111 protein-coding genes and 1 pseudogene are annotated in these 112,786 nt (G+C 72.7%); 27 read left to right on the top strand and 85 right to left on the bottom strand.

Annotated features, from left to right (window positions below; translation table 11 throughout):
• Window positions 1-220: 220 nt before the first annotated feature.
• Window positions 221-1,024, top strand: a complete 804-nt coding sequence (locus tag L3X23_RS31055; protein WP_237196752.1) for a M23 family metallopeptidase — start codon at window positions 221-223, stop codon at window positions 1,022-1,024.
• A gap of 31 nt (window positions 1,025-1,055) precedes the next feature.
• On the opposite strand, the gene pcrA is transcribed toward L3X23_RS31055, so the two are convergent.
• Complete coding sequence (gene pcrA, locus L3X23_RS31050) at window positions 1,056-3,395, bottom strand: DNA helicase PcrA (protein ID WP_237196750.1); 2,340 nt, start codon at window positions 3,393-3,395, stop codon at window positions 1,056-1,058.
• Window positions 3,396-3,600: 205 nt separating this feature from the next.
• Here pcrA and L3X23_RS31045 point away from each other — a divergent pair, with 205 nt between their 5' ends.
• From L3X23_RS31045 to L3X23_RS31035, 3 genes are all read left to right on the top strand, one after another.
• Window positions 3,601-3,879 carry a chorismate mutase gene (locus L3X23_RS31045; RefSeq protein WP_093077192.1) on the top strand — a complete coding sequence of 93 codons (279 nt, stop codon included), beginning with the start codon at window positions 3,601-3,603 and terminating at the stop codon, window positions 3,877-3,879.
• A 69-nt stretch (window positions 3,880-3,948) separates the two neighbouring features.
• Window positions 3,949-4,254, top strand: coding sequence for a hypothetical protein (locus L3X23_RS31040; protein ID WP_237196748.1), 306 nt, complete (start codon window positions 3,949-3,951; stop codon window positions 4,252-4,254).
• Window positions 4,255-4,527: 273 nt separating this feature from the next.
• Entirely contained in the window at window positions 4,528-6,231 is a 1,704-nt protein-coding gene (locus L3X23_RS31035; protein ID WP_237196746.1) for a hypothetical protein, read from the top strand.
• A 54-nt stretch (window positions 6,232-6,285) separates the two neighbouring features.
• Here L3X23_RS31035 and L3X23_RS31030 read toward each other — a convergent pair whose 3' ends face one another.
• Window positions 6,286-6,945, bottom strand: a complete 660-nt coding sequence (locus L3X23_RS31030) for a response regulator transcription factor (RefSeq protein WP_237196745.1) — start codon at window positions 6,943-6,945, stop codon at window positions 6,286-6,288.
• Complete coding sequence (locus L3X23_RS31025) at window positions 6,942-8,174, bottom strand: ATP-binding protein (RefSeq protein ID WP_237196743.1); 1,233 nt, start codon at window positions 8,172-8,174, stop codon at window positions 6,942-6,944. The genes L3X23_RS31030 and L3X23_RS31025 overlap by 4 nt, the downstream gene beginning before the upstream one ends.
• Before the next feature lie 109 nt (window positions 8,175-8,283).
• Between L3X23_RS31025 and L3X23_RS31020 the strand changes: the two genes are divergently transcribed.
• On the top strand, window positions 8,284-9,744 hold the full coding sequence (locus L3X23_RS31020; protein WP_237196741.1) for a PspC domain-containing protein: 1,461 nt from the start codon (window positions 8,284-8,286) through the stop codon (window positions 9,742-9,744).
• Entirely contained in the window at window positions 9,737-9,940 is a 204-nt protein-coding gene (locus L3X23_RS31015; protein ID WP_093077179.1) for a hypothetical protein, read from the top strand. Before L3X23_RS31020 ends, L3X23_RS31015 begins: the two co-directional genes overlap by 8 nt.
• A gap of 9 nt (window positions 9,941-9,949) precedes the next feature.
• On the opposite strand, the gene guaA is transcribed toward L3X23_RS31015, so the two are convergent.
• The gene (guaA, locus tag L3X23_RS31010; protein ID WP_237196739.1) at window positions 9,950-11,521 is read right to left on the bottom strand and encodes a glutamine-hydrolyzing GMP synthase; all 1,572 of its coding nucleotides are present in this window, start codon (window positions 11,519-11,521) and stop codon (window positions 9,950-9,952) included.
• A 110-nt stretch (window positions 11,522-11,631) separates the two neighbouring features.
• On the opposite strand from guaA, the gene L3X23_RS31005 reads away from it, so the two are divergent.
• The 5 genes from L3X23_RS31005 (at window position 11,632) to L3X23_RS30985 (ending at window position 21,102) form a co-directional block, all read left to right on the top strand.
• Window positions 11,632-14,910 carry a DUF2126 domain-containing protein gene (locus L3X23_RS31005; protein ID WP_237196736.1) on the top strand — a complete coding sequence of 1,093 codons (3,279 nt, stop codon included), beginning with the start codon at window positions 11,632-11,634 and terminating at the stop codon, window positions 14,908-14,910.
• A gap of 2 nt (window positions 14,911-14,912) precedes the next feature.
• Window positions 14,913-17,366 (top strand): circularly permuted type 2 ATP-grasp protein, encoded by a 2,454-nt coding sequence (locus L3X23_RS31000; RefSeq protein WP_237196734.1) that lies wholly within the window; start codon window positions 14,913-14,915, stop codon window positions 17,364-17,366.
• Window positions 17,363-18,220, top strand: coding sequence for a transglutaminase family protein (locus tag L3X23_RS36400; RefSeq protein ID WP_237196732.1), 858 nt, complete (start codon window positions 17,363-17,365; stop codon window positions 18,218-18,220). The genes L3X23_RS31000 and L3X23_RS36400 overlap by 4 nt, the downstream gene beginning before the upstream one ends.
• Before the next feature lie 8 nt (window positions 18,221-18,228).
• Window positions 18,229-19,209: a putative zinc-binding metallopeptidase gene (locus L3X23_RS30990; protein ID WP_237196730.1), complete on the top strand. Its 981-nt coding sequence runs from the start codon at window positions 18,229-18,231 to the stop codon at window positions 19,207-19,209.
• 75 nt (window positions 19,210-19,284) lie between these two features.
• The gene (locus tag L3X23_RS30985) at window positions 19,285-21,102 is read left to right on the top strand and encodes a primary-amine oxidase (RefSeq protein ID WP_237196727.1); all 1,818 of its coding nucleotides are present in this window, start codon (window positions 19,285-19,287) and stop codon (window positions 21,100-21,102) included.
• 47 nt (window positions 21,103-21,149) lie between these two features.
• Here L3X23_RS30985 and L3X23_RS30980 read toward each other — a convergent pair whose 3' ends face one another.
• Window positions 21,150-22,355 carry a saccharopine dehydrogenase family protein gene (locus L3X23_RS30980; RefSeq protein WP_237196725.1) on the bottom strand — a complete coding sequence of 402 codons (1,206 nt, stop codon included), beginning with the start codon at window positions 22,353-22,355 and terminating at the stop codon, window positions 21,150-21,152.
• Between the two features lie 104 nt (window positions 22,356-22,459).
• Between L3X23_RS30980 and L3X23_RS30975 the strand changes: the two genes are divergently transcribed.
• Genes L3X23_RS30975 through L3X23_RS30965 form a run of 3 tightly spaced genes read left to right on the top strand, consistent with a single transcriptional unit; the run spans window position 22,460 to window position 25,771 of the window.
• On the top strand, window positions 22,460-23,932 hold the full coding sequence (locus L3X23_RS30975; protein ID WP_237196723.1) for an APC family permease: 1,473 nt from the start codon (window positions 22,460-22,462) through the stop codon (window positions 23,930-23,932).
• Complete coding sequence (locus L3X23_RS30970) at window positions 23,929-24,348, top strand: universal stress protein (protein ID WP_237196721.1); 420 nt, start codon at window positions 23,929-23,931, stop codon at window positions 24,346-24,348. The genes L3X23_RS30975 and L3X23_RS30970 overlap by 4 nt, the downstream gene beginning before the upstream one ends.
• A gap of 49 nt (window positions 24,349-24,397) precedes the next feature.
• Window positions 24,398-25,771 carry an alpha/beta fold hydrolase gene (locus tag L3X23_RS30965; protein WP_237196718.1) on the top strand — a complete coding sequence of 458 codons (1,374 nt, stop codon included), beginning with the start codon at window positions 24,398-24,400 and terminating at the stop codon, window positions 25,769-25,771.
• Here the strand turns inward: L3X23_RS30965 and L3X23_RS30960 are convergent.
• Genes L3X23_RS30960 through guaB form a run of 3 tightly spaced genes read right to left on the bottom strand, consistent with a single transcriptional unit; the run spans window position 25,768 to window position 28,952 of the window.
• Window positions 25,768-26,256: a pyridoxamine 5'-phosphate oxidase family protein gene (locus L3X23_RS30960; protein WP_237196716.1), complete on the bottom strand. Its 489-nt coding sequence runs from the start codon at window positions 26,254-26,256 to the stop codon at window positions 25,768-25,770. The genes L3X23_RS30965 and L3X23_RS30960 overlap by 4 nt on opposite strands.
• A gap of 54 nt (window positions 26,257-26,310) precedes the next feature.
• Window positions 26,311-27,435, bottom strand: coding sequence for a GuaB3 family IMP dehydrogenase-related protein (locus tag L3X23_RS30955; protein ID WP_237196715.1), 1,125 nt, complete (start codon window positions 27,433-27,435; stop codon window positions 26,311-26,313).
• Between the two features lie 11 nt (window positions 27,436-27,446).
• Window positions 27,447-28,952 carry an IMP dehydrogenase gene (guaB, locus tag L3X23_RS30950; protein ID WP_237196713.1) on the bottom strand — a complete coding sequence of 502 codons (1,506 nt, stop codon included), beginning with the start codon at window positions 28,950-28,952 and terminating at the stop codon, window positions 27,447-27,449.
• A gap of 186 nt (window positions 28,953-29,138) precedes the next feature.
• On the opposite strand from guaB, the gene L3X23_RS30945 reads away from it, so the two are divergent.
• The gene (locus L3X23_RS30945; RefSeq protein ID WP_237196711.1) at window positions 29,139-29,519 is read left to right on the top strand and encodes a DUF5319 domain-containing protein; all 381 of its coding nucleotides are present in this window, start codon (window positions 29,139-29,141) and stop codon (window positions 29,517-29,519) included.
• A 588-nt stretch (window positions 29,520-30,107) separates the two neighbouring features.
• Here the strand turns inward: L3X23_RS30945 and L3X23_RS30940 are convergent.
• On the bottom strand, window positions 30,108-30,695 hold the full coding sequence (locus tag L3X23_RS30940) for a TetR family transcriptional regulator (RefSeq protein ID WP_237196708.1): 588 nt from the start codon (window positions 30,693-30,695) through the stop codon (window positions 30,108-30,110).
• 76 nt (window positions 30,696-30,771) lie between these two features.
• On the opposite strand from L3X23_RS30940, the gene L3X23_RS30935 reads away from it, so the two are divergent.
• Window positions 30,772-31,659 (top strand): SDR family oxidoreductase, encoded by an 888-nt coding sequence (locus L3X23_RS30935; RefSeq protein ID WP_237196706.1) that lies wholly within the window; start codon window positions 30,772-30,774, stop codon window positions 31,657-31,659.
• Between the two features lie 46 nt (window positions 31,660-31,705).
• Here L3X23_RS30935 and L3X23_RS30930 read toward each other — a convergent pair whose 3' ends face one another.
• From L3X23_RS30930 to L3X23_RS30910, 5 genes are all read right to left on the bottom strand, one after another.
• Complete coding sequence (locus L3X23_RS30930; protein WP_237196705.1) at window positions 31,706-32,866, bottom strand: anti-sigma-D factor RsdA; 1,161 nt, start codon at window positions 32,864-32,866, stop codon at window positions 31,706-31,708.
• Between the two features lies 1 nt (window position 32,867).
• A complete protein-coding gene (locus tag L3X23_RS30925) occupies window positions 32,868-33,440 on the bottom strand; it encodes a sigma-70 family RNA polymerase sigma factor (RefSeq protein WP_093077120.1) in 573 nt (190 codons plus the stop codon).
• A gap of 549 nt (window positions 33,441-33,989) precedes the next feature.
• On the bottom strand, window positions 33,990-34,586 hold the full coding sequence (locus L3X23_RS30920; RefSeq protein ID WP_013677394.1) for a response regulator transcription factor: 597 nt from the start codon (window positions 34,584-34,586) through the stop codon (window positions 33,990-33,992).
• A gap of 185 nt (window positions 34,587-34,771) precedes the next feature.
• Window positions 34,772-35,881, bottom strand: a complete 1,110-nt coding sequence (locus L3X23_RS30915) for a hypothetical protein (RefSeq protein WP_237196703.1) — start codon at window positions 35,879-35,881, stop codon at window positions 34,772-34,774.
• A gap of 17 nt (window positions 35,882-35,898) precedes the next feature.
• Complete coding sequence (locus L3X23_RS30910; protein ID WP_237196702.1) at window positions 35,899-36,870, bottom strand: MerR family transcriptional regulator; 972 nt, start codon at window positions 36,868-36,870, stop codon at window positions 35,899-35,901.
• 122 nt (window positions 36,871-36,992) lie between these two features.
• Here L3X23_RS30910 and L3X23_RS30905 point away from each other — a divergent pair, with 122 nt between their 5' ends.
• Entirely contained in the window at window positions 36,993-37,301 is a 309-nt protein-coding gene (locus tag L3X23_RS30905; protein WP_237196699.1) for a WhiB family transcriptional regulator, read from the top strand.
• Between the two features lie 73 nt (window positions 37,302-37,374).
• Here L3X23_RS30905 and groL read toward each other — a convergent pair whose 3' ends face one another.
• Window positions 37,375-38,991 (bottom strand): chaperonin GroEL, encoded by a 1,617-nt coding sequence (gene groL / locus L3X23_RS30900; protein ID WP_237196697.1) that lies wholly within the window; start codon window positions 38,989-38,991, stop codon window positions 37,375-37,377.
• A 79-nt stretch (window positions 38,992-39,070) separates the two neighbouring features.
• Window positions 39,071-39,364 (bottom strand): co-chaperone GroES, encoded by a 294-nt coding sequence (groES, locus tag L3X23_RS30895; RefSeq protein WP_093077482.1) that lies wholly within the window; start codon window positions 39,362-39,364, stop codon window positions 39,071-39,073.
• Window positions 39,365-39,527: 163 nt separating this feature from the next.
• Between groES and L3X23_RS30890 the strand changes: the two genes are divergently transcribed.
• Window positions 39,528-40,454: an aldo/keto reductase gene (locus L3X23_RS30890; protein ID WP_093077108.1), complete on the top strand. Its 927-nt coding sequence runs from the start codon at window positions 39,528-39,530 to the stop codon at window positions 40,452-40,454.
• A 53-nt stretch (window positions 40,455-40,507) separates the two neighbouring features.
• Here the strand turns inward: L3X23_RS30890 and tsaD are convergent, their stop codons facing one another.
• From tsaD to L3X23_RS30845, 9 genes are read right to left on the bottom strand one after another with little or no spacing between them, the layout of a single operon-like run.
• Window positions 40,508-41,539: a tRNA (adenosine(37)-N6)-threonylcarbamoyltransferase complex transferase subunit TsaD gene (tsaD, locus tag L3X23_RS30885; protein WP_308116962.1), complete on the bottom strand. Its 1,032-nt coding sequence runs from the start codon at window positions 41,537-41,539 to the stop codon at window positions 40,508-40,510.
• Window positions 41,536-41,982, bottom strand: coding sequence for a ribosomal protein S18-alanine N-acetyltransferase (gene rimI / locus L3X23_RS30880; RefSeq protein WP_093077102.1), 447 nt, complete (start codon window positions 41,980-41,982; stop codon window positions 41,536-41,538). The genes tsaD and rimI overlap by 4 nt, the downstream gene beginning before the upstream one ends.
• Window positions 41,979-42,626 carry a tRNA (adenosine(37)-N6)-threonylcarbamoyltransferase complex dimerization subunit type 1 TsaB gene (tsaB, locus tag L3X23_RS30875; RefSeq protein ID WP_237196695.1) on the bottom strand — a complete coding sequence of 216 codons (648 nt, stop codon included), beginning with the start codon at window positions 42,624-42,626 and terminating at the stop codon, window positions 41,979-41,981. Before tsaB ends, rimI begins: the two co-directional genes overlap by 4 nt.
• A gap of 60 nt (window positions 42,627-42,686) precedes the next feature.
• On the bottom strand, window positions 42,687-43,397 hold the full coding sequence (locus L3X23_RS30870; protein ID WP_237196693.1) for an HAD family hydrolase: 711 nt from the start codon (window positions 43,395-43,397) through the stop codon (window positions 42,687-42,689).
• Window positions 43,390-43,842 carry a tRNA (adenosine(37)-N6)-threonylcarbamoyltransferase complex ATPase subunit type 1 TsaE gene (gene tsaE / locus L3X23_RS30865; RefSeq protein ID WP_237196692.1) on the bottom strand — a complete coding sequence of 151 codons (453 nt, stop codon included), beginning with the start codon at window positions 43,840-43,842 and terminating at the stop codon, window positions 43,390-43,392. Before tsaE ends, L3X23_RS30870 begins: the two co-directional genes overlap by 8 nt.
• A complete protein-coding gene (locus tag L3X23_RS30860) occupies window positions 43,839-44,951 on the bottom strand; it encodes an alpha/beta fold hydrolase (protein WP_237196690.1) in 1,113 nt (370 codons plus the stop codon). The genes tsaE and L3X23_RS30860 overlap by 4 nt, the downstream gene beginning before the upstream one ends.
• A gap of 2 nt (window positions 44,952-44,953) precedes the next feature.
• Complete coding sequence (alr, locus tag L3X23_RS30855) at window positions 44,954-46,075, bottom strand: alanine racemase (protein WP_237196688.1); 1,122 nt, start codon at window positions 46,073-46,075, stop codon at window positions 44,954-44,956.
• A gap of 47 nt (window positions 46,076-46,122) precedes the next feature.
• Window positions 46,123-47,556 (bottom strand): NAD(P)H-hydrate dehydratase, encoded by a 1,434-nt coding sequence (locus L3X23_RS30850; protein WP_237196686.1) that lies wholly within the window; start codon window positions 47,554-47,556, stop codon window positions 46,123-46,125.
• A 7-nt stretch (window positions 47,557-47,563) separates the two neighbouring features.
• Window positions 47,564-47,863 (bottom strand): DUF4333 domain-containing protein, encoded by a 300-nt coding sequence (locus L3X23_RS30845; protein WP_237196683.1) that lies wholly within the window; start codon window positions 47,861-47,863, stop codon window positions 47,564-47,566.
• Between the two features lie 171 nt (window positions 47,864-48,034).
• On the opposite strand from L3X23_RS30845, the gene L3X23_RS30840 reads away from it, so the two are divergent.
• The 3 genes from L3X23_RS30840 (at window position 48,035) to L3X23_RS30830 (ending at window position 49,551) form a co-directional block, all read left to right on the top strand.
• Window positions 48,035-48,862, top strand: coding sequence for a dienelactone hydrolase family protein (locus tag L3X23_RS30840; protein ID WP_237196681.1), 828 nt, complete (start codon window positions 48,035-48,037; stop codon window positions 48,860-48,862).
• Window positions 48,863-48,985: 123 nt separating this feature from the next.
• A complete protein-coding gene (locus L3X23_RS30835; RefSeq protein ID WP_237196679.1) occupies window positions 48,986-49,237 on the top strand; it encodes a hypothetical protein in 252 nt (83 codons plus the stop codon).
• Window positions 49,234-49,551, top strand: coding sequence for a hypothetical protein (locus L3X23_RS30830; protein WP_237196677.1), 318 nt, complete (start codon window positions 49,234-49,236; stop codon window positions 49,549-49,551). Before L3X23_RS30835 ends, L3X23_RS30830 begins: the two co-directional genes overlap by 4 nt.
• Window positions 49,552-49,643: 92 nt before the next feature.
• Here L3X23_RS30830 and glmM read toward each other — a convergent pair whose 3' ends face one another.
• The 7 genes from glmM to eccCa all read right to left on the bottom strand — a co-directional run bounded on the left by glmM (window position 49,644) and on the right by eccCa (window position 57,763).
• Entirely contained in the window at window positions 49,644-50,972 is a 1,329-nt protein-coding gene (gene glmM, locus L3X23_RS30825; RefSeq protein WP_237196674.1) for a phosphoglucosamine mutase, read from the bottom strand.
• Between the two features lie 11 nt (window positions 50,973-50,983).
• On the bottom strand, window positions 50,984-51,538 hold the full coding sequence (gene rpsI / locus L3X23_RS30820; protein WP_237196672.1) for a 30S ribosomal protein S9: 555 nt from the start codon (window positions 51,536-51,538) through the stop codon (window positions 50,984-50,986).
• Window positions 51,539-51,567: 29 nt separating this feature from the next.
• On the bottom strand, window positions 51,568-52,011 hold the full coding sequence (gene rplM, locus L3X23_RS30815) for a 50S ribosomal protein L13 (RefSeq protein ID WP_093077071.1): 444 nt from the start codon (window positions 52,009-52,011) through the stop codon (window positions 51,568-51,570).
• A gap of 251 nt (window positions 52,012-52,262) precedes the next feature.
• Complete coding sequence (locus L3X23_RS30810) at window positions 52,263-52,547, bottom strand: WXG100 family type VII secretion target (protein ID WP_237196671.1); 285 nt, start codon at window positions 52,545-52,547, stop codon at window positions 52,263-52,265.
• Window positions 52,548-52,552: 5 nt separating this feature from the next.
• Window positions 52,553-52,864, bottom strand: coding sequence for a WXG100 family type VII secretion target (locus L3X23_RS30805; protein WP_237196668.1), 312 nt, complete (start codon window positions 52,862-52,864; stop codon window positions 52,553-52,555).
• 73 nt (window positions 52,865-52,937) lie between these two features.
• A complete protein-coding gene (locus L3X23_RS30800; protein WP_237196666.1) occupies window positions 52,938-54,110 on the bottom strand; it encodes a hypothetical protein in 1,173 nt (390 codons plus the stop codon).
• A gap of 11 nt (window positions 54,111-54,121) precedes the next feature.
• Window positions 54,122-57,763, bottom strand: a complete 3,642-nt coding sequence (gene eccCa, locus L3X23_RS30795; RefSeq protein WP_237196664.1) for a type VII secretion protein EccCa — start codon at window positions 57,761-57,763, stop codon at window positions 54,122-54,124.
• A 95-nt stretch (window positions 57,764-57,858) separates the two neighbouring features.
• On the opposite strand from eccCa, the gene L3X23_RS30790 reads away from it, so the two are divergent.
• Window positions 57,859-59,229, top strand: a complete 1,371-nt coding sequence (locus tag L3X23_RS30790; RefSeq protein WP_237196662.1) for an EsaB/YukD family protein — start codon at window positions 57,859-57,861, stop codon at window positions 59,227-59,229.
• The gene (mycP, locus tag L3X23_RS30785; protein WP_237196660.1) at window positions 59,226-60,425 is read left to right on the top strand and encodes a type VII secretion-associated serine protease mycosin; all 1,200 of its coding nucleotides are present in this window, start codon (window positions 59,226-59,228) and stop codon (window positions 60,423-60,425) included. Before L3X23_RS30790 ends, mycP begins: the two co-directional genes overlap by 4 nt.
• Before the next feature lie 4 nt (window positions 60,426-60,429).
• Here the strand turns inward: mycP and eccB are convergent, their stop codons facing one another.
• The gene (gene eccB / locus L3X23_RS30780; protein WP_237196658.1) at window positions 60,430-61,710 is read right to left on the bottom strand and encodes a type VII secretion protein EccB; all 1,281 of its coding nucleotides are present in this window, start codon (window positions 61,708-61,710) and stop codon (window positions 60,430-60,432) included.
• A gap of 75 nt (window positions 61,711-61,785) precedes the next feature.
• Window positions 61,786-62,226 (bottom strand): nucleoside deaminase, encoded by a 441-nt coding sequence (locus tag L3X23_RS30775; protein WP_237196656.1) that lies wholly within the window; start codon window positions 62,224-62,226, stop codon window positions 61,786-61,788.
• Window positions 62,227-62,251: 25 nt separating this feature from the next.
• Here L3X23_RS30775 and L3X23_RS30770 point away from each other — a divergent pair, with 25 nt between their 5' ends.
• Window positions 62,252-64,018, top strand: a complete 1,767-nt coding sequence (locus tag L3X23_RS30770; protein ID WP_237196654.1) for a hypothetical protein — start codon at window positions 62,252-62,254, stop codon at window positions 64,016-64,018.
• Between the two features lie 8 nt (window positions 64,019-64,026).
• Here the strand turns inward: L3X23_RS30770 and truA are convergent, their stop codons facing one another.
• The 8 genes and pseudogenes from truA to infA form a co-directional block, all read right to left on the bottom strand.
• Window positions 64,027-64,851, bottom strand: coding sequence for a tRNA pseudouridine(38-40) synthase TruA (gene truA, locus L3X23_RS30765; protein ID WP_237196652.1), 825 nt, complete (start codon window positions 64,849-64,851; stop codon window positions 64,027-64,029).
• Window positions 64,852-65,074: 223 nt separating this feature from the next.
• Window positions 65,075-65,608: pseudogene (rplQ, locus tag L3X23_RS30760) on the bottom strand (50S ribosomal protein L17); the annotation flags it as partial.
• A 3-nt stretch (window positions 65,609-65,611) separates the two neighbouring features.
• Entirely contained in the window at window positions 65,612-66,658 is a 1,047-nt protein-coding gene (locus L3X23_RS30755) for a DNA-directed RNA polymerase subunit alpha (protein ID WP_093077039.1), read from the bottom strand.
• Window positions 66,659-66,766: 108 nt separating this feature from the next.
• The gene (gene rpsD / locus L3X23_RS30750; RefSeq protein ID WP_237196650.1) at window positions 66,767-67,372 is read right to left on the bottom strand and encodes a 30S ribosomal protein S4; all 606 of its coding nucleotides are present in this window, start codon (window positions 67,370-67,372) and stop codon (window positions 66,767-66,769) included.
• Between the two features lie 20 nt (window positions 67,373-67,392).
• The gene (gene rpsK, locus L3X23_RS30745) at window positions 67,393-67,800 is read right to left on the bottom strand and encodes a 30S ribosomal protein S11 (RefSeq protein ID WP_093077035.1); all 408 of its coding nucleotides are present in this window, start codon (window positions 67,798-67,800) and stop codon (window positions 67,393-67,395) included.
• The gene (rpsM, locus tag L3X23_RS30740; RefSeq protein WP_093077032.1) at window positions 67,800-68,180 is read right to left on the bottom strand and encodes a 30S ribosomal protein S13; all 381 of its coding nucleotides are present in this window, start codon (window positions 68,178-68,180) and stop codon (window positions 67,800-67,802) included. Before rpsM ends, rpsK begins: the two co-directional genes overlap by 1 nt.
• A gap of 195 nt (window positions 68,181-68,375) precedes the next feature.
• Entirely contained in the window at window positions 68,376-68,489 is a 114-nt protein-coding gene (gene rpmJ / locus L3X23_RS30735; protein ID WP_015883600.1) for a 50S ribosomal protein L36, read from the bottom strand.
• 28 nt (window positions 68,490-68,517) lie between these two features.
• Window positions 68,518-68,739 carry a translation initiation factor IF-1 gene (infA, locus tag L3X23_RS30730; RefSeq protein WP_010228514.1) on the bottom strand — a complete coding sequence of 74 codons (222 nt, stop codon included), beginning with the start codon at window positions 68,737-68,739 and terminating at the stop codon, window positions 68,518-68,520.
• Between the two features lie 228 nt (window positions 68,740-68,967).
• Here infA and L3X23_RS30725 point away from each other — a divergent pair, with 228 nt between their 5' ends.
• Complete coding sequence (locus L3X23_RS30725; protein WP_237196648.1) at window positions 68,968-70,218, top strand: MFS transporter; 1,251 nt, start codon at window positions 68,968-68,970, stop codon at window positions 70,216-70,218.
• A 72-nt stretch (window positions 70,219-70,290) separates the two neighbouring features.
• On the opposite strand, the gene map is transcribed toward L3X23_RS30725, so the two are convergent.
• The 28 genes from map to rpsL all read right to left on the bottom strand — a co-directional run bounded on the left by map (window position 70,291) and on the right by rpsL (window position 87,589).
• The gene (gene map / locus L3X23_RS30720) at window positions 70,291-71,091 is read right to left on the bottom strand and encodes a type I methionyl aminopeptidase (RefSeq protein WP_255735750.1); all 801 of its coding nucleotides are present in this window, start codon (window positions 71,089-71,091) and stop codon (window positions 70,291-70,293) included.
• Window positions 71,092-71,129: 38 nt separating this feature from the next.
• The gene (locus L3X23_RS30715) at window positions 71,130-71,675 is read right to left on the bottom strand and encodes an adenylate kinase (RefSeq protein WP_237196646.1); all 546 of its coding nucleotides are present in this window, start codon (window positions 71,673-71,675) and stop codon (window positions 71,130-71,132) included.
• Window positions 71,676-71,813: 138 nt separating this feature from the next.
• A complete protein-coding gene (gene secY, locus L3X23_RS30710; protein WP_093077023.1) occupies window positions 71,814-73,121 on the bottom strand; it encodes a preprotein translocase subunit SecY in 1,308 nt (435 codons plus the stop codon).
• 125 nt (window positions 73,122-73,246) lie between these two features.
• The gene (gene rplO, locus L3X23_RS30705) at window positions 73,247-73,696 is read right to left on the bottom strand and encodes a 50S ribosomal protein L15 (RefSeq protein WP_093077020.1); all 450 of its coding nucleotides are present in this window, start codon (window positions 73,694-73,696) and stop codon (window positions 73,247-73,249) included.
• A complete protein-coding gene (gene rpmD, locus L3X23_RS30700; RefSeq protein ID WP_093077017.1) occupies window positions 73,696-73,887 on the bottom strand; it encodes a 50S ribosomal protein L30 in 192 nt (63 codons plus the stop codon). The genes rplO and rpmD overlap by 1 nt, the downstream gene beginning before the upstream one ends.
• Complete coding sequence (rpsE, locus tag L3X23_RS30695) at window positions 73,887-74,525, bottom strand: 30S ribosomal protein S5 (protein ID WP_093077015.1); 639 nt, start codon at window positions 74,523-74,525, stop codon at window positions 73,887-73,889. Before rpsE ends, rpmD begins: the two co-directional genes overlap by 1 nt.
• Before the next feature lie 31 nt (window positions 74,526-74,556).
• Window positions 74,557-74,961: a 50S ribosomal protein L18 gene (gene rplR, locus L3X23_RS30690; protein WP_093077012.1), complete on the bottom strand. Its 405-nt coding sequence runs from the start codon at window positions 74,959-74,961 to the stop codon at window positions 74,557-74,559.
• Window positions 74,961-75,497 carry a 50S ribosomal protein L6 gene (gene rplF, locus L3X23_RS30685; RefSeq protein ID WP_237196644.1) on the bottom strand — a complete coding sequence of 179 codons (537 nt, stop codon included), beginning with the start codon at window positions 75,495-75,497 and terminating at the stop codon, window positions 74,961-74,963. Before rplF ends, rplR begins: the two co-directional genes overlap by 1 nt.
• A 14-nt stretch (window positions 75,498-75,511) precedes the next feature.
• Entirely contained in the window at window positions 75,512-75,910 is a 399-nt protein-coding gene (gene rpsH, locus L3X23_RS30680; protein WP_093077008.1) for a 30S ribosomal protein S8, read from the bottom strand.
• 185 nt (window positions 75,911-76,095) lie between these two features.
• A complete protein-coding gene (locus tag L3X23_RS30675) occupies window positions 76,096-76,281 on the bottom strand; it encodes a type Z 30S ribosomal protein S14 (protein WP_093077005.1) in 186 nt (61 codons plus the stop codon).
• Window positions 76,282-76,285: 4 nt separating this feature from the next.
• Window positions 76,286-76,849 carry a 50S ribosomal protein L5 gene (rplE, locus tag L3X23_RS30670; protein WP_093077003.1) on the bottom strand — a complete coding sequence of 188 codons (564 nt, stop codon included), beginning with the start codon at window positions 76,847-76,849 and terminating at the stop codon, window positions 76,286-76,288.
• Window positions 76,849-77,178: a 50S ribosomal protein L24 gene (gene rplX, locus L3X23_RS30665; protein WP_093077000.1), complete on the bottom strand. Its 330-nt coding sequence runs from the start codon at window positions 77,176-77,178 to the stop codon at window positions 76,849-76,851. The genes rplE and rplX overlap by 1 nt, the downstream gene beginning before the upstream one ends.
• 1 nt (window position 77,179) lies before the next feature.
• On the bottom strand, window positions 77,180-77,548 hold the full coding sequence (gene rplN, locus L3X23_RS30660; protein WP_093076997.1) for a 50S ribosomal protein L14: 369 nt from the start codon (window positions 77,546-77,548) through the stop codon (window positions 77,180-77,182).
• Window positions 77,545-77,817, bottom strand: coding sequence for a 30S ribosomal protein S17 (gene rpsQ / locus L3X23_RS30655; protein WP_237196642.1), 273 nt, complete (start codon window positions 77,815-77,817; stop codon window positions 77,545-77,547). Before rpsQ ends, rplN begins: the two co-directional genes overlap by 4 nt.
• Window positions 77,814-78,050 carry a 50S ribosomal protein L29 gene (gene rpmC, locus L3X23_RS30650; protein ID WP_093076991.1) on the bottom strand — a complete coding sequence of 79 codons (237 nt, stop codon included), beginning with the start codon at window positions 78,048-78,050 and terminating at the stop codon, window positions 77,814-77,816. Before rpmC ends, rpsQ begins: the two co-directional genes overlap by 4 nt.
• Window positions 78,050-78,469 carry a 50S ribosomal protein L16 gene (rplP, locus tag L3X23_RS30645; protein ID WP_093076989.1) on the bottom strand — a complete coding sequence of 140 codons (420 nt, stop codon included), beginning with the start codon at window positions 78,467-78,469 and terminating at the stop codon, window positions 78,050-78,052. Before rplP ends, rpmC begins: the two co-directional genes overlap by 1 nt.
• A 3-nt stretch (window positions 78,470-78,472) precedes the next feature.
• The gene (gene rpsC / locus L3X23_RS30640; protein ID WP_093076986.1) at window positions 78,473-79,306 is read right to left on the bottom strand and encodes a 30S ribosomal protein S3; all 834 of its coding nucleotides are present in this window, start codon (window positions 79,304-79,306) and stop codon (window positions 78,473-78,475) included.
• Window positions 79,306-79,728, bottom strand: coding sequence for a 50S ribosomal protein L22 (rplV, locus tag L3X23_RS30635; RefSeq protein WP_093077470.1), 423 nt, complete (start codon window positions 79,726-79,728; stop codon window positions 79,306-79,308). The genes rpsC and rplV overlap by 1 nt, the downstream gene beginning before the upstream one ends.
• A 39-nt stretch (window positions 79,729-79,767) precedes the next feature.
• On the bottom strand, window positions 79,768-80,049 hold the full coding sequence (rpsS, locus tag L3X23_RS30630; protein WP_020622935.1) for a 30S ribosomal protein S19: 282 nt from the start codon (window positions 80,047-80,049) through the stop codon (window positions 79,768-79,770).
• 15 nt (window positions 80,050-80,064) lie between these two features.
• The gene (gene rplB, locus L3X23_RS30625) at window positions 80,065-80,898 is read right to left on the bottom strand and encodes a 50S ribosomal protein L2 (RefSeq protein ID WP_093076984.1); all 834 of its coding nucleotides are present in this window, start codon (window positions 80,896-80,898) and stop codon (window positions 80,065-80,067) included.
• Window positions 80,899-80,914: 16 nt separating this feature from the next.
• Window positions 80,915-81,214: a 50S ribosomal protein L23 gene (gene rplW, locus L3X23_RS30620; protein ID WP_093076981.1), complete on the bottom strand. Its 300-nt coding sequence runs from the start codon at window positions 81,212-81,214 to the stop codon at window positions 80,915-80,917.
• Window positions 81,211-81,888 carry a 50S ribosomal protein L4 gene (gene rplD, locus L3X23_RS30615; protein ID WP_237196640.1) on the bottom strand — a complete coding sequence of 226 codons (678 nt, stop codon included), beginning with the start codon at window positions 81,886-81,888 and terminating at the stop codon, window positions 81,211-81,213. The genes rplW and rplD overlap by 4 nt, the downstream gene beginning before the upstream one ends.
• A complete protein-coding gene (gene rplC, locus L3X23_RS30610) occupies window positions 81,888-82,541 on the bottom strand; it encodes a 50S ribosomal protein L3 (RefSeq protein ID WP_093076973.1) in 654 nt (217 codons plus the stop codon). The genes rplD and rplC overlap by 1 nt, the downstream gene beginning before the upstream one ends.
• 7 nt (window positions 82,542-82,548) lie before the next feature.
• Window positions 82,549-82,854 carry a 30S ribosomal protein S10 gene (rpsJ, locus tag L3X23_RS30605; RefSeq protein WP_003938093.1) on the bottom strand — a complete coding sequence of 102 codons (306 nt, stop codon included), beginning with the start codon at window positions 82,852-82,854 and terminating at the stop codon, window positions 82,549-82,551.
• 419 nt (window positions 82,855-83,273) lie between these two features.
• Complete coding sequence (tuf, locus tag L3X23_RS30600; RefSeq protein WP_093076970.1) at window positions 83,274-84,467, bottom strand: elongation factor Tu; 1,194 nt, start codon at window positions 84,465-84,467, stop codon at window positions 83,274-83,276.
• Between the two features lie 130 nt (window positions 84,468-84,597).
• A complete protein-coding gene (fusA, locus tag L3X23_RS30595; protein WP_093076967.1) occupies window positions 84,598-86,700 on the bottom strand; it encodes an elongation factor G in 2,103 nt (700 codons plus the stop codon).
• 44 nt (window positions 86,701-86,744) lie between these two features.
• A complete protein-coding gene (gene rpsG, locus L3X23_RS30590; protein ID WP_093076965.1) occupies window positions 86,745-87,215 on the bottom strand; it encodes a 30S ribosomal protein S7 in 471 nt (156 codons plus the stop codon).
• On the bottom strand, window positions 87,215-87,589 hold the full coding sequence (gene rpsL, locus L3X23_RS30585) for a 30S ribosomal protein S12 (protein WP_093076962.1): 375 nt from the start codon (window positions 87,587-87,589) through the stop codon (window positions 87,215-87,217). The genes rpsG and rpsL overlap by 1 nt, the downstream gene beginning before the upstream one ends.
• A gap of 487 nt (window positions 87,590-88,076) precedes the next feature.
• Between rpsL and L3X23_RS30580 the strand changes: the two genes are divergently transcribed.
• A complete protein-coding gene (locus L3X23_RS30580; protein WP_237196637.1) occupies window positions 88,077-90,356 on the top strand; it encodes an alpha/beta hydrolase fold domain-containing protein in 2,280 nt (759 codons plus the stop codon).
• Window positions 90,357-90,501: 145 nt separating this feature from the next.
• Here the strand turns inward: L3X23_RS30580 and L3X23_RS30575 are convergent, their stop codons facing one another.
• From L3X23_RS30575 to rpoB, 3 genes are all read right to left on the bottom strand, one after another.
• Window positions 90,502-91,200 (bottom strand): LuxR C-terminal-related transcriptional regulator, encoded by a 699-nt coding sequence (locus L3X23_RS30575; RefSeq protein WP_237196636.1) that lies wholly within the window; start codon window positions 91,198-91,200, stop codon window positions 90,502-90,504.
• 157 nt (window positions 91,201-91,357) lie between these two features.
• Entirely contained in the window at window positions 91,358-95,260 is a 3,903-nt protein-coding gene (locus tag L3X23_RS30570; protein WP_237196634.1) for a DNA-directed RNA polymerase subunit beta', read from the bottom strand.
• Window positions 95,261-95,291: 31 nt separating this feature from the next.
• Window positions 95,292-98,798 (bottom strand): DNA-directed RNA polymerase subunit beta, encoded by a 3,507-nt coding sequence (gene rpoB, locus L3X23_RS30565; RefSeq protein WP_237196632.1) that lies wholly within the window; start codon window positions 98,796-98,798, stop codon window positions 95,292-95,294.
• Between the two features lie 589 nt (window positions 98,799-99,387).
• Here rpoB and L3X23_RS30560 point away from each other — a divergent pair.
• Window positions 99,388-101,040, top strand: a complete 1,653-nt coding sequence (locus L3X23_RS30560; protein WP_237196630.1) for a class I adenylate-forming enzyme family protein — start codon at window positions 99,388-99,390, stop codon at window positions 101,038-101,040.
• Between the two features lie 58 nt (window positions 101,041-101,098).
• On the opposite strand, the gene rplL is transcribed toward L3X23_RS30560, so the two are convergent.
• The 12 genes from rplL to L3X23_RS30500 form a co-directional block, all read right to left on the bottom strand.
• Window positions 101,099-101,491: a 50S ribosomal protein L7/L12 gene (gene rplL, locus L3X23_RS30555; protein WP_093076941.1), complete on the bottom strand. Its 393-nt coding sequence runs from the start codon at window positions 101,489-101,491 to the stop codon at window positions 101,099-101,101.
• A gap of 48 nt (window positions 101,492-101,539) precedes the next feature.
• The gene (rplJ, locus tag L3X23_RS30550; protein WP_093076938.1) at window positions 101,540-102,091 is read right to left on the bottom strand and encodes a 50S ribosomal protein L10; all 552 of its coding nucleotides are present in this window, start codon (window positions 102,089-102,091) and stop codon (window positions 101,540-101,542) included.
• Window positions 102,092-102,388: 297 nt separating this feature from the next.
• Window positions 102,389-103,156 (bottom strand): hypothetical protein, encoded by a 768-nt coding sequence (locus L3X23_RS30545; protein WP_237196627.1) that lies wholly within the window; start codon window positions 103,154-103,156, stop codon window positions 102,389-102,391.
• A gap of 16 nt (window positions 103,157-103,172) precedes the next feature.
• Window positions 103,173-103,736: a hypothetical protein gene (locus L3X23_RS30540; protein ID WP_237196624.1), complete on the bottom strand. Its 564-nt coding sequence runs from the start codon at window positions 103,734-103,736 to the stop codon at window positions 103,173-103,175.
• Between the two features lie 31 nt (window positions 103,737-103,767).
• Window positions 103,768-105,006 carry an MCE family protein gene (locus L3X23_RS30535; RefSeq protein ID WP_237196622.1) on the bottom strand — a complete coding sequence of 413 codons (1,239 nt, stop codon included), beginning with the start codon at window positions 105,004-105,006 and terminating at the stop codon, window positions 103,768-103,770.
• Window positions 105,003-106,292, bottom strand: coding sequence for an MCE family protein (locus tag L3X23_RS30530; protein WP_237196620.1), 1,290 nt, complete (start codon window positions 106,290-106,292; stop codon window positions 105,003-105,005). The genes L3X23_RS30535 and L3X23_RS30530 overlap by 4 nt, the downstream gene beginning before the upstream one ends.
• A complete protein-coding gene (locus L3X23_RS30525) occupies window positions 106,289-107,641 on the bottom strand; it encodes an MCE family protein (RefSeq protein WP_237196618.1) in 1,353 nt (450 codons plus the stop codon). Before L3X23_RS30525 ends, L3X23_RS30530 begins: the two co-directional genes overlap by 4 nt.
• Window positions 107,641-108,600, bottom strand: coding sequence for an MCE family protein (locus L3X23_RS30520; RefSeq protein ID WP_093076922.1), 960 nt, complete (start codon window positions 108,598-108,600; stop codon window positions 107,641-107,643). Before L3X23_RS30520 ends, L3X23_RS30525 begins: the two co-directional genes overlap by 1 nt.
• Window positions 108,597-109,760 (bottom strand): MCE family protein, encoded by a 1,164-nt coding sequence (locus L3X23_RS30515; protein WP_237196616.1) that lies wholly within the window; start codon window positions 109,758-109,760, stop codon window positions 108,597-108,599. The genes L3X23_RS30520 and L3X23_RS30515 overlap by 4 nt, the downstream gene beginning before the upstream one ends.
• Window positions 109,757-111,163 (bottom strand): MCE family protein, encoded by a 1,407-nt coding sequence (locus L3X23_RS30510; protein ID WP_237196614.1) that lies wholly within the window; start codon window positions 111,161-111,163, stop codon window positions 109,757-109,759. The genes L3X23_RS30515 and L3X23_RS30510 overlap by 4 nt, the downstream gene beginning before the upstream one ends.
• Window positions 111,160-111,987: an ABC transporter permease gene (locus L3X23_RS30505; protein ID WP_093076913.1), complete on the bottom strand. Its 828-nt coding sequence runs from the start codon at window positions 111,985-111,987 to the stop codon at window positions 111,160-111,162. The genes L3X23_RS30510 and L3X23_RS30505 overlap by 4 nt, the downstream gene beginning before the upstream one ends.
• Window position 111,988: 1 nt before the next feature.
• Window positions 111,989-112,783, bottom strand: coding sequence for an ABC transporter permease (locus L3X23_RS30500; protein WP_093076910.1), 795 nt, complete (start codon window positions 112,781-112,783; stop codon window positions 111,989-111,991).
• Window positions 112,784-112,786 lie beyond the last annotated feature (3 nt).

Raw genomic sequence — 112,786 nt, 5'->3', positions numbered from 1 at the left:
ACGACGACGCGGTGCCGACCCCGAATCGGCACCGGACGGGCCTCCCCAGCCCACGCCGTCACGCGAGGTGGTGCGGACCCGACAAGAAGGGCAGGTCGTGGCGCGCCACCGCTCCCCAAGCGGCGCTCCCGGACCGGTCCCGCAGGCGACCGCATACCCCCGTGCGGCCCGACCGGCGGGAGGACACCGGCTCCCGGCGCCCCCCAAGACGTCACTGCGCGTGCGCGCGACCGTCGCCGCCTGTGCGGGCGGCGCGCTGGTCGCCGCAGGTCAGACGGTGTTGACCGCGCTCGCCGGGCCCGCCGTCGCCGCCGACCCCTACGAGCGGCTCGCGGCCAACGCGATGCTCCCGGTCGTGGACGACATCGCCGCCACGACCTCCCCCTCCGCCGATCCCACGACCGCCGTCGCCCGCCCCATCGGCGCCGACCAGCTCACCGCCGCGACCCCCCAGGCCGTTCCGGTGCTCGACGAGCACTCCGAGGTCGAGGTCGCGAGCCTGACGAAGGCCGCGGCGATCGGCGAACAGCTCGCCCAGACCGCACAGGCGATCCGCGCCGCGCTCGCGGGCGGCGCCCCGCAGGCGGTGCTGTCGAAGGGCGAGGCCTACGTGCTGCCCACCCTGGGCCGCTTCACCTCCGGCTTCGGCGCCCGCTGGGGCGTCACGCACTACGGCATCGACCTGGCCGCCCCCATCGGCACGCCGATCTTCGCGTTCACCGACGGCGTGGTCGAGGAGTCCGGTCCTGCCAGCGGCTTCGGCATGTGGGTGGTGCTGCGCCACCCGGACGGCACCCGGACCGTCTACGGGCACATCAACCGCTCGCTGGTCTCGGTCGGCCAGACCGTGCAGGCGGGCCAGGAGATCGCCGAGGTCGGCAACCGCGGCCAGTCCACCGGTCCGCACCTGCACTTCGAGATCTGGGACGCGAGCGAGAACAAGATGAACCCGCTCCCGATCCTCACCCGCCTGGGCCTGTCGGTCACCGGGGACGGCGGCGAAGCGCCCAGCGCCACCTACTGACCCCGGTACCCCGGTACCGGGGCTCCCGGCGCTACAGCTTCTGCAGCGGGACGCCGCCGATCAGCATCAGGCGGACGGTGCCCGCGCTGCCGAAGTCGATCGTGACGGTGGCGCGGTTGCCCACCCCGTCGGACGCCGTGACCGTGCCCAGCCCGTACTTGTCGTGGTTGACCCGGTCGCCCACCTCGAGGTGGATCTCCGCGTTCATGGTGCGCTGGGGCACCTTCCAGTCCCCGCGGTCCGTCGCGGTGGACCGGCGGCCGAAGCCGAAGCGTCCCACGGGTGCGGACGGGCGCTCGGGCTCGGAGCGCTCCCACTCGACGAGCTCGGCCGGGATCTCGTCGAGGAACCTCGACGCCGGGTTGGTGCTCGGCTGCCCGAACGCGGACCGGACGATCGCGCGGGACAGGAACAGCCGCTGCTGCGCGCGGGTGATGCCCACGTACGCCAGCCTGCGCTCCTCCGCCATCTCGTCCGGATCCCCCAGGGTGCGCATGTGGGGGAAGATCCCGTCCTCCCAGCCGGTGAGGAACACGACCGGGAACTCCAGGCCCTTCGCGGTGTGCAGGGTCATCAGGGTGACCATGCCCTGGTCGTCGTCCGGGATGGAGTCCGCGTCCGCGACGAGCGCGACCCGCTCGAGGAAGGCGGCCAGCGAGCCGGGCGGCGGGGCGCCGACCTCCACGTCCGAGTCGTCCAGGTCCGCGACGGCCGCGTCCCCGGCGAACTCCCGGGCGACCGTGACGAGCTCGGCGAGGTTCTCCAGCCGGGTGCCGTCCTGCGGGTCCTCGCTGGCCTCCAGGGCCTCGGTGTAGCCGGTGCGGCCGTAGACGTTCTCCAGGATGTCCGCGGTCTCGTCCCCGCGCTCCACGCCCTCGCGCAGGTCGTCCAGCATCCGCTGGAACCCGGCGATGTTCCGCTGGGACCGGGTCGCCAGCTCGGGCAGCCGCGAGGGCTCCTCGGCCGCGACGCGCAGGGCCTGGCTGAACGAGATGCGCTCCCGCTCGGCGTAGTCCGCGACCAGCCCCTCGGCGCGGTCCCCGATGCCGCGCTTGGGCACGTTGAGGATCCGGCGCAGGCTGACGGTGTCCTCCGGGTTGGAGAGCACGCGCAGGTAGGCCAGCGCGTCCCGGATCTCCTTGCGCTCGTAGAACCGCACCCCGCCGACGACCTTGTACGGCAGCCCGATCCGGAGGAACACGTCCTCGAACACGCGGGACTGCGCGTTGGTCCGGTAGAAGACGGCGATGTCGGAGTTGCGGAACTCGCCCGAGTCGACGAGCCGGTCGACGGTCTGCCCGACGAAGCTCGCCTCGTCGTGCTCGTTGTCCGCGACGTAGCCGACGATCTTCGCCCCGTCCCCCTGTTCGGACCACAGCCGCTTGTCCCGCCGGTTGGGGTTGCGCGCGATGACCTGGTTCGCGGCGGTGAGGATCGTCTGGGTGGAGCGGTAGTTCTGCTCGAGCAGGATCGTGTGCGCGTCCGGGAAGTCCTGCTCGAACTCCACGATGTTGCGGATGTTCGCGCCGCGGAAGGCGTAGATCGACTGGTCGGAGTCGCCGACGACGCAGAGCTCGGCGGGCTGCGCCCCCGCCGTGGCGGGCGCGACCAGCTCGCGGACCAGCACGTACTGCGCGTGGTTGGTGTCCTGGTACTCGTCGACCAGGACGTGCCGGAAGCGGCGGCGGTAGTACTCGGCGACGGCGGGCATCCGCTGCAGCAGCGAGACCGTCTCCATGATCAGGTCGTCGAAGTCGAACGCGTTCGCCTGGCGCAGCCGCTCCTGGTAGGTGGCGTAGACGGCGGCGATCCGGCGCTCGTGCTCGTTCGAGGCGCGCGCGGCGAAGTCCTCGGCGTCGATCAGCTCGTTCTTGAGGTTCGAGATCTGGGCCGCGAGCGCGCGGGGCGCGAACTTCTTCGGGTCCAGCTCCTGGTCGCGCGCGACGATCCCGATGAGCCTGCGGGTGTCGTCCGCGTCGTACACCGAGAAGGCGCTGCGCACGCCGAGGTGCTTGGCCTCGCGGCGCAGGATCCGCACGCACATGGAGTGGAACGTGGACACCCACATGGCCATCGAGCGGCGCCCGACCAGCGCGTCCACCCGTTCCTTCATCTCGGCCGCGGCCTTGTTGGTGAAGGTGATCGACATGATCTCGCCGGGGTGCACGCCCCGCTCGGCCAGCAGCCAGCCGATCCGGTGGGTGAGGACGCGGGTCTTGCCCGATCCCGCGCCCGCGACGATGAGCAGCGGGCTCCCCGCGTGCGTGACGGCCTCGCGCTGCTTGGGGTTGAGCCCCTCGAGCAGCGCGGCACCGCGCTTGGTCTTCGGCTCACGCACAGCCATGCCGGGAAGTTCGAACAGAGCGCTCATCGTGTCGAACACGGTACCGCCGACCCCCGACAGAGTGTGGCAGACTGTCCGTCGTGCACCGCGAGCAGCGATTTCTCTACGGGTACCGGATTCCGGCACCCGTGGACGGCACCTGACGCGCTGCAGACCACGAACCCCGGAGTCCACCGGACCCGGGGTTCTCGCACGACCGGCCGGTGGACTCCACTCACCGAGGAGTAGCTCGATGTCCGTTCCCACCGACGCCCCCACCGACGCCGAGATCGCCGAGCTCCGCGTCGAGATCGACCGGCTCGACGCCGAGATCCTGGCCGCCGTGCAGCGGCGCTCCGAGGTCTCGCAGCGGATCGGCCGCGCCCGGATGGCCGCGGGCGGGCCGCGGATCGTCTACAGCCGCGAGATGAAGGTGCTCTCCCGCTTCCGCGAGCTCGGCCCCGAGGGCCGGGAGCTCGCCATGCTGCTGCTGCGCTTGGGACGAGGGCGGCTCGGCGCCGAGCGATCCTGAGGGATCCCCTGAGGAATCCCCGGGGGAATCCCCCGCACGGAGCACCGTGCGCGTGGCACTGTGGTGGGCATGGGGATCGTCTTCACGCTGGTCGCGCTCGTCGGGCTGCTGGCCGCACTCGGACATGTCGGTTACGTCGCGATGTTGAACAACGCGGCCAAGAAGAAGGGCGCCGCGGGCGCCGAGATCGCGGCCTACTCGAAGAGCAGGCTGCCGGTCGCGGGCGGCGCGGCGGGCGTGGCACTGCTGGGCCTGCTGTTCACCAGCGGCGGCTTCGGCATGGACGTGATCGGCGTGATCCTCGCCCTGGGCGGTGGGTTCGTCGGTTACCGCGGGCTGCAGCAGGAGCGCGCCAAGTACCCGACCGGCGGCTGATTCGTCCGAATTGATCACTTCACGCTGAGTGCACCGCGGCGACGCCGCGATCACCGTGCGTGAACAGGTCGTTCTCCCCGTGACAACGGCCTGACCTGCGGGTATGGCAGAACCCCACAGGGTGCGGACGGCGAGCGGTACCAGGGGTTCGACGAGCGGGTCGTCCCCCGAACGTGTTACCGGCGGTGAACGGGCGAATGACACTTGGTGAGGGCTTCCGACTCGGGTACACCTGATCGGGTCGCTGTCCACCCACTAGGAGGTCGTCGGTCCGTGGCCACGAACGAACACCGCGTCGGCAACCCGGTGCCGCCGCAGCACCCCGTGACGGTGGCCGAGCTGCTGCGCCGCAGCGCTCCGGCCCAGCGCACCGCCGCGGACCGGCCGACGGACACCGACCGGGTCGGGGGCGACCATCGGCGACTGCCCCGGATCCCCGACCCGCGACCCGCCCCCGAGCAGGCCGCGGTGGCCGAGCCCGCCCACACCCACGCGACCCCGGAGCCCGGCGAGTCGCTGACCGGGCAGATCATCTCCGTCGGCGCCCTGCTGCGCCGGGAGGGCCGGGCCCCGCACGCGCTGGACCGGCCGATCCAGCCCCGGCCCGCCCAGCTCGGCAAGCGCTCCCCCGCGGCCGCCCGCCGGGCCGCCGTCGCGGCGGGAGCCCTGGTCGCCACCGGCAGCGTGCTCGCCGCCGCGGTCCTGACGAACGCCTCCGACGGCAGCTCCGACGCGCACTCCACGGCGGACGGCAGCTTCCCCGGCATGCGTCTGCCCGACGGGTCGAGCGTCCTCGCCGCGGACGCGCTCGACGCGGGCCTCCCCGCGCCCACGGCGTGGGCGAACGTCGCCTTCCCCGCCGTCCTGCTCGACCCGGTCGCCCCCGCGGTCGGGGGAGCACCCGCCGCCGCAGCCGCCCCCGTGCAGGGTCCGCGGCTGCCCGGGGCGGCCGCGCCGGTCGCCCCCGTCGCGCAGGCCCCGGGCGCCCCGGCACCCGCGGGAGGTGCCGGCACCCCCGGCACCGGCACGCCTCCGAACCTGCTCACCCCGGCCTTCGGCGGCTCCGGCTCCCCGGCCGCGCAACCCCCGACCAGCGTGGTCGGCGGCGTGGTCCAGGCGGTCGGCGGCGCGGCCGGTCCCGTCCTCGGCGGGGTGACCGGACCGGTGGGCGCCGCGGTCACCCCGATCACGCAGGGCGCGGCGAACGGGCTGGCCCCGGTCGTCGGTGCCGTCGGCGGCGCGGCGGGCGGCCTCACCGAGGGTCTCGGCGGCACCGTCGGGGCGGTGGACCGGGCCACCGCGCCCGCGCTCGTCCCGGTCGTGAACACCGTCACCGGTGCCACCGAGGCGGTCACCCGGACCGCAGCCCCCGCCCTGGCCCCGGTCACCGGCGCCGTCGCGGGTGTCGGTCAGGCGGTGCAGCCGGTGGTCGCGCCGGTCGCGGGCGTCGTCACCGGCACGGTGAGCGAGGTCGGTGGCGGGGTGGCGCAGGCCGTCGCGCCCGCGGTGGCCCCGCTGGCCGCGGCCGCGGCGCCGCTCACCACCCCCGTCGCCGAGCAGGTCGTGGCCCCCGTGGTGACGAACGTCGTCGCGCCGGTCGCCGAGGCCGTGAAGCCCGCGGTTACGCCGGTGGCGGACCTCCTCGCCCCGGTCACCACGCCGGTCCTCAAGGCCGCGGCCCCGCTGACCGCGCCCGTGCTGAAGGCCACCGAGCCGGTCACCGGCCCGGTCCTCGGCGCGCTGTCCCCGGTCACCGGCCTGCTGGACACCTCGTCCGGCGGCAACGCCGCGACCGGCGAGTCCACGCCGTCGGACAAGGGGTCCGAGGAGAAGAGCACGAACAGCACCGAGGGCAAGTCCAGCACCGAGAGCACGGTCGGCGCGGTCGGCGACGGCGTCGGCAAGACGCTGGAGCCCGTCCAGGAGACCCTGGCGCCGGTGACGAACGCCGTCGGTGGCCTGCTCGGCGGCAAGTAGCGGAAGGATCCCGCGTCCGGTGTCACCCGAGACACCGGACGCGGGATCGTGCGCTCAGACGAGGCGGCGGTCGCTCGCCCAGCGGCTGAGCTCGTAGCGGTTCGACAGCTGGGTCTTCCTGAGCACGCTGCTCACGTGGGTCTCGACCGTCTTCACGCTGATGAACAGCTCGCCCGCAATCTCCTTGTAGGCGTAGCCGCGGGCCAGCAGCCGCAGGACGTCCCGCTCCCGCTTGGTCAGCAGGTCCAGCTCCGGGTCGACGGCGGGGGCGGCGCCGGGGCGGTCGGAGAACGCGTCGAGCACGAACCCGGCCAGGCGTGGGGAGAACACCGGGTCCCCGGCCTTGACGCGGCGCACGGCGTCCCCGAGCTCCCGCGCGGAGATCGTCTTCGTGACGTAGCCGCGGGCGCCGCCGCGGATCACGGCGATGACGTCCTCGGCGGCGTCGGACACCGAGAGCGCCAGGAACACGACGTCCGGCTGCGCGGGGCGCACGCGGGCGAGCACGGCCGCGCCGCCGCCGTCGGGCATGTGGACGTCCAGCAGCACGACGTCCGGCTTGAGGTGCGCGATGCCGGCGACGGCCTCGTCGACCGACCCCGCCTCGCCCACGATCTCCAGCGGCGGGTCCCCGGCGGCGCCGCGTTCCAGCTCGGCCCGCACGCCCGCGCGGAAGAGCCCGTGGTCGTCCACCAGGAAGACCTTGATCGTCATGCCTTCTCCTCCTGGAGGACGGGGATCGCCAGGTGCACCTCGGTGCCCTCGCCGGGTGTGCTGCGCAACCGGACCGTACCGCCGTGGCGGCCCATCCGGCCGTGGACGGAGTCGGCGAGCCCGTGGCGGTCCGCGGGCACGTCCTCGGGATCGAAGCCCTTTCCCCGGTCCCGGACGAACACGTTCACCTCGTCCGGCTCGACTTCGGCGTACACGCTGACCTCGTCGACCTGCGCGTGCTTGGCCGCGTTGACCATCGCCTCGCGGGCGGCCAGGACGAGCGCCCGCAGCCCGTCGTCGAGCGGGCGGTCGCCGACGATCACGGGGTTCACGGTGATCGCGTAGGTGTCCTCGATCTCCGCCGCGGCCACCTGCAGCGCGGAGGCGAGGCTCTCGTCGAGGGCGGGGGTGCTCCCGCCCCGGCCGTAGCCCTGCGGGCCGTAGAGCCAGTGCCGCAGCTCGCGCTCCTGGCCGCGGGCCAGGCGCTGCACCTCCCGCGGGTCGTGCGACTGCTTCTGGATCAGGGCGAGGGTCTGCAGCACGGAGTCGTGCAGGTGGGCGGCGATCTCGGCGCGTTCCGCGGTCACGATCCGGGCCCGGCGCTCCTCGCCGAAGTCCCGGGCCAGCCGCACCCACCAGGGCACGGTCAGCACCCCGATGCCGACGACCGTCGTCAGCACCACGAGCACGCCGAACTGCACCTGGCCGAGGTTGAGGTTGCCCAGCAGGAACACCGCGATGCCCGCGGCCACGAACACCCCGCCCGCGACGACCCGCAGCACCGCGTTGCGCCCGCCGCCGAGGAAGCCGCTGCGGGCGCCGGTGGTCCACCGCCTGCGTTGGGCCTCGTCGGCCTCCCGCCAGACGACGGCGGCGCCGACCGCCGCGACCCCCAGCGGCCCGACGATCCAGCCCACGATCTGGTTCTGCAGCGCGGCCCCGACCAGGCCGATGCCGATCCCGAGCGCGGCCAGGCCCATCGCCTGCTGGCGTTCCTTGGCCGACACCTCGCGGGTGACGTCCGCGGCCTCCTGCCGCACGAACACCCAGAGCAGGCCGTAGGCGAGCATGCCCGCCCCGTTGACCGCCGCCAGCACGACGAACGCGGCCCGCACCCAGAGGACGTTCACGCCGAGGTGGTCGGCCACCCCGCCCGCCACCCCGGCGACGAGCCGCCCGGAGCGGCGCCGCACGAGCGGCTCACGGGTGGGCACAGCCGGGCTGGTCATGGCTCCATGGTCACACGCGCGCACCCCGGGGACACCGGGGTCGATCCCCGGGGCTTCTCGGGGTCGGCCCCGATACCGTGGGTGGGACGCGCGAGGGAGGGTCGGTGGCATGAGCAAACTCGACACCGCCGACGTCGGCTCGACGTTGCGGGACATGTGGGAGACGCGTCCCGCGCGGCCGCGCCGGGACCGGAAGGTCGCGGGTGTGGCCGCGGCGATCGCGCGGCGCTACGACATCGACCCCGTGCTGGTGCGCGTCGGGTTCGCGGTCGCGGCGGTGTACGGGATCGGGATCGCGTTCTACGTCGCGGGCTGGCTGCTGCTGCCCTCGGCGGAGGAGGACGACCCGCTCGACGGCGCGGGCGCCCGCCCCGCGGGCCACAGCATCGGCCCGGCGGCGTGGATCGCCGCCTGCGTGGTGCTGGTGGCGACCGGCGGGATCTTCTGGGGGGACAACGGCGGGTTCGTGCTCCCGGTGCTCGCCGTGCTGGTCCTGTTGTTCCTGCTGCACCGCAGCCGCGGCTCCCGGGGGCTGCCGCAGACCGATCCGGCGGCGGGTGCGGTGGGCGGATCCGCGGGCCGCACTGGCAGCGGATCCGCGGCCAGTGCCGCCGGGGGCGGATCCGCGGCCAGTGCGGGGGGCGGATCCGCTGCCAGTGCGGCAGGGAGCGCATCCGCTGCCAGTGCGGGGGGCGCATCCGCTGCCAGTGCGGCCGGGAGCGCATCCGCGGCCAGTGCAAAGGACGCGGCCGACACCACCGTCCCCGTGGACCCGGACGCCCCCACCGCGCACCTCGGCGTCGGCGCGCCCGAGGTCCACGCCGATCCCCTCGACCGCGGCACCCCGCCCGGGTGGGACCCGCTCGGCGCGGCCCCGTTCGCCTGGGACCTGCCCGAGCCCGCGCAGCCCGAGCCCGCTCCCGAGCCCGTGCGCCGCCGGTCCCGCCTCACCCCGATCACCCTCGCGCTGGCGCTGCTGGGCGGCGGTGTCGCGGGCGTGCTGGTGATGCTCACCTCCGGCCTGATGGGCCTGCCGATCGTCTTCGCGACGGCGCTGGCGATCGTCGGCCTCGGGCTGGTGGTCGGCTCGTTCGCCCGCACCGGCCGCGGCCTGATCCCGTTCGCCCTGGTCCTGGCCCTGCTGACCTGGGGTGCGGTCGAGACCCGCGGGATCCTGCCGACGCTCAGCCGAGACGTCGGGGAGATCAGCGTCGCCCCGACGGACGCCGCCGCGCTGGCCCCGCGCTACGACCGGAGCGCCGGGAGCATCACCCTCGACCTGTCCCAGCTGGACACCACGGTGCCCTCCGGAGCCGACGCCACCCCGATCCGCACGGCGGCGAGCGTCGGGCTGGGCGAGATCGTGGTGACCGTCCCGGCCGACGCGGACCTGACCGTCCGCGCCCACGCGGACCTGGGGGACGTCTCGTACGGCACCACCGACCAGGGCGGCACCGACGCCCAGCTGTCCGTGGTGGACGACCTGGGGGCGGACGGCGTCCGCTCCGGGCGACCGATCGAGCTCGACCTGCAGGCCGGTCTGGGCAGTGTGGAGGTGCGTCGTGGCTGAGCAGCGACCCGCTCGGACCCGGCGGATGCCGGACCTGTTCACCCTGCTCCTCGGGCTGGTGGCGCTGGGGGTCGCGGCCTCGGGGTTCGTCGGCCGCACCCCGGCGGACTTCGGGGTCGACGGCCGCTGGCTCCTCGCCGGGGGTGCGATCGCCCTCGGCCTGGTGCTGCTGGCCGCCAGCGTCAGCCGGCGCTGAGCCCCGCGCTCACTCCCACTCGATGGTGCCCGGCGGCTTGCTCGTGACGTCGAGGACCACCCGGTTCACCTCGGCCACCTCGTTGGTGATCCGGGTGGAGATCCGCTCCAGCACGTCGTAGGGCAGGCGCGTCCAGTCCGCGGTCATCGCGTCCTCGGAGCTCACCGGCCGCAGGACGACCGGGTGGCCGTAGGTGCGGCCGTCGCCCTGCACGCCGACGGACCGGACGTCCGCCAGCAGCACCACGGGGCACTGCCAGATCGAGCGGTCGAGGCCCGCGAGCGTGAGCTCCTCGCGGGCGATCGCGTCCGCCGCCCGCAGCGTCTCGAGGCGCTGCTTGTCGACCGCGCCGATGATCCGGATCCCGAGCCCGGGGCCGGGGAAGGGCTGGCGGGCGACGATGACCTCGGGCAGGCCGAGCTGGGCGCCGACCGCGCGGACCTCGTCCTTGAACAACGCCCGCAGCGGCTCGACCAGGGCGAACTCGATGTCGTCCGGCAGGCCGCCGACGTTGTGGTGGCTCTTGATCGTGGCGGTGCCGGTGCCCCCGCCGGACTCGACGACGTCCGGGTAGAGCGTCCCCTGCACCAGAAAGTCGACAGTGTGCCCAGCGGGGTGGTCGGCTCCGTTGTTCGCGATCACGTCCGCGGTCGCCGCCTCGAAGACCCGGATGAACTCCCGGCCGATGATCTTGCGCTTCTCCTCGGGGTCGGTGACCCCGGCGAGCGCGGCCAGGAACCGCGCCTCGACGTCCACCGTGTGCAGTGTGGCCCCGGTCGCGGCGACGAAGTCCTTCTCGACCTGCTCGCGCTCCCCGGCCCGCAGCAGCCCGTGGTCGACGAACACGCAGGTCAGCCGGTCGCCGATGGCCCGCTGGACGAGCGCGGCGGCCACCGCGGAGTCCACCCCGCCGGAGAGCCCGCAGATCGCGTGCCCGTCTCCGACCTGTTCCCGGATCGCGGCGACGGTCTCGTCGATGATCGAGGCGGTGGTCCACGACGGGCGGATTCCCGCGACCTCGTGCAGGAAGCGGCGCAGCACCTCCTGGCCGTGCGGGGAGTGCCCGACCTCGGGGTGGTACTGCACGCCGGCGAGCCTGCGCTCGGTGTCCTCGAAGGCCGCCACCGCCACGCGGTCCGTCGACGCGGTCACGGTGAAGCCCTCGGGCGCGCGGGTCACGGAGTCACCGTGCGACATCCACACCGGGTGCTCGGCGGGCAGGCCCGCGTGCAGCACCCCGGAGGCCTCGACGTGGACGGACGTGCGCCCGTACTCGCGGGTCCCGTCCGGCGCGACCTCGCCGCCGAGGGCCTGCGCCATGGCCTGGAAGCCGTAGCACATGCCGAAGACCGGGATCCCGGCCTCGAAGAGGGCGGGATCGACCGGCGGCGCCCCCTCGGCGTAGACCGAGGACGGCCCGCCCGAGAGGATCACCGCGGCCGGTCTCCTGGCGATGATCTCGGCGACGGGGGTCGACGACGGCACGATCTCCGAGTAGACCTGCGCCTCCCGCACCCGACGGGCGATGAGCTGCGCATACTGGGCGCCGAAGTCCACGACGAGCACGGTGGGTGTGTCCACCCCACCAGGGTAAACGGCGACCGCCGTCACTCCGCCCCGGCGGGCTCCCCCTGTGATCTGTCACCTGTGCGCAACGTCCGACGGGCCCGGACCGGGAACAATCCACCCACGTGAGCATCCGCGTGGCCCTCGAGCACCGCACGCACTACGCGTTCGACCGTCCGGTGAAGATCGGGCCGCACACCGTGCGCCTGCGTCCCGCGCCGCACTGTCGCACGCCGGTCGAGAGCTACTCGCTCACGGTCGAGCCGTCGCCGCACTTCGTGAACTGGCAGCAGGACGCGCACTCCAACCAGCTGGCCCGGGTGGTCTTCCCGGAGCCCGCCACGAGCCTCACGTTCACCGTCGACCTCGTCGCGGACATGACGGTGATCAACCCGTTCGACTTCTTCCTCGAGGAGTACGCCGAGCGCTTCGGCTTCGCCTACCCGGCCGAGCTCGGCGCGGACCTGGAGCCCTACCTGCGCCGGGTCGAGCACGGCGCGCCCCTGCAGACGCTGCTCGGCCGCATCCCCCGGTCCGACGCCCCGATCGTGTCCTTCCTCGTCGACGTCAACCGCGCGGTGCGTGACGTCGTGGACTACTCGGTCCGCATGGAGCCCGGCGTCCAGACCCCGGACGAGACCCTGACCCGGGGCATCGGGTCGTGCCGCGACTCGGCGTGGCTGCTCGTCGCGCTGCTGCGCGAGCTCGGCCTGGCCGCCCGGTTCGTGTCCGGCTACCTCGTCCAGCTCGCGCCCGACGCCGTGCCCGGGGTGCCCGCGCCCACCTTCCACCAGGACTTCACCGACCTGCACGCCTGGGCCGAGGTGTTCGTCCCGGGCGCCGGGTGGATCGGGCTCGACGCCACGTCCGGGCTGCTGGCGGGCGAGGGCCACATCCCGCTCGCCGCCACTCCGTCGCCCCGGCACGCGGCCCCCATCTCCGGGCTGATCGACCCGTGCGTGTCCACCCTGGACTTCTCCAACACGGTCACCCGGATCCACGAGGACCCGCGGGTCACGGCGCCCTACTCGGAGCCGCAGCGCGAGCGCATCGCGGTGCTGGGCGGCCGGATCGACGACCTCCTCGAGGCGGGGGACGTCCGGCTGACCATGGGCGGCGAGCCGACCTTCGTCTCGACGACCGACATGGCCAGTCCGCAATGGACCGTCGCGGCGGACGGCGAGGACAAGCGCCGCATGGCGGACGCGCTCGCGGCGAGGCTCAAGGCCCACTACGCCCCCGACGGCGTGGTCCACCGCGGGCAGGGGAAGTGGTACCCGGGCGAGCCGCTGCCGCGCTGGCAGACCGCGCTGATCTGGCGGGCGGACGGCGAGCCGCTCTGGGGCGACCAGTCCCTGCTGGCGACCCCGTCCGAGCCGGGCACGGCCACCGCGGCGGACGCCGCCCGGGTCGCCGCGGGCAGCGCGGAGCTGCTGGGGATCGAGCCGGAGCACGTCCACCCGCTCTACGAGGACCGGCTGCACGAGGTCGTCGCCGAGGCGCGGCTGCCCGACGGCGAGCCGCCCGCGGCGGACGTCGACCCGGAGGAGCCGCTGGACCGGGACGCGCGCCTGGCGATCGTCGACCGGCTCGACGCCGCCACCCCGGAGCCGGTGGCCTGGGCGGTCCCGCTGCACCGCACCGAGGAGGACACCTGGGGCACGACGACCTGGACCACCCGCCGCGGCCGGGTCACCCTGGTCCCCGGCGACTCCCCCGCGGGCCTGCGCATGCCCATCGCGGCCCTGGCCTGGACCCCGGCGCCGGGGCAGCCGGACCCGTCGAGCTTCCGCGTCCGCCCGCCGCTCCCGACCACGTCCCCCGGCACCGTCGCCACCCCCGCCACGGTGGTCCCGCGCGAGGAGGCCCCGACCACCGCACTGGTCGTCGAGGAGCGGGGCGGGCACGTCCACGTCTTCCTGCCCCCGCTGGCCGAGGCCGCCCACGCCGTCGAGCTCCTCGGGGTGGTCGAGCACGCCGCCCGCGAGGCCGGCGTGCCGGTGGTGCTGGAGGGCTACGCCCCACCCGGCGACCCGCGCACCCGCACCCTCACGGTGACCCCGGACCCCGGCGTCATCGAGGTGAACGTGCACCCGACCGGCAGCTGGCCGGAGCTCACCGAGCTGACCGGCACGCTGCACCGGCTGGCGCACGAGGTCGGGCTCGGGGCGGAGTCCTTCGCCCTCGACGGCCGCCACACCGGCACCGGCGGCGGCAACCACATCACCCTCGGCGGCCCCACCCCGGCGGACAGCCCGCTGCTGCGCAGACCGGACCTGCTCGTCTCGATGCTCACCTACTGGCAGCAGCACCCGAGCCTGTCCTACCTGTTCAGCGGCACGTTCATCGGCCCCACCAGCCAGGCGCCGCGGGTCGACGAGGGCCGCCACGAGACCCTCTACGAGCTGGAGATCGCGTTCGCCGAGCTGGACCGGCTCGCCCAGAAGAACGACGGCACGGGCGAGATCCGGCCCTGGCACGTCGACCGCGCCCTGCGCCACCTGCTGACCGACATCACCGGCAACACCCACCGCGCCGAGTTCTGCATCGACAAGCTGTTCAGCCCCGACTCCGAGCGCGGCAGGCTGGGCCTGCTCGAGCTGCGCGGCTTCGAGATGCCCCCGCACCCGGACATGGCGCTGGTCCAGGCGCTCCTCGTGCGGGCGCTCGTCGCGCGGTTCTGGGCCGACCCCTACCGCGGGAAGCTCGTCCGCTGGGGCACCCGCCTGCACGACGCGTTCCTGCTCCCGGCGTTCGTCGAGGCGGACGTCACCGAGGTGGTCGCGGACCTGAACGAGCACGGCATCGCGTTCGAGAAGAGCTGGCTGGACCCTTTCCTGGAGTTCCGCTTCCCGCGGCTGGGCCGGGTCGAGGTGGCGGGCACCACCCTGGAGCTGCGCAGCGCGATCGAGCCGTGGCACGTGCTGGGCGAGGAGATGTCCTCCGGCGGCGTCGCGCGGTACGTGGACTCCTCCGTCGAGCGGGTGCAGATCGAGGTCACCGGGGCGCTGTCGGAGCGCTACGTCGTGACCTGCAACGGCGTGCCGGTGCCGCTGCACCCCGCCGCGACCTCCGACGGCCGGGTGGCGGGGATCCGCTACCGGGCGTGGGCCCCGCCGTCCGCGCTGCACCCCACGATCGGCGTGCACTCGCCGCTGGTCTTCGACCTGGTCGACACCTGGAACGAGCGCTCGCTGGGCGGCTGCACCTACCACGTCGTCCACCCCGGCGGCCGCGCCTACGAGCACTACCCGGTCAACGCGAACGAGGCCGAGGCCCGCCGCAACGCCCGATTCACCCCGTACGGGCACTCGCCCGGACCCGTCGACACCAGCCTGTGGAAGGCTGACCCGACCGGCGAGTACCCCCGAACCCTCGATCTCCGCCGCCACAACCAGAGGTGACCGTGCACGACGAGATGCGGGACGGCACCGGCGCCGTCCGGCCTCTCTGGGCCGGGCTCGCCGGGGTGCTCGACGGCGCGGGTCCGGACGGCCTGGCGGCCCGCCGGGCGGACACCCGGCGGCTGCTGGCGGACGACGGGGTCGCCTACCACCCGCCCGGTGCCGAGACCGAGCAGCTCTGGGAGCTCGACCCGCTGCCGCTGATCATCGACGGCGCCGAGTGGGCGGGCCTCGAACGCGGCGTGGCCCAGCGGGCCGAGCTGTTCGACCGGCTCCTGCGAGACCTCTACGGCCCCCGCTCGGTGATCACCCGCGGGCTGCTGCCGGTGGAGGTCGTCGACGGGCACCCGGGCTACCTGCACGCGTGGCGCCGCCCCGCCGGGGCCCCCGCACGCCGCGAGCTGTTCCTGTCCGCGGTGGACCTGGGCCGCTCCCCCGACGGCTGGGTGGTGCTCGACGACCGCGTCCAGGCCCCGTCCGGCGCCGGGTACGCGATGGCGAACCGCCGGGTCGTCGCGCGGGTGCTCTCGGCGCTGCACCGTCGCTCCGGGATCCGGAGGCTGGGCCCGTTCTTCGAGGCCATGCGCACGGGCCTGCGCGGCGGGCGGGATCCCGAGGACCAGCGGGTCGTGCTGCTCAACCCCGGCCCGGACTCCGAGACCGCCTACGAGCAGGCCCTGCTGTCCGCGCTGCTCGGCGTGCCGCTGGTGCTCGGCTCCGAGCTCACGGTCCGCGAGGGCAGGCTCTGGCAGCACACGCTGGGCAGGCTGGACCCCGTGGACGTCGTGCTGCGCAGGCTCGACGCCGAGTGGTGCGACCCCCTCGACCTGCGCCCGGACTCCCGGCTCGGGGTCCCCGGGCTGGTCGAGACCGCGCGGCTCGGCACGGTCTCGGTGCTCAACGGCCTCGGCGCGGGCGTCGCGGAGAACCCCGGCCTGGTCCCGTTCCTGCCCGCGCTCTGCCGCGCCCTGCTCGGCGAGGAGCTGCTGCTGCCCGGGACACCCACCTGGTGGTGCGGCGACCCGCGGGCGTTCGCCCACGTCCGCGCCCGTCTCGACGAGCTGGTGCTCACCCCGGTCGTCCGCGGCGGGCAGGCCGTCCGCGGTGCGGGGCTCTCCGGCGCGCAGCGCGAGGACCTGCTCGCCCGGATCGCCGCCGAGCCGCACGCCTGGGCCGCACAGCGCGAGCCCGTCCTGTCCACGGCGCCCACGATCACCGACGCGGGTGCCGCGGACCGGCCGGTCGCGTTGCGGACCTTCACCGTCGCCTCCGGCACCGGCTGGGAGGTGCTCGACGGTGGCCTGGGCTCGGTCCCGGCGGGCACCCTGCTCCGCGACGGGGTCGCGACGCCCGCCAAGGACGTCTGGGTGGTCGGCGAGCGCGCCGAGCCCACCGGGCGGCCGGTGTTCGGCACCGACGAGGCGGTGCCCGCGCCTGCGCCCGGCGGGGTGTCCCCGCGCGTCGCCGAGGACCTGTTCTGGCTGGGCCGCTACTCGGAGCGGGCCGAGGACACCGCGCGGCTGCTGCGCGCGGTCACCGATCGCTGGGCGGACTTCCAGTCCACCCCGGATCCCGCGGGCGCCAACGCGCTGCGCGCCCTGCTGACGGCCACCACGGCGACCACCCGCACCGCACCGGGCTTCGGCCCGCTGCTCGCCGACGCCCACCGGGTGGCCCCGGACGGCCCGGCCGCGATCAGCGCCGAGCTGCGGTCACTGCTCCGCGACCGGGACCGCGCGGGCACCCTCGGGTTCGCCGTGCACCGGCTCACCCGCGCCGCGCAGGCCGTCCGCGAGCTGCTGTCCACCGACACCTGGCTGGTCCTGGGCCGGCTGGACGCCGTGCTCGCCGACATCACCACCGAGGACGCCTCGGACGGGCTCAACCGGGTCCTGGAGGCGCTGCTGGCCCTCGCGGGCATCGCCGCGGAGTCGCTGGTCCGAGACGCCGGGTGGCGGCTGCTCGACGCGGGACGCCGGATCGAGCGCGCCCAGCACGTCGTCGCGCTGCTGGGGGCGACGCTGTGCGACGCGCCCCGCGGCACGGCGGACCGGCTCGTCGTGGAGTCGGTGACGATCGCCGCCGAGTCCGTGATCACCCACCGGCGGCGCAACGCGGGCCGACCCGGCGTCGCCCCCCTGCTCGCGCTGCTGCTCACCGACGGGGAGAACCCGCGCGCGGTCGCCTACCAGCTCGCCCGGCTCACCGACGACCTCGCGCACCTGCCCGGCACGGTCCCGGAGGCGCTCGACGCCGCGGTCCGCGCCCTCGCCGAGGCCGACCTCGTCGCCGTCGCGGCCCGGGACTCGGCCAGCGGCACCCGCCCCGCGCTGCGCGCCCTGCTCACCGGCCTCGGCGCCGACCTCGACCGACTGGCGGACGAGATCGCCGCCGCGCACTTCGCCCCCGCCCCCGGGCCGCGGCCCTACGACCCGCTGGTGGCGGTGGCCTCGTGACGACCTACCGGGTCACCCACCGGACCACCTACACCTACGACGACGACGTCACGACCAGCTTCGGGCGCGCCCACCTGCTCCCCCGCACCCAGCCCGACCAGCGGTGTGCCGACGCCCGGGTGCGCCTGGACCCGGAGCCGGACGAGCTGCGCGAGCACACGGACGCCTTCGGCAACCGCTCCACGTACTTCTGCGTGCGCCGCCCGCACCGCGAGCTGACCGTCCTCGCGCAGAGCACCGTCACCGTGGACCGGGCGGTGGTGCCGCCCGCGCTGCGGCCGTGGGAGCAGGTGCGCGCGGCCGTGCCCGTCGAGGCCCGGCCGTTCGTCCTGCCGAGCCCCCGGCTGCCGGTGCAGGTGGGCGTCGCCGCGTACGCCGCGCCGTCCTTCCCGCCCGGGCGCCCGCTCGGGGAGGCCGCCGCGGACCTGTGCCGCCGCATCCACGACGACTTCGACTACGTCTCCGGGTCGACCACCGTCCGGTCCACGGTCACCGACCTGCTGACCGGCGGCGAGGGCGTCTGCCAGGACTTCGCGCACCTCGCGGTGGCCGGGCTGCGCAGCCGCGGGCTGCCCGCCCGCTACGTCAGCGGGTACCTGGAGACCCTGCCGCCGCCCGGAAAGCCGAAGCTGCGCGGCGTCGACGCCTCGCACGCGTGGTTCTCGGTGTGGACCGGGGACGGCTGGCTCGATCTCGACCCGACGAACGACCGCGTGGTCGACGAGCAGTTCGTGGTGCTCGCCCACGGCCGCGACTACGGCGACGTGCCCCCGCTCAAGGGCGTGATCTTCACGGACTCGGCCGAGAGTGTGATGGCGGTGTCCGTGGACATGGAACGGGTCGAGGAGGGGTAAGAAGCGCCGTGCGCGCCTTCTCCTGCCCGAACTGTTCCTCGCTCGTCTACTTCGAGAACTCCGTCTGTCTGCACTGCTCCACGGAGATCAGCTACTCCCGCCCGGCCCGGGCGATGGTCCGCACGAGCGAGGGCACGCCGTGCGCGAACGTGGTCGCCGCGACCTGCAACTGGCTCGCCGACCACGGCCCGCTCTGCGACTCCTGCGCGCTGACCCGGACCCGCCCCGCGGACGACGACGCGGACGGCATGGCCGCCTTCGCCCTCACCGAGCAGGCCAAGCGCCGCCTGGTCTACCAGCTCGACGACCTGGGCCTCCCGCTCGCCGACCGGGTGACGGACCCCGTCGGGGGCCTGGCCTTCGACCTGCTGTCCAGCGCTCGGGAGCCGGTGACGACGGGACACGCGTCGGGCGTGGTGACCCTCGACCTGGCCGAGGGGGACGCCGGGCACCGCGAGCAGATGCGCGTGCAGCTCGCCGAGCCCTACCGGACCCTGCTCGGGCACCTGCGGCACGAGACCGGGCACTGGTACTGGGAGGTGCTCGTCGGCCGGGGCGGTCCGCTCGCGGAGTTCCGCTCGCTGTTCGGCGACGAGACCTACTCCTACGCCGAGGCGCTCGAGAAGCACTACGACTCCACCCCGACCGGCTGGGAGGACACCCACGTGTCCGCCTACGCCACCATGCACCCGTGGGAGGACTGGGCGGAGACCTTCGCCCACTACCTGCACATCCGGGACACCTCGCAGACCGCCGCGGCCTTCGGCATCAGCGTCGACGGCCCGCTCTCCGCCGAGCCCGAGGAGTCCGAGAAGGACTTCGACGCGATCGTCGCGGCCTGGCTGCCGCTCACCACGGCGCTGAACATGGTCAACCGGTCGATGGGCTACGAGGACCTCTACCCGTTCGTCCTCGCCCCCGCGGTGCTGGACAAGCTCCGGTTCGTCCACGACCTCGTGGTCGCCCGCCCCGCCTACACCCCCGCCTGACCCCGCCCGTGCGTGGTAAGTGGTGCCAGAGCACCACTTACCACTCACGAGCGGCGGAGCCGCATACTCACGCTCGTGACCCATCCGCTGGATCCGCTGTCCGCCGACGAGATCCGCGCCGCCGCCGCGATCCTGCGCGCGGAGGGCGTCGCCCGGCCGGACTGGCGGATCGCCACGATCGCGCTCGTCGAGCCGCGCAAGGACGTGGTCGCCGGGCACCGGCCGGGGCACTCCGTGCTGCGCGAGGCCGCGGTGACCGCGTGGAACCTGCGGGAGGGGACCGTGGTCCGCGCCGTCGTGTCGCTGACCGGCGGGTCCGTCCTCGACTGGGCGATCGTGCCCGGGGTGCAGCCGAACGTCACGGTGGACGAGTGGCACGAGTGCGACGCGGCGATGCGGGCCCACCCCGACGTGGTCGCCGCGCTGCGCGGGCGCGGGATCGACGATCCGTCGCTGACCCTGGTCGACGTCTGGACCTACGGCGCGGACGCCCCCTACCCGGGCCGCGTCGGCTGGTGCGACGTCTGGCTGCGCGCGGCCCCCGGCGCCAACCCGTACGCGCACCCCGTGGCCGGCCTGAAGCTGATCGTCGACCTGAACACCATGGAGCTGCGCGAGATCGTCGACCGCGGCGACCCGGGGCGCCCGGAGGTCACCGCCGAGTACGCCGCCGATCACACCGACCTCCCGACCCGCGAGCCGCTGCGGCCCCTGCACATCCACCAGCCGGACGGCCCGTCGTTCGCCCTCGACGGGTACGGGCTGACCTGGGCGAACTGGAACCTGCGCGTCGGCTTCACCCCGCGCGAGGGGCTGGTCCTGCACCAGCTGCGGTGGGACGAGCGGCCCGTCGCCCACCGGCTGAGCTTCGCCGAGATGGTCGTCCCCTACCGTGACCCGACGCCCGAGCACGCCGACCGCACCGCCTTCGACATCGGCGAGTGGGGCCTCGGCTTCATGACGACCTCGCTCACCCTGGGCTGCGACTGCCTCGGCGAGATCCGCTATCTCGACGCCTGCGTCAACGACTCGGCGGGCGAGCCCGTCGAGATCCCGAACGCGATCTGCCTCCACGAGGAGGACGACGGCGTGCTGTGGAAGCACGTGGACGGCGAGCGGGGCGCGGAGGTCCGCCGGTCCCGGCGGCTGGTGATCTCCTCGCACGTCACCGTGGCGAACTACGACTACCTGATCTACTGGCGCCTGTACCTCGACGGCCGCATCGAGTGCGAGGTCCGCGCCACGGGGATCATGGTGACCACGCCGTTCGTCGGGGAGGCGCCCGAGTACGGCACGGTCGTCGACACCCGGACCTACGCGCCGATCCACCAGCACTTCATCGTCGCGCGGCTGGACCTGGACGTCGACGGCGAGCGGAACACCGTCGTCATGAGCGAGACCGAGCTCGTGCCGGACGACCCCACCGGCATGGGGCTGCGGCAGCGCCGCGTCCCGCTGCGCACGGAGCAGGAGGGGATCCAGGACGTGTCCTGGGCGACCCAACGCACGTGGAAGGTCGTCAACCCGGAGCGTGGGACCGCGTACACGCTGGTCCCGGGCGCGGCGATCCCGCCGCTCCTGCCCGAGCACGCCCCCGTCCTGCGCCGGGCCCGGGCCATCGCCCACCAGCTCTGGGTGACCCCCTTCGCGCGCGACGAGCGGTGGCCCTGCGGCGAGTTCGTGGTGCAGTCCGCGGAGGACACGGGCCTGCCCGAGTGGACGGCGGAGGACCGCGGGATCGAGAACGAGGACGTCGTGCTCTGGTACGTCTTCGGCATCCACCACGTCCCCCGGCCGGAGGACTGGCCGGTGATGCCCGTGGACACGGTGCGCTTCGACCTCAAGCCGACGGGCTTCTTCCGCAGCAACCCGGCCCTCGACCTCCCCGGCTGAACGCATTATGGAGCCATAATGGCCATTTCCGGGGGTCGACACGGCAGTTATGGCTCCATAATGCGGTCCTCGCGGAGCGCCCAGGGCGAGCCGTAGGCCGTCAGCAGGTCGAGGAACGGTCGCGCGTCGAAGGACTCGGGGCCGCGGACCCCGGCGCCCGCCCACACCCCGGTCACGATCAGCTCCAACGCCACCACCGGGTTGACGCCGGTCTGCCACACCACCGCCTGGCAGCCGTACTCGCGCATCGACCACTCGTTGTCGACGACGTGGTGCAGGTAGACCGCGCGGGGCGCGCCGTCGGGGCCGAGCCCGGTCACCCGCACGCCGGCGCAGGTCGTGCCGGTCATCTCCAGCGTCGCCGGGTCCGGGAGGCAGGCGGCGACCACCTCGCGCGGGCTGACCTCGGCGTACCCGTCGCCCGCGCGGACCTTCACCGGCGTGGTCGCGTCGAGGCCCAGCTCGTGCAGCATCCGCAGCACCCCGATCACCTCGGCGCCGAGGCCGTACTTGAACGTGACCCGCTGCGCGTCGAGCCACCGCGGGATCAGCAGCACCTCCTCGTGCTCGACGTTCACGCACTCCAGCGGCCCGATCCCGGCCGGGAAGTCGAACACCTCGGGCTCGGAGAACGGCTCGGTGGTGAACCAGCCGCGCCCGCGCTCCCAGACGACCGGCGGGTTCAGGCACTCCTCGATCAGCGTCCAGATCGAGAAGGGCGGGGCGAATCCGCGACCGGGCACGGCGAGGTTCGCGCCGTCCCGGACGTCGAACGCGTGCACCTCGGAGAACAGGTGATCGGCGGCGTAGCGGGCGAAGACGTCCGACAGCCCGGGCTCCACCCCCATCCCCACCAGCGCCAGCACGCCCACCTCGGCGAACCGCTCGGCCAGCGCGAACTGCTCCTCCCCGAGCATCCGACCCGACGCGACGTCCGACATGGACATCGCCATGTCCAGATAGGTCACCCGGGTGGCGAGACAGGCCCGGAACAGCGGCATCACGAAGCGGGGGTCGCAGGCGTTCAGCACGGCGTCGACCCGGTGCGCCCGGATCAGCTCCTCGACGGCGCCGCGGTCCGCGGCGTCGACCCGCGCGGCGACGAACCGGGGATCACCCACCTTCGCGACGACGGCCTCGGCCCGGCCGAGCTCGTAGTCGGCCACCACCATCGCCTCGACGAACCCCCGGCGGGCCGCCACCGCGGCGCTCGCGCCCCCGACCCCGCCCGCACCGACCAGAAGGATCCGCATGCCTGCGGATCGTGGCGGGCCGTTCCCGATCCGGTCAATGCTCGCTAACCAGACGTAACCCGCCGACACTTGTGGGAGACACGGTCGTGCGGCCCAATGATCCGATGACGACCGCACCCCCGGACCGGGCGGAGCTGAAACCGGGCGCCATCACGTTCCTCGACGCGCTGGTCATCGGGCTCGCGTCGACGAGCCCCGCCTACTCGCTGGCGGCGGTGATCGGGCCGGTGGTCGCGCTCGTCGGGGTCTACGCGCCCGGCGTGCTGCTGGCCTCGTTCGTCCCGATGCTGTTGATCGCCTCGGCCTTCTTCTACCTGAACAAGGTGGACCAGGACTGCGGCACCACGTTCTCCTGGGTCACCCGGGCCCTGGGGCCGTGGCTCGGGTGGATCGGCGGCTGGGCCATCGCGATGACCGGGGTGCTGGTCGTCGGGTCGCTGGCGGACGTCGCGGTGCGGTTCGGCCTGCTCACGGTGGGTCTCGACGCCTGGACCGAGAGCACGCCGCTCGTCGTCACGCTGAGCTGCGTGGTCATCCTGATCATGACCGCGGTGTGCGTGCTGGGCACCGAGATCTCGGCGCGGTTCCAGAACGTCCTGATCCTCGCCCAGATGGTCTCGCTCCTGGTCTTCGCCGGGGTGGCGCTGGGGCGGGCCGTCGCCGGGGACGCGTCGGAGGACGCGCTGACGCCGTCGCTGTCCTGGCTGAACCCGTTCGGCGAGGGCGGGTCCGCGCTGACGGCCGGCCTGCTGCTCGGGGTGTTCGTGTACTGGGGCTGGGAGTCCGCGGTCAACCTCACCGAGGAGACCGAGGACTCCGCCACCGCCCCCGGCCGGGCGGGCATCTTCTCGACGATCGTGCTGCTGGTGACCTACCTGGCCGTCGCCTACGCCGTCGTCGCGTTCGCGGGGACCACGTTCCTGGCCGACAACGCGGGCGAGGAGGAGCAGATCTTCGCCGTGCTCGGCGAGCAGGTGCTCGGCGGGTGGGACTGGGTCCTGCTGCTCTCGGTGGCGACCTCGGCGCTGGCGTCGACCCAGACGACGATCATCCCGGCATCGAGGACCGGGCTGTCGATGGCGCGTCGGGCCGCCCTGCCCCGCCGCCTCGCCCACATCAGCCCGCGCTTTCGCACCCCCGACGTCTCGACCTGGGTCGTCGCCGCCATCGCCATCGGCTGGTACGTGCTGGCCAACATCATCAGCGAGAACGCGCTGTTCGACTCGCTCACCGCGTTGTCGCTGCTCATCGCGTTCTACTACTCGCTCACCGGCATCGCCTGCGCGGTGTACCACCGCGAGCAGCTGTTCCGCAGCGTCAAGAACCTCCTGCTCATCGGGCTCGGCCCGGTGGTGGGCGCGGGCCTGCTGATCTGGCTGCTCGTCCGCTCCGTCTCCGACCTCAACGACCCCGAGGCCAGCTCCAGCGGCACCACCTGGTTCGGGCTGGGGCCGCCGCTGGTCATCGGCATCGTGATCTTCCTGATCGGTATCGTCGTGATGGTCGGCTGGCGGCTGCGGGACCGCACGTTCTGGCAGGAACGACCCGGCGTCGCGCCCGAGGAGGTCTCGTCGTGAGCGCGATCGTGCTGGGTTACGACTCGTCCCCGGGTGCGGCGCGGGCGCTGGACCTCGCGGTCGAGCTGGCGTCGTCGCTCGGGGCCCCGCTCGTCCTGGTCCACGGGGTGGCGCCACCCGGGCAGGTCGGCGAGGAGGCGGGCGAGGCGCGGCACGCGCTCGAGTCGCTCGCCCAGGAGATCCTGGCCCCGGCGGTCGAGACCGCGCGGGCCGCGGGCGTCCCGGTCACCACCGAGCTCGTCGCCGACCAGCCCGCCGCCGCGCTGGTGAAGGTGGCCGACGCGCACGACGCGCGGGTCATCGTCGTCGGGACCTGGAACGAGAGCCCCTGGCGCGGGGCGCTGTTCGGCTCGGTCGCCCACAAGCTGCTGCAGGTCTCCGACCGCCCCGTCCTCTGCGTGCCCGCCGCCGTCTGACGCGCCGACCCCGGTTGCGGAGCCCCGGTGGGCGCCGCAGGGTGGCGCCGTGCGCCTGCTCCTCGTCCTGCTCGCGGTGGGGCTGCTCGCCGGGTGCACGGCGGCCCCCGAGCCCGGGCTCACGTGGGAACCCTGTGCCGGGCGACCCGACTCGCGGTGCGCCGACCTGCGGGTCCCGCTGGACTACGCGGACCCCGACGGCCCGACGACCACGATGCGCGTCTCGCTGCGGCCCGCGACCGGCGAACGGCGCGGGGTGCTTCTGACCAACCCCGGCGGGCCCGGCGCGCAGGCCCTGCACAACACCCTCGGCGTCGACGCCCTCACCGGGGGCGCGCTGGCCCCGCACTACGACCTGGTCGGCCTCGACCCGCGCGGGGTCGGCGAGAGCGCCCCGATCTCCTGCGGCCTCACCCCGGAGGAGGTGGGTCGGGCCGGGGTGGACGACGCGCCCAGCCCGGACGCCGAGTCTCTCGCCGCGTCCACGGCACGGGCCTGCATGACGAACGCGCCCGAGCTGGTCCACACGACGACGCCGAACCTCGCCCGCGACATGGACCGGCTGCGGGAGGCCCTCGGCGTCGCGCGGATCTCGTACTACGGCACCTCGGGCGGCACGACCCTCGGCACCACCTACGCCTCGCTGTTCCCCGACCGCGTGGACCGGATGGTGCTCGACAGCGTGGACGACGACACCGTCGGCAGGCAGGCGGCCTTCCGAGCCGCCGACCGGGCGATCGACGCCCGGTTCGCGCAGCTCCCGCTGCCCGGCCCCGATCCTCGGGCCCGCTACCTCGCCCTGCTCGCGCGGCTGGACCGCGAGGTGGTGCTGTTCGACGGCGTGCGCGCCACCTCCGACGCGCTGCGCTCGCTCCTCGCCGCCGCCCTGCGGTCCGACGCCGCCGTCCCCCTCCTCGTCGACGCCGTCCGTCACCTCGACGGGCTGCCCGGCGCCCCGACCGAGGCCGAGCTCGCGCAGCGCCTCGGGCCCGAGCCCGCCCCCGATCCCGGCGCCGAACGCGTCGCCTCCGCCTTCCTGGGCATCACCTGCGCCGACCCGGACTGGTCCCACGACCCCGCCGACTACCGCGCCGCCGTGGCCGCGGACGCCGCCGCCTACCCGGTGAGCGGGGGCGCCCGCGCTGTGATCACGGCCTGCGCGTACTGGACCGGCCCCCCGACGCCGCGGGTCCCGCTCACCGACTCGGGCCCCCGGAACATCCTGATCCTGCAGAACGAGGTGGACCCCGCCACCCCGCTCGACGGTGCCCGTGCCACGCGCGCGGCCCTCGGAGACCGCGCGGTGATGATCACGACCGGGCCGGGCGGCCACGGGGTGCTGGGACACTCGCCCTGCGCCACGGACACGGCGGTCGCCTGGCTCGTCCGTGGCGAGCTCCCGCCCGCGGACCGGAGGTGCTAGGCCTCCCGCTTGACGATCCGCCGCTCCGCGCCGCCCCTCCAGGTGGTGATCACCAGGCCGCCGTCGATGTCCACGCTCGCAGCGCCCAGGATGTCCGCGACCAGGAAGTGTTCGATCGGACGGCCGCGCAGGTCGTAACCGGTCGTGGCGTAGAAGTCCTCGGCGTAGCGCGCGTGCAGCGCGGGGTCCGGGTCGTGCGCCACGGTGCCCCACACCTTCGCGTCGCCGTCCGAGACGCGCGTGTCGACGGTCGCGGTGTGCAGGCTGAAGCGGGGGTCGACGTCGAGGTCCCGGAACTTCGCGGTCCCCGGCATACCGCCGATGATCAGATCGCCCTCGTAGAACGCAGGCTCCATCGGGCTGACCCGCGGGAACCCGTCGGGCCGGATGGTCCCGAGGAAGCACAGCTTGCCGACCGCGGCGTACCTGCGCTCGAACACCCCGGCGATGTGCGGCGCCGCCTTCGCGAATGCGTCCCAGTTCATGACGCGGACGCTAGGACCGAACCCTGACAGGGCCGGTCAGTCATACGGCGACGCTCAGCCGCGGACGGTCAGCCCCACCCGCTGGAACTCCTTGAGGTCCGAGTAGCCGGTCTTGGCCATGGCCCGGCGCAGGGCGCCGAAGACGTCCACCGTGCCGTAGGGCGTGCTCGACGGCCCGAAGAGGACCTGCTCCAAAGTCCGATCGCTCGGGGCGAACCCCGTGACGTCCGAGCGGGGCAGGCTCGGGTGGGCGGCGCTGGAGGTCCAGTACAGGCCGTCCGCCGGGGAGTCCGCGGAGTCGGCGAGCTGCTCACCGAGCATCACCGCGTCCGCGCCGCAGGCGATGGCCTTCGCGACGTCCCCCGAGCCGTTGATGCCGCCGTCCGCGATCACGTGGACGTAGCGGCCACCGGTCTCGTCGAGGTAGTCCCGGCGGGCGGCGGCCGCGTCGACCAGGGCGGTCGCCATCGGGACGCCGATGCCGAGCACCTCGTCCGTCGTGGTCGCGCTCGACTCGCCGTAGCCGACGATCACACCCGCCGCGCCGGTGCGCATGAGGTGCATCGCGGTGCGGTAGTCGCCGACCCCGCCCGCGACGACCGGGACGTCCAGGGAGTTGATGAACTCCTTGAGGTTCAGCGGCTCACCCTTGCTGACGTGCTCGGCGGAGATGATCGTGCCCTGCACGAACAGGATCTCCACCCCGCCCGCCAACAGCGCCGGGGTGAGCTCGCGGGCGCGCTGCGGGCTGACCCGCGCCGCGACCGTGACCCCCGAGTCGCGGACCGTCCGCAGCGCCTCGGCGATCAGGTCCGGCTGGATGGGCGCCGAGTGCAGCTCCTGCAGCATCCGCACCGCGGCGGACGGGTCGTCGGAGTCCGCCGCCGCGACGACCTTGGCGAGCGCGCCCTCCGCGTCGGCGTGGCGGGCCCAGATGCCCTCGGAGTTCAGCACGCCGAGGCCGCCGAGCTTGCCGACCGCCACCGCCGTGGCGGGCGAGACGACCGCGTCCGTGGGGTGGGTGACCAGCGGGATCTCGAACCGGTACGCGTCGAGCTGCCAGGCGGTGGAGACCTCCTTGGAGCTCCGGGTCCGCCGCGACGGCACGATCTCGACCTGGGTCAGGTCGTAGGCACGACGGGCCTCTCGGCCCATCCCGATCTCCACGAGGTCACGCACGTTGCGAGACCCTATCTCGCGGCGTAGTTCGGCGCCTCGACGGTCATGGTGATGTCGTGCGGGTGGCTCTCCTTGAGCCCGGCCGCGGTGATCCGGACCAGCTGCGCCTGCTGCAGCTCCGCGATCGTGTTGGCACCCGCGTAGCCCATGCCGGACCGCAACCCGCCGACGAGCTGGTGGATCACCGACGCCAGCGGGCCGCGGAACGGGATCCGGCCCTCGATGCCCTCGGGGACCAGCTTGTCCTCGCTGAGCACGTCGTCCTGGGCGTAGCGGTCCTTGGAGTACGACTTGCCGGACCCGCGGGACTGCATGGCGCCGAGCGAGCCCATGCCGCGGTAGGTCTTGTACTGCTTGCCGCCCACGAAGATCAGCTCGCCCGGGGACTCGGCCGTGCCCGCGAGCAGGCTGCCGAGCATCACCGTGGACGCGCCCGCGGCGATCGCCTTGGAGATGTCACCCGAGTACTGGATGCCGCCGTCCGCGATCACCGGGACGCCCGCGGGCGCGCAGGCCCGCGCGGCCTCGTAGACCGCGGTGATCTGCGGCGCACCGACCCCCGCGACCACGCGGGTGGTGCAGATCGACCCCGGCCCGACGCCGACCTTCACCGCGTCCGCCCCGGCCTCGACCAGCGCCTGGGCGCCCGCGAAGGTCGCCACGTTCCCGCCGACGACGTCCACCGACTCGCCGACCTCGGCGCGCAGCTTGGCCACGGTGTCCAGCACCCGCCGGGAGTGCCCGTGCGCGGTGTCGACCATCAGGACGTCCACCCCCGCGTCCACCAATCCCATCGCGCGGGAGTACGCGTCCTCCCCCACGCCGACGGCGGCCCCGACGACCAGCCTGCCGTCCGGGTCCTTCGTAGCCAGCGGGTACTTCTCGGTCTTGTTGAAGTCCTTGATGGTGATCAGGCCGCGGAGCACGCCGCCGCCGTCGACGATCGGGAGCTTCTCCAGCTTGTGCCTGCGCAGCAGGCCCAGCGCGGCCTCGGCGGTGACCCCGACGCGCGCGGTGATCAGCGGGGCCTTCGTCATCACCTCGTGCACCGGGCGCGCGAAGTCCACCTCGAACCGCATGTCCCGGTTGGTGATGATGCCGACGAGCTTGCCCTCCCCGTCGGTCACCGGGAGGCCGGAGATGCGGTACTTCCCGCACAGCTCGTCCACCTCGCGCAGCGTGGCGTCCGGCGAGCAGGTGACCGGGTCGGTGACCATGCCCGCCTCGGAGCGCTTGACGACCTCGACCTGCGTGGCCTGGTCCTCCGCCGAGAGGTTGCGGTGCAGGACCCCGAGGCCGCCCGCGCGGGCCATGGCGATGGCCATCCGCGCCTCGGTCACCGTGTCCATGCCGGACGACACGATCGGCACCTTGATCCGCACGCGCCGGGACAGCTGGGTGGAGGTGTCGACCCCGCTGGGGATGACGTCCGACTCCGCGGGGAGCAGCAGCACGTCGTCGAAGGTCAGGCCGAGCATCGCGAACTTCGGCGGTAGTCCCGTGATCTCGCTCGTCATGGCTGGTCGTGCACCCTTCACCGACGTCTCACGCCCGGAGGGGGCGTCACACCATCCCATCGTATCCGCGCGAGACGGTCGTTCCGGGAGTCGCCCGCCACACCGAGTTGTCCACAGCCGGGGTGGTTGTCCACAGGCCTGTGGGTGGAGCGGTGGATACCCCGGCCGACGCGGTACCGTGTACACGTGGCGTTCGACGGCCTACCCCCTGACCCCTTCGCGGGCGACCCCTACGACCCTGCCCTCTCCCTCGACGAGGAGGCGGGGCCCGACGAGCACGACGAGCTGTCCGCCGCCGAGCGCGAGGAGGTCGTGGCCGACCTGGCGGACCTCGCCGTCTACCAGGCGCTGCTCGAGCACCGCGGGATCCGCGGGATCCTGGTCGACTGCGCCGACTGCGGCGAGCAGCACTTCCACGAGTGGAACCTGCTCCGCGCGAGCCTGCAGCAGCTGCTCGACGAGGGGCAGATGCGCCCGCACGAGCCCGCGTTCGACCCGGACCCGGCGCACTACGTCACCTGGGAGTACTGCCGCGGCTTCGCCGACGCGGCGCTGGGCGAGGACTGACCGCCCACCGAGCTCCGCGGGCCCCGACCGTTCGGTCGGGGCCCGTCGTCGTTCCGGGGGCCCCGCCCGCCCTCCATGATCCACCCTTCGGGAGGAGGGCGGCCGATTCCCGACCGGCCTGCTCCCCGAGCGTGGATCATGGGATGAGCACCGGCCGGCCGCGACCCGCCCGGACCGTCGACCCCGCCCGGACCCGACCCGGCGCAGCCCGCCTCGACCCGGCGCAGCCCGGCTCGGCTCGCTACAGCCCGGCCAGCTCGGCGCAGCTCACCATGGCCCGGCTAGCCCGACCCGACCCAACCCGACCGCCCCAACTCGGCCCGGCCCCGCCCGACCCCGGTCCGACTCGACCCGGCTCAGCCCCCCGCGACCCGTGGCCATGATCCACGCCTCGGGAGCCGGGCGGTCGATTCCCGACCGAACCGCTCCCCGCCGGTGGATCATGAGCGCGACGAGTAGAGCCGAGTCGCGCCCGGATTCGCGCCCCGTACCGCTCGCGAGCGCCGCCCGCCCACCCATGATCCACACCTCGGAAGCCGGGCGGTCGAATCTCGACCGCCCCCCTCCCCACGACCGGATCATGAGCGATCAGGGACGGGCGAGCGGGGCGGGGCGGGTGACGAGGGCGCCGAGCTCGTCGAGCAGGGCGTGGGCGATCTGGTCGAACGGGCGGGACTCGGCCGGGTCGAGCCACCGGCCGAAGGTCGCCCCGAAGACCATGACGGCGGTCCCGGCGGCGAGCGTGGCCGCCGGGTCGGGGACGCCGCGGTCCCGCAGGGCCGCGGTGAGCAGCCCGCCGATGGTGGCCAGCTTCGACAGCTCGCGCTCCTGCAGGGCGGGGTTGGCGTCGATGACGGCCTGGCGGGCGCGCGACCAGGGTCGGCGTTCGTCGGAGAAGAAGGAGGCGACGCCCTGCAGGGCGCCCGCCACCAGGTCGACCGGCGGGGCGTCGGCCGGGCAGCGGCGCATGCCGCCGAGGAACGCCTCGAGCAGCACCTCCTGGCCGTCGAACAGGACCTCGCGCTTGTCGCTGAAGTGTCGGTAGAAGGTGCGCTCGGTGACGCCCGCGGCCTCGGCGATCTCGGTCGCGGTGGTCTGCTCGAAACCGCGGGTGGCGAACAGCCCCAGCGCGGCCTCCTGCAGCCGCTCGCGCGTGCCGGGCCGCCACCGTGCCATGCTCCGATGATAGGCGATGACAGTCACTGACTTCGCGGCGTACAGTCGACGTCAGTCACTGACATCGGAGGACATCATGCGCGTTTTCGTCACCGGGGCCTCGGGCTGGATCGGGTCGGCCACCGTCACGGAACTCCGCGCCGCGGGGCACGACGTCACGGGGCTCGCCCGGTCGGACGCCGCGGCCGCCGCACTCGAGGCCGAGGGCGTGCGGGTGCTGCGCGGGGACCTCGACGACCTCGCCACGCTGCGCGCCGGCGCGGAGGCGGCCGAGGCCGTGGTCCACCTGGCCAACAAGCACGACTGGAGCGACCCCGCCGCGTCCAACCGCGCCGAGCGGGCCGCCGTCCAGACCTTCGGCGAGGTCCTGGCGGGCAGCGGCCGTCCGCTGCTGCTGGCCTCCGGCGTCGCCATGCTCGCCCAGGGCAGGCCCGCCACCGAGGCCGACCCCGCGCCGTTCCACGGCGTCGACTCGCCGCGCGGCGGGGCCGAGAACCTCGCGCTGGAGTTCGTGGAGCGCGGAGTGCACACGGTGAGCCTGCGGTTCGCCCCGACCGTGCACGGCGCGGGCGACCACGGGTTCATCTCGGTGATCACCGCGGTGGCCAGGGAGAAGGGGGTCGCCGCCTACCCGGGCGACGGGACGAACCGCTGGGCCGCGGTCCACCGCGCGGACGCCGCCCGGCTCGTCACGCTGGCCCTGGCGAAGGCGCCGGCCGGGTCGCGACTGCACGTCGTGGCCGAGGAGGGGGTGTCCACCAAGGACATCGCCGAGGCCATCGGCCGGGCCCACGGGCTGCCGGTCCGGTCGCTGCCCGCCGAGGAGGTCGGCGCGCACTTCGGCTGGATCGGGGGCTTCTTCGGGCTCGACCTGGCCGCCTCCAGCGACGCGACCCGCGAGCTCCTGGGCTGGACCCCGACCGGCCCGACCCTGATCGAGGACATCGACGGCGGCGGGTACTGACCGCCTGAACGCCACGAAGGCCCCCGGACACCGGGGGCCTTCGTGGTCAGCTCGGGGTGGTCGTGGCCTCGGCGCTGTCCGAGGTCGTGGCCCCCATCGAGGTGGTGGACGTGCCGGGCGGCGGCGTGGTCGTCGTGGTGGCCGGGTCCTGCCCGCCCTCCGTGGTCGGCGGCCGCGTCGGCGGGCTCGTCTGGGTGGACGAGCTCGGCGGCGCCGGGTTGACGGCCGGGTTGCCCGCGACCCGCGGGTCCTGGGTCTCCGGGCCCGGCTTGGTCGGGTCGTTCCCCACCGTGCCGGAGGACGGCGGCGGCGCGCTCGGCGACTCCGACGTGCTGGACGCCGGGTTCGACGAGCTGGACTCGGCCGGGTCCTGGCCGCCCTCGGTGACCGGGGGCTTGGGCCGCGGGGTCCCGTTCTGCAACGGGGCCTGCGGGTCCACCGGGACACCCGGGGGCGTCTCGGCCGCCTTCGCCGCGAGGAAGGTCTGCTCGGAGGCGAGGTAGGTGCGGCCCTCCTCCGGGCGGATCTGCTCCAACAGCGGCGCGAGCGCCGCCAGGTCCTGCTGGGCGCCCACGCTGTCGCCGCTGGCCAGCTTGGCGTTGACCTGCTGGATGCGCTGCTGGACCTCGACCTTGGCGACCTTCGAGTTCGCCGCGTCCTTGTAGAGCACCTGCGTGACCGGGAACAGGGCGTCTCCCGGGTCCGCGCTCTGCGCACCGATCGAGACGCCCGCGATGCTGAAGACCAGCAGCGCCGCCGCACCCGCGAGCGGGATGAGGTGCCTGCGCCTGCTCGACGGCCGAGCGGCCGGCGAGCCGGACTCGATCGCGGCGACCGCGGTGTCGAGGTCCATGAGCTGCGGGATCGGGTCGTCGTCGACCTCGGCCTTCCAGGCGGCCAGCATCGCGACGACCTTGTCGTCCGCGTCGTAGCCGTGCCTGCCGGGGGCCGAGACGGTCATCCCCGCGGCGAGCGCGCTGATCAGCTCGTCGTCCGCCTGGACGGCGACGAGGTCCAACGGCTCGTCGGCGAAGTCGTCGTCGAACTCGGGGCGCGAGCCGCCGCGCCTGCCGCCCACGGGGAACTGGATGGGCCGGTTGGGGATGCCGTGGGGCCGCCCGGCGCCGTTGTGGCCGTTCGAGCCGCCGTTCGCACGGTGCCTGCCGAAGGGGTGGTCGGGGCCACCGGGGTTGCGCGGGTCGCTCATCTCAGACCACCTCCTCTTCGGGCATGTTCTTGCGCAATCGGGCGAGTGCCCGGTGCTGGGCCACGCGGACCGCGCCGGGTGTGGACCCGACCGCGTCCGCAGTCTCCTCCGCACTCAGTCCCACGACCACTCGGAGGACGATGATCTCGCGCTGCTTCTCGGGGAGCTGGTCGAGCAGCCGCGACATCTGTTCGGAGAGCTCCACGCGCAGCGCTCGCTGCTCGGGACCGTCTCCGTGGTCGGTGGAGTCGGGGACGTCCGCCACCGGCTCGGACTTGTTGCGCCCGGCGGCGCGGTGGGCGTCGATCACCTTGTGCGAGGCGATCCCGTACACGAACGCCAGGAACGGGCGCCCTTGTACGCGGTATCCGGGCAAGGCCGTCAGCACGGCCAGACACACCTCCTGCGCGACGTCGTCCGCCGAGACGGACGACCGGTCCATCCGTCCGAGGCGCGCGCGGCAGTAGCGCACGACCAACGGCCGGATGGTGGCCAGTACACGTTCGACCGCTCCGCGGTCACCTGCCATGGCAGATGCCACCAGCTCGTCGAGAACGTCTGTCGGTTCACTCATCGCGCAGAGTCGTCCAGGCGTTACGCAGCATGTTCGTCTTCATCCGTTCGGTGAGGCCGACTACGGAGAGTGCTGAATCGACCTCAGTGCCGACCACCGTAGCGAAGCCCCGGGGGGATACGGGAACCGCTCTCACCGGTGTCGACGAGCGACCACGCTACTAGTTGCGGTCCGTAGACGCCGGGACGGCGATCTGCGCCGGGCGGTCGGCGAGCGGTCGACCGTCCGCGTGACGCACGCGCGGAGGGTGAGCGAGCAGTACCCGGACGAGTCGATCACTCGCGAGGACGCGCGGACCGGGCGTCGTCACGGTCCGCAGCCTCCCGGGGGCCTGAGCCCGCACCGGGGAGGCGATGTCGTCGGGCCCGCCGGGGCGAGGGCGGGCCTGGCCGTCGTCGGCGACGGCCGCTGTCGGCGGTGCGCACACCGCGCGGGTCCACGGCGGCACGGCAGCCGGCCGTCGAACCCGATCCTTACCCACCGCGCCCGCGAACGGCGCGATGGTCGTTGCCTCCCGGACCGGGGGTCCGGGCCGTGCGTGGAGTCCGCCTAGGAGACGAGACCGCGACGGAAGCCGTGGGCCACCGCCTGGGCGCGGTCACGGACGCCGAGCTTGCGGAACAGCCGCCGCGCGTGCGTCTTCACCGTGTCCTCGGAGAGGTAGAGCTCGCGGCCGATCTGGCCGTTGCTCTTGCCCTGGCTCATCCCGCGCAGCACCTGCAGCTCGCGCTCGGTGAGCTGCACGCCCGGGTCCGCCGGGGTGCGCGGGGTGGGCACGGCGGTCGACGCCAGCGTGTGGGCCAGCGCGGCGACCAGCTCCGGGCGGGACGCGTCCCACCGGAGGTAACCACGTGCGCCGCCCGCGATGGCGGCGGCGATGCTGCCCGCGTCGTCCGGGGCGCCGAACACGATCACGTTCGCCTGGGGGTGGGCCGCGACCAGTCGCCTGGTCGCCTCCACCCCGGTGGGCACCGCACGCTGGGTGCCGACCAGGACGACGTCGACCGGCTGCCGGGAGAACCGGGCCAGCAACTCGTCCCCGTGGGCGACGCAATCGATCCGGTGCACCCCGGGCACCGCGGACATCACGCGGGTGAGACCTTCGCGGACGCTGCGACGATCGTCGCAGATGAGTACCGTCGTCACGACGATTCCTTCCTGCAGCTTCCTGCAGCCGGGTGATGTGTCACCCTCCGCATCGGCGAGTGACCGGACCACCTTGACACGATCAGGGCCACTTTGTGGCCTCCATTCGAGTCCCTTGCGCCGAGTGGCACTCGTCATGTGGGTGACTAGAGACCGAATGGAGTAATTACATTACCGCGAGCCTCTCAGGCGCCGACGCCGCCTCCCCCCATCAGGCGCCGCCCACGTGCCTCGGACCGGTCGAGGATCACGCTCAGCGCAATACTCGCGGCGTGTCGCCGGCGTGGCGCGCCGCCGGGCGCACCGTTCGTCGATTCGCGCATCTCTTCACGCCTCCGATCGTGGGACTCATCCGACCCGATCGGACGGATGGACGGTCGTCCCGGGACTCCCGGCGGACCACCGTCCGCCGTGGGGCCAACGATCACCGAAGGGTGAGGTTTCGCCCCGGAACGGCGTGAGGGTGACCGCACGCCCGGCGGGGTCGCGGTTCCGGCCTCCAGGGCGTCCGCCGCGTCCGCCGCCGCCAGCGACGCGGCCCAGTGGAGCGGGACGAGCCCGGCGTCGGCCGCCTGCGCGGCCACCCCGTCGAGGGCGGCGAGGGCGGCCGCGAGGGCCGTCGGGTCCGCCGCCCGCAGCCGCGCGGTCACCGCGGCCAGGAGCCGGGACTTCACCAGATGGCGGTGCGAGCCGGCACCCGCGGCCCCGGCGACGGCGGCCGCGGACTCCCGGGCTGCCGTGTCGAGATCACCGCGCGCCAGCGCCACCTCCGCCCGGACCCAGCGCAGCCGCACCCGGGGCCGCCAGCCGACCGCCCAGTTATCCGCCCTGGTCAGGAGCCGATCGCTCGCGCCGAGATCACCCCGCCCCAGCGCGTCGGCGGCCAGCCCGACGAGCGCGTCGGCCCGCGCGGAGCCCAGGTCGACGCAGAGGTCCGCACCGGGCTGCGGCAGGTCGGCTGCCACCCCCGCACACCCCGCCGCGAGGCTCAGCGCCTGCCCGTCGACGCGGGCGGCGCGGGCGTGGCCGCCCTGCTGACGCAGGTGCGAGGCCCGCGTCACCAGCGCGTGCGCCCGGATCGCGACCGGTGTGCGCGGGTCGCGCACGAGTTCCTCGAGCAGGGCCGCCGCGGCGGCGTACCGCCCCTGCCCACCGAGGGCCACGGCCGCCGTCCAGCGCGCGAGCGGCTCCGCTCGTCCGGTCCCGACGACCGACACGCCGGGATGGGGCCCCATCGCGATCACCCACCAGGGGTTGTCCGCCATGTGGGTGGCAGGTCTCAGAGAGTGCGCCATACGGCAACCCACATGGGCTAGTTCCTGTGGGTGACACCCAGGAAGACGCACAGGGTGTCGACGGCCTCGGTCAACGAGCCCAGATGCGTGACGGACGCCGGGGTCGACTCCCACCCCGGCCCTGCGGTGAACGAGCGGAAGGCCGGGCGGGTTCGGGGGAGCCCGTCGATCGCGGCGGGATCGGCCGTGCGCCGCTCCTGTGCCCAGAGCACGACGGCGGCGGGGGCGCTGCGTTGCACGGCCGCGACCAGCGCGTCGAGCGGGAGATCCGCGCCCAGGGGCCTGCACGGCACGCCGCACTCGGCGAGGACCGCGGCGAGCACCGAGAGCGGGAGGCTGTGCCGCTCCCCCGGCGTGCAGGCCAGCAGCACCGGCCGCACCTCGGCCGGGGGTCGCGGCGCGGCGAGCGCCCGCGCCCCGTAGACGGCGATCACCGCCTCGCTCACCAGGTGCTCGATCTCCACGCCCGCCCCGGTCGACTCCCACCGTTCGGCGATCGCGCCGAACACCGGCCGCACCACGGTGTCCCAGGTGGGGACGAGGCCGTCCGCCGTCACGGCGTCGTCGACCAGCCTGCGGACGGCCGCGGCGTCCATCGCCAGCGCGGCCCGTCCGATCCCGCGGGCCCGCCTGCCCGCGCCGCCGAGCCGCAGCACGCTGCCGCCGACCCGGGCCTGGTCGGCGACACCCGGGGTGGCGCTGAGCAGGACCGGCGAGGACGGGGCACTCCCCGGCCCCAGCGCCAGCCGCGCCGCCTCGGCGGGGGTGACGCCCTGGAGCAGCGCCCGCTGCATGACCTCGAGCCGGGCGAGGTCCGCCGGTCGGTACCGGCGGTGCGAGCCCGCCGTGTGCGCCGAGGGCCCGAGGCCGTAGCGGCGGTCCCAGGTCCGCAGCGTGGCCGGGGCGATCCCGAGGCGCCGCGCCACCGCCGCGACGGTGAGCCCGGGGGTGTCGGCGCCCGGACGCGGGGTATCCGGCTGCGTCGTCACCCGGACATGGTCCGGAGCCGGCCGCCCCGGCGCAACTTTTCCCTTGAACAAGGTTTGGCGCGTTTCTAGGGTGGGCATCTCGCTGCTGAGCAACGGCGGCGTGTCGAACGGGGTGAAGTGAGATGGCGGACATCAGGCGACTGCCCGGGCCGGTCTCGGACGTCTGGGACTGGCAGATGCAGGGAGCCTGCCGGGGTATGGACTCCGGCTTCTTCTTCCATCCCGAGGGCGAGCGCGGACCCGCCCGGGCGAACCGGGAGCAGCGGGCCAAGGAGATCTGCGGGACCTGCCCGGTGCTGGAGATGTGCAGACGGCACGCCCTGGAGGTGCAGGAGCCCTACGGCGTGTGGGGCGGCCTCTCGGAGCACGAGCGGGATCTGCTGATCCGCGGCCGCTCCCGCAGGCTGAAGGTCGACCGCGCAACGGTCTGACCGACACCACCCCGCACGAACGCCGAAAGGGCGGGCGACCGGTGAGGTCGCCCGCCCTTTCGTGTGGATGGACCTAGTGTCCGTGTCCGTGGCCGCCCGCGGCCGGAGCCGGCGGAGCCTCCTCGGGCTTGTCCACGACGGCGCTCTCGGTGGTGAGCACCATCCGCGCGATCGACGCGGCGTTGACCACGGCGTTGCGCGTGACCTTGACCGGGTCGATGACGCCGTCGGCCAGCAGGTCCGAGTAGGTCAGCGTGGCGGCGTTGAAGCCCTGCCCCCACGGCTGCTCGGCGACCTTGGCCGTGACCACGGCACCCTCGAGACCACCGTTGGCGGCGATCCAGTAGAGCGGCGCGGTCAGCGCCTTCTTGACGATCGCGACGCCGGTCGCCTCGTCACCCGCGAGCGACAGCTCGTCGAGCGCCTTGGCGGCCTGCACGAGCGCGGTGCCGCCGCCGGGGACGATGCCCTCCTCGACCGCCGCCCGGGTCGCCGCGACGGCGTCCTCGATGCGGTGCTTGCGCTCCTTGAGCGCGGTCTCGGTGGCCGCCCCGGCCTTGATCACCGCGACGCCGCCGGACAGCTTCGCGAGGCGCTCCTGGAGCTTCTCGCGGTCCCAGTCCGAGTCCGTCGACTCGATCTCGCCCTTGATCTGGGCGATGCGACCCTCGATGTCGGCGGCCTGGCCGCCGCCCTCGACGATGGTCGTGGCGTCCTTGGTGACGACGACCCGGCGCGCCTTGCCCAGCAGGTCCAGCCCGGCCTCGGACAGCTTGAGCCCGACCTCCGGGTTGATGACCTGACCGCCGGTGGCGATCGCGAGGTCGTCCATGAACGCCTTGCGGCGGTCACCGAAGAACGGCGACTTGACCGCGGCGACCTTGACGGTCTTGCGGATCGAGTTGACCACCAGCGTGGACAGGGCCTCGCCCTCGACGTCCTCGGCGATGATCAGCAGCGGCTTGCCCTCGCCGAGCACCTTCTCCAGCAGCGGGAGCAGGTCCTGGATCGAGCTGATCTTGTCGCGGTGCAGCAGGATGTAGGCGTCCTCGAGGACGGCCTCCATGCTCTCCGCGTCCGTGACGAAGTAGGGCGACAGGTAGCCCTTGTCGAACTGCAGGCCCTCGGTGATCTCGAGCTCGGTGGAGAGCGTGGAGCCCTCCTCGACCGTGATCACACCGTCGGAGCCGACGGAGCCGATCGCGTCCGCGATGAGCCGGCCGATCTCCTCCTCGCGGGAGGCGATGGTGCCGACCTGCGCGATGTGCTCGGCGCCGTTGACCGGGGTGGCCTTGGACAGCAGCCACTCCGAGACCTTGTCGGCCGCGGCGGCGATGCCCTTGCCCAGCGAGATCGGGTCCGCCCCGGCCGCCACGTTGCGCAGGCCCTCGCGGACCAGCGCCTGGGCCAGCACGGTGGCCGTGGTGGTGCCGTCGCCCGCGACGTCGTTCGTCTTGGTGGCGACGGTCTTCGCGAGCTGGGCCCCGAGGTTCTCGTACGGGTCCTCGAGGTCGATCTCGCGCGCGATGGTCACACCGTCGTTGGTGACGGTGGGCCCACCGAACTTCTTGTCGATGACGACGTGTCGGCCGCGCGGGCCGAGCGTCACCTTCACGGCGTCCGCGAGCTGGTTCACACCACGCTCGAGCGCACGCCGGGTGTCCTCGTCGAAGCTGATCTGCTTCGCCATCTACTGCCTCTCTCGAAGGTCGGAACGACACCGCCCCGACAGCCCGGAAGGCCGCCGGGGCGGAATCAGACGCGGAAGGTCAGTTGACGACCGCGAGCACGTCGCGAGCGGAGAGGATCAGGTACTCCTCGCCGTTGTACTTGACCTCGGTGCCGCCGTACTTCGAGTAGATGACGACGTCGCCCACGGCCACGTCGAGCGGCACGCGGTTGCCGTTGTCGTCGATCCGGCCGGGGCCGACCGCCAGGACCTTGCCCTCCTGGGGCTTCTCCTTGGCGGTGTCCGGGATGACGATGCCGGAGGCCGTGGTGGTCTCCGCCTCGCTGGCCTGGACGACGATCTTGTCCTCGAGCGGCTTGATGTTCGCCACGATGACCTCGCCTTTCTGGTGCTGAAGTCCGTCAGTGAAGTACCGACAGTCGACCAGGGGGCCCCGCCGTCGCGGGTGCCGGGGCAACCCGACCTGAACTGTGCGTTGGCACTCTACCCACGAGAGTGCCAGACCCTCAACAGGCCCGCCACCGTAGGCTCACGGCATGCCTTCGGTCTCCGGAATCGACGTCTCGCCCCTGTGCCTGGGCGCCAACGTCTTCGGTTGGTCCGCCGACGCCGACCAGTCGTTCGCCGTGCTCGACGCCTTCGCCGAGGCGCAGGGGACGTTCGTCGACACGGCGGACTCGTACATGTGGCGCGCGCCCGGGAACTCCGGCGGGGAGTCCGAGACGATCCTGGGCGACTGGATGGCCGCCCGCGGCAACCGCGACCGCATGGTGATCGCGACGAAGGTGGGCAGCCTGCCGTCGCGCCCCGGGCTCGGCGGGGAGAACATCAAGGCCGCCTGCGAGGACTCGCTGCGCAGGCTGCGCACCGACCACATCGACCTCTACTACGCGCACCGCGACGACCCGGACACCGCGCAGGAGGAGACCCTCGACGCGTTCGACGCCCTCGTGCGGGAGGGCAAGGTCCGCGCGGTCGCGGCCTCCAACTTCTCCGCCGCGCGGCTGCGGGAGGCCCTGGAGATCTCCGACCGGGACGGGCTCACCCGCTACACGGCGGTCCAGCCGCACTACAACCTGATGGAGCGGGGCGAGTACGAGTCCTCCCTCGCCGATCTCGTCGCCGCCGAGGAGCTGGCCTGCTTCCCCTACTACGGCCTGGCCGCCGGGTTCCTGACCGGCAAGTACCGGGGCGCGGCGGTGGACTCGGTGCGGGCGCAGGGCGCCGCGAAGTACCTCGACGACCCCCGCGGGCCCGCCGTGCTGGCGGTGCTCGACGAGATCGCCGCGGGCCACGGGACCACCCAGGCCGCCGTCGCCCTCGCCTGGCTCGCCGCGCAGCCGACGGTGACCGCCCCGATCGCCAGCGCCCGCACGCCCGAGCAGCTGGCGGGCATCCTGCCCATGATCACCCTGGCCCTCACCGACGACGAGATCCGCCTGCTGTCCCACGTCAGCGCCTGACCCCGACCCGTGAGCGGCGATAGTCGCTATAGCGACTATCGCCGCTCACGGGGTCAGACCAGCACATCCGTGACCGGCATGCTCGAGTTCGCGGGGATCCCGAGGTCGGAGGGGTGCGCGCCGGTGTGGACGAGGTGGGCGCCGAGCGCGGCGACCATCGCGCCGTTGTCCGTGCAGAGACCCGGGCGCGGGACCCGCAGGGTCAGGCCTGCGGCGGTGCAGCGCTCCTCGGCCATCTCCCGCAGCCGCGAGTTGGCCGCGACCCCGCCGCCGAGCAGCACCGTGTCCATGCCGAACTCCTGCGCGGCGCGGACCGTCTTCATGGTCAGCACGTCGGTGACGGCCTCCTGGAAGCTCGCCGCGACGTCCGCGACCGGGACGTCGCCGTCCAGGGACTCGACGTGGCGGGCCACCGCCGTCTTGAGGCCGGAGAAGGAGAAGTCGTGCTTCGCGTCCCGCGGGCCGGTGAGACCACGCGGGAAACGGATGGCGTTCCGGTCGCCCTCGCGGGCGGCCTTGTCGATCCACGGGCCGCCGGGGAAGGGCAGCCCGAGCAGGCGAGCGACCTTGTCGAAGGCCTCGCCCGCGGCGTCGTCGATCGTGGAGCCCAGCGGCGTGACCGGCCCGGCGAGGTCGGGCACGGCCAGGATGCTGGAGTGGCCGCCGGAGACGAGCAGGGCGAGCGCGGGCGGCAGCGGTCCGTGCTGCAGCGTGTCGACGGCGACGTGCGCGGCCAGGTGGTTCACCCCGTACAGCGGGACGTCCCACGCCGCGGCGTAGGCCTTCGCCGCCGCGACCCCGACGAGCAGCGCACCGGCGAGCCCGGGACCGGCGGTGACGGCGACGGCGTCGACGTCTCGCCCGGTCAGCCCCGCGGTGGTCAGGGCGCGGTACACCGCCGGGACCATCGCCTGCAGGTGGGCCCGGGACGCCACCTCCGGCACCACGCCGCCGAACCGCGCGTGTTCCTCCACACTGGACGCGATCTCGTTCGCCAGCAGCTCGGGGACGCCGGAGTCCGGCATCCGCACGATCCCGACGCCGGTCTCGTCGCAGGAGGTCTCGATACCGAGGACGATCGTCACCGCGGGTCCCTCTTCATCGTGTAGGCGTCGGCCATGCTCGGCCGGTAGTAGCGCTTGCGGAGCCCGACCGTCTCGAACCCGGTCTTCTCGTACAGCCCGATGGCGGGCTCGTTGTCCGTCCTGACCTCGAGGAACACGGTCGCGTGCACCGCGTCGGCGGTGTGCAGGAGCGCGTCGAGCAGCGCCCGGCCGATGCCCTCCCCCTGGTGCGCCGGGTCGACGCCGATGGTGTGCACCTCGGCCTCGGCCTGCGGGGGGCCCGCGGTGAACCCGAGCCCCGCGTACCCGACGAGCTCGCCGTCGATCCGGGCGGCGAAGTACGGCAGGCCGCGGGACACCTCGTCCCGGAAGGCCTGGGCGGACCAGGGGTCGTCGCCCGGGAAGAGGATCTTCTCCAGCTCGGCGCAGCGTTCGGCGTCCGCGCGGTAGAGCGGGCCGATCACCGCGCGACCTGCTTCCGCTCCCCCGGCGGGACGGCGTCGGGTCGACGCAGGTAGAGCGGCTCCAGCGGGCCGGGCGCGCTGTGCAGCGGCGCCACCGCGACCAGGCCCGCGGGCGACGGGGTGGCCTCGTGGACCGGCAGGCCGAACCCGGCGGCCATCGTCCCGGCCGCGGCGACGAGCCGCAGCCCGGGGAGTCGCTCGCGCAGGGCGTCGGGCGACTCGACGGTGGGCCCGCTCAGCCGGGCGCCCTCGGCCTCGTAGGCGGCCCAGTAGACCTCGCGGCGCCGCGCGTCCGTGACGACGAGCAGGTTGCCGGTCAGCGGCCCGTCCGCGACCACGGCTGCGGCGATGGCGTCCAGCGAACAGACCCCGTGGACGGGGATCCCCAGCGCGTCACCGAGCGCGGCCGCGGTGACCATCCCGACCCGCAGCCCGGTGAAGGGTCCCGGCCCGGCCCCGACGACGACGGCGTCCAGCTCCCGCAGCGCCACCCCCGCCCCGGCGCACACGGCCTGCACCGCGGGCATCAGCAGCTCGCCGTGCTTGCGACCGTCCGTCTCCACGCGCTCGGCCACGGTCACCCCGTCCCGCACCAGTCCGGCGGTGACGGCGGGGGTGGAGGTATCGAGCGCCAACACGAGCACGAACCCACCCTACGAGCCCCGGTGAACCATCCGACCTCGCGGGCCGGGATGTCCGACTCGCTACCAGTGCTCGATCAGGTCCGGCAGCTCGGCGAGGCGCTGGATCACCCCGTCCGGGGACACGTCCACCGGGACCTGCTGGTCCACCGGGATGTCGCTGTGCGGCACCAGGACCGCGCGCATGCCGATGCCCTTCGCCCCGCTGATGTCGTCGTAGGGACGGTCGCCGACGTAGACGCACCGCGCGGGGTCGGTGGCGCCGACCGCCGCGAGGGCCGCCTCGAAGGCGGTGGGGTGCGGCTTGGTGAACTCGAGGTCGCTGCTCCAGGTGACGCCGTCGAAGTAGTGCAGCACCCCGTCCCGGCGCAGCCACTCCTCGTGCCACTCGCCCGGCCACATCGTCGAGGACAACACCCCGAGCTTGATCCCCCGCTCCTGCAGCGCGGCGAGCATGGGCGCGGCCTCGGGATCGGTGTGGGTGGCCTGCACCCAGAACTCCCGGTAGGCCTCCAGTGCCCGGCCGTGCAGCTCGGAGGAGGTGTCGACGGCGGCGTCCGCCAGCACCTCGCCGAGGTGGAAGGCCTTCGCCCCGTCCTTCACCGCGGCCCAGCGACCGGTGTCCGCCGCGGCGAGCGCGCTCGCGACCTCCCGGGCGAGCAGGGGGTCCTCGGCGTGCAGGATCGAGGTGTAGGTCTCCCAGCCGGCCCGGAAGTCCATGGTGATCCAGGGCGTGAGCGTGCCGCCCCAGTCGAAGACGACCGCCTCAACCACGGCTGACCCGGGCGACCCGCACGTCGTCCTCCCTGCGCTCGAGCTGCACGAGGACGTGGTGCTCGGCCAGCCGCTCCGCGACGCCCTCGCCCCATTCCACCACCACCACGGCCTCGGTGAGGTCGGTGTCGAGGTCCAGGTCGTCCAGCTCGGCGAACCCGCCCAGCCGGTAGGCGTCGACGTGCACCAGGGGCACTCCGGGCCCGCCCGGCAGCGGCGCGTGCTCCCGGGCGATCACGAAGGTCGGCGAGGTGATCGGTCCCGCGACCTGCAGACCCCGGGCCAGGCCCCGGACCAGTGCGGTCTTGCCCGCCCCGAGGGGCCCGGACAGCACCACCAGGTCCCCGGCGCCGAGCGTGCGCCCCAGCTCCTCGCCGAACGCCTCCGTGTCCGCCGTCTCCGGCAGCTCGACGGCCGTGTCCGGTCCGCCCTCCCCGGTGATCACGCGCGCCTCCGTCCCGTCTCCTGCGGCAGCCGGGCGGCGGACCGCCGGATGAGGTCCTCGATGGCCGCCTCGACCTCCTCGTGGCGCTCCAGCATCGGCATGTGCCCGACCCCCTCCAGCTCCAGGAACTCCGCCTTCGGCAGCTCGGCGGCGATCAGCTCGCCGTGGGAGACGGGGATGACCTGGTCCGCGGTCCCGTGCACGACGAGCAGCTCGCACGTCGCCAACGCGGGCAGCGCGGCCACCCGGTCGTGGGTGCCGACGGTGCCCACGAAGTCCATCAGGGCGTCGACGGCGTTGGCACTGATCATGGTGTCCACGAGGTCGACGAGGGCCTTGTCCACCTTCTGGTCGCCGAACGCGAACTTCCGCGTGATCGACCAGATGACGTCCCCGAGGGCCTTCCGCCCGGTCTCCACCAGCTTCGGCTGCAGCGCGGCCAGGGCCCCGAGTGCCCTGGTCGCGGGGTTGAACCGGGACAGCAGGCTGCCGGAGAGCCCCGCCGAGCCCAGCTCGCCCGCGCTGGTCGACACCAGGCCCACGCCGAGCACCCGCTCGGTGAACAGCTGTGGGCGCTGCTCGGCCAGCGCCATCAGGGTCATGCCGCCCATCGAGTGCCCGACGAGCACGAGCGGCCCCTCGGGCGCGAGGGCCCGGATGACCGCGTCCAGGTCCCGCCCGAGCTGCTCGATCGTGCAGCTGTCCTTCGGGGCGCGCTCGGAGCGGCCGAGGCTGCGCTGGTCGTAGAGCACGGTGCGGACCGCCGGATCGGTCATCCGCGGCAGGTCCCGGGCCTGGAAGTGCCAGGTGCGGCGGTCCAGGGCGAACCCGTGCACCAGCACGACCGTGAGCGCGGGGTCCCCGGTGCGGGGCGCGAGCTCCTCGCAGGCCAGCCGGATGCCGTCGTCCGCCATGACCGACGACGACGTCCGCGGCGGCTGCGCGCCCGGCTGCCCGCCCTCGGCGTCGAGCTCCCCCGCCAGGCGGCGCCGGTCCTTCGCGATCTCGTGCCGCTTGTGCGTGGCCACCCCGACGCCCACCGCGGCGCCTGCCGCCCCCGCGATGCCGCCCGCGACGCCGAGCGCCTGCCAGAGCTTGCGGCTGACCATGCTCATTCCTCCGAGTAGGTCCGCCGCACGCGGGTGCCGTGCACCCCGGTGGCGACCTCGTAGTGGATGGTGCCGAGCTCCGTCGCCCAGTCCTGTGCGGTCGGCCCCTCCGCGTGCGCGCCGAAGAGGACGGCGGTGTCCCCCTCGTGGACCTCGTCGTCTCCGCAGTCGACGACGACCTGGTCCATGCACACCCGCCCCACCACGGGGCGCACCCGCCCGGCGAGGCGCACCCGCATGCGGCCGCCCGCGTTCAGCAGGCGCGGCACCCCGTCCGCGTAGCCGGCGGGGACCAGCGCGAGCGTGGTCTCCCGCTCGGTGGTGTGCTCGTGCCCGTAGGACACCCCCTCGCCCGCGGGCACCCGCTTGACCAGTGCGACGCGGGCGCGGAACTCCATCGCGGGCCGCAGCGGCGACTCGGGCACCGGCCGGTCCAGCGGGTCCAGCCCGTACACCGCGATGCCGGGGCGGACGAGGTCGAGGTGCAGGTCGCGGCGGGTCATCGTGGCCGCGGAGTTGGCCAGGTGCCGGATCGGGGTGAAGCCGCGGGCACGGGCCAGCTCCCAGGCCTCGTTCAGCCGTGCGAGCGCCCGGTCGACCGAGGGGTGGTCCGGCTGGTCGGCGTAGGCGAGGTGCGACCAGACGGCGACGACCTCGACCTGGTCACCCGCCTTCTCCACGGCGTCCAGCAGGGCGGGCCAGTCCGCGGGCGGGCAGCCGTTCCGCGACAGCCCGGTGTCGATCTTCAGATGGAGCCTGACCCGCCGGTCCGTGGTGGCGAGGATCCGAGCGAGGTGCCGCTCGGAGGACACCGACAGGTCGATCCCGGCCTCGGCGGCGGGCCCGAAGTCCTCGTCGGCGAGATGGAGCCAGGACAGGATCGGCGCGGTGATCCCGGCGGCCCGCAGCTCCAGGGCCTCCTCGAGCGTGCACACGCCCAGCCAGGTCGCCCCGGCCGCCAGCGCGGCGCGCGAGACGGCCACGGCGCCGTGCCCGTAGCCGTCCGCCTTCACCACGACCATGGTCGCGGCACCCGACTCCGCGGCCGCTCCGGAGAGCAGCGCGACGTTGTGTCGGATGGCAGCGAGGTCGATGTGCGCCTCCAGGCGCGGGAGCGGGGCCACGTCCGCATTCTGACATCCGGTACCGACGGTCCACCCGCCTCGAGGCCCTACCGCCCGCGGACCTCGCTGATCGCCGCCGGGACGGTGTGCTGGATCACCGACGCGGGCGCCGGGACCGGCGCGCCCCCGGTGCGGTGCGCGGCGAGGGTCGCCGCCCGGGAGTGGACGAACGCCGCGCACCCCGCCGCCCACCAGGGTTCGAGGCCGGCGGCGAGCAGGGCGCCGATCAGCCCGGAGAGGACGTCGCCGGAGCCTGCCGTCGCCGCCCACGCGTCGTCCGAGGGGTGCACGAGCGCGCGCCCACCCGGGTCCGCGACGACCGTGGCACTGCCCTTGAGCAGCACCGTCACCCCCAGCTCGGCGGCGGCCCGGCGGGCGGCGGCGACGCGGTCCGGCCCCACCTCGCCCGCGATCCGGGCGAACTCCCCGGCGTGCGGGGTGAGCACGATCGGCCGCCCGGCGAGGCGTCGGCGCAGGTCCGCGTGCCGGGCGAGGAGGGTGATCGCGTCCGCGTCGATGCAGGTCGGGACGTCCCGGTCGAGGACGGCCTCGAGGAGGGCGCGTCCCGCGTCGTCGGTCCCGATGCCCGGGCCCACGGTCCAGGCCTGGGTGCGCCCGGCCCCGTCGATCGAGTCGGTGGCGACCACCTCGGGCCAGGACTGGCCGACCCGTTCCCGCGCCGAGCCCGCGAACCGGACCATCCCGCTGGTGGCGAGCACCGCGGCCCCGGTCGCGAGGACGGCCGCGCCCGGGTAGGTCGCGGAGCCTGCGGCGATCCCGACCACGCCCTGGGTGTACTTGTCGTCCGTGGGGCCGGGGATCGGCCAGCGCGCGCCGACGTCCGCGGCCTCGAGGACCCAGGCGTGCGGCTCACCCTCGCCGTGCACCCCGATGTCGATCACCGTGACCTCGCCGCACCGGGGGCGGGCGAGCACGTGCACCGGCTTGAGGCCGCCGAACGCGACCGTGCGGTGTGCGGTGACGGCGGGGCCGTCCGTGGCGCCGGTGTCCGCGTCCACGCCGCTGGGCAGGTCCACGGCGACGACGGGGGCGCGCGCCGCCTCGACCAGGCTCGCCGCGGGTTCCCGCAGGCCACCGCGACCGGAGATCCCCACGATCCCGTCGACGAGCACGTCCGCCGAGGTCACGGCCTCGCGGGCGGTCTCGGTGTCGGCGGACACCACGCGCCCGCGCGCCCGGCGCAGCGCGGCGAGCCCGCGCGGATGGGCACGCTCCGGGTTCGTCAGGACCGCGGTGACCGCGATCCCGGCCCGGCGCAGCTCCACGCCCGCCCAGAGCGCGTCGCCGCCGTTGTCCCCGGACCCGACGAGCAGGGTGACCCGCCTGCGCCCCGCGAGCACCCGCCGGACCTCCCGGGCCAGCCCGTACGCCGCACGACGCATGAGGCCGTCCGCCGGCATCTCGGCCAGGAGGACGGCCTCGGCGTCGCGGGTCTGCTGCGCGGTCCAGACGGGGAGCACCCCGCCATTAGACCTCGTTGATGTCGAACTTGACGTCCGAGCCGTCGACCGCGGTGACCGTGGCCACGACGTCGAAGTTGCGCACCGGGCTCTCCACGGTGCAGGTCAGCGTGGCGCCGACCTTCGCGTCCAGGTCGGACGGGCAGTCCACCTTCGTGGGGTCCGTCTGCAGCTGCTCCTTCACCATGGAGGTGATCTCGGACTGCACGTCCTCGCTCGAGACGCTCATGCTGCAGGCGGACAGCCCCAGGAGCAGGCCCCCGGCGGCGACCGTCGTGCCGATGATGCGGGCGATCCTGGCGTTCATGTCTGGTCCCTCGTGTCGGTCCTCGCCGGAGGTGTTTCCGGCCTGGTCAGAACGCTATTTCGCCGAGGGCTCCCGGACAGGAGTGGTGCCACCACACCCGGCGGGCGGGTCACCCACCCTTCCCGGGTACGGGTTCGGCGCCCGGCGGGCCGCGGCGGTAGGTTTCCAGTCGTGGCCAGGACCAGCACGTTCACCCGTCCGCCCGCCCTGCGGAACACGAAGGACGCGCTCGAGCAGCTCTCCCGGCCCGGGCCGAACGAGGTGCTGCGCGGGGACCTCGGACTGATCGGGACGCCGGGCGTGGTGTTCGCGCCCGCGTCGGGGCTCGGGCTGCCCGCAGTGGTGTTCGGGCACGACTGGATGCAGCCGACGTCGCGGTACGCCGAGCTGCTGCGCCATCTCGCCTCGTGGGGGATCGTCGCCGCCGCACCCGGGTCGCAGGGCAGCCCCCTCCCCTCGGTGTCGCGGTTGTCCGCGGACCTGCGCACCACGCTCGAGGTGTGCGTGGGGGTCCGGCTCGGCGACGGGGACATCAGCGTCGACTCGCGGCGGACCGCGCTGGCCGGGCACGGGATCGGGGCCTCGGCGGCGCTGCTCGCCGCGGCCGGGCACCCCAAGGTGGCGGCGGTCGTCGCGATCGCGGCCTCGCAGACCCGGCCCTCCCCGGTCGAGGCCGCCAAGGCGATCTCCGTGCCGGGGCTGCACATCGTGGCGGGGAACGACACCGTCGCCCCGGCCGCGGGCCACGCCGAGCAGATCGCGGAGGCCTACGCCGGGCCGCACTGGATCCGCACCCTGCCGAAGGCGGGCCACACGGACTTCCTCTCCGGGGTCCACTGGTCGGACCTGGTCCTCTCCGGCGGCCCGAACACCAAGGTGCGCCGGGTCACCCGCGCGCTGGTCACCGCGTTCCTGCTCAAGGAGCTCTGCGGCGAGGACCGCGTCGACGATCTGGTGGACGGCAAGGTGGGCGGCACGATCCTCACCGCCCACCCCTGACCGCCCCACCCGAACCCCGCGAGTCCCCGGTATCGGCGCGAGCCGCGCCCGTGCTCGTTCGCGATCGTGAACGAGCGCGGTCGTTCCCGCCCGCCGGCCGGACGGGCGCGGGATCATCGCCGCGTGACGTCCGACCTCCGCCTCGACCCCGCCGGTGTCGCGGCCGCCGCCGCCCGCGCCTCCCTGCTCGCCGACGACCTGGAGGTCCTCGCCCGCCGGGCCGCGGAGACCATCGGGGTGACCGATCTGCCCGATGCGCTCGCCGGCGCCCAGCGGATGCTGCACGACACCGCAGCGGTCCTGCGCCGGACGGCGGCAGGCGCGGCGGCGGCGGACACGCTGGCAGCGCAGGCGTTCGGCGATCTGCGGCGATGAGGGACTCGGGGGACGCCCTGGCCCGGGAGCTGGCGGCCGCGGCCGCCGAGGCCGCCCGGATCAGCAGGCTGATCAGCGACAGCTGGTGGGACGACCGCGGTCGCGAGCTGGCCGACAGTGTCGCGCGGGTCGGACACGATCTGGACGTCCAGGCCCGGCGCGCCGCCCGGGTCGCCGAGGAGATCGCCGCCGCGCTGACCTCGGCGCCGACGGCACTGCGGCTCCCGAGTCCGAGCGTCCGCCGCGAGAACGACGACCGCGGCGTCCGCCTCCCGCTGTTCGACGACGGCGACCCGGACCGCGCACCGTCCTGATCGTGTCCTGCGCTCCGGCCGCTCCCGGACATCACGTCCGCAGCGCCCGAGTGTCGGACTCGCGTGTCCGAACGCGGGGACTCGCGGGTGGGTCAGGCCTCGGCGACCACGGCGGCGAGGGCCGTGGCGATGCGGTCGGCGGTGTCCTGGGTCGGGGCCTCCACCATCACCCGCACCAGCTGCTCGGTGCCGGAGGGGCGGAGCAGGACGCGGCCGGTGGAGCCGAGCTCGGCCTCGGCGCGCGCGACCGCGGCGGCGACCGCGGGTGAGGCCGCGACCGCCTCCTTGTCCGCGACGGCCACGTTCTGCAACACCTGGGGCAGGACCGTCACGACGCTCGCGAGATCGGCCAGCGAGCGGCCGGTCGACGCCATGCGCGCCATCAGCCGCAGGGCCGTGAGCAGACCGTCGCCGGTCGTCGCGTGGCCCGGCAGGACGACGTGCCCGGACTGCTCCCCGCCCAGGCTGAAGCCGTGTTCGCGCAGGTCCTCCAGCACGTACCGGTCCCCGACGGCGGTGGTGCGCAGCGTGATCCCGGCCTCGGACATCGCGATCCGCAGGCCCAGGTTGCTCATCACCGTGGCGACGAGCGTGTCCTCGACGAGCTCGCCCGCCTCCCGCATCGCCAGCGCGAGCACCGCCATGATCTGGTCGCCGTCCACGATCCGGCCGGTGGCGTCGACGGCGAGGCAGCGGTCGGCGTCCCCGTCGTGGGCGATGCCCAGGTCCGCGCGCTCGCGCACCACGGCCTCGCACAGCGACTCCATGTGCGTGGACCCGACGCCGGCGTTGATGTTCAGCCCGTCCGGCGACGCGTGCAGCGCCACGACCGACGCCCCCGCCTTCGCGTAGGCGGCGGGCGCGGCCTCGGACGCGGCCCCGTGCGCACAGTCGACGACGACGCGCAGCCCCGCCAACGACGTCGGCGTGCTCGCGAGCAGGTGGGCCAGGTACCGGTCGAGGGCGTCCGGCAGGTCCCGCACCCGGCCGATGTCCGCGCCGGTCGGACGGGCCCCACCCGCCGCGAGGCCCTGCTCGATCTCGAGCTCGAGGGCGTCCGGCAGCTTGTGCCCGCCGGCGGCGAAGAGCTTGATGCCGTTGTCCGGCATGGCGTTGTGCGAGGCGGAGATCATCACGCCCAGGTCGGCGCCGAGGGTGCCGACGAGGTGGGCGACCGCGGGCGTGGGCAGCACACCCAGGCGCACCGCGTCGGCCCCGGCGGAGGCGAGGCCCGCGCACACCGCGGCCTCGAGCATCTCACCGCTGGCGCGGGGGTCCCGCCCGACCAGCACGGCCGGTCGGTCCTTCCCGGAGGCGAGCACGCGGGCGGCCGAGGCGGAAACGGCAACGGCGAGCTCCGGAGTGAGGAGCTCGCCGTTGGCCAGGCCTCGGACGCCGTCGGTTCCGAAGAGTCGACGCATCCGGGTCGTGATCAGCGCTTCGAGTACTGAGGCGCCTTGCGGGCCTTCTTGAGGCCGTACTTCTTGCGCTCGGTGGCGCGGGCGTCCCGGGTGAGGAAGCCGGCCTTCTTCAGCGGCGGGCGGTCCTCGGAGTCCAGCTCGACCAGCGCACGGGCGATGGCCAGGCGCAGCGCACCGGCCTGGCCGGAGGTGCCGCCGCCGTGCAGGTTGGCGAAGATGTCGAACCGCTCGGTCTTCTCGACCGTGACCAGCGGCTCCTTGATGAGCTGCTGGTGGAGCTTGTTCGGGAAGTAGGTCTCGAGCGACTTGCCGTTCAGCGTGAAGTTGCCGGAACCGGCGACCAGGCGGACCCGGACGACGGCCTCCTTGCGGCGACCCACGGTCTGGACCGGGCGGTCGAGCACGATCGGGGCCTCGACCGCGAACTCGTCCGCGACGGCGTCGGTCTCGTCGCCCGCCTCGAACGCGGCGGCGTCGCCGATGGTGTAGTCCAGGCTCTCGCCCGCGGCGGCCTCGTCGGAGACGTAGACCTCCTGCTCGGCAGCGCTGTCCTCGGGGGTGCTCACGCTCTGTCCCTCTTCGTTGCTCGGGTTGGTCACTGCGCGACCTGGGTGATCTCGAACGGCTGCGGCTTCTGCGCCTCGTGCGGGTGCGACGGGCCGGCGTAGACCTTGAGCTTCTTCGCCATCGCCCGGCCGAGCCGGTTGTGCGGCAGCATGCCCTTGATGGCCTTCTCGACCAGGCGGTCCGGGTGCGAGTCGATCATCTCGCCGACCGAGCGCTGCTTGAGCCCGCCCGGGAAGCCGGAGTGGCGGTAGACGAACTTGTCGTCCCGCTTCTTGCCCGAGACCGAGATCTTCTCCGCGTTGATGATCACGACGAAGTCGCCGGTGTCCATGTGCGGGGCGTAGGTGGGCTTGTGCTTGCCGCGCAGGAGCGTGGCAGCGTGGGTGGCCAGGCGACCGAGCACCACGTCGGTGGCGTCGATCACGTGCCAGGCACGGGTGATCTCGCCGGGCTTGGGGCTGTACGTGGGCACGGGTCTACCTCGTCGTTCTCGGGCTCGGAGCTGCCTGAAAAGTCAGTCTCTGTCTCTCGTGCGTCGGTGCGGACGCCGACCGATCACCGCGGGGGTGACGGCACGGGTCTCCACCCGTCGCACATCGAACAGTCAGGTTACCCGCCGCCTCCGAGCGAGGTCAAAAGACCCCCTCCTGGCGACGAACTCCCTGCTCGGACGAGGGTACGCGGCCCTCGTCCGAGCCGCGGAGCCGGGTCGGGCGCAGCGGCTCACCCCCACCGCTGCGCGTTGGCCTGCTCGACCTGGCGGTAGCCGTCGTTGGCCTGGCCCAGCGCGGTGCCGATCCGGGCGAGCACGGCGGCGAGGTCCGCCGCAGCGGTGTCCCACTGCCGCTGCCGGGCCGCGTAGTCGGTGGCCGCCCGGCCCTCCCAGGTCGCGACGAGCGGGGCGAGCTCGCGCTTGAGGTCGTCCAGCCGGGCGGCGATCGACGACGCCGTGCCGGCCACCGCCGTCTGCGCGGCCGCGAGCTCCGCGAACGTGACTCGGATCTCCACGGCGCTCAGCCCAGGGCCGCGCGGATCGCGGACAGCCCGGCGGAGCCGTCCTCCTCGGCGCGGGCGTAGCTCACCCCGGACCCGACGATCGCCTCACCGATCCCGCGGAGCGCCGCGGAGAGGGCTCGCGCGTCGGCGTCCCACCGGGCCATGAGGCCCTCGAACGCGAGCGCCGCCTCGCCGCGCCACGCCCCGGCCAGCGGGGCGAGCTGCCCGCGCAGCGCCGCGAGCTGCGCCTGGACCTGGTCGTCGGTCGCGAGGACCTGACGGCCCGCGCGCGCCATCTCCTCCGTGGTCGTGCCGAATCCGCCGGTCATGGCGGCTCCTCTCGTCGGGTGCGCGGAGCCTCGCGCGCCGGGCCGCCGCCCGGGCCGGAACGCGCGGAAGGCGTTAGCGATCGCGAACGAGGGACTCCCGAACGACGGCGCACGCCTGCGCCGCCGCGCGGCAGCCGACGGCGAGCTGGTCGGTCCGGTCGAACCGCACCCACCATTCGACGTCACCCTCCCGGTAGCGGGTCCACACCCCCTCGGCCCACAGCGCGAGGGCGGGCGGCGCCAGCGCCCGCAGCTCGGCCGCCGCCCGCGCGGGCTCGACGTCCGCGTCGTACCCCAACGGGGTCCGCTCGACGACGATCGCCGCCGTCGCGTCGGGCTGTCCGGCCGGGGTGAGCAGGACCCGCCGCAGCTCGGGAGCGCCGCCGGAGTGGACCCATCCCGGCGGGACGGCGAGGCGGTAGCCGTGCGCGACGAGTCCGTCGGCGGGCACCGGCAGCAGGGTCCCGAGGCCGAGCAGCGCGACGGCGGCGAGCAGCCCCGCGACGACGGCGAGGACCCGGGGCGTCCGGGAGCGGGGCGGGGGCGCGGGGAGGGCGACCCCCGCACCCGCGATGTCGGCAGGCGCCGGGCCCGGCTCCGGCAGCGGCGTCTCGAGCGGCGTCTCGAGCGGCGTCTCGAGCGGCGTCTCGAGCGGCGTCTCGAGCAGGGTCGACTCGAGCAGCGCCGTCTCCGGCCGTTCGGCCACCCGCACCGGACCGACGCCCGCCGCGTCGCAGAGCTCCGCGAGCAGCGGGGTCCGCGCCACGCCGCCGACCAGCAGCAGCGGCCGTCCCCGCGGGAGCCCAGCGACGACCGCGGCGAGGACCGGGGCGAGCGCCGCGGCGAGCTCCTCCCGCGTGACGCGCACCGGGCCCGCCGCGGTCTCGACGGTCGCCGCGGGACACAGCGACAGGGCCTCCCGAACCACGCGCGCCTCCGCCTCGGGGAGCGCCGCAAGCGCCGGAGACCCCCGACCGACCCGCTCCGCCACGAGCTCCTGCACCGCCCGGTCGAGGTCCCGGCCGCCCACCGGGATCGCCGCGACCACCCGGCCGTCGTGCCGCACGCGGGTCCCGGTGGCGCCGAGGTCCACGACCGTCCCCGGCGGCCCCGCCGCCGCGACCACGCGCGCGCCGGGTCGCAAGGCGGTCGCCGGCACGCCCGCGGGGAGGACGCCGAGCAGCTCCACCCGCCCGTCGCGGACCTCCCCGACCCGCCGCCCGTCGACGACCACCACCGTGCTCACCCGGCCTGCGCTCACGGCTCCCGCCACCCGAGCTGCACCGGCCGGGTGCCCGCCCGATCCACCCACACCCCGCGCCCCGGGGGTTGGGCGCTCGCGCGGACCGAGCCGACCAGCGGCCCCTCGTCCGGCGAGCCGTGCAACACGATCGCGGGCCCGCCCAGCTCCCGCAGCCGTCCGAGCACCGGGTCGAACAGGGCCCGGGAGGCACCCGCGACCCGGCGGGCCAGGACGACGTGCAGGCCGAGGTCCGCGCCGTCGGCGAGCAGCTCGGCCAAGGGCGCCAACGGGTTCGCCGCCGCGCCGGGCGGGACCGCGAGGTCGTGGTCGTCGACGAGGACCCACACCTCGGGCCCGCTCCACCAGTCCCGCGCCCGGAGCCGCTCGGCGGTGACCTCGGGGCCCGGCCTGCGCCGGGTCAACGAGGCGACCAGATCGCCGACGGCGGCCGCGATGGCCGTGGGCGTGACCGCGTGCTCCAGGACGTGATCGGCGGGCAGCGCACCGAGCAGGGCGCGGCGCGGGTCGATCGCGACGATCCGCGCGTCGGTCCGCGCGACCCGGTCCGCGACGAGGCGGAGCAGCCCGGTCTTGCCGCTGCCGGGGTCGCCGAGGCAGAGCAGGTGTCCGGCGCCGAGCGGGACGGGGTCCCCCGCCTCGTCGACGCCGATCGCGTCGGGCGGCAGGGCGTCCGCGGCGATCCGGGCCGGGAGGACCCGGACCGGCGGGAAGGCGGGACCGGGGGCGACCGGCGCGGTGCCGTGGGCGAGCACCATGGTGTCTCCGTCTGGGGCGAGCCCGTGGCCGGGCCGGGCGGGGACCGCGGCCGCCCGACGGCGGTCCACATCGGAGTCCCCCGGCTCGCCGAGCCGCAGCTCCAGCCGCAGCCCGAGCTGGTCGCGCACCGCGGGCCGCAGCTCACCCCAGCGGGACACCGACACCGCGAGGTGGACGCCGTAGGCCAGCCCGCGGTGGGCGATCGCGGCGATCCATCCCGCCGCCTCGTCGGCCGCGGCCCATCCCCCCGCCCAGTCCGCGGTGGACGCCGCGAGCCCGTCGACCACGAGCAGGACGTCGGTGGCGGGCTCGCCGAACGACTCGCCCGCCGCCCGCCGGGCCCGGAACTGCGCGACCGACCCGATCCCCTCGGCCCGGAACAGCCCCTCGCGCCGCGCGAGGACGCCCGCCACCTCCGCGAGGACCCGGCGCACCCGGTCGGGCTCCGCGCGCCCCGCGACCGTGCCGACGTGCGGGAGGTCCTCGAGCGCGGCGAGCGCTCCGCCGCCGAGGTCGAGGACGTGCACACCCAGCTCGGTCGGGTCGTGGGCGCGGGCGAACGCCCGGACGAGCGTCGCGAGCGCGGTGGACTTCCCCGACCGCGGCCCGCCCGCGACGGCGACGTGCCCCGCCGGCCCGGCCAGGTCGACGACGAGCGGGTCCCGCCGCTGCCGCGCGGGCCGGTCGACCAGACCGACCGCCACCCGCAGCCCGGACCCGACCGGGAGGTCGGCGAGCGCGGGTGAGACGTCGAGCGGCGGGAGCCAGACCCGGTGTGCCGCAGGGCCGCCGAGTGCCGTCACCGCCGCGACGGCGGTCGTCAGCACCGAGTCCTCGACCGCCTCCTCGCGCGGTGCGGGCGCGGCCACCGGGGCGGCGGTGAACCGGTGGATCCGCCGCGCGCCCGCCCGGACCCGCCGGGTCCCGCCCGAGACGAAGGCCCCGCGGAAGCGCACCAGCTGGTCGGTGCCCGCCGCGAGGATCGCCGAGCCGGGGGTGGGGGGCAGGGCGTGGGCGTCCGGCACGCCCAGCACCGCCCGGGACTCCGACGCCGAGAACGTCCGGAGCGCGATCCGGTACGACAGGTGGGACTCCAGCCCCCGCAACCGGCCCTCGTCGAGCCGCTGGGACGCCAACAGCAGGTGCAGCCCCAGCGAGCGGCCCAGCCGCCCGACGGTCACGAACAGGTCCACCAGCTCCGGGCGCCGGGCCACGAGCTCGGAGAACTCGTCGACCACGATCATCAGCACGGGCAGCGGGGCCAGGCCGGGGTCGGCGAGGCGGGCCGCCTCGTACTCGGCGATCCCGGCGAGGTTCCCGGCCGCCCGCAACAGCTCCTGGCGCCGGGTGATCTCGCCGCTGACCGCGTCCGCCATGCGGTCGACCAGGGTCAGCTCGTCGGCGAGGTTCGTGATGACCGCCGAGACGTGCGGCAGCCCGGTGAGCCCCAGGAAGGTCGCGCCGCCCTTGAAGTCGACGAGCACGAGGTTCAGCTCGTCCGGCCCGTGCGCGAGGACCAGGCCGACCACGAGCGCCCGCAGCAGCTCGCTCTTGCCGGAGCCGGTGGCACCCACGCAGAGCCCGTGCGGGCCGCTGCCGCCGAGCGCGGACTCCTTGAGGTCCAACAGGAGTGGGCGACCGGCGTCGTCGACGCCGAGGGGGACCCGCATCCGGTCCGCGGCCGAGCGCCGGGCCCGCAGCGCCGCCACACCCGCCGGTCCGGGGCCGGGCAGACCCAGCAGGTCGAGCAGGCCGTGGGCGGTGTTCCCCGGGCGCCGTTCGGCGCCCTCGGGCCGGTACCGCGCGAGCCGCCGGGCCGCCGCCAGCGCCTCGTCGGCGGTCAGCGCGTCGAGGGTCTCGACGGGCGCGGGGTCGGCGAGTCGCACCCGCACCACCGACGGGCCCTCGCGGCGCCCCGCCGCGACCCCGACCCGCAGCACCCCGACCCCGTCGGCCGCGGCCCACGCCCCGGGGCCCTCCGGCCCGTCGACCACGACCAGCAGCTGCCGGGGCTCCGGGTCGGCGGCCCACCACCGCCGGAGGACGTCCGGGTCGCCGGTCAGCATCCGGACCGGGCCCAGCGCATCCTGCTCGACCGCGTGGGCCGTGTGCGGCAACCACTTCACCCAGTCCCATGTGGAGTCGCCGAGCACCGCGACGCGGGCGTCGGCGGGCGAGTGCCACAGCGCGAACCCCACGACGAGGGCGCGGGCGACCGCCCGGGCCTGCTCCGGTGGCCCGTCCAGCCACACCGGGGCCCGCAGGTCGACGGCGACCGGCAGCCCGGGGACCACCGAGTGGTGCGCCAGCAGGCGCCGGACCGCCTGCGCCGCAACGGGTTCGACGCCGTCCACCGGCCCGGTGCGGGGCGCGACCAGCGGGGTGGCGAGGCGCTGCGGGCCGAGCCCGATCCGGACGTGGGCGAAGTCGTCGTCCTCCGGGTCCCGCTCCCAGAGCCTGCCCGCGGCGAGCACCTCCGGCCACGCGGTGACGGGGGGATGGACGTGCTCGACCGCGCGGCGCTGGGTCGCGGCGACCGCCCGCGCCCGCCTGCGCAGCCCGGCGAGGTAGCGGAGGTAGTCGCGGCGGTCCTCGTCGAGCGAGGCGGTCCGTTCGGCGCCGCGGGCGGTCCCGCCGCCCATCAGCATCCCGACCGACGACATCGCGAACATCCCGCCGAACACCCACGACGTGGGGTGCTGGACCCCCATCACCGCGACGATCCCGGCCGAGCCGAGGAGCATCGCGACCGGCAGCACGCGGGCGAGCACACCGGGCGGGACCGCGCGCTCCGGCTCCGGCGGCGGCTCCAGGTGCAGCTCCCCCGACGGCACGGGCGGCACGTCGCGCCGTCTCCTGCGCACCGCGATCGTGCCCATCTCGCCCCCAGTGTCGCCAAAACGCCCCGCGCGGGTGCCCGGTCCGCCGATACTGCGGCAGACCCCCGCTCCCGCGAGGCGTTTTGGAGGAACCGGTGGAGGGTTACCGGCGGGTGACGGTGCTCGGGCCGCGGTCCACGGTGGACGTCGCGCTGCCCGCGGACGTCGCCGTGGCGGAGCTGGCGCCGATGCTCGTCGAGCTGTTCGACGAGCCGCCGTCCGGCGCGCCCGCGCCCTGGCGGCTGGACGGTGTCGCGGGCGCACCGCTGCCGCCCTCGGCCACGCTCGCCCAGCTCGGCGTGCTCGACGGGGAGCTGCTCCGGATCGGCCCGGCCCGCCCGGCCCCCGCCCCGCCGCGCTTCGACGACCTGCCGGAGGCGGTGGCCGCCGCGGTCGCCGACCGGGCCGGGGGCGCGGACCCGACACCGGCCTTCGCCTGCCTGGCCGCGGCGCTGGTCCTGGCCCTCGGGCTGGCCGGCCTGCGGTCGGACCCGACGTGGTCGGTCGTCGGCGCCGTGCTCGGTCTGCTCACCTCCGCCGCGCTGCTGACGGCCGTGGCGCGCACGATCACCCGCGAGCCGGACGCCGGCCGCGCCGGGCCGGAGGGTGGGCACCCCGGACCGGGCGACGGACCGGACGCCGCCCGCCCCGAACCCGAGTCGCTGACCGGCGCGGCCGGACCCGCCGCGGGCCGCGCCGCGCGCACCGCCTGGGCACTGGCAGCGGTTCCGCTCGCCGCGGCGGCCGGATGGCTGGCACTCCCCGGCCCGGCCGGACCGCTGGGCGCCGCGGTGGCTGCCGCGCTCGCGGCGTTCGCGGCGCAGACCGTGCTCCGGGTCGTGGCGCCCGTGGTCCTCGCCGTCTTTCTCGTCCTGTCGACGACAGCACTGGGAGCCGCGTTCGCGCTGGTCAGCGGCGCCTCACCAGCGGGGGTCGGGACCGCGACGGCGTTGCTCGCGCTGCTCGCGGCCCCGCTGGCGCCGCGGTGGGCGCTCGGTCTGGCGGGCCTGAACCCGGCGGGCGGGTTGCCCGACGGCGCCGTCGCGCTCGCGCGCGGCCACCTCGCCGCGCTGATCCTCGCGGTCGCGACCCTCGTCGCGGGCGGCGCGGTGCTCGCCGCCACCGGTTCCGGCTGGTGGGGGCCCGCATTCGGGCTCGTCTGCTGCGTCGTGCTCGCCCTGCGGGCGCGCGGCTTCGCCGACGCCCTGCCCGCGCGGGCCCAGCAGGGCGCCGCGGTGCTCGCGGCCGCGGCCATCGCGGTGGTGGCGCCGGGCCCGCAGGGGCTCCGCCTCGCCGCGCTGGCGGCGGGACTCGGCGGGCTGCTCGTCGTCGCCACGGTGTCCCGGCCACCGCTGGGGCCGGTCGCCCGGCGGACGGTGGATCTCGCCGAGCTCGCGCTGACCGCCCTCGCCGTGCCCCTCGCCGTCCTCGCGCTGGACCTGTTCTCCCTGGTCCGCGGCTCATGATCGCCCTCCGGTCGCTGGCCGCGGTGCTGCTCGCGCTCGGACCTCTCGCACCCGGCCCCGCGCCCGGGCCCGGGCCCGCGGACGGGCTGCGGCAGGTCACCGAATGCGTGGCGCCGGGGAGCACCGGAGGGGGCGGCGGGCTCGCGTTGCGCGAGGTCCACGCCCTCGCCGACGGCGCCGGGGTGCGGGTCGCGGTGATCGACACCGGGGTCGCGCCGCATCCGCGGCTGGCCGCACTGACCGGCGGCGGCGACTACCTGACCGGCGGCGACGGCCTCACCGACTGCGACGGCCACGGCACCGCGGTCGCCGGGGTCCTGGCCGCCACCCCCAGCCCGGAGGACGACGTCGTCGGGGTCGCACCGGGGGTCGAGGTGCTGTCGATCCGCCAGGCCAGCCCGTCGTTCACGGTGCCCGTGGGAGACGGCGCCCGGGCGGCGGGGGACACGGGCACGCTCGCCGCGGCGCTCGGGCGGGCGGTGCGCCTCGGTGCCTCGGTGGTGACGGTCAGCGAGACCGTCTGCCTGGACGCGGCGCGCGCCGAGGCCGTCGGACGGCCGTTGGCGGCGGCGCTGCGGGCGGCGGCGGAGGCGGACGTCCTCGTGGTCGCCGCCGCGGGCAACGTCGGCTCCGGCGGCTGCACCGGCGCCCCCAGGGAGGTCCCGCTCCCCGCGGGCGTGGGGACCGCGGCGGGCGGGCCGCTCGCGGACGGCGTCCTCGTCGTCGGCGCCACCACGCCCGACGACGCTCCCGCGGCCTTCACCGTCCGCGGGCCGTGGGTCGATCTGGCCGCCCGCGGCACCGCGCTGCGCTCGCTCGCCGCGGGGGGCGGCCTGACCGCGCCGACCCTGCAGGGCACGAGCCTGGCGGTGCCGGTGGTCGCGGGGGCGGCCGCGCTCGTCCGGCAGCGCTTCCCGGGCCTGTCCGCCGCCGCGGTCGCCGACCGCCTCGTCGCGACGGCCCGCGTCCCGGCCGCCGACCCGGAGGCGGTCGGGGCCGGGGTCGTCGACCCGCTCGCGGCCCTGACCGCGCTGCCCCGGCCCGGTACCGCCGCCGATCCGGTGGCCCCCCGCCCCGCCGCGGCCCCGGCCGTCCCGCGGCCGCGGATCCCGACCTGGGTCCCGCTGCTCGCGGTGGCGGCGGTGTCCGCCCTGGTCGCGGCGCTGCCGTTGCTCGCCCGTCGCCTGCGCTCCTGAACGGTCAGCCTGCCCCGACGGCCTGGGCCAGGTCGACGGTGCCGCCCCGGGGCAGCAGGCGGAGCAGGCTCTCGGGCACCTCGGGGAGCGCAGGCGGCAGGCCGAGGGCGGCGGCCGTGGCCGCGTCCGCCACGCCGTAGGCGACGCCGGCGGCCGAGACCAGCCACACCGTTCCGCCGCCCGTCGGCGAGGTCGACCGGACGGCACCCGCGCCCGCCACCAGCACACCCTCGACCTGCGCGGCACCGGCCGCGATCGGCGGCTCCCCCGCGCTCAGCCCCCAGCGCCCCGACCAGGTCGCGCACACCGGTCCGGTCGGTTCCTCCCACGTCGGCGCGGCGCCGGGCCAGGCCGCGACGGGCAGGACGCTGCGCTGGGGCGCCTCGGCCACCACGGAGGGCGCCACCTCCCGCGGTCCGGCCCCGCCCCGCGCCCGGAGGACCTCGGCGACGGTCGCGGGCACCTCCTGCACCCCGCCGGGCAGCACCGCGTACAGGCGCACGCGGCCGTCGACGCCGGTGGTGCTCAGCACGTCCCCCGGCCGGCCCGGTACGGCGGCGGGGCCCGCTCCCCCGGCGACCTCGGGCAGGGCGAACGCGGGTCCCTCCGGGAGGGCGGACAGGACGGCCGCGGGGACCGTCACCGGCGACCGGGCGCCGAGCCCCAACGCGGTGCGCACGGACTCGTCCCCGACCGGGTGCCGCACGCCGTCCACCACGGCGACCATGTCGCCGCCCGGCGTCCGCGCCCAGAGCGCCCGCACCGGTTCGCCGCCGCCGGTCGCCGCGCCCGCCAGGACCACCACTCCGTCGGGGCCGTCGCACACGCCCCAGCCGCCCGGCATCGGGGCGGGCCGCACCCCGGTGGCTCCCGCCACCGCGGCGGGCGGGGTGCGCGCGGCGGTGGCGAGCACCTCGTCCGGCACCAGTCGCGGCTCCCCGGGCGGCTGTCCCGCCGCGGCCAGGACCAGGCGGGCCGCGACGGCGTCCACCACCGGGACGAGCCGGTCGGGGTCGCGCAGCACCGCGAACACCGCCCCCGACGGCGTCCCGACCACGATGGACTCCCGCGACCAGTCGGGCCGCGGCGCGAACGCGGCGTACACGGCCACCGCGACCAGGCCCAGCACCGCCAGCACGGCGCCGACCAGGGTGGCGCGTCGCTGGGACCGCAGCTGCTCGTGCAGCGGCACGGGGTCCGCGCGGACCAGCGCCGCCTCCAGCCGGCGCAGACCGTAGCGGTGGGCGTCGGCCTGGTCCCTGGTCGCGGGTGGGCGGGGAATCATGACAGCGCGGGTGGGCGGGGGATCACCACCGCCGGACGGTAGCCCGCAGGGACCGCTCCCCGGGGCGGAACGGAACTATTCGGCGACCCCGATGTCCTCGTTCCACAGCTCCGGCCGCGCGGCGATGAAGTCCTCCATCAGCCCGACGCAGCGCGGGTCGTCGAGCACGGTGACCGCCACGCCGTGCTCGGCGAGCCAGTCGTGCCCGCCGTGGAAGGTCCGCGCCTCGCCGATGACCACCGCGCCGATGCCGAACTGGCGGATCAGGCCGCTGCAGTACCAGCACGGCGAGAGGGTGGTGACCATCGTGGTGCGCCGGTAGTCCCGCTGGCGGCCCGCGTTCCGGAAGGCCGCCGTCTCCCCGTGGACCGACGGGTCGTCGTCCTGGACCCGACGGTTGTGGCCGCGGCCCAACACCTCGCCGTCCGGCCCCAGGAGCGCGGCCCCGATCGGGATCCCGCCCGACGCCAGCCCCGCCCGGGCCTCCTCCAACGCGATCTCCAGCCCATGGTTCATGGCACGAACGTAATACCCTGGCGGCGTGGAACCAGCGGACCTCGACCTCCTCCGCCGGTACGAACCGATTCTGCGCTACACCCACGGCGAGCTGTTCCTGCCGATCGCCGTGGACGACTACGTCGCCCGCTGCTCGCTCTGGGACGAGCGGGACAGCCCGGTCGTGCCCGCCGGGGAGCTCACCCTGGAGTCGCTGGCCGAGCAGGGGCGTCGGCGCCGCGAGCACCGGATGCACCTGCGGTTCGTGCAGAAGTCCCTGCGCGCCAAGGAGGTCCGCCGCTGGCGGCGCACGGACCGGCCGCGGGTCGGCGGGATCGGGCGGTTCGCCGCGGTGGGGGTGATCGCCCGGCTGATCGACGTCCTGCTGCGGCTGTCGCTGCTGGTGCGCGGCAAGGTCCCGAACGGCCTGGTCGCGGCGGCCCACCAGGGCAGCAAGGACCTGCACGGGGCGACCTACTACGGGCGGGTCGTGCGCAGCGCGGGCTACACCGTGCTGCAGTACTGGTACTTCTACGCCTTCAACGACTGGCGCTCGACCTTCCACGGGGTCAACGACCACGAGGCCGACTGGGAGAACGTCTGCGTCTACCTCGTCCCGGGCGAGAACGGCGGCGAGAACGAGCTCGTGCCCGCCTGGGTCGCGGGTTCCTCGCACGACCACACCGGGGACGACCTGCGCCGCCGCTGGGACGACCCGCTGCTGGACCGGTCCGGTGACCACCCGGTCCTCTACCCCGGCGCGGGCTCGCACTCGCACGCGTTCGTCGCCGGGGACTACGTCGTCAGCGTCGGGCTGCCCGCGCTGCGTGCGGTCCTGCGCACGATCCAGCGGATGCGCCGCTGGCTGATGCCGTTCGCGCCCGAGCCGGGCACCGGCAGCTTCGACATCCCGTTCATCGACTACGCCCGGGGCGACGGCGTCGCGCTCACCGCGTGGACCCGGGTCCCGGTGGACGACGGCACCCCCTGGATCCGGGACTACCGGGGCCTGTGGGGCCTGGACACGAAGGACTCCTTCGGCGGCGAGCGGGCGCCCGCGGGACCCCGCTACGAGCGCGACGGGTCGGTCCGCCGCTCCTGGGCGGACCCGCTCGGCTGGGCGGGCCTGGACAAGGTGCCCGCCACCGCGGACGAGGAGGTCGCCGCGCTCGAGGAGCGGATGAAGCTCCTGCAGGTCCGGGTGGACGAGCTGGAGACCGAGATCGCGGGCGAGCGGCTCGCGGTCCGCGGGCTGTACGCCGAGATCCGTTCGCTCACCGCCCACACCGACGCCGCCCCCGGCCGTCCCGCGCACCTCGAGGAGCTGCGCGCCCGCGAGACGGCCCTGGCGGGGCTCGTCGCCGAGCGGGTGCGGCTCACCGAGGAGATCGACGTCCAGTCCGACCGGCTCGCCCGCCCCCGTCCGCCGGGCCCGCCGGACGCCCATCTGAATCGCCCGCACCTGCCCTACGTGGTGCCCGCGGACCTCCGGTCGCGCTTCCTGCGGGTCTGGGCCGCGCTGTCCATCCCGGTGCTCATCGGTGGGCTCGGCGCGTTGCTCTACTGGCCGCACCTGTCCACGCTGCTGTGGTTCGCGGTGGGGCTCGTCGCGTTCGCGATCGTCGAGTCGGTGGCGCGGCGGCGCTCCGTCGAGTTCGCCGCCAGCCTGGCGGGGCTCGCGATCACCGCGTTGGTGGTGACGGGCCTGGTGATCGCCCTGCTGAGCGGCTGGAAGATCGTGCTGGCGGGCTCACTGGCCCTGGCCGCGCTGCTCCTGCTGGTGGTCAACGTCCGCGAGCTCCGCGGCCGCTGACGCGCCGTTCACCGGGTGCGGACGTTGCGGGTGATCTCGGTGCGCGCCGCGAGCTCGGCGTCGGCGGGGTAGTCCACCCCCACCAGCGTCAGGCCGTGGGCGGGGGCGACCGGGATGCCGGACTCGCGCTCCCGGCGGGCCAGCAGCGAGGCCGGCCAGTCGACCGGCTTGCGGCCCCGGCCCACCTCCAGCATCGCGCCCACGAGGCTGCGGACCATGCTGTGGCAGAAGGCGTCCGCCGAGACGTGCGCGGTCAGCACGCCGTCCCCCGCGGACCAGGTGAAGCGCTCCAGCCCCCGGACCGTGGTGGCGCCCTCGCGGTGCTTGCAGTAGGCCGCGAAGTCGTGTTCGCCCACCAGCAGGGCCGAGGCGGCGTTCACCGCCTCCCGACTCACCGGGTACGGCCAGGACACGGTGTCGCGGGCGCGCAGCGGATCCGCACCCCACGGGGTCACGGCGACGCGGTACGCGTAGTGGCGGCGCAGGGCCGCGAACCGGGCGTCGAACGCGGGGGGCACGGGCGTCACGGCGCGCACCCGGACGTCCGGCGGGAGGATCCGGGCCAGCCGACGCACCAGCCAGACCGGGTCGAGGGAGTCGTCGAGGTCCGCGTGCACGACCTGGCCCGACGCGTGCACCCCGGCGTCCGTCCGGCCGGCGACGGTCAGCGAGACCTCGGCGCGCAGGACCCGGGACAGCGCGTCCGTCAGCACGCCCTGCACGGTCCGCAGACCGGGCTGGACCGCCCAGCCGGAGAAGTCCGTGCCGTCGTAGGAGACGTCCAGGCGAAAGCGAGCGAGCCCGCCGTCCGGGAGGACGGCGGGCTCGTTCACAGGGGAGGACTCACTCAGAGTCGGTCTCCTGCTGGGACTTCGGCAGCGAGAAACCGGCGGCCTCGGCGGCCTCCGGGGTGGCGAACCAGACCTCGGCCACGGTGCGGTCGTAGTGCGACGAACCGGGGACGTGGTACAGCATCGAGTCCGCGTTGCCCTTGATCTCGAAGCCCTCGGGGGCCTCGGCCGGGTCCTCCAGCGGGGCGTGGCTGCCCTCGCCGTAGGGCGCCTCGTTGGTCGACGCCGACTCCTCGACCTCCGCGACCTGCAGTGCCTCGGCGGCCTCGGTCGAGTCCGTCTGAGCGGCCTCGATCTTCTCCTCGGTCACCTCGGGCTCGGCGGTGGTGGCCGCCTGCGAGGCCGCGGCCCGGCGAGCACGGTTGGCCTCGTCGGTGACGGTCTTCTGCTGGATCAGCTCGATCACGGCCATGGGGGCGTTGTCGCCCTTGCGCGGCATGGTCTTGGTGATCCGGGTGTAGCCGCCGTTGCGGTCCGCGTAGAACGGGCCGATCTCCTCGACGAGCCGGTGCACGACCGACTTGTCGCGGATGACCTTGAGGATCTCGCGACGGTTGTGCAGGTCACCGCGCTTGGCCTTGGTGATCAGCCGCTCCGCGTAGGGGCGCAGCCGACGGGCCTTGGCCTCGGTGGTGGTGATCCGACCGTGCTGGAACAGCGCAGTGGCCAGGTTGGCCAGGATCAGCCGCTGGTGGGCGGGTGACCCGCCGAGGCGGGGACCCTTGGTGGGCTGAGGCATGGCTTACAACTGCTCCGTTTCTGCGTAGTCCTGGCCGTCGTCGCCGAACGGGTCGGCGTCGTAGCCACCGTCGCTGCCGTAGTCGGAGGCAGCGGCGGACGGGTCGAACCCGGGCGGGCTGTCCTTCAGGGCGAGGCCGAGGCCGACGAGCTTCATCTTGACCTCGTCGATCGACTTCGCGCCGAAGTTGCGGATGTCCAGCAGGTCCGCCTCGCTGCGCCCGACGAGCTCACCCACGGTGTGGATGCCCTCGCGCTTGAGGCAGTTGTACGACCGGACCGTGAGGTCCAGCTCCTCGATCGGCATCGCGAAGGCCGCGATGGTGTCCGCCTCCTGCGGCGACGGACCGATCTCGATGCCCTCGGCGTCGACGTTCAGCTCGCGGGCGAGGCCGAACAGCTCGACGAGGGTCTTGCCCGCCGACGCCAGGGCGTCCCGCGGGCCGATGCTGGGCTTGGTCTCGACGTCCAGCACCAGCTTGTCGAAGTCCGTGCGCTGCTCGACACGGGTGGCCTCGACCTTGTAGGTCACCTTGAGCACCGGCGAGTAGATCGAGTCGACCGGGATGCGGCCGATCTCGGCGCCGGTGGCCTTGTTCTGCATGGCCGGGACGTAGCCACGACCCCGCTCGACGACGAGCTCCACCTCGAGGCGGCCCTTGTCGTTCAGCGTGGCGATGTGCAGGTCCGGATTGTGCACGGTGACGCCGGCCGGGGGGACGATGTCCCCCGCGGTGACCGCGCCGGGGCCCTGCTTGCGCAGGTACATCGTGACCGGCTCGTCCTCCTCGGAGGAGACCACCAGCTCCTTGAGGTTCAGGATGATGTCGGTGACGTCCTCCTTCACCCCCGGGACCGTGGTGAACTCGTGGAGCACGCCGTCGATGCGGATGCTGGTCACGGCCGCGCCCGGGATGGACGACAGCAGCGTGCGGCGCAGCGAGTTGCCCAGCGTGTAGCCGAAGCCGGGCTCGAGCGGCTCGATGACGAACCGCGACCGGGTCTCGGTGACCGAGTCCTCGGTGAGGGTGGGGCGCTGAGAGATCAGCACGGTGTGACTCCTTCGTAGGCCGCGACACCCACTATTTGATGCCGCAGTGAGCCCCCCGCCCCACTGCAGGGCGGGGGGACCGGACGCACGCGCCCGGGGGATACAGCCCTACTTCGAGTAGAGCTCGACGATCAGCTGCTCGGTGACCTGCGTGTCGATCTGCGCCCGCTCCGGGAGCTGGTGCACGAGGATCCGCAGGGTCGACGGCACGACCTGCAGCCAGGCCGGCACCGGACGGTCGCCGACGAGCTCCTTGGCGATCACGAACGGGTCCAGCGCCAGGCTCTTGGGCTTGACGTCGATGATGTCGTACTGCGAGACGCGGAAGCTGGGGATGTTCACCTTCTGGCCGTTGACCAGGAAGTGCCCGTGGTTCACCAGCTGGCGCGCCATCCGCCGGGTGCGCGCGAGGCCCGCCCGGTAGACGACGTTGTCCAGCCGCGACTCGAGGATGCGGAGCAGCTCGTCACCGGTCTTGCCGGAACGGCGGTTCGCCTCCTCGTAGTAGCTGCGGAACTGCTTCTCCAGCACGCCGTAGGCGAAGCGCGCCTTCTGCTTCTCCTGCATCTGCAGGAGGTACTCGGTCTCCTTGATCCGGATCCGGCCGTGCTGGCCGGGCGGGTAAGGGCGACGCTCGAACGCCTGGTCGCCGCCGACGAGGTCGACCTTCAGTCGGCGGGACTTGCGAGTCATGGGTCCGGTGTAACGAGCCATGAGTTGTTACTCCCTTTCCCTTAGACCCGGCGCCGCTTGGGCGGGCGGCATCCGTTGTGCGGCTGGGGGGTGACGTCCGAGATCGTCCCGACCTCGAGGCCTGCGGCCTGGAGCGAGCGGATCGCGGTCTCGCGGCCCGAACCCGGGCCCTTGACGAAGACGTCGACCTTCTTCATGCCGTGCTCGGCCGCCTTGCGGGCGGCGGACTCGGCGGCCATCTGCGCCGCGAACGGCGTGGACTTGCGCGAGCCCTTGAAGCCGACGTGACCGGCCGAGGCCCACGCGATGACGGCACCGGTCGGGTCCGTGATGGACACGATGGTGTTGTTGAACGTCGACTTGATGTGGGCGTGGCCCAGCGCGACGTTCTTCTTCTCCTTGCGGCGGACCTTCTTGGGTCCCGCCGCACCACGGGTGCGGGGCGGCATTACTTCTTACCTGCCTTCTTCTTACCGGCGACCGTCTTCTTCGGGCCCTTGCGGCCGCGCGCGTTGGTCTTGGTGCGCTGGCCACGGACCGGAAGTCCGCGACGGTGCCGGATGCCCTGGTAGCACCCGATCTCGATCTTGCGACGGATGTCGGCCTGGACCTCGCGGCGGAGGTCACCCTCGACGCGGAGGTTCGCCTCGATGTACTCGCGGAGCGAGGCGAGCTGCTCGTCGGTCAGGTCCTTGCTGCGCAGGTCCTTGCTGATGTCCGTCGCAGCCAGGATCTCGAGGGAGCGGGAACGCCCGATCCCGTAGATGTAGGTCAGTGCGACCTCCATCCGCTTGTCGCGGGGGAGATCGACACCAGAGAGTCGTGCCATGCGGCTGGTGTCTCCTTGTGTCGTGCCGGGTACTCCCGACGGCCGTCCCCACTGACTAGGTGGGGCACCGGCCCGGTTCCGGAGGTGTCACCGCAACTCGTGTGTCGCGGCAGGTCCGTCGGGTTCCTCTGTGTCGCCTGGTCGGACCCTGACAAGCAGGTCCTGTGTTGAGCAGCTTTCCGCGAAAGCGGGAGATCAGCCCTGACGCTGCTTGTGGCGCAGGTTCTCGCAGATCACCATGACCCGCCCGTGACGGCGGATCACCTTGCACTTGTCGCAGATCGGCTTGACGCTCGGCTTGACCTTCACGTCTGTCGATCCTTCTGGTCGTGAGTCGTCACTTGTAGCGGTAGACGATGCGGCCGCGGGAGAGGTCGTACGGAGAGAGCTCCACGACCACCCGGTCCTCAGGGAGGATTCGGATGTAGTGCTGCCGCATCTTCCCGCTGATGTGCGCGAGGACTCGGTGCCCGTTCTCCAGCTCCACGCGGAACATCGCGTTCGGCAGGGGTTCGACGACCCGGCCCTCGACCTCGATCGCCCCGTCCTTCTTGGCCATAGCCTCCGCGTTCCGTGACAGGTTTCCTGTGGGTGGTGCAGGCACGCAGGGCAGCGGGGGCGGGACCAGAGGGCACGAGACACGACCGGAACCGGCGCCACACGGCGCGCCGATGGTCCAGTGTACGTGTGCTTGACGGCACGTGCGCAGAGGGGGTACGCGCGCACGGGACCGAGGGGGATCGGCGGGGAATCGGCTTGACCTCGACCCCGGTGCAGGTGGTCCAGTATGCCCGTGACGACCGGTACGTCCCGCCTCCCCCGCGCGCTGCGCCCCTTCCGGCACCGCGACTACGCGCTGCTCGCCGCGTCCATGGCGGCGAGCCTGTTCGCGAGCGGGTTGTGGATCGTCGCGCTCGTCTACCAGGTCATCGAGCTCGGCGGCGGGCCCGCGCAGCTGTCGCTGGTGAGCGCGGCGGCGGCCACCGGGCTGCTGCTGTCGGTGCTGCTGGGCGGGGTGGCCGCGGACCGGATGTCCCGACGGCTGCTGCTCCGCCTCGTCGAGACCGTCCGGATCGCGATGGCCGGGCTGGCCGCCGCGCTCGCCCTGACCGGCACGCTGGAGCTGTGGAGCCTCGCCGCCGTCGCGTTCGTGGTCGGCGCGGCCGAGGCGTTCTTCTTCCCCGCCTACTCCGCCATCCTCCCCACGCTGCTGCCCGCCGACGAGCTGCTGGCGGCCAACGGCCTGGAGGGCATCCTGCGCCCGGTCGCGATGTACGCGGCGGGGCCCGCGCTCGCGGGTGTGCTGGTCGCCGGGTTCGGGCCGGGGTACGCCCTCGGCGGCGCCGCGGCGGGCTACCTCCTCGCCCTGGTCCCGCTGCTGGTCATGCGGGTGCCGCCGGAGACCGAACGCGAGCCGTCGTCGGTCCTGGCCGACCTCGGCGAGGGGTTCCGCTACTTCCTGCACACCGGCTGGCTGTTCGCCACGCTGCTGTTCGCCGTGCTCCTCGTGCTGCTGGTGATCGGGCCGATCGAGGTGCTGCTGCCCTTCGCCGTCCGGGACCAGACGGCGTCCGGGCCGGGCGGGTACGCCCTGGTGCTCGCCCTGTTCGGGGCGGGCGGCGCGGTGGGTTCCCTGCTCGCCAGCGTCGGCCGCATGCCGCGCCGCTACCTGACCGTGATGATCCTGCTGTGGGGCGTGGGCGGGGTCCCGCTGGCCCTCGTCGGGTTCGCCGACCGGCTGTGGACGATGGGCGCGATCGTCGCCGTCGTGGGTGCCGCGCACGGCGCCGCGATGGTCATCTGGGGCACGCTGCTCCAGCGTCGGGTCCCGCCGCACCTGCTCGGCCGGGTCTCCAGCCTGGACTTCTTCGTGTCCCTGGCCCTGATGCCGGTGTCGACCGCGCTCGCGGGCCCGGTCGGCGAGGCCGTCGGCATCCCGACGACGTTCCTGCTCGCCGGTCTCGTGCCCCTCCCCCTGGCCGTCCTCGCCCTGCTGATCTGGCGCCTGCCGAAGGACGAGCTCGCCCACCCCCTGTGACCTGCGCCGCCGGCACTCGTGAGTGGTAAGTGGTGCTGGAGCACCACTCGCCGCTCACAGGCGGCGGAGCCGCTACGCCGGGAGGGTCAGGACGCTGTGGCCGCTCTCGGTGACGGCGACGGTGTGCTCCCAGTGCACCGCGCGCGAGCCGGACTCCGTGACGACCGTCCAGCCGTCGTCGAGCTCGCGGGTCTCCGGGTCGCCCGCGGTCAGCATCGGCTCGATCGCCAGCGCCATGCCGGGGACGAGCTTGGGGCCCTTGCCCGGCTCACCGTGGTTGGGCAGGAACGGGTCCATGTGCATCGAGGTGCCGATGCCGTGGCCGCCGTACTCGGCGACGATCCCGTAGTCCGCCCGGTCCGCGATGGCGGCGGCCTTGCAGGCCTCCTGGATCGCGTAGGAGATGTCGGTGAGACGCCCGCCGGGGCGGACCGCCTCGATGCCCGCCCACATCGCGGCCTCGCAGGCCTTCGACAGGGCCAGGTCGGCCTCGGACACGCTCCCGACGGCGATGGTCACGGCCGAGTCGCCGTGCCACCCGTCGAGGATCGCCCCGCAGTCGACGGAGATCAGGTCCCCCTCGGCGAGCACGTCGCTCGCCGAGGGGATCCCGTGGACGATCCGGTCGTTCACCGACGCGCAGATGCTCGCCGGGAAGCCGTGGTAGCCGAGGAAGGACGGGACGGCGCCCGCGTCGCGGATGACCTGCTCGGCCACCGCGTCGAGCTCGGCGGTCGAGACACCGGGCTTGGCCTGCTCCGAGACCGCCGCCAGCGCGGCCGCGACGACCGCCCCGGCCGCGCGCATCGCCTCGATCTCGGTCGGGCTCTTGAGCTCGATGTCGCGCCCCCGCAGTCGTGCCAGCGCGCCCAGCACGCCGCCTCGTCGTCCAGCCAACTCGGTCGGTGCCCCTACTTGTCGAGTGCCGCGGTGACGCGGTCGGTGACCTCAGAGACCTCGCCGACGGCGTCCACCACGACGAGTCGGTCGGCGTAGTACTCCAGCAGCGGCGCGGTCTCGCTGCGGTACACCTGCTGCCGGTTGCGGATGACGTCCTCGGTGTCGTCCGAGCGCCCCCGACCGAGCAGCCGCTGCACGAGCTCCTCGTCCGGGACCTCGAACTGCACGACGGCGTCGATCTCGACGCCGAGGCCCCCGAGGATCTCCGCCAGGGAGTCCGCCTGCGACACGGTGCGCGGGAAGCCGTCGAGGATGAAGCCCTTCGCGGTGTCGGAGTCCGCCAGGCGGTCCTTCACCATGCCGACGGTCACCGAGTCCGGGACGAGGTCGCCCGCGTCCATGTACTTCTTCGCCTCGAGGCCGAGCGGCGTCTCGTCCTTCAGGTTGGCGCGGAAGAGGTCGCCCGTGGAGATGTGGGGGATGTCGAGGGTCTCCGCGAGGCGCGCGGCCTGGGTGCCCTTCCCGGCTCCGGGCGGGCCGACGAGAACGAGTCGCACTGGGTACTCGACCTCCTAGCTTTCTGCTCCTGGGCCACCGACGGTGGCGGCGTACGCGAGTCCCGGAGGCCTGAGGGCCGCGGGCCTGTCGATGATGCAACTTCGACGGCCTGTCGAACAAGGCCCCCTCATCGCACTCTAACGCAGGAAACCCTCGTAGTTCCGCTGCATCAGCTGGCTCTCGATCTGCTTCACGGTGTCCAGTCCGACCCCGACCATGATCAGCACCGCGGTGCCGCCGAAGGGGAAGTTCTGGTTCTGACCCGAGCCCGTCACGCCCAGGAAGAAGTTCGGCAGGACCGCGATGATGCCCAGGTAGAGCGAGCCGGGGAGGGTGATCCGGCTGAGCACGAAGTTCAGGTACTCCGCGGTCGGACGACCGGGCCTGATGCCGGGGATGAAGCCCCCGAACTTCTTCATCTCGTCCGCCCGTTCCTCCGGGTTGAACGTGATGCCCACGTAGAAGTAGGTGAAGAAGATGATGAGCGCGACGTACAGGAGGATGTGCAGCCAGTTGGACTGGTCGACCAGGTAGGTCTGCACGAACTGCTGGAACCAGCCGCCGTCGTTGCCGACGAGCCGGGCCACGAGGTCCGGCAGGTACAGCAGCGAGGATCCGAAGATCACCGGGATGACGCCCGCCTGGTTGACCTTCAGCGGCAGGTACGTCGACGTGCCGCCGTACATCCGCCGCCCGACCATCCGCTTGGCGTACTGGACCGGGATGCGGCGCTGCCCCTGCTCCACGAACACGACGCTGACGATGATCGCCAGACCGAACACGCAGACGCCCGCGAAGACGAGCGGGCCCGCGTTGTTCAGGATGTTCATGCCCTCGGCGGGGATGCGGTGCGCGATCGAGGCGAAGATCAGCAACGACATGCCGTTGCCGACGCCCTTCTCCGTGACCTGCTCGCCCAGCCACATGACGATGGCCGTGCCCGCCGTCATCACGATGACGATGACCGCGAGGTTGAAGACCGAGTCGTCCGGGATGATGCCCGGGCAGTTGCCCAGCAACGCACCGGAGTTCGCCAGCGACACGATGCCCGTGGCCTGCAGGATCGCCAGGGCGATCGTGAGGTAGCGGGTGTACTGCGTCAGCTTGTTCTGGCCGGACTGGCCTTCCTTCTTCAGCGCCTCGAACCGCGGGATGACCACGGTGAGCAGCTGGATGATGATCGACGCCGTGATGTACGGCATGATCCCCAGCGCGAGGATGGACAGCTGCAGCAACGCGCCGCCGGAGAACAGGTTGATCAGCGAGTAGATGCCCGCGTTCTCACTGCCCTCGACCTGCCGGAGACACTCCTGCACGTTCGGGTAGGACACGCCGGGCGACGGGATGTTCGCCCCCAGCCGATAGACGGCCACGACCCCGAGGGTGAAGAGGATCTTCTTCCGGAGATCCGGGGTCGTGAGGGCCGCCCGGAAAGCGCTGAGCACCTCGGTGATCCTCCTGGTCTGCCCATGAACCTGGGCGGGAACCGACTCTAACAGCGACGACGCCGCCCGTTCGGCGGCCCCTCAGGGGGCCGGACCGTACGGACGGCGTCGCCGGTGGTACTGCCTCAGAGCGCGGTGACGGAGCCGCCCGCGGCCTCGATCTTCTCCTTGGCGGAGCCGGAGAAGGCGTTGGCGGACACGGTCAGCTTGACACCGTCGAGCTCGCCGTTGCCGAGGACCTTGACCGGCTGGCCCTTGCGGACCGCACCGGCCTCGACGAGGGCCTCGGGGGTGACCTCGCCGCCCTTCGGGAAGAGCACGGCCAGGTCGCCGACGTTCACGACCTGGAACTCGGTCCGGAACCGGTTCTTGAAGCCCTTGAGCTTGGGCAGCCGCATGTGCAGCGGCATCTGCCCGCCCTCGAAGGCCGGGGACACGGTCTTGCGGGCCTTGGTGCCCTTGGTACCGCGACCGGCCGTCTTGCCCTTAGAGCCCTCACCACGACCCACGCGGGTCTTGGCGGTCTTGGCCCCGGGGGCCGGACGCAGGTGGTGAACCTTGATCGAGTCGCTCATCAGGACTTCACCTCCTCCACGGTCACCAGGTGACGCACGGTGTTGATCAGCCCGCGGACCTGCTGCGTGTCCGGCCACTCCTGGGACTGGCGGATCTTGCGCAGGCCGAGGGCCTTCAGGGACTCACGCTGGTTGCGCTGCCCGCCGATGGCGGACTTGACCTGCGTGACGATCAGCTTCTTGTCGGCCATCACGCCCTCGCAGCCTGGGCCGCCTCGGCCCGTGCACGCAGCATGGAGGCCGGGGCGACGTCCTCGAGCGGCAGCCCGCGGCGGGCCGCCACCTCCTCCGGACGCTGGATCTGCTTCAGCGCGGCCACCGTGGCGTGCACGATGTTGATCGCGTTGTCCGAGCCCAGCGACTTGGAGAGGATGTCGTGGATGCCCGCGCACTCCAGCACCGCGCGGACCGGGCCACCGGCGATGACACCGGTACCGGGGCTGGCCGGGCGCAGCATGACCACGCCCGCCGCCGCCTCGCCCTGGACCCGGTGCACGATCGTGCCGCCGATGCGGGGGACGCGGAAGAAGTTCTTCTTCGCCTCCTCGACACCCTTGGCGATCGCGGCCGGGACCTCCTTGGCCTTGCCGTAGCCCACGCCGACGAGACCGTCGCCGTCGCCGACGATCATGAGGGCGGTGAAGCTGAAGCGACGACCACCCTTCACGACCTTGGCGACACGGTTGATCGTGACGAGTCGCTCGATGTACGGGGTCTTGTCCTGGGCCGCCCCGCCACGGCCTCCGTCACGGCGGTCCCGACGGTCGTTGCCACCAGAGTTCTGGCCGCCGCCGGGTCCACCGCCCTCGCGCCGCGTACGTCCCGGCATCAGACGGTCCCTTCCATCTCGAACTTGTGCATCAGAACTTCAGGCCTCCCTCGCGGGCGGCGTCGGCGAGGGCCGCGATCCGACCGTGGTAGCCGAAGCCACCGTGGTCGAACACGACCGCCTCGACGCCTGCGGCCTTGGCCCGCTCGGCGATGAGCTCGCCGACCTTCGCGGCCTTGGCCTTCTTGTCGCCCTCGAGGGCGGCGACGTCCGCGTCGAGCGTCGACGCGTGGGCCAGCGTGTGGCCCGCGACGTCGTCGATCAGCTGGACGTGCAGGTGGCGGGAGCTCCGCTTGACCGCGAGGCGCGGACGGGCGGGGCTGCCGCTGATCTTCTTGCGCAGCCGGGCGTGCCGGCGGGTGACCCCACGCCGACGGGTGGCGGACACCCGCGAACCGGTGCGCTTCTTGGCGTTCGCAGAAATCGTCTCGGCCATCACTTACCCGTCTTCCCGACCTTGCGGCGGACGTTCTCGCCGGCGTACCGCACGCCCTTGCCCTTGTAGGGCTCCGGCTTGCGGATCTTGCGGATGTTCGCCGCGGTCTCGCCGACCAGCTGCTTGTCGATCCCGGAGACCGAGAACTTGGTCGGCGACTCGACGGCGAAGGAGATCCCCTCGGCCGGCTCGACGACGACCGGGTGCGAGAAGCCCAGGGCGAACTCGAGGTTCTGACCCTTGAGCGCCACGCGGTAACCGACGCCGACGATCTCGAGCTTCTTCTCGTAGCCCTTGGTGACGCCCTCGACGAGGTTGTTCACCAGGGTGCGGGACAGGCCGTGGTAGGCCTTGGTCTTGCGCTCGTCGTCAGGCCGCTTGACCTGCACGACGCCGTCCTCGAGCACGACCGTGATCGGCGCGATGACGGTGTGGGACAAGGTGCCCTTCGGGCCCTTGACGGTGACGGTCTGGCCGTCGATCTTCACGTCGACACCGGCCGGAACGGTGATCGGCAGCTTCCCGATGCGGGACATTCGCTACTCCCCTCTCACCAGACGTAGGCGAGGACTTCCCCGCCCACGCCGCTCCGGTACGCCTGCTTGTCGGTCATGAGGCCCTGGCTCGTCGAGATGATCGCGATGCCCAGGCCGCCGAGGACGCGCGGCAGGTTGGTCGACTTCGCGTAGACCCGCAGGCCCGGCTTCGAGACCCGGCGGAGCCCGGCGACGCTGCGCTCGCGGTTCCGGCCGTACTTCAGCTCGACAACCAGGGACTTGCCGACCTCGGCGTCCTCGGTGTGGTGGCTCGCGATGTAGCCCTCCTTCTGCAGGATCTCCGCAATGGCGACCTTCAGCTTGGAGTGCGGCATCGTGACCTGGTCGTGATAGGCCGAGTTCGCGTTCCGCAGACGCGTGAGCATGTCTGCGATCGGATCGGTCATCGTCATAGTCGGTGTCTCTTCCCCGCCGTGGTTCCCCGGCTCGGGCCGGGGCCTACGGCGACTCATGCCACTTCGTGGCCTGTGAGTGGCGAGTGGCGCTCTCGCGTCACTGATCACTCACAGGGTAGTTCTGGTTGTGAGTGGTCAGTGACGCGGTAGCGTCACTCGCCACTCACAGGCAGCTTGCTGCCTTACCAGCTGCTCTTGCGGACGCCCGGCAGCTCGCCGGCGTGGGCCATCTCGCGGACGCACACGCGGCACAGGCCGAACTTGCGCAGGACCGCACGCGGACGCCCGCACTTCTGGCAGCGGGTGTAGCCGCGCACCTTGAACTTCGGGGCCTTGGCGGCCTTGATCTTGAGCGCCTTCTTCGCCATCTGCTCAGTTCTCCTTGAAGGGGAAGCCGAGGCGGCGCAGGAGCGCCCGGCCTTCCTCGTCCGTGGTCGCCGTGGTCACGACGGTGATGTCCATGCCACGCGGCCGGTCGATCGAGTCCGGGTCGATCTCGTGGAACATGCTCTGCTCCGTGAGACCGAAGGTGTAGTTGCCACGCCCGTCGAACTGCGTGCCGGACAGGCCACGGAAGTCGCGGATGCGCGGCAGCGCGATGGTGAGCAGCCGGTCCAGGAACTCCCACATCCGGTCGTTGCGGAGGGTGACCTTCGCGCCGATCGGCATGCCCTCGCGCAGCTTGAACTGCGCGATGGACTTCGTGGCCCGGCGGACCTGCGGCTTCTGGCCGGTGATGGTGGCCAGGTCCCGCACGGCACCGTCGATCAGCTTCGAGTCACGGGCGGCGTCTCCGACACCCATGTTCACGACGACCTTGACGACGCCCGGGATCTGCATGACGTTGCCGTAGGAGAACTGCTCCTGCAGCTCGCCCTTGATCTCGTCGAGGTAGCGCTGCTTGAGGCGCGGGTTGACCTTCTCAGCGGTGGTCATCAGATCTCCTTCCCGGACTTGCGGGAGATCCGGACGCGACGGGCCTTCGCGCCGTCCTCGCCCTCGACCAGCTTCTTGCCGACGCGCGTCGGCGTGCCGTCCGAGTCGACGACCATCACGTTCGAGACGTGGATGGGCGCCTCCTGGGTGACGATCCCGCCGGACTGCGCGCCCCGCTGGTTCTGGCTCACCCGCGTGTGCTTCTTGATCCGGTTCACGCCCTCGACGAGGACCCGGTCACGCTCGGGGTAGGCCTGGATGACCTTGCCCTTGGCGCCCTTGTCCTTGCCGGCGATGACGAGAACCGTGTCGCCCTTCTTGACCTTCATCTCACAACACCTCCGGGGCGAGGGAGATGATCTTCATGAACTTCTTGTCGCGAAGCTCGCGACCGACCGGACCGAAGATGCGGGTCCCCCGCGGCTCGCCGTTGTCCTTGATCAGGACGGCGGCGTTCTCGTCGAACCGGATGTAGCTGCCGTCCGGACGACGCTTCTCCTTGACGGTGCGGACGATGACGGCCTTGACGACGTCACCGCGCTTCACACCGGCGGCCGGGATCGCGTCCTTCACGGTGGCGACGATGGTGTCGCCGATGCCCGCGTAGCGCCGCGCCGAACCGCCCAGCACCCGGATGCACAGGATCTCCTTGGCACCGGTGTTGTCGGCGACGCGCAGCCGCGACTCCTGCTGGATCACTTCGCCTTCTCCAGGATCTCGACCAGCCGCCACCGCTTGGTGGCGGACAGCGGCCGGGTCTCCATCAGCCGGACGCGGTCGCCGACGCCGGCCGTGTTGGCCTCGTCGTGCGCCTTGACCTTGCTGGTCCGCCGGATGACCTTGCCGTACAGCGGGTGCTTCACGCGGTCCTCGAGGGTGACCACGATGGTCTTGTCCATCTTGTCGGACACGACCAGGCCCTCACGGACCTTCCGCTCCCCGCGCGTCTGCGTCTTCTCGTCGCTCATGCCGCGCCCTCATCGTCGCTCGGTGCGGCCGACAGACCCAGCTCGCGCTCGCGCATGACCGTGTAGATCCGCGCGATGTCGTGCCGGACGGTACGCAGCCGCCGGTTGTTGTCCAGCTGCCCGGTCGCCATCTGGAATCGGAGGTTGAACAGCTCCTCCTTGGACTCCTTGACCCGCAGCACGAGCTCCTCGTCGGTCAGCTCACGCAGCTCGGCAGCAGTGGTGGCCGCCATCAGATGTCACCACCCTCACGGGTCACGATCCGGCACTTCATGGGCAGCTTGTGGATCGCGCGGCGCAGGGCCTCGCGGGCAAGCTCCTCGTTGGGGTAGCTCATCTCGAAGAGCACCCGGCCGGGCTTGACGTTGGTCACCCACTTCTCGGGCGAGCCCTTACCGGAACCCATGCGGGTCTCGGCGGGCTTCTTGGTCAGCGGGCGGTCCGGGAAGACGTTGATCCAGACCTTGCCACCACGCTTGATGTGCCGGTTGATCGCGATACGCGCCGACTCGATCTGGCGGTTGGTGACGTAGGCCGGCTCGAGCGCCTGGATCCCGAAGTCGCCGAACGTGACCCGGGTGCCACCGGTGGACATCCCCGTCCGGTGCGGACGGTGCTGCTTGCGGTGCTTCACCTTGCGGGGGATCAGCATGGCTCAGTTCTCCCCAGAGGTCTCGGCCGGAGCCGCAGGAGCCTCGGTCGCGGTGGCGGTGCCGCCACCGGACTGCTCGGCCGCTGCGCGCCCGGCGTCCGTGCTGGTCGCCGTGGTGCCCGAGGCACCGGAGCGACGGCGGGCCGGACGCTCGCGGCGCGGGCCACGGCCCGGCGCCTCGGCGGCGGCCGGGGCGCCCTCGCGGCGACCGCCGACGACGTCACCCTTGTAGATCCACACCTTCACGCCGATGCGACCGAAGGTGGTGCGGGCCTCGAACAGGCCGTAGTCGATGTCCGCGCGCAGCGTGTGCAGCGGGACGCGACCCTCCCGGTAGAACTCCGAACGCGACATCTCCGCGCCGCCGAGACGGCCGGAGCACTGCACCCGGATGCCCTTGACCTGCGGCGAGCGCATGGCCGACTGGATGGCCTTGCGCATCGCGCGCCGGAAGGCGACACGGTTGGACAGCTGCTCCGCGACACCCTGCGCCACGAGCTGCGCGGTGGACTCCGAGTTCTTGACCTCGAGGATGTTCAGCTGCACCTGCTTCTTGGTGAGCTTCTCGAGGCTGCTGCGGATCCGGTCGGCCTCGGCGCCGCGGCGCCCGATCACGATGCCCGGGCGCGCGGTGTGGATGTCCACCCGCACGCGGTCCCGGGTGCGCTCGATCTCGACCTTGGCGATGCCGGCCCGCTCCATGCCCTTGGAGAGCATGCGGCGGATCTCGACGTCTTCCTTCACGTACTCCGCGTACTGCTTGTCCGCGTACCAGCGCGAGCTCCAGTCCGTGGTGATACCCAGGCGGAAGCCGTGCGGATTGATCTTCTGACCCATCAGCGGGCCCTCCCCTTCGCAGCACCACGACGGGCGGTCTTCGCCGGGGCGGACTCGACCTCGATCGTGATGTGGCTCGTCCGCTTGCGGATGCGGTACGCACGCCCCTGGGCGCGCGGCCGGATCCGCTTCAGCGTCGGGCCCTCGTCGACCATGGCGACGGCGACCACGAGGGTCTCCGGGTCCATGTCGAAGTTGTTCTCGGCGTTCGCCGCGGCGGACGCCACGACCTTCGCCACGGGCTCCGCCGCGGCCTGCGGCGAGTACCGCAGGATCGCGAGGGCCTCGTTCACCGGCAGGCCGCGGACCAGGTCCACGACACGACGGCACTTGGTCGGCGACATGCGCACGAACCGCGCCTTGGCCAGCGCTCGAGCGGGCTCGAGCGCGGCGTCGGCGGTGCTGCTGGCTGTGTCGGCCATGCTGTTCTCCACCTCTCCTTACGCTGCTACTCGGTCCGCTTAGCGCCGACGCGCTTTGCGGTCGTCCTTGATGTGGCCACGGAACGTGCGGGTGGGAGCGAACTCCCCCAGCTTGTGGCCGACCATCGAGTCGGACACGAACACCGGGACGTGCTTGCGCCCGTCGTGCACGGCGATCGTGTGGCCGATCATGTCCGGGATGATGGTGGACCGTCGGCTCCAGGTGCGGATGACGGTCTTCTTGCCGGACTCGTTGAGGGCGTCCACCTTCTTGAGCAGGTGGTCGTCGACGAACGGGCCCTTCTTCAGGCTGCGCGGCATGTCTTACCTCCTGCTCTAGCGCTTCTTGCCGGTACGACGCCGGCGGACGATCAACTTGTCGGACGGCTTGGTGCGGCGGGTGCGGCCCTCGGGCTTGCCCGCGGGGTTGACCGGGTGGCGACCACCGGAGGTCTTGCCCTCACCACCACCGTGCGGGTGGTCGACCGGGTTCATGGCGACACCACGGACGGTCGGGCGCTTGCCCTTCCACCGCATGCGGCCCGCCTTGCCCCAGTTGATGTTGGAGTGCTCGGCGTTGCCCACCTCGCCGACGGTGGCGCGGCAGCGCACGTCGACGTTGCGGATCTCGCCGGACGGCATGCGCAGCTGCGCGTAGGGGCCGTCCTTCGCCACCAGCTGCACGCTCGAGCCGGCCGACCGCGCGATCTTGGCGCCGCCACCGGGGCGGAGCTCGATCGCGTGGATCACGGTGCCGGTCGGGATGTTGCGCAGCGGCAGGTTGTTGCCGACCTTGATGTCGGCGCGGGGGCCGGACTCGACCTTGTCACCCTGCTTCAGGCGGGCGGGCGCGATGATGTAGCGCTTCTCGCCGTCCGCGAAGTGCAGGAGCGCGATCCGAGACGTCCGGTTGGGGTCGTACTCGATGTGCGCGACGGTGGCCGGGATGCCGTCCTTGTCGTTCCGCCGGAAGTCGATCAGGCGGTAGGCACGCTTGTGGCCGCCGCCCTGGTGGCGGGTGGTGACCTTGCCGTGCGCGTTGCGACCGCCCTTGTTGTGCAGCGGACGGATCAGCGACTTCTCCGGCGTGTCGCGGGTGATCTCCGCGAAGTCGGAGACGCTGGAACCGCGGCGGCCGGGAGTCGTCGGCTTGTACTTACGGATACCCATGAGTCAGCTCAATCCCTCAGCTCGCCCGGGCACCGAAGACGTCGATGTCCTTGCTCTCCTCGGAGAGCGTGACGATCGCGCGCTTGGTGTCCTTGCGCTTGCCGTAGCCGGTCTTGGCGCGCTTGCGCTTCCCGGGGCGGTTCAGCGTGTTCACGCTGACGACCTTCACCCCGAAGACCTTCTCCACAGCGATCTTGATCTGCGTCTTGTTCGCGTCCGGGTGGACCAGGAAGGTGTACTGCTTGCCGTCCAGCAGGCTGTAGCTCTTCTCGGACACCACCGGCGCGAGCAGGATGTCGCGCGGGTCGGGGATCACTTGCCCGCCTCCTTCTCCGCGCGCTCGGCACGCTTCGTCTTGACCGCGATCGGGCCGGCCAGGAACGCGTCGAGCGAGGCCTGCGTGAACAGCACGACGTCGTTGACCAGCACGTCGTAGGTGTTCAGCTGGTCCGGCGCGATCAGGTGCACCTCGGGGAGGTTGCGCAGGCTCAGCAGGTTCACCGAGTCGTCCCGGTCGACGACCGCGAGGACCTTGGTGTCGGCGCCCGCGACGGCCGCGAGGGCCTGGCGCGCCGACTTCGTCGACGGGGTGTCCCCCTCGACCAGCCCGGAGACGACGTGGACCAGCCCGGCGCGGGCGCGGTCCGACAGGGCGCCACGCAGGGCGGCGGCCTTCATCTTCTTCGGGGTCTTCTGGGCGTAGTCGCGCGGCGTCGGGCCGTGGACGGTGCCACCGCCCGCGAACTGCGGCGCGCGGGTCGAGCCCTGGCGGGCCCGGCCGGTGCCCTTCTGGCGGTACGGCTTCTTGCCGCCGCCGCGGACCTCGCCCCGGGTCTTGGTGTCGTGCGTGCCCTGGCGGGCGGCCGCCTGCTGGGCGACGACGACCTGGTGCATCAGCGGGACGTTCGCGGTCACGTCGAAGACGTGCTCCGGAAGCTCGGCCGAACCGGTCTTCTCGCCCTTGGCGTCGACCACGTTGACGGTGGCCATTACTTCGCACCACCCTTCGCAGCGCTCTTCACCACGACGAGGCCGCCCTTGGGGCCGGGAACGGCGCCCTTCAGCAGCAGCAGGCCGCGCTCGGCGTCGACGCGGTGGATCTTCAGGTTCTGCGTGGTCTGCCGCGCGACACCCATGCGACCCGCCATCCGCACGCCCTTGAAGACGCGACCGGGGGTGGCACACCCGCCGATCGAGCCGGGCGAGCGGTGCTTGCGCTGGGTACCGTGCGACGCGCCCAGGCCCTTGAAGCCGTGGCGCTTCATGACACCCGCGGTGCCCTTGCCCTTGGTGGTACCGACGACGTCGACGATCGCACCGGGCTCGAAGGCCTCGGCGGTGATCTCCTGGCCGAGCTCGTAGCTCGCCGCGTCGGTCGTGCGCAGCTCCACCGTGTACCGGCGCGGCGTGACGCCCGCCTTGGCGAAGTGGCCCGTCTCGGGCTTGTTCACCTTGCGGGGGTCGATCGCACCGAAGGCGAGCTGGACCGCGACGTACCCGTCCGTCTCCTGCGAGCGGATCTGGGTCACGACGTTCGGCCCGGCCTGGACCACGGTGACCGGAACAACGCGGTTGTTCTCGTCGAATACCTGGGTCATCCCGAGCTTGCGCCCCAGGATCCCGGTGATCTGCCTGTCGCTCATCGGTGCCCTACTGGATGTTGACGTCGACACTGGCCGGCAGGTCGATGCGCATGAGCGCGTCGACCGTCTTCGGCGTCGGGTCGAGGATGTCGATCAGCCGCTTGTGCGTGCGCATCTCGAAGTGCTCGCGCGAGTCCTTGTACTTGTGCGGCGAGCGGATGACGCAGTACACGTTCTTCTCGGTGGGCAGAGGCACAGGGCCGACCACACGAGCACCGGTACGCGTCACCGTCTCCACGATCTTGCGAGCAGACGCGTCGATTGCCTCGTGGTCGTAGGCCTTGAGCCTGATGCGGATCTTCTGTCCCGCCATGGTCGTGGGTCGTCCTCTTCTTCCTGCCGCCGTTGCGGTGTCTCCGGGTGTCCACCCGTCTGGGGAGCCCCGACCAGCTCGCTCGCACCACAAGTGATCGACGCACGGTTCTGCCGTGGCATCCGATGCGGATCTGGTGCGTCCGCGCTCTGTTCACGTCTCACCCAGTGGGCTCCGGTCCACGAGGTCGGGCGTGTCGCCCTACGCTTCGCATACCGGTCCCCGGGACTCCGCTCACCCCCCAGGGGGATCACTTCACTCCGGGGTCGGCACGGCGGGTATGTCACGGAGTATCGGAGGCCGACTTCCGCGTGCGCACCCGTCGCGCGCAACCCGTCAAGGATGCCACACCGATAAATGTGGCCCTCAACCGGGGTGCGGCCCGTGCCCCACCAGGGGGCACGGGCCGCAGAAGGGTCTTACTTGACGATCTTGGTGACCTGGCCGGCGCCCACGGTCCGCCCACCCTCACGGATGGCCAGCTGGAGGCCCTCCTCCATGGCGATGGGCTGGATCAGCTGGACGCTGATCTCCGTGTTGTCGCCCGGCATGACCATCTCGGTGCCCTGCGGGAGGGTCACCACGCCGGTCACGTCCGTCGTCCGGAAGTAGAACTGCGGACGGTAGTTGTTGAAGAACGGCGTGTGACGGCCACCCTCGTCCTTGCCCAGGATGTAGACCTGGGCCTCGAACTCGGTGTGCGGGGTGATCGAGTTCGGCTTCACGACGACCTGGCCGCGCTCGACGTCCTCGCGCTTGATGCCGCGGAGCAGCAGGCCGACGTTCTCACCCGCGCGACCCTCGTCGAGGATCTTCCGGAACATCTCGACACCGGTGACGGTGGTCGTGGTGGCCTTCTCGCGGATGCCGACGATCTCGACGGTCTCGTTGACCTTCACGATGCCGCGCTCGATACGGCCGGTGACGACCGTGCCGCGCCCGGTGATGGTGAAGACGTCCTCGACCGGCATGAGGAACGGCTTGTCGGTGTCGCGCTCCGGCTCCGGGATCGACTCGTCCACGGCGTCCATGAGCTCGAGCAGCTTGCCGCCCCACTCCGCGTCGCCCTCGAGCGCCTTGAGCGCCGAGACGCGGACGATCGGGAGGTCGTCACCCGGGTAGTCCTGCGACGAGAGGAGCTCGCGGACCTCGAGCTCGACGAGCTCCATGATCTCCTCGTCGTCCACCATGTCGGCCTTGTTCAGGGCCACCACGATGTACGGCACGCCGACCTGGCGGGCGAGCAGCACGTGCTCACGCGTCTGCGGCATGGGGCCGTCGGTCGCCGCGACCACCAGGATGGCGCCGTCCATCTGCGCCGCACCGGTGATCATGTTCTTGATGTAGTCGGCGTGACCGGGGCAGTCGACGTGCGCGTAGTGCCGCTTCTCGGTCTGGTACTCGACGTGCGCGATCGAGATCGTGATGCCGCGCTGACGCTCCTCGGGAGCCTTGTCGATCATGTCGAACGCCGAGGCCTCGTTGAGGTCCGGGTACTTGTCGTGCAGGACCTTGGTGATGGCCGCCGTCAGCGTGGTCTTGCCGTGGTCGATGTGACCGATCGTGCCGATGTTGACGTGCGGCTTGGTCCGCTCGAACTTCGCCTTCGCCACTGTGCTGTCCTCCTGGACTTGGTATTCGTACTCCGCCGTGCTGACGGCAGGTCTTGGATTGAGAAGGTGGGGGCCGGGAATTGGCGGAGACCCTACCGATCCCCGGCCCACACCTCGCGAGCGGTCCGGACTACTCGCCGGTCGCCTTCGCGATGATCTCCTTGGCCACGCTCGAGGGGACCTCGGCGTAGCTGTCGAACACCATCGTGTAGTTCGCCCGGCCCTGGGTCCGCGACCGGAGGTCACCGACGTAGCCGAACATCTCCGACAGCGGGACCAGCGCCTTGACGACGCGGGCACCCGCACGCTCCTCCATGGCCTGGATCTGGCCGCGGCGGGAGTTGAGGTCGCCGATGACGTCGCCCATGTAGTCCTCGGGCGTCGTGACCTCGACGGCCATCATCGGCTCGAGGATCGCCGGGGAGGCCAGCCTCGCGGCCTCCTTCAGCGCCATCGAGCCGGCGACCTTGAACGCCATCTCGGACGAGTCGACCTCGTGGTACGCACCGTCGACGAGGGTCAGCTTGATCCCGACGAGCGGGTAGCCCGCGAGGATGCCGTACTGCATGGCGTCCTGCGCTCCGGCGTCCACCGACGGGATGTACTCCCGCGGGATGCGGCCACCGGTGACCTTGTTGTCGAACTCGTAGAGCGCACCGTCGGTCGTGTCGAGCGGCTCCAGGTTGATCAGGACCTTCGCGAACTGCCCCGACCCACCGGTCTGCTTCTTGTGCGTGTAGCTGTACTTCTCGACGGCCTTGCGGATCGTCTCGCGGTACGCCACCTGCGGCTTGCCGATGTTGGCTTCGACCTTGTAGTCGCTCTTCATCCGGTTGACGAGCACCTCGAGGTGGAGCTCGCCCATGCCGGCGATGATCGTCTGTCCGGTCTCGTCGTCCAGGGAGACCTGAAACGTCGGGTCCTCTTCGGCGAGCTTCTGGATCGCGATGCCCAGCTTCTCCTGGTCCGCCTTCGTCTTGGGCTCGACGGCGACCTGGATGACCGGGTCCGGGAAGGTCATCGACTCGAGGACGATGGGCGCCTGCGGGTCGCAGAGCGTGTCGCCCGTGGTCGTGTCCTTCAGCCCGATGACCGCGTAGATGTGGCCCGCGAGGGCCTCGTCCACCGGGTTCTCCTTGTTGGCGTGCATCTGGAAGAGCTTCCCGATGCGCTCCTTGCGGTCCTTGGTCGAGTTGACGACCTGGGAGCCCGCGGCGACCCGGCCCGAGTACACCCGGACGTAGGTCAGCTTGCCGAAGAACGGGTGCGCGGCGATCTTGAAGGCCAGGCCTGCGAAGGGCTCGTCCTTGCTGGGCTTGCGGCTGGCCGGGGTCTCCCCGTCGGTCAGCGTGCCCTCGACCGGCGGCACGTCGTACGGCGAGGGCAGGTAGTCGATGACCGCGTCGAGCATGGGCTGGACGCCCTTGTTCTTGAACGCGGAGCCACAGAGCACCGGGTACGCCGAGCGGTCCTTCACGATCCGGCGGATGCCCGCCTGGATCTGCTCGACGGTCAGCTCCTCGCCACCGAGGTAGAGCTCCATGAGCTCGTCGTCGGTCTCGGCCACGGCCTCGACGAGGGCGGTGTGGTACTCCTCCGCGCGCTCCTTGAGGTCCGCCGGGATCTCCTCGACGGTGTAGTCCTCGCCCTTCTGCACGTCCCCACGCCAGGTGAGGGCACGCATGCGGACCAGGTCCACGACGCCGATGAAGTCGTTCTCCGAGCCGATGGGCAGCTGGATCGGCAGCGGCGTGGCGCCGAGCCGGTCCTTGATGGTGCCGACGGTGAAGTAGAAGTCCGCGCCGAGCTTGTCCATCTTGTTGACGAAGCAGATGCGCGGGACGTCGTACTTGGTGGCCTGCCGCCAGACCTGCTCGGACTGCGGCTCGACCCCCTCCTTGCCGTCGAAGACCGCGACGGCGCCGTCGAGCACGCGCAGCGACCGCTCCACCTCGACGGTGAAGTCGACGTGGCCGGGCGTGTCGATGATGTTGATCTGGTGGTCTTTCCAGAAGCAGGTCGTCGCGGCGGACGTGATCGTGATGCCGCGCTTCTGCTCCTCCTCCATCCAGTCCATCGTGGCCGCGCCGTCGTGGACCTCACCGATCTTGTAGTTGATCCCCGTGTAGTACAGGATCCGCTCGGTGGTGGTGGTCTTACCGGCGTCGATGTGGGCCATGATGCCGATGTTGCGGACCTTGGTGAGGTCCGTCAGCACATCCTGTGCTGCCACTTCTCAGCTCTCCCTAGACCAGGTTGGCGCGGACGATCGGCCCGTCACCAGCGGTAGTGGGCGAAGGCCTTGTTGGACTCCGCCATCTTGTGCATGTCCTCGCGACGCTTGACGCTGGCGCCGAGACCGTTGCTCGCGTCGAGCAGCTCGTTCATCAGGCGCTCGACCATCGTCTTCTCGCGGCGCTGGCCCGCGTAGCTGACCAGCCACCGCAGACCGAGCGTGGTCTGCCGGACGGCACGCACCTCGACGGGCACCTGGTAGGTCGCGCCACCGACACGGCGGCTGCGGACCTCGAGGGCCGGCTTGACGTTGTCCAACGCGCGCTTGAGCGTGACGACCGGGTCGGTGCCGGTCTTGTCCCGGGTGCCCTCGAGCGCGGCGTAGACGATCCGCTCGGCGAGCGAACGCTTGCCGTCCTTGAGCACCTTGTTGATGAGCTGGGTCACCAGCGGCGAGCTGTAGACCGGGTCCGAGACGAGCGGACGCTTGGGAGCGGGGCCCTTGCGAGGCATCAGCTCTTCTCCTTCTTCGCGCCGTACCGGCTACGGGACTGCTTGCGGTTCTTGACACCCTGGGTGTCGAGCGAACCGCGGATGACCTTGTAGCGGACACCCGGAAGGTCCTTCACACGGCCGCCACGCACGAGCACGATCGAGTGCTCCTGCAGGTTGTGGCCCTCACCCGGGATGTACGCGGTGACCTCGATGCCGGAGCTCAGCTTGACGCGAGCGACCTTCCGCAGCGCGGAGTTCGGCTTCTTCGGGGTGGTGGTGTAGACGCGGGTGCAGACCCCGCGGCGCTGGGGCGAACCCTTGAGCGCGGCGGTCTTGGTCTTGCTGACCTTGTCCTCGCGGCCCTTGCGGACCAACTGCTGGATCGTGGGCATGAACCCTCTGTTCTCTTCCCTGCTCGTGATGCTCAGGTGTCTCACCCGGGCGGAGGCCCGGCTGGGCGGATCGTGCGTGCCCGCTCGGGTCCGGGAGCCCCGGTTCCACTCCGGGTGCCGACCCCCGAGGTCGGGCGTGTCGCGACTCGTGCACCCACCGGGAGTCGGGGAACCCTCGGGAGCGTCCGGGACGGACGGAGGGCACGCGAATGAACGCGCGCACGTCACAAGGGTACGCGGCCCCGGAAACGAGGGTCAAAACGGGTCCACACCCGCACGCCTCGTCCGCCCGCCGGTCGTCTGCCGGCCACCGCCGCGTTCCCCGCAGGGTGCCGCATCCGCCCGACGCCGGGCAAGGCGACTCACCCGCTCGTCGCAGATCGACTCGCGCTCGCCGCACCCGACGCCCCTTCGGGCCCCGCCGGTGCCAGGGACGGCCCGTGCGGCCCCTCGGCTGTCGTGACCTGCATCGTTACCCTCCCCGATCATGCGCCTCACACTGCCGTGTGCCGCTGTCCGCACGGCGACCCGACTGCTGGTCGCCCCGTCGCTCTCGCCCCGACTGCCGACGTCGGTCGCCCGCAGGCTGGTCGACGTCCAGGGCAGACTGCTGCCCGTCCCGCGCGGGACCCGGACGGACCGGACCGCGGACGGACTGCGCGTCCGGACCCCCGGGGCCGACCCGCAGCGCCGCGTGCTGTTCCTGCACGGCGGCGGCTACATCGTCGGTTCGCCCTGGTCGCACCGCTCACTGGCGGCCTGGCTCGCGGAGTCCACGGGCGCGCCGGTCGACCTGCTCGACTACCGGCTCGCCCCGGAACACCCGTACCCGGCGGGGCTGGACGACGCGGAGCAGGCCTATACCGCCCTGCTCCGCACACACTCTGCTCAACACCTCGCCCTCGCCGGAGATTCCGCGGGGGGCGGGCTGGTTCTCGCGCTGCTGCTCCGCCTGCGCGACAAGGGGATCCCGCTCCCCGCGACCGTCGGGCTGATCTCGCCGTGGGTGGACCTCTCGCTGACCGACCCGCACATCGAGGGCAACGCGGGCTCCGACGCGATGCTGGGCCCGGGCCTGCTCCGGGCGGGACTCGACGCGTACCTCGGGGGCCGCCCGGTCCCGCCCGAGCTGCGTCCACTGGAGGCCGACCTCTCCGGCCTGCCGCCGGTCCACGTGCTGGCGGGCGCGGACGAGGTGCTGGTCGGGGACGCGGACCGGCTGGTCGAGAAGCTGGAGCGGGTCACCTACCGCCGCTCCCCCGGCATGTGGCACGACCACGCGCTCGAGGCGGGCCTGCTCGACCGCGCGCACGCGGACCTGCGTGAGCTCGGCCTGGCGCTGCGCCGCGACCTGGCCGCCCGACGGCCGCGGGTCGCCGTCGTCGGGGCGGGGTTCGGCGGCATCGGGATGGGCACGGCGCTGCGGGAGGACGACCTCGGCGGGGTCACGGTGCTGGAGAAGGCGGCGCGGCCGGGCGGGGTGTGGCGGGACAACACCTATCCCGGCGCGGCCTGCGACGTCCCCTCCCACCTCTACTCGTACTCGTTCGCCGCGGGTGACTGGAGTCGCCGCTTCGCCCCGCAGCCGGACATCCTGCGCTACCTGGAGGGGGTCGCGGGCGAGCTCCCCGTCCGCTACGACACCGAGGTCACGTCGGCGAGCTGGGACGACGCCGCGGCGGTGTGGCGCCTGGCCACGTCCGACGGCGAGATCGAGGCCGAGGCCCTGGTCTCCGCCTGCGGGCAGCTCTCCCACCCCGCCGTCCCCGAGCTGCCCGGCCTGGGGTCCTTCACCGGCCCCGTCTTCCACTCCGCCCGCTGGGACCACTCGGTGGACCTGCGCGGCAAGCGGATCGGCGTCGTCGGCAGCGGCGCGAGCGCCATCCAGTTCGTGCCGGCGATCGCCCCGGACGCCGCCCGGGTGACGGTGTTCCAGCGCTCCGCGCCGTACGTCATCCCGAAGACCGACCGCCCCTACCGACGGCCCGCCTCGCGCCTGCGCGCCCGGCTGGCGCGCACCTTCTGGACCGGGTTCTTCGAGTTCGGCGCCCTCGGCTTCACCGCGATCAAGCCCTTCGCCCGGGTCTTCGCCCTGGCCCACCACGCCCAGCTGCGTCTGCAGGTGCCCGAGGCGGGTCTGCGGTCCCGGCTCGCGCCCGACTATCCGGTCGGGTGCAAGCGGGTGCTGCTGTCGTCGGACTGGTTCCGGGCGCTGGCCCGGCCGAACGTGGAGGTCCGGACGGAGAAGATCGTCGAGGTCACCGCGGAGGGCCTGCGGACCGCGGACGGCGTGCTGCACCCCTGCGACGTGATCGTCTTCGGGACGGGGTTCCGCACCCAGGACTTCCTGGCGCCGATGCGGGTGACCGGCCGTGCCGGGCGGGAGCTGTCCGAGGAGTGGCGGGACGGGGCTCGGGCGCACCTGGGCGTGACGGTCCCGGGCTTCCCGAACCTCTTCGTGCTCTACGGCCCCAACACCAACGTCGGGTCCGGCTCGATCGTGCACATGCTGGAGTGCCAGATCCGCTACGCGCGGGAGGGCATCCGGCGGCTCGCGGGCGGCGCCCGCTCGATCGAGGTCCGCCCCGACGTGGCGTCCGCCTACGACGTCGAGATGCAGGGCAGGCTCGGCGACAGCGTCTGGACCGAGTGCACCAGCTGGTACCGCACCGACTCCGGCCGCATCACCAACAACTGGCCGGGCACCATGCGCGAGTACGCCCGCCGCACCGCCGTCTTCGACCCCGCCGAGTACGTCGTCGACTGAGGGGCGGGGCGGGTGCATGTTTCGTGCTCTCAGCGCTGTCCGAGCAACGCTGAGGGCACGCAAACGCTGATCATGCCGCGCTGAGCGCACGAAACGTGGGCTCTCAGTGCGCCCGGCGCTCAGCGCGCTCCACGATCCCGCCCGGCTACCCGCGGGCGGCGCGGGCGGCGAGCTCGGTGCGGTTCTGCACGCCGGTGCGGGCGAAGATCCGCTTGAGCGTCTGCTTCACCGTGTTCGCGCTGATGTGCAGCGCGGCGCCGATCTCGGCGTTCGTCCGGCCGCGCACGACGAGCGCCACGATCTCGCGGTCCCGCGCGGTCAGCGGCAGCGCCGCCCCCGGCTCGACCGGCTCGGCGGGGAAGCGGGCGACGAGAGCGGACACGTGGTGGGCGAGCGCGGCGGCCCGGCCGATCTCCGCGGTGCTGAACGGTGCCGCGCCCCGCCGCCGGGTGAACCCGAGGGTTCCCACGATCCGCCCCTGTCCCAAGAGGGGGGCCGCGATGTAGTGCTCCAGGTCCGCGGGCGCCATCACGTGGTCGTAGAGGTCCGTCGCGTGCCAGCGATCCGACCCGAGCAGGTCCAGCGCGCTGACCGCGACGTGCTCGGCGACGATCAGGTCGAGGACCGGGTCACAGTCGCGGCCGAGCTCCTCGTAGCGGCGCAGCACCGAGTCGCTCAGGCCGACCGCGTCCGCCGAGACCGGGCGGTCGTCCGGTCCGTGCAGGTAGATGGCCCGCACATCGCTCCCGAGGGCCGCTCCCGCATGCTGCAGGAAGGCCGTGCGCACGTCCGCGACAGAGCCGGCGGCCGCCATCCGGTCCGCCACCACCTGGAGCGCGCTCATCGAAGTACTCACCCGGGTACTAGCTCGGAAGCGTGTGTGGATCCGAGTATGACAGCCCGTCCGCAGCCCAGGGGGGTGCCGCGGGCGGGCCTACAGCTCGCGAGACGACGAACGGGCCGGCCACCCGAAGGTGACCGGCCCGTTCGCGTGCTGCGGACTAGCGGAAGTCCCGACCGAAGTCGTAGTCGTCCAGCGGGACCGCCGCACCGGTGCCGGTGCCGAACACGTCGGGGCTGTAGTAGCCGTCGTCGTAGCTCGGCAGCGCGTAGGCGGCCGCGCGGGCCTCCTCCGTGGGCTGCACCTGGATGTTGCGGTACCGGCCGATCCCCGTGCCCGCGGGGATCAGCTTGCCGATGATCACGTTCTCCTTCAGCCCGACGAGCTTGTCGCGCTTCCCGTTGATCGCGGCATCGGTGAGGATCCGGGTGGTCTCCTGGAACGAGGCCGCGGACAGCCACGACTCCGTCGCCAGCGAGGCCTTGGTGATCCCCATGAGCACCGGGCGGCCGGAGGCCGGCTCGTTGCCCTCGGACACCACGCGCCGGTTCTCCGACTCGAACTCGCCCCGCTCGGCGAGCGCGCCGGGCAGGAACTCGGTGGCACCCGAGTCGATGATCGTCACCCGGCGGAGCATCTGCCGGACGATGACCTCGATGTGCTTGTCGTGGATGTCCACGCTCTGCGTGCGGTACACCTTCTGCACCTCACGCACGAGGTGCAGCTGCACCTCACGCGGACCCATGACCCGCAGGACCTCGTGCGGGTCCGCGGTGCCCTCGAGCAGCAGCTGCCCGACGGCCACGTGGTCACCGTCGCGGAGCGGGCGCTCCTCGCCGTCGACCACGGTCATGGCCAGCCACTGACGCTTCGACAGCTTCTCGTAGACGATCTCCTCGCCGCCGTCGTCCGGCGTGAGGGTGATCTTCCAGAAGCGGTCGCCGTCCTCGATTCGGATCCGGCCGTCGACGTCCGCGATGGGCGCCTTGCCGCGCGGCACGCGAGCCTCGAAGAGCTCCGTGACACGGGGCAGACCGGTCGTGATGTCGTCACCGGCGACACCACCCTGGTGGAAGGTACGCATCGTCAGCTGCGTACCCGGCTCACCGATGGACTGGGCGGCGACGATGCCGACGGCCTCGCCGACGTCCACCAGCTTGCCGGTGGCCATCGAGCGGCCGTAGCACATGCCGCAGATGCCGGTGGTCGACTCGCAGGTCAAGGCGCTGCGCACCCGGATCGACCGGATGCCCGCCGCCACGAGGGCGTCGAGTGCCGGGTCACCGAGGTCACCGCCCTTCTCCACGATGACGTTGCCGTCCGCGTCCCTGACCTCGTCCGCCGAGCAGCGGGCGTACACCGACGTGCGGATGTAGCGGTGCGGGATCAGCGTCCCGTCCGCCGTCTCCTCGGTGACGGCCATGTTCACGGCGCGGGAGGTCCCGCAGTCGACCTCGCGGACGATGACGTCCTGCGAGACGTCGACCAGACGACGGGTCAGGTAACCCGAGTCGGCGGTCCGCAGCGCGGTGTCCGCCAGACCCTTCCGGGTGCCGTGCGTGGAGATGAAGTACTCCAGCACGGTCAGGCCCTCGCGGAAGTTCGCCTTGATCGGGCGGGGGATGTACTCACCCTTGGGGTTGGCGACCAGACCACGCATGCCGGCGAGCTGCCGGACCTGCGTCATGTTGCCCGCCGCGCCCGACTTCACGATCATCGGGATCGGGTTGTCGTCGGGGAAGTTGTCCTCCATGGCCTTGGCGACCTCTTCGGACGCCTGGGTCCAGATCTTGACCATCTCGTCGTTGCGCTCCTGGTGGGAGAGCGCACCGCGCTGGTACCGCTTGTTGACCTGGTCCGCCTTGGCCTCGTACGAGTCCAGGATCTCCTGCTTGTTCGGCGGCACCACGACGTCGTCGATCGCGATCGTGACGCCCGAGCGGGTGGCCCAGTAGAACCCGGCGTCCTTCAGGCGGTCGAGGCACTGCGCGACCTCGGTCATCGAGTACTGCTCGGCCAGCTCGTTGATGATCGCGGCCTGACGCTTCTTCGGGAGCGCCTCGTTGACGAACGGGTAGTCCGCCGGGAGGAGCTCGTTGAAGAGCACCCGGCCCAGGGTCGTCTCGGCGAGCCAGACCTCTCCCTCGGGCACCTCGATGCCGGCGACCGGGGCGACCCCGGGGAGCCGGATCTTGATGGGCGCCTGCAGGTGCAGGGCCTTGCGGTCGTACGCCATGATCGCCTCGGCGACCGAGCTGTAGGACTGCCCGTTGCCGAAGGCGTCCGGCCGCTCGCGGGTCAGGTGGTACAGACCCGTGACCATGTCCAGACGCGGCATGGCGAGCGGACGACCCGACGCGGGCGACAGGATGTTGTTGCTCGAGAGCATCAGCACCCGGGCCTCGGCCTGGGCCTCGGCCGACAGCGGCAGGTGGACGGCCATCTGGTCACCGTCGAAGTCCGCGTTGAACGCCTCGCAGACCAGCGGGTGCAGCTGGATGGCCTTGCCCTCCACCAGCTGCGGCTCGAAGGCCTGGATGCCGAGGCGGTGCAGCGTGGGCGCACGGTTGAGCAGCACGGGGTGCTCGGAGATGACCTCCTCGAGCACGTCCCACACCTGCGAGCGCCCGCGCTCCACCATCCGCTTGGCGGACTTGATGTTCTGCGCGTGGTTCAGGTCGACCAGCCGCTTCATCACGAACGGCTTGAACAGCTCCAGCGCCATCTGCTTGGGCAGACCGCACTGGTGCAGCTTGAGCTGCGGGCCGACGACGATGACCGAACGGCCGGAGTAGTCGACGCGCTTGCCGAGCAGGTTCTGGCGGAACCGGCCCTGCTTGCCCTTGAGCAGGTCGGACAGCGACTTGAGCGGCCGGTTGCCCGGGCCCGTCACCGGACGGCCGCGGCGGCCGTTGTCGAACAGCGCGTCGACGGCCTCCTGCAGCATCCGCTTCTCGTTGTTGACGATGATCTCGGGCGCGCCGAGGTCGATCAGTCGCTTGAGGCGGTTGTTCCGGTTGATGACCCGGCGGTACAGGTCGTTCAGGTCCGACGTGGCGAAGCGGCCACCGTCGAGCTGCACCATGGGGCGCAGGTCCGGCGGGATGACCGGGACGCAGTCGAGCACCATGCCCATGGGCGAGTTGCCCGTGGTCTGGAACGCGGCGACGACCTTGAGGCGCTTGAGGGCGCGGAGCTTCTTCTGCCCCTTGCCGCTGCGGATGATCTCGCGCAGCTTCTCGGCCTCGGCCGGGATGTCGAAGGTCTGCAGCAGGTTCTGGATCGCCTCGGCACCCATGGCGCCGGTGAAGTAGTCCCCGTACCGGTCGTACAGCTCGCGGTACAGCGACTCGTCCGGGATCAGCTGCTGGACGTCCAGCTTCGAGAACGTCGTCCAGATCTCGTCGAGCCGGTCCAGCTCACGCTGGGCGCGGTCGCGGAGCTGGCGCATCTCGCGCTCGCCGCCGTCCTTGACCTTGCGGCGCACGTCACCCTTGGCACCCTCGGCCTCGAGCTCGGCCAGGTCGGCCTCGAGCTTCTGGGCCCGGGCCTCCAGGTCCTGGTCGCGGCGCTGCTCGACCCGCTTGCGCTCCACGCTCATCTCGTTCTCGAGCGTGGACAGGTCCTGGTGACGCAGCTCGGTGTTCACCGAGGTGATCACGTAGGCGGCGAAGTAGATGATCTTCTCGAGATCCTTCGGCGCCAGGTCGAGCAGGTAGCCCAGCCGGCTCGGCACACCCTTGAAGTACCAGATGTGCGTGACCGGGGCGGCCAGCTCGATGTGGCCCATCCGCTCACGACGCACCTTGGCGCGAGTGACCTCGACGCCGCAGCGCTCGCAGATGATGCCCTTGAACCGGACGCGCTTGTACTTGCCGCAGTAGCACTCCCAGTCCCGGGTCGGACCGAAGATCTTCTCGCAGAAGAGTCCGTCCTTCTCGGGCTTGAGGGTGCGGTAGTTGATGGTCTCCGGCTTCTTGACCTCGCCGTGCGACCACTGGCGGATGTCCTCAGCGGTAGCCAGGCCGATCCGCAGCTCGTCGAAGAAGTTGACGTCGAGCAAGATTGACTTCCTTCTCTACGGTTCGGCCGGGTCAGTTGACGACGTCGTCGACGGTCATCGAGTCGCTGCCGGGGCGGCTGGACAGGTTGATGCCCAGGTTCGCCGCGGCGCGCTCGAGGTCCTCGTCGTCCGTGTCGCGCATCTCGATGGCGGCACCGTCGGAGCTGAGCACCTCGACGTTCAGGCAGAGCGACTGAAGCTCCTTCAGCAGCACCTTGAACGACTCCGGGATGCCCGGCTCGGGGATGTTCTCCCCCTTGACGATGGCCTCGTAGACCTTGACCCGACCCACCACGTCGTCCGACTTGATGGTGAGCAGCTCCTGCAGCGTGTACGCCGCGCCGTAGGCCTGCATCGCCCAGCACTCCATCTCACCGAAGCGCTGGCCACCGAACTGGGCCTTACCGCCGAGCGGCTGCTGGGTGATCATCGAGTACGGACCGGTGGAACGCGCGTGGATCTTGTCGTCCACCAGGTGCGCCAGCTTCAGGATGTACATGTAGCCGACGGCCACCGGGAACGGGTACGGCTCGCCGGAGCGCCCGTCGAACAGCTGCGCCTTGCCGTCCGGCCCGACCATGCGGTCGCCGTCCCGGTTCGGCCGCGTGCTCGCCAGCAGCCCGGTGATCTCGTTCTCCTTGGCACCGTCGAACACCGGGGTGGCCGTGTTCGTGTCGGGGGCCACGGAGTAGAGCTCCTCGGGCATCTTGGACGCCCACTCGGGCTTGCCCTCGATCTCCCAGCCGGACTTGGCGATCCACCCGAGGTGGGTCTCCAGGACCTGGCCGATGTTCATCCGTCGCGGCACACCGTGCGTGTTCAGGATGATGTCGACCGGGGTGCCGTCCGGCAGGAACGGCATGTCCTCGGCGGGCAGGATCTTGCCGATGACGCCCTTGTTGCCGTGGCGCCCGGCGAGCTTGTCGCCGTCGGAGATCTTGCGCTTCTGGGCCACGTAGACGCGGACCAGCTCGTTCACGCCGGGGGGCAGCTCGTCGTCGTCGTCCCGCGAGAACACGCGGATGCCGATGACCTTGCCGTTCTCGCCGTGGGGCACCTTCAGCGACGTGTCGCGCACCTCGCGCGCCTTCTCGCCGAAGATCGCGCGGAGCAGGCGCTCCTCCGGGGTCAGCTCCGTCTCGCCCTTGGGCGTGACCTTGCCGACCAGGATGTCGCCGGGCTGGACCTCGGCACCGATCCGGATGATGCCGCGCTCGTCCAGGTCCGCGAGGACCTCCTCGGAGACGTTCGGGATGTCCCGGGTGATCTCCTCGGCGCCGAGCTTGGTGTCCCGCGCGTCGATCTCGTGCTCCTCGATGTGGATCGAGGTGAGCACGTCGTCCTGCACGAGGCGCTGCGACAGGATGATCGCGTCCTCGTAGTTGTGGCCCTCCCACGGCATGATCGCCACGAGCAGGTTCTTGCCCAGGGCCATCTCGCCGTTCTCGGTGCACGGCCCGTCGGCGAGCACCTGGCCCACCTCGACGCGCTGGCCCTCGTCGACGATCGGCTTCTGGTTGTTGCAGGTGCCCTGGTTCGAGCGCCGGAACTTGTTCAGCCGGTACGTCTGCCGGGTGCCCTCGTCCGCCATGACGGTGATGTAGTCGGCGCAGAGCTCCTCGACCACACCCGCCTTCTCGGTGACGACCACGTCGCCCGCGTCGACCGCGGCGCGCAGCTCCATGCCGGTGCCGACGAGCGGCGACTCGGAGCGGAGCAGCGGCACGGACTGGCGCTGCATGTTCGCGCCCATGAGGGCACGGTTCGCGTCGTCGTGCTCGAGGAACGGGATGAGCGCGGTCGCGACCGACACCATCTGCCGCGGCGAGACGTCGATGTAGTCGACGCCCGTGGGCGAGATCAGGTCGACCTCGCCGCCCTTCATGCGGACCAGCACACGGTCCTCGGTGAAGGAGCCGTCCGCGTTCAGCGGCGCGTTGGCCTGCGCGACGACGAAGCGGTCCTCCTCGTCGGCCGTCAGGTAGTCGATCTGGTCGGTGACCTTGCCCTCGACGACCCGGCGGTACGGCGTCTGGATGAAGCCGAACGGGTTGACCTGGGCGAACGTGCTCAGCGAGCCGATCAGGCCGATGTTCGGGCCCTCAGGGGTCTCGATGGGACACATGCGGCCGTAGTGCGACGGGTGCACGTCTCGCACCTCGAAGCCCGCCCGCTCACGCGACAGACCACCCGGACCCAGCGCCGAGAGCCGCCGCTTGTGCGTCAGCCCGGCAAGCGGGTTGTGCTGGTCCATGAACTGGGACAGCTGCGAGGTGCCGAAGAACTCCTTGATCGCGGCCACGACGGGCCGGATGTTGATCAGGGTCTGCGGCGTGATGGCCTCGACGTCCTGCGTGGTCATCCGCTCCCGGACGACGCGCTCCATCCGGGACAGGCCCACACGGACCTGGTTCTGGATGAGCTCGCCGACGGTGCGCAGACGACGGTTGCCGAAGTGGTCGATGTCGTCCGTCTCGACGGGGATGTCCCGCCCGTCCTTGGCCGCCATCTCCGTCTCGCCCGCGTGCAGGCGCACGAGGTACTCGATGGTGGTGGCGATGTCCTCCTCGGTCAGCGTGCCGACCTCGGTGGGCTCGGTCAGGCCGAGCTTCTTGTTGACCTTGTACCGGCCGACCTTGGCGAGGTCGTAGCGCTTGTCCTTGAAGAACAGGTTCTCCAGGAGCGTCTGCGCGCTCTCGCGAGTCGGCGGCTCGCCCGGGCGCAGCTTGCGGTAGATGTCCAGCAGCGCCTCGTCCTGCCCGGCGGTGTGGTCCTTCTCCAGCGTCGCGAGGATGGTCTCGGAGAACCCGAACCGCTCGCGGATCGCCTCGGTGGTCCAGCCGAGCGCCTTGAGCAGCACGGTGACCGGCTGGCGGCGCTTGCGGTCGATGCGGACACCGACGGTGTCGCGCTTGTCCACGTCGAACTCCAGCCACGCGCCGCGGCTGGGGATGACCTTGACCGAGTAGACGTCCTTCTCGGTGGTCTTGTCGATGGCGTGGTCGAAGTAGACGCCCGGGGAACGGACGAGCTGCGACACGACGACGCGCTCGGTGCCGTTGATGATGAACGTGCCCTTGTCCGTCATCACCGGGAAGTCACCCATGAACACCGTCTGGCTCTTGATCTCGCCGGTGGTGTTGTTGGTGAACTCCGCGGTGACGAACAGCGGGGCACCGTAGGTCATGTCCTTGTCCCGGCACTCCTCGACGGAGGCCTTGACCTCGTCGAAGCGCGGGTCGGAGAAGGACAGCGACATGGACCCCGAGAAGTCCTCGATCGGAGAGATCTCCGTCAGGATCTCCTCGAGCCCGCCGACGGGGTTCTCGTCCCCGGCGTCGATACGGCGCTGGAACCACGCCTCGTCGCCGACCAGCCACTGGAACGACTGGATCTGCAGGTCCAGGAGGTCCGGGACCTCCAGGGGCTCGGCGATCTTCGCGAAGGAGACGCGGGTGGGTGCGCCGGGGAAGTTCGGGTTCGCCGAGACGACGCTCCCAGGGGTCGCAGTGGTCACGGTGGCGCGGGAGACAGCCAAGATGCGTCCTTCCGAGAACTACGCTCTCGTCTGGCGAATGCGGCCCCGCAGGCGCTACCGTCTTCGTCGTCCGCACCGGGTACCGGGCCGTACCGTGGCCGATCCGGGCGACGTTGTCGGGTGTCACCGGGGAGCTGAACTCGCCGTCTGTTGTCAGGGCGCAGCCACCCGACCAGGTCCGCCGAGCACGATGACGGACCTTCCGACCGGCTCGAAGACCGGTGAGACTTCCGACAGCGTGCACGCCGAACCTGGGCGGAGGCAGCGCAAAGAGTCAGTCTAGCCGCCGATGCAGCCGCTGTCGAGACACGTCGCTCAGCTCACCAGGGTCAGCCAAGCACCGTGACGTAAGAGTGACCTGACAGGCGCACCGAGTCAAGACCGTACGCGTCGGTAAGTGGTCCTTCTCGGAGGACGACCGGCACAGACGTGGTGGCGACCACCCGGTCGACGGTCGGCCCGCCGCGCGTCACCATCTGCCGCTCGGCCGAGAGTTCACTCTTCCGGACCATCCGAGGGACCAGTTTACGCCTCCGTCGCGAGGGGCGATCATGGGACCTGCTCCCTCACCGTCGACGGAGGACCACTCGTGAGCGTCTACGACTCCAAGCCCTGGCTCGCCCGCTACGACGACGGGCAGCCCGCCTCGCTGACGCCCGAGTTCCCGGACATGGTGTCGCTGCTGCGGGCCACCGTCGCCGCCCACCCGGACGCGGACGCGATCCGGTACTTCGACGGCCGGATCAGCTACGCCGAGCTCGATGCCCGGTCCGACGCCCTGGCCGTCGGGCTGCTCGACGCGGGGTTCGCCCCCGGCGAGCGCGCGGCCCTGTTCGTGCAGAACGACCCGCAGTACGTCATCGCGCTGATCGCGGTGTGGAAGGCGGGCGGGATCGCCGTCAACGTCAACCCGATGAACCGGGAGCGGGAGCTCAAGCTGCTGCTCACCGACTCCGGGGCAGCCGCGCTGGTCACCCTCGAGTCCATGTACCCCGTCGCGGCGGCGGTGCTGGCGGAGACGGACGTGCGGATCGTGGTCACGACCTCGGAGCTGGAGGACCAGACCCGGAACGACCCGCGGATCCTCGGCGGCGTCTCCCGGGTCGCCCACGAGGGCACGCTGGACCTGGCCGAGCTCGTCGCGCGGTTCCGGGGGCGGCGCCCGCCCACGGTCGACCTCGCGCCGGAGGACACGGCCGTGCTCACCTACACCTCCGGCACCACCGGGCCGCCCAAGGGGGCGATGAACACCCACGCCAACCTGGTGTTCAACTCCCAGACCTACCGGCAGCTCTGCGAGCTCGGGCCGGACGACGTGATCCTCGGCGTCGCCCCGCTGTTCCACATCACCGGGCTGATCGGACACGTCACCGCCGCGCTGCTGCTGGGCTGCCCGCTGGTGCTGTTCCACCGGTTCGACCCCGCCGTGGCGCTGGAGGTCATCGAGCAGGAGCGGGCGACGTTCACGGTCGGCTCCATCACCGTGTTCATCGCGCTGATGAACGCGCCCGGCGCGCGTCGGGAGTCCCTGTCCAGCCTGACGAAGATCTGGTCCGGCGGGGCGCCGATCCCGCCGTCGACGGTGAAGGCCTTCGAGAGCACGTTCGGGCAGTACATCCACAACATCTACGGGCTCACGGAGACGACCTCGCCGAGCCACGGGGTGCCCGCGCACGCGCAGGCACCCGTCGACGAGGCCTCCGGGGCGCTGTCGGTGGGCGTGCCCGTCTACGACACCGTGGTGCGGATCGTGGGCGAGGACGGCGAGGACCTGCCGCCCGGCGAGGTGGGCGAGATCGTCACCACCGGGCCGCAGGTGGTGAAGGGGTACTGGAACAAGCCCGAGGAGACCGCCAAGGCGCTGCCCGGCCGGTCGCTGCACACCGGCGACGTGGGGTACATGGACTCCGACGGCTGGTTCTACATCGTCGACCGCAAGAAGGACCAGATCAACGTCTCGGGCTACAAGGTGTGGCCGCGCGAGGTCGAGGACATGCTCTACGAGCACCCGGCCGTGCGCGAGGCCGCGGTGATCGGGGTGCCGGACGACTACCGGGGCGAGACGGTCAAGGCCTTCGTCTCGCTGCGGCCGGGGGCCTCGGCGACGGCCGCGGAGCTGATCGCCTTCACCAGGGAGCGGATGGCGGCCTACAAGTACCCGCGGCAGGTGGAGTTCCTCGACGAGATCCCGAAGACGGTCAGCGGCAAGCTGCTGCGCCGCGAGCTGCGCGACCGGCCCTGAGAAGCCCGAAGGGCGGGCACCCGAGGTGGGTGCCCGCCCTTCGCGCGTGGAACGGCTGTCAGGTCAGCGAGACCTTGGCGCCGGCCTCCTCGAGCTTCGTCTTGGCGGCCTCGGCCGCATCCTTGGCGACGCCCTCGAGGACGGGCTTCGGGGCGGACTCGACGAGGTCCTTGGCCTCCTTGAGGCCCAGGCCCGAGACCAGCTCGCGGACGACCTTGATGACCTGGATCTTCTTGTCACCGGCGGCGTCGAGGACGACGTTGAACTCGTCCTTCTCGGCCTCGGCCTCGGCCGGGGCACCACCGGCGGCGGGGCCGGCGGCCGCGACGGCGACCGGGGCGGCCGCGGTGACCTCGAAGGTCTCCTCGAACTTCTTCACGAACTCGGAGAGCTCGATGAGGGTGAGCTCCTTGAACGCGTCGAGCAGCTCGTCGCTGGACAGCTTCGCCATGACTGGCTCCTTCTGTGTTGCTGAGTGTGTGGGGGTGGTGGAGCCGGATCAGCTCTCGGCGGCGGCCGCGTCGGGCTCGCCACCTTCGGCGGCCTTCTTGTCGGCCAGGGCCTGGACCAGACGCGCGACCTGAGACGCCGGAGCGTTGAACAGACCGGCGGCCTTGGCGAGGTTGCCCTTCATCGCGCCGGCCAGCTTGGCCAGCAGGACCTCGCGGGACTCGAGATCGGCGAGCCGCTCGACCTCCGTGCCGGTGAGGGCACGGCCGTCCATGTAGCCGCCCTTGATCACCAGGCCCTTGTTGTCCTTGGCGAAGGTCTTCAGCGCCTTGGCGGTGTCGACTGCCTCGCCGGTGACGAACGCGATCGCCGTCGGGCCGGCCAGGAGCTCGTCGAGGCCGTCGATTCCCGCATCCGCCGCCGCACGCTTGACCAGCGTGTTCTTGGCGACGCGGAAGCTGGCATTCTCGCCCAGCGCGCGCCGCAGCTCCTTGAGCTGCGCCACGCTCAGACCGCTGTAGCCCGTGACCACCGAGGCGGACGAGCCCCTGAAGCGCTCGGCGATCTCCTCGACCGCCTCGACCTTGTCGGGACGTGCCATGTGGTGCCTCCTCTCGGGTGTCGGGTGGGACCACCGCATCCGGTCCGGAGACGACGAACGCCCCGTGCGCAGGGCACGGGGCGTAGGAGGCGCACGACGGCGCTACTGCAACCTCGTCCTCCTGCGCGGGCCGCCCGGCGAGCCGGACCTTCGTATGCCCCGAGGGGCACAGACCTGCGGTCTTCGGTGGAACTGACGACAAGCATACGCGCGGCCGTCCCGGCCCGACGCCGGGGGGTCGAGATGAACCTCAGCCACGTCGCGAGGGGTCGCGGACGTGGCTGAGGTTCATCTCGGTCAGGCGACCTGGACGTCCGCGATCTTCCACTGCCCGTCGACGTACTGGCCGGTCACCGTCAGCCTGCCCGCCGCGGCGACCTGCTGCTGGTCACCGGCCGCGCGGGTGGCCTGCTGGTCGAGGAAGACGACCATCGTCGCCCGGTCGCCCTCGATGGACTCGACGGCGGACTGGCTGATCGTCGCCGTGACGACGGCCTGCTGCTGCGGGGCCAGGTTCCGGACCTCGCCGAAGAGCTGGTCGAACTGCTGCCCGAACTCCGGCGTGATGACCGCGCGGGCCGCCGCCTCGTTCTGGTCGAGCCGGGTGAAGTCGTAGGAGTAGACGGTCTTCACCGCGTCCCCGAGCTGCTGGCTGACCTGCGTGGTCGCCGCGACGTCCACCAGCGCGGTGTTCCGCGCCGCCGGGGTGTGGCTCATCGTCCACCAGCTCACCCCGGCCAGCACGGCCAGCGCGACGAGGACCACGGTCGCCCCCGCCAGGACCGCGGTGCCGCGCCGGGTGGTGGGCGGGGCGGGGAGCCGCAGGCGCCGGAGCGCGCCGAACCGCCCGCCTGCCGGCGCCGCGGAGGTCCCCGACGCTTGGGCGTCCCGAGCGTCGCTGGGTGGTGCTTGGGCGTCCCGAGCGTCGACGGCGTCGGGGGCCTCAGTGGAGTCGGGGGCGGCGCGCTCGGGGCGGGACGACGGGCGACCCGCGACCGTGGGGCGGCGGATGCCGGTGCTCGCGCGGCGCCGCTTGCCGGTGGTGGTGCCGTTCTGGGGAGTCATGACCTGTTCCTCCTGGTCAGCTCGCGCCACCGGGCGCACGGACCGGGGCCAGCTTGCTGACCTTCCAGCCGTCGTCCGTCTTGGTCATCTCGAGCTGGAGGCGCTGTCGGGTGGTGATGGGCTGCTGGCCGTCCGGGGTGACCTGCACGTCCACCCCGACGAGCACCCGGGCGATCCCGGCCTGCTCGTTCAGCTCGCTCACGGCGGCGTCGGACACCGTGGCGGCGGTGGTGCGCTTGGACTCCCCCACGAACTGCGCGTACTGCGCGCGGTTGGTGCGGAACTCGTCCAGCACGGCGCCGGTCGAGGTCTGCTCCCAGCGGTCGAGACCGCCGTCGACGTCGTGGAAGTCCAGCGTGTTCAGGCTGATCGCGGCCTGCCGGGCGGCGACGAGGACGTCGTCTCGCTCCTCGGCGAGCGTGCGCCCGCCGCTGAGCAGCGTGGTCAGCCAGAGCACCCCGAAGACGACGGCGGCCAGCGCCGCGACGGCCGCGGCCAGCTGCAGGGCACGGCCGCGACGCGAGGGGGCGGCGTCGGGGGTGGGGGCGTCGACCTGACGCTCTGACACGGGGGCTGTCATGCGTGGTTCTCCATCCGGTGGGGGAGCGACCTCAGGCGAGGATCCCGGCGGGAGTGCTGAGGGGGAGAGTAGGCACCACAGGACCGTCCGCACCCGCCGGGAGCGGCTGTTCGGCGGACGGGTTCCCACCGGCGGTGGCCGGTGCGTTCGGCGTGGTGGAGTCCTTCTGCCGGGGCGCGTTCTGGGCCCCGCGGACGTTGGTGGGACTGCCCTGGGGCTCGGCGCAGTAGGCCTTCGCGTTGGCCGGGATGTCGCTGACGTCGCTGCCGGCGCGGTGCGGGGTGCCCTCGTACCCGGCGACACAGGGGACGGGGTCGAAGACGTTGAGCACCAGCCCGAGGTGCGCGGTGCCGTCGTTGGGCGCCACCGTGTACGAGTTGGCGACGGCACCGGGGTAGGTCGCCAGGATCTGGTTCAGGTTCGCCTGTCGGGGCTCCGCGATCCGGGAGACGGTCAGCAGGTTGGCGACCACCTCCGACAGCCCGCCGCCGCTCTCGCGGAGCAGCCCGCGGATCTGGTCGGCGGCCTGTGGCGCGGTGTCGATCAGCCGGCGCAGGTCGGGGTCGGAGGTCTTCAGCTGCTCGGCGAGCAGCTTGAGCGAGGACGCGAAGTCCGCGAACTGGCCCGCCGTGTCGTTCTGCGTGGTCAGCACGGTCCGGCCGTCCCGCAGCAGGTCCCGCGTCTGCGGCAGGGCCTCGATCGCGGCGCGGGAGAACTCGTCGGTGGTGTCGAGCAGCCGCTGCAGCGGCACGCCGGTGTTCGCGAAGCCCTGCCCCAGCTCGTCGACGACGGTCTGGAGGCTGTCCAGCGGCACCGACCGGACGAACCCGTCGAGGCTGCCGACGAGCTCGTCCACCTGCACCGGGACCGTCACCCGGGAGGCCGGGATCACCGTCCCCGACGCCAGCACGGGGCCGCCGTCGGACGCGGGCTGCAGGTCCACGTACTGCTCGCCGATCGCGGAGAGGTTGCGCACGGCGGCGTTGAGGTCCGCCGGGATGTCCGGGCCGCTGCGGTCGAGGTCGAGCTGGACGTCGACGCCGTCCCGGGTGAGGGTGAGCGGGCCGACCCGCCCGACGCTCACTCCGCGGTAGGTCACGTCCGCGCCGGTGAAGATGCCGCCGGAGTCTCTGAGCGACAAGATGACCGGGTAGGTCGTGGCGCCGAAGACCCGTCCGAGGTCCGCGTAGCGGAAGCCGACGTAGCCCACGCCGACGACGGCGATCACCAGCAGCGCGAGCAGCTGGAGCCGAATGGTCCGGGTGATCATCGACCGCCTCCCAGCAGTCCGCCGAGCAGGCCGCCGCGCCCACCCGAACCGGTCGGCGCCCCGGGGTCGCCCGAGCCGTCCGTCGGCCCGGGCGGGACGGGGGTGGCCGTGCGCGGGACCGTCGACGGCGGCGGGTCCGCCTGGCCCTGGCCGGTGGTCGTCGGGACCGGGCCGAGCAGCGGGATCTGCGGCTGCCCGGACCCGTTGCCGCCCACGAGCGGGGCGAGCAGCTGGGCCGTGGGCGGCAGCTGACCGAGGATCGGCAGGTCCGGGCTGAGCGGGGTGTTGCCGCGGATCAGGTTGTCGAGCAGGTTCTTCGCGTCGGCGTCGACCCGCACGTAGAGGTTCGCGTAGTCGCCCGCGAAGGCGTCCTTGCCCGCGTCGGTGAACGGGAAGGAGCCGATCAGCTGCAACGAGTTCGGCAGGTCCTGACCCGACTCGGCGAGCTTGGCCAGAGTGGGCTGCAGCGCCTTGAGGTCGGCGAGGACGTCCTCGCGGCTCCGGTCGATCGTGTCGGTCGCCGTGCCGGAGAGCCGGTCGAGCGCCTGGAGCATGTCGACGAGCTGTCCGCGCTGGCGCTCCAGCTCGGCGATGCCGGGCTCGAGGTTGTCGAGCGCGTTCTCGATCTGGGGCCGCCGGTCGTTCAGCGTCGCGGCGAGCCGGTTGATGCCGTCGAGGGCGCGGGTGATCTCGCCCTTGCGGTCGTCGAGCGCGCCGACGAGCGTGTTCAGGTTGTCCAGCAGCGAGCGGATCTGCGGCTCGCGGCCGGTCAGCGCCGCGTTCAGCTCGGTGGAGATGGTCTTGATCTGCGCGACGCCGCCGCCGTTGAGCAGCATGGACAGCGCGCCGAACACCTCCTCGACCTCGACGGCGCGGCCCGCGCGCTCGATCGGGATCTGCCCGCTGTCCCGCAGCGAACCGGTGGCACCCTGCGCGGGTGCCGCGAGCTCCACGAACTTCTCGCCGAGCAGCGACGTCGTGCGCACCCGGGCGGTGGCGTCGGCGGGCAGCGCGACCGCCCCGTTCACGGCGACGGTGACGCGGGCGTTCCAGCTCTGCGGGTCGACGTCGATGCTGCGCACGGTGCCGACGCTGACGTCTGCCACCTTGACCAGGGACTGGGGCACGAGGTCCACGACGTCCGGGAACTCGATCGTCACCTGGTACGGGTCGTCGCCGAGGTCCGCGCCACCGGGGAGCTCGACGCCGCGCAGGCCGCCGGAGAGCACCCCGCAGCCGCTGAGCGCGAACGTGGCGACGGTCAGCGCCGCGACCAGCCGCTTCACGAGCCACCTCCGAACAGCTTGGAGAAGAAGCCGCCGATGCCGCCGGAGTCCTGCGGGGCCGCCGGGGCCGCCGGGGCCGTCGGCGCCGTCGTCGGCGCCGCGGGCAGCGGGGCCGCCGGAGCGCCACCCTGCTGCGGGGCGGGTGCCGCGGGGTCCGGGTTCTGCCCGGTGGGCGGCGGGATCGTCGGGATCGCCAGACCGGCCACCGGGATGGGCCGGCCCTTGTACAGCGAGTCGAGGATCTGCACCGGGCTCGGGATCGCGCCCGCGGCCGGGAGCTGCCGGCAGGCGTCGAGCAGGCCGGTCAGGGCCTGCAGCTGCTCCGGCGTCGCCGTCTTGACCTGGTCGCAGACGATGTACAGCAGGCCGCCGCTGCCCAGCTCGTTGAGGTTCGCCCGGGTGTCGAGGGTGCCGCTCGCCCCGTTGTAGGTGTTGGCGAGGTTGGAGACGCCCAGCGGCGCGACGTCCAGGATCTCGGTGAGCGCCCGGCGCTGCTCGACGAGGGTGGAGGTCACGTCGCTCAGCCGGTCGACGTTCGATTGCAGGATGTCCCGGTTGTCCCGGACGAAGCCCGCGACGTCCCCGAGCGCGATGCCCAGGTCGTGCAGCGCGCCGCCGAGCTCCTCGCGGTCGTCGGCGAGGAAGCCGGTCACGTCCGCGATGCGGCCGTTGAACTCGCGCACCTTCGCGTCGTCCTGGGCGAGGGTCTGCGTGAACTTCTGCAGCTCGGTGACGGTGCCGTAGAGATCGTCACTGGACCCGGCGAGTGTCGAGGACAGGTTGCCGAGCCCGGTGATCGTGTCGTTGAGCGCCTGGCCGTTGCCCGCCAGGTTCTGCGCGCCGACGTCGAGGGCGTCGGACACCGCGCCGTTCGCGTTCGCCCCGTTGGGCCCCAACGCCTTCGACAGCTCCGTGGCCGTGCGCGCCAGGTCGTCCACGCCGAGCGGGACGGCGGTGCGCTCGAGCGGGATCGTCGCCCCGTCCGGGAGCTGCGGCGCGTCCTCGGCGACGGTCGGGAAGAGCTGGACGTAGCGGCCGGTGACCAGGCTCGGCGACACCACGGCGGCCTTCGCGTCCGGCGCGAGGTGCACCTTCGGGTCGGTGATGGTCATGTCGACCTTCACCTGCGTGCCCTCGGGGGTGATCGTGTCGATCGTCCCGACGGGCACGCCCAGCACGCGCACCTCGTTGTCCTCGAACAACGCCGAGGCGTTGGTGAAGTACGCGGTGACCTTCCGGCCGCCGCCGGAGTTGATCAACCACACCCCGGTGGCCGCCAGCACGGCGATGACGGACCCGAGCGCCACGATCTGGATCAGGCGCTTGTCCCCCGCCCACGATCCGGCCATCAGCAGCCTCCCGGGTTCAGCGGGCCGAGCGTCGGGACCGGCAGCAGACCGCAGATGTAGTTGTCGAACCAGCGCCCGTTGCCGAGGGCGTTGGAGAACAGCCGCACGAAGACCGCCTCGTTCTTCAGCGTCTCGGCGAGGTTGTCCTGGTTGCGCTGCAGCACCGCGACGACGCGGTCGAGGGTCTCCAGCGTCGGCCGCAGCTGCTCCCGGTTGTCGGCCACCAGGCCCGACAGCTGCTGCGAGAGCAGCCGGGTGCCGGAGAGCAGCCGGTCGATCGCGTCCCTGCGCTTCTGCAGCTCGCCGAGCAGCAGGTTGCCGTCGGAGAGCAGCTGGTCGAAGTCCTGCCTGCGGTCCGCGAGGATCCCGGACAGGTTCCGGGCGCCCGCCAGGAGCTTCCGGATCTGCTCGTCCCGGCTGGAGATCGTCGTGGACAGCCGGGACAGCCCGTCGAGGGTGCCGCGGACGTCGTTCGGGGTGTCGCGGAAGGTGTCCGAGAGCGTCTCCAGGCTGGTGGCCAGCTGGGCCGTGTCGATCTGGTCGATGGTGCCGGAGAGCCCGTTGAAGGCCTCGACGACGTCGAACGGCGAGATCGTCCGCTCCCGCGGGATGGCCACGGACGGGTCGAGCTCCTGGTCGCCCTGCACGTCGAGGGCCAGGTACTTCGAGCCGAGCAGCGTGGCGATCTCGATGGAGGCCGCGGTGCGGTCCCCCACCCAGGCCGAGTCGACGCGGAAGTCGACGGCCACGTGGTCGCCCTCGAGCTCCACCGACGTCACCCGCCCGACCTCGACGCCGGCGACGGTCACCCGGTCGCCCGACTGCAGCCCGGCGGCCTCGCCGAACTCGGCCTGATAGGTCCGGCCGCCGAAGAGCGACGGGGCCTGGAAGGCGACGACGGCGACCACGGCGATGAGCACGAGCCCCACCACGGCGAGCAGGACGGGACGGCGGGTCATCGGTTCCCTCCCGTCAGCGGGGCGAAGATGGGCAGGTCGGGGGCACCGGGCGGCACCAGGCCGTTCGCCAGCTGTTGCAGCGCGGGCGGCACGCCGGGCACCAGCGGCGGGGACTGGCCCTGCACGCCGTCGGGGTCCGGGCCGCAACGCGGCGAGTCGGACTTGAACACGGGGATCTCGACGGCGGGCAGGAGGTCACCCAGCCCGATCGAGCCGGAGGCCCCGCAGAGGTAGAACTGGAACCAGCTGCCGTAGCTCGCCGCGCGGCTGATCGTGTTCAGCTTGCCCGGCGCGAACTGCAGGAACCGCTCGATGGTCGGCTCCGCCCGGTCGAGCTGGCCCGCCAGGTCACCGAGTGCGGAGACGTCCTGGCGCAGGGGCTCGCGGGCCTCGCGGAGGAAGCCGCCGGTGGTCTCGGTGAGGTCGCCGAGCGAGGTGATGGCGTTCCCGATGGGCTCGCGGTCCTGGGCGAGCCCGGACACCAGCTGCCGCAGCGAGATCACCAGCTGGTTGAGCTGCTCGTCGTGGCTGTTGACGGTGTCGAGCACGCCGTTGAGGTTGTCGACGACCTGGCCGATGACCGCGTCCCGGTCGGCGATGGTGCTGGTCAGGGACGCCGTGCTGGCCAGCAGGCTGTCGATGGTCCCGCCCTGCCCCTGCAGGGTGCTGACGATCTCGTTCGACAGCCGGTTGACCTGCTGCGGGTCGAGGCCCTGGAACAGCGGCTTGAAGCCGTTGAACAGGGTCGTCAGGTTGAGCGGCGGCCGGGTCTGCGCCACCGGGATGGTGTCCCCGGGGGCGAGCCTGCCGCTGCCGCCGCCCTGGGCGAGGGAGAGGAAGCGCTGCCCGATCAGGTTCTTGTAGAGCACGCTCGCGGTCACCGACTGCGGGACGGCCAGGGTCGAGTCGACGCTGAAGTCCACCTGCGCCTCGCGCCGGTCCACGATCTCGATCTTGTCGACGGAGCCGACGGCCACCCCCGCGATCCGCACGTCGTCCCCGACCAGCAGGCCGTTGACGTCGGTGAAGCGCGCTGAGTACGTCGTCTTGTCCCCGCCCTGGCTGTTGGCGATGGTCAGCGCGAGCACGGTCGTCGCCAGGGCGGTGACCAGGGCGAACGCGAGGAACTTGGTGAGCGGTCCGAGCGGGAGCTGCTTCACGTGAAGGTCACCTCCGCACCGCGGTAGAGCGGGCCGACGAGCACGGAGCCCCACTCGGGGACCTCACCCGGCGCGACGCCCTGCCGGGCCCCGACGAGCTCGGCGATCTGCTGCTGCTCCCCCGGCGAGTTGGTGATGCCCATGTCGTACGAGATCGGCTTCACCGTGCCGCCTGCGCCGACCTGGGTGCCCGGCCGCCACGCGAAGCCGCGGACCAGGTCCCACGAGTACGTGCCGTCGAACGTGCCGTAGTCCTCCACGCCGAACTGCGCGGGCGGCCCGACGGGCTGGCCGACGGGCGGGGCGGGCGGCACCGCGCCGTCCCGGAACGGACCGTCCGGCGGGTACTGCGGCCCGGGGTCGATCATCGGGTAGCAGCGCGGGCCGCGGTCGTCCCGGTACTCCGGCTCGTCCTGGTTCGGGATGTACTTGCCCATCGTCGGGCCGATCTCGAGGGTGATGTGCACGCCCGGCTCGTTCGTCCCCTTGCCGAAGACCTGGTCCAGGTACGGGATCAGGCCGGTGACCTGGGAGAAGAAGCACGGCAGCTCGGGCGAGTAGCGCCGCAGCGTCTCCAGGGTCGGCCTGCCCGAGGCGGCGAGCCGGATCAGGTTCTCCTTGTTGGCGTCGAGGAAGGCCCGCAGGTCGTCCGAGGCGCCGCCCACGGAGGCGTAGAGCGCGCGCAGGTTCGCCGCCTCGTCGGTGATGGTCCGGCTGGTCGTGGTGAGCGCGTCGAGCGCGTCGAGCAGGTCGGGTGCGGCGTTCGACAGGTTCTCGGAGAAGTCCGCGAGCTGGGAGATGTCCTCCTGCAGGTCCGGGATCGCCGGGCGCAGGCCGCCGGTCAGCGTGTTCAGCTGCTCCAGGGTCCGTCCGAGCTGGTCGCCGCGGCCCTGCAGCCCCTGCGACAGCGCGCCGAGGGTCGTCGCCAGGTCCTGCGGCTTGACCGCCTGGAGCAGCGGGAGGAGGTCGTCGAGCACCCGCTCGACCTCGATGCCCGCCACGCTGCGGTCCTGCTGGATGGTGTCGTAGGAGGCGAGCTTCACGGCCCCGGGGTCCGAGGGCGGGACCAGCGACACGAACTTCTCGCCGAAGAGCGTCTTGGGCAGCAGGCGGGCGGTGACGTTCGCCGGGATCAGGTCGGCCTTGTCCTCGTCGATCATCAGCTCGACGTCCGCGCCGCTGCCCGTCGTGCTGATCTGCTCCACCCGCCCGACGATCAGGCCCCGGATCTTGACGTCCGCCTTCTCGTTGAGCTGCGTCCCGACCCGGTCGACGTGCAGGGTCACCGGCACGCCGCCGCGGAACGCACCCGCGTACTGGGCCACCGCCAGCCCCAGCAGCAGCGCGATGACCAGCACGAACACCAGCCCGCGCAGCGCCTTCCCACCGTCGACCGTTCTCATCCCGCGACTCGCACGCTCGTGTCCGTCCCGAACAGGACCAGGGTCAGGAAGAAGTCCAGGATCGCCGTGCTCACGATGGACAGCCGGACCGCGCGGCCCACGGCGACGCCGACGCCCGCCGGTCCGCCGCGGGCGTGGTAGCCGTAGTGGCAGTGGATCAGGATGACCACCGTGGCGAAGATGATCACTTTCAGGTAGGACGCCAACACGTCGCTGACCGGTAGGAACAGGTCGAAGTAGTGGTCGTACGTGCCACCCGGCAGCCCGTTGATCACGGTCACGTTGATCCGCGCCGCGGCGAAGCTCATGAGCAGGCCGATGGTGTACATCGGCAGCACGGCGATGATCCCGGCCAGCACCCGCGTCGTCACGAGGAAGGGGACCGACGGGACGGCCATGACCTCCAGCGCGTCGACCTCCTCCGAGATCCGCATCGCGCCGAGCTGGGCGGTGAAGCCCGCCCCCAGGGTCGCGGTCAGCGCGGCCGCCGCGACCAGCGGCGCGATGTCGCGGGTCGTGAAGTACGCGGTGATGAAGCCGGTCAGGGCCTCGACGCCCAGCGAGTCCAGCGCGCGGAAGCCCTGCAGACCGACGAGCGAGCCGACGAACAACGACAACGCGGCCATGACGCCCGCGGTGCCGAGGATGACGATCAGGGCGCCCGAGCCGAAGCTGACCTCGGCGAGCAGCCTGCCGATCTCCTTCGGGTAGCGGCGGACGGTGCGCGGGATCCACGCGATCGCGCGCGCGTAGAGGGACAGCTGGTCGCCCAGCTCCTCCAGCTGTCGGACCGGCTCGCGGACGAGCTGCGCTGCACGTGCCACGTCAGATGCCCTTCGGGGGAACGAGCTCGAGGTACAGGGCCGTCAACACGAGGTTGATCAGGAAGACCAGGACGAAGGAGATGACCACGGACTGGTTCACCGCGTCGCCGACCCCCTTGGCACCCGGCGGCGGGTTGAGCCCCCGGTAGGCGGCCACGATCCCGGCGACGAAGCCGAACAGGAACGCCTTGACCTCGCTGACCACGATGTCGCTGACCTGGGCGATCGCCGAGAAGCTCGCGACGTACGCGCCGGGCGTCCCGCCCTGGATGATCACGTTGAAGAAGTAGCCGCCGCCCACCCCGACGACGGTCGCGAGGCCGTTGAGCACCACCGCGGTGGTCGCCATGGCGAGCACCCGCGGCACGACGAGGCGCTGGATCGGCGAGATGCCGAGCACCTTCATCGCGTCGATCTCCTCGCGGATGGTGCGCGCCCCCAGGTCCGCGCACACCGCGCTGCCGCCCGCGCCGGAGATGAGCAGTGCGGTGACGATCGGCGCCGCCTGCTGCACGATGGCGAGCACCGAGCCCGCGCCCGTCTGGCTCTGCGCCCCGAACTGCTGGGTCAGGGACGCCAGCAGCAGCGCGATCGTCGCGCCGAACGGGATGGTGAACAGCGCCGTGGGCAGCGCCGAGACCTTCGTGACGAACCAGGTCTGCTCGATGTACTCGCGCAGCTGGAACGGCGGCCGGAAGATCTGCTTCGTGATGTCCAGGCCCAGCGCGAACAGCCGGCCCACGGGGGTGAGGGCACGGGTGATCGGGCTGGGGCCTGCCTGCTGGGGAGCGGACACGAC

The organism is Pseudonocardia sp. WMMC193 (assembly GCF_021728735.1).
GTDB classification, from domain to species: domain Bacteria; phylum Actinomycetota; class Actinomycetes; order Mycobacteriales; family Pseudonocardiaceae; genus Pseudonocardia; species Pseudonocardia oroxyli.
This window is presented reverse-complemented; position numbering and strand designations above follow the sequence as displayed.

What these genes read in the sequence shown, in the direction of transcription:
- eccCa (WP_237196664.1), bottom strand. Translation starts at nt 57,763, where the DNA reads ATGGGCACGATCGCGGTGCGCAGGAGACGGCGCGACGTGCCGCCCGTG.
- L3X23_RS30830 (WP_237196677.1), top strand. Translation starts at nt 49,234, where the DNA reads ATGAGGGACTCGGGGGACGCCCTGGCCCGGGAGCTGGCGGCCGCGGCC.
- mycP (WP_237196660.1), top strand. Translation starts at nt 59,226, where the DNA reads ATGATCGCCCTCCGGTCGCTGGCCGCGGTGCTGCTCGCGCTCGGACCT.
- rpmD (WP_093077017.1), bottom strand. Translation starts at nt 73,887, where the DNA reads ATGGCCGACAAGAAGCTGATCGTCACGCAGGTCAAGTCCGCCATCGGC.
- rpsS (WP_020622935.1), bottom strand. Translation starts at nt 80,049, where the DNA reads ATGCCGCGCAGCCTGAAGAAGGGCCCGTTCGTCGACGACCACCTGCTC.
- L3X23_RS30915 (WP_237196703.1), bottom strand. Translation starts at nt 35,881, where the DNA reads ATGGCGCACTCTCTGAGACCTGCCACCCACATGGCGGACAACCCCTGG.
- L3X23_RS30575 (WP_237196636.1), bottom strand. Translation starts at nt 91,200, where the DNA reads ATGAGCGCGCTCCAGGTGGTGGCGGACCGGATGGCGGCCGCCGGCTCT.
- L3X23_RS30540 (WP_237196624.1), bottom strand. Translation starts at nt 103,736, where the DNA reads ATGACAGCCCCCGTGTCAGAGCGTCAGGTCGACGCCCCCACCCCCGAC.
- rpsL (WP_093076962.1), bottom strand. Translation starts at nt 87,589, where the DNA reads ATGCCCACGATCCAGCAGTTGGTCCGCAAGGGCCGCGAGGACAAGGTC.
- groL (WP_237196697.1), bottom strand. Translation starts at nt 38,991, where the DNA reads ATGGCGAAGCAGATCAGCTTCGACGAGGACACCCGGCGTGCGCTCGAG.
- rplO (WP_093077020.1), bottom strand. Translation starts at nt 73,696, where the DNA reads ATGAGCGACTCGATCAAGGTTCACCACCTGCGTCCGGCCCCCGGGGCC.
- guaB (WP_237196713.1), bottom strand. Translation starts at nt 28,952, where the DNA reads ATGACGAGCGAGATCACGGGACTACCGCCGAAGTTCGCGATGCTCGGC.
- L3X23_RS31030 (WP_237196745.1), bottom strand. Translation starts at nt 6,945, where the DNA reads ATGACGATCAAGGTCTTCCTGGTGGACGACCACGGGCTCTTCCGCGCG.
- rpsE (WP_093077015.1), bottom strand. Translation starts at nt 74,525, where the DNA reads ATGCCGGGACGTACGCGGCGCGAGGGCGGTGGACCCGGCGGCGGCCAG.
- L3X23_RS30860 (WP_237196690.1), bottom strand. Translation starts at nt 44,951, where the DNA reads ATGGTCAGCCGCAAGCTCTGGCAGGCGCTCGGCGTCGCGGGCGGCATC.
- L3X23_RS30925 (WP_093077120.1), bottom strand. Translation starts at nt 33,440, where the DNA reads ATGAGTGAACCGACAGACGTTCTCGACGAGCTGGTGGCATCTGCCATG.
- L3X23_RS30940 (WP_237196708.1), bottom strand. Translation starts at nt 30,695, where the DNA reads ATGGCACGGTGGCGGCCCGGCACGCGCGAGCGGCTGCAGGAGGCCGCG.
- L3X23_RS30520 (WP_093076922.1), bottom strand. Translation starts at nt 108,600, where the DNA reads ATGACCCGCCGTCCCGTCCTGCTCGCCGTGGTGGGGCTCGTGCTCATC.
- L3X23_RS30775 (WP_237196656.1), bottom strand. Translation starts at nt 62,226, where the DNA reads ATGAACCATGGGCTGGAGATCGCGTTGGAGGAGGCCCGGGCGGGGCTG.
- L3X23_RS30890 (WP_093077108.1), top strand. Translation starts at nt 39,528, where the DNA reads ATGCCTTCGGTCTCCGGAATCGACGTCTCGCCCCTGTGCCTGGGCGCC.
- rpsC (WP_093076986.1), bottom strand. Translation starts at nt 79,306, where the DNA reads ATGGGTCAGAAGATCAATCCGCACGGCTTCCGCCTGGGTATCACCACG.
- L3X23_RS30580 (WP_237196637.1), top strand. Translation starts at nt 88,077, where the DNA reads ATGCGCCTCACACTGCCGTGTGCCGCTGTCCGCACGGCGACCCGACTG.
- rpmC (WP_093076991.1), bottom strand. Translation starts at nt 78,050, where the DNA reads ATGGCGGCCACCACTGCTGCCGAGCTGCGTGAGCTGACCGACGAGGAG.
- L3X23_RS30725 (WP_237196648.1), top strand. Translation starts at nt 68,968, where the DNA reads ATGCCCGTGACGACCGGTACGTCCCGCCTCCCCCGCGCGCTGCGCCCC.
- L3X23_RS30805 (WP_237196668.1), bottom strand. Translation starts at nt 52,864, where the DNA reads ATGACCGGCGGATTCGGCACGACCACGGAGGAGATGGCGCGCGCGGGC.
- rplR (WP_093077012.1), bottom strand. Translation starts at nt 74,961, where the DNA reads ATGGCCGAGACGATTTCTGCGAACGCCAAGAAGCGCACCGGTTCGCGG.
- rpsG (WP_093076965.1), bottom strand. Translation starts at nt 87,215, where the DNA reads ATGCCTCGCAAGGGCCCCGCTCCCAAGCGTCCGCTCGTCTCGGACCCG.
- L3X23_RS30930 (WP_237196705.1), bottom strand. Translation starts at nt 32,866, where the DNA reads ATGAGCGACCCGCGCAACCCCGGTGGCCCCGACCACCCCTTCGGCAGG.
- L3X23_RS30960 (WP_237196716.1), bottom strand. Translation starts at nt 26,256, where the DNA reads ATGAACTGGGACGCATTCGCGAAGGCGGCGCCGCACATCGCCGGGGTG.
- rplB (WP_093076984.1), bottom strand. Translation starts at nt 80,898, where the DNA reads ATGGGTATCCGTAAGTACAAGCCGACGACTCCCGGCCGCCGCGGTTCC.
- rpsQ (WP_237196642.1), bottom strand. Translation starts at nt 77,817, where the DNA reads ATGAGCGACGAGAAGACGCAGACGCGCGGGGAGCGGAAGGTCCGTGAG.
- L3X23_RS31020 (WP_237196741.1), top strand. Translation starts at nt 8,284, where the DNA reads ATGAGCAAACTCGACACCGCCGACGTCGGCTCGACGTTGCGGGACATG.
- L3X23_RS30935 (WP_237196706.1), top strand. Translation starts at nt 30,772, where the DNA reads ATGCGCGTTTTCGTCACCGGGGCCTCGGGCTGGATCGGGTCGGCCACC.
- L3X23_RS30905 (WP_237196699.1), top strand. Translation starts at nt 36,993, where the DNA reads ATGGCGGACATCAGGCGACTGCCCGGGCCGGTCTCGGACGTCTGGGAC.
- rplJ (WP_093076938.1), bottom strand. Translation starts at nt 102,091, where the DNA reads ATGGCACGTCCCGACAAGGTCGAGGCGGTCGAGGAGATCGCCGAGCGC.
- glmM (WP_237196674.1), bottom strand. Translation starts at nt 50,972, where the DNA reads ATGCGTCGACTCTTCGGAACCGACGGCGTCCGAGGCCTGGCCAACGGC.
- L3X23_RS30845 (WP_237196683.1), bottom strand. Translation starts at nt 47,863, where the DNA reads ATGAACGCCAGGATCGCCCGCATCATCGGCACGACGGTCGCCGCCGGG.
- rpsH (WP_093077008.1), bottom strand. Translation starts at nt 75,910, where the DNA reads ATGACGATGACCGATCCGATCGCAGACATGCTCACGCGTCTGCGGAAC.
- L3X23_RS30980 (WP_237196725.1), bottom strand. Translation starts at nt 22,355, where the DNA reads ATGCGGATCCTTCTGGTCGGTGCGGGCGGGGTCGGGGGCGCGAGCGCC.
- eccB (WP_237196658.1), bottom strand. Translation starts at nt 61,710, where the DNA reads ATGATTCCCCGCCCACCCGCGACCAGGGACCAGGCCGACGCCCACCGC.
- pcrA (WP_237196750.1), bottom strand. Translation starts at nt 3,395, where the DNA reads ATGAGCGCTCTGTTCGAACTTCCCGGCATGGCTGTGCGTGAGCCGAAG.
- L3X23_RS30975 (WP_237196723.1), top strand. Translation starts at nt 22,460, where the DNA reads ATGACGACCGCACCCCCGGACCGGGCGGAGCTGAAACCGGGCGCCATC.
- rplD (WP_237196640.1), bottom strand. Translation starts at nt 81,888, where the DNA reads ATGGCCACCGTCAACGTGGTCGACGCCAAGGGCGAGAAGACCGGTTCG.
- L3X23_RS31040 (WP_237196748.1), top strand. Translation starts at nt 3,949, where the DNA reads ATGGGGATCGTCTTCACGCTGGTCGCGCTCGTCGGGCTGCTGGCCGCA.
- rpsM (WP_093077032.1), bottom strand. Translation starts at nt 68,180, where the DNA reads ATGGCACGACTCTCTGGTGTCGATCTCCCCCGCGACAAGCGGATGGAG.
- L3X23_RS31045 (WP_093077192.1), top strand. Translation starts at nt 3,601, where the DNA reads ATGTCCGTTCCCACCGACGCCCCCACCGACGCCGAGATCGCCGAGCTC.
- L3X23_RS30545 (WP_237196627.1), bottom strand. Translation starts at nt 103,156, where the DNA reads ATGACTCCCCAGAACGGCACCACCACCGGCAAGCGGCGCCGCGCGAGC.
- L3X23_RS30675 (WP_093077005.1), bottom strand. Translation starts at nt 76,281, where the DNA reads ATGGCGAAGAAGGCGCTCAAGATCAAGGCCGCCAAGGCCCCGAAGTTC.
- L3X23_RS30525 (WP_237196618.1), bottom strand. Translation starts at nt 107,641, where the DNA reads ATGGCCGGATCGTGGGCGGGGGACAAGCGCCTGATCCAGATCGTGGCG.
- rpsD (WP_237196650.1), bottom strand. Translation starts at nt 67,372, where the DNA reads ATGGCTCGTTACACCGGACCCATGACTCGCAAGTCCCGCCGACTGAAG.
- rplV (WP_093077470.1), bottom strand. Translation starts at nt 79,728, where the DNA reads ATGGCCGACACAGCCAGCAGCACCGCCGACGCCGCGCTCGAGCCCGCT.
- rplL (WP_093076941.1), bottom strand. Translation starts at nt 101,491, where the DNA reads ATGGCGAAGCTGTCCAGCGACGAGCTGCTCGACGCGTTCAAGGAGCTC.
- infA (WP_010228514.1), bottom strand. Translation starts at nt 68,739, where the DNA reads ATGGCCAAGAAGGACGGGGCGATCGAGGTCGAGGGCCGGGTCGTCGAA.
- rplC (WP_093076973.1), bottom strand. Translation starts at nt 82,541, where the DNA reads ATGAGCGACAGGCAGATCACCGGGATCCTGGGGCGCAAGCTCGGGATG.
- rplE (WP_093077003.1), bottom strand. Translation starts at nt 76,849, where the DNA reads ATGACCACCGCTGAGAAGGTCAACCCGCGCCTCAAGCAGCGCTACCTC.
- L3X23_RS31025 (WP_237196743.1), bottom strand. Translation starts at nt 8,174, where the DNA reads ATGACCAGCCCGGCTGTGCCCACCCGTGAGCCGCTCGTGCGGCGCCGC.
- rpsK (WP_093077035.1), bottom strand. Translation starts at nt 67,800, where the DNA reads ATGCCGCCCCGCACCCGTGGTGCGGCGGGACCCAAGAAGGTCCGCCGC.
- rpsJ (WP_003938093.1), bottom strand. Translation starts at nt 82,854, where the DNA reads ATGGCGGGACAGAAGATCCGCATCAGGCTCAAGGCCTACGACCACGAG.
- rplF (WP_237196644.1), bottom strand. Translation starts at nt 75,497, where the DNA reads ATGTCCCGCATCGGGAAGCTGCCGATCACCGTTCCGGCCGGTGTCGAC.
- L3X23_RS30510 (WP_237196614.1), bottom strand. Translation starts at nt 111,163, where the DNA reads ATGAGAACGGTCGACGGTGGGAAGGCGCTGCGCGGGCTGGTGTTCGTG.
- rplP (WP_093076989.1), bottom strand. Translation starts at nt 78,469, where the DNA reads ATGCTGATCCCCCGCAAGGTGAAGCACCGCAAGCAGCACCGTCCGCAC.
- rplX (WP_093077000.1), bottom strand. Translation starts at nt 77,178, where the DNA reads ATGAAGGTCAAGAAGGGCGACACGGTTCTCGTCATCGCCGGCAAGGAC.
- L3X23_RS30535 (WP_237196622.1), bottom strand. Translation starts at nt 105,006, where the DNA reads ATGATCACCCGGACCATTCGGCTCCAGCTGCTCGCGCTGCTGGTGATC.